This is a genomic window from uncultured Dokdonia sp., from assembly GCF_947496725.1.
In the GTDB taxonomy this organism is placed as follows: domain Bacteria; phylum Bacteroidota; class Bacteroidia; order Flavobacteriales; family Flavobacteriaceae; genus Dokdonia.
Genome location: NZ_CANMDS010000001.1, coordinates 1 through 115,343 on the forward strand (window position 1 = coordinate 1; position 115,343 = coordinate 115,343).

The 115,343-nt window shown below is 38.2% G+C and carries 102 protein-coding genes and 3 tRNA genes (1 of these 105 running past the window's edge); 58 read left to right on the forward strand and 47 right to left on the reverse strand.

What is annotated here, in order from left to right; all coding sequences use genetic code 11:
• The 8 genes from Q0948_RS00005 to Q0948_RS00040 all read right to left on the reverse strand — a co-directional run.
• Positions 1-3,563: choice-of-anchor L domain-containing protein (locus tag Q0948_RS00005; protein WP_298348771.1), on the reverse strand; the 3,563-nt coding region annotated here is incomplete at its 3' end.
• Positions 3,564-3,877: 314 nt separating this feature from the next.
• A tRNA-Arg gene (locus tag Q0948_RS00010) sits at positions 3,878-3,951 on the reverse strand.
• A 14-nt stretch (positions 3,952-3,965) separates the two neighbouring features.
• Positions 3,966-4,040, reverse strand: a tRNA-Pro gene (locus Q0948_RS00015).
• 72 nt (positions 4,041-4,112) lie between these two features.
• Positions 4,113-4,201, reverse strand: a tRNA-Ser gene (locus Q0948_RS00020).
• Positions 4,202-4,402: 201 nt separating this feature from the next.
• Positions 4,403-6,166 (reverse strand): T9SS type B sorting domain-containing protein, encoded by a 1,764-nt coding sequence (locus Q0948_RS00025; RefSeq protein WP_298348769.1) that lies wholly within the window; start codon positions 6,164-6,166, stop codon positions 4,403-4,405.
• Between the two features lie 111 nt (positions 6,167-6,277).
• Positions 6,278-8,968 carry a DNA gyrase/topoisomerase IV subunit A gene (locus Q0948_RS00030; protein WP_298348767.1) on the reverse strand — a complete coding sequence of 897 codons (2,691 nt, stop codon included), beginning with the start codon at positions 8,966-8,968 and terminating at the stop codon, positions 6,278-6,280.
• Between the two features lie 19 nt (positions 8,969-8,987).
• Positions 8,988-9,413 (reverse strand): hypothetical protein, encoded by a 426-nt coding sequence (locus Q0948_RS00035; protein WP_298348765.1) that lies wholly within the window; start codon positions 9,411-9,413, stop codon positions 8,988-8,990.
• 101 nt (positions 9,414-9,514) lie between these two features.
• A complete protein-coding gene (locus Q0948_RS00040; RefSeq protein ID WP_035336754.1) occupies positions 9,515-11,371 on the reverse strand; it encodes a DNA topoisomerase IV subunit B in 1,857 nt (618 codons plus the stop codon).
• 203 nt (positions 11,372-11,574) lie between these two features.
• On the opposite strand from Q0948_RS00040, the gene Q0948_RS00045 reads away from it, so the two are divergent.
• A complete protein-coding gene (locus tag Q0948_RS00045) occupies positions 11,575-12,336 on the forward strand; it encodes a hypothetical protein (protein ID WP_298348761.1) in 762 nt (253 codons plus the stop codon).
• On the opposite strand, the gene Q0948_RS00050 is transcribed toward Q0948_RS00045, so the two are convergent.
• The 13 genes from Q0948_RS00050 to Q0948_RS00110 form a co-directional block, all read right to left on the reverse strand.
• Positions 12,337-13,752: an AraC family transcriptional regulator gene (locus tag Q0948_RS00050; protein WP_298348759.1), complete on the reverse strand. Its 1,416-nt coding sequence runs from the start codon at positions 13,750-13,752 to the stop codon at positions 12,337-12,339.
• 303 nt (positions 13,753-14,055) lie between these two features.
• A complete protein-coding gene (locus tag Q0948_RS00055; protein WP_298348757.1) occupies positions 14,056-14,301 on the reverse strand; it encodes an acyl carrier protein in 246 nt (81 codons plus the stop codon).
• A gap of 53 nt (positions 14,302-14,354) precedes the next feature.
• Complete coding sequence (locus Q0948_RS00060; RefSeq protein ID WP_298348756.1) at positions 14,355-15,629, reverse strand: beta-ketoacyl synthase; 1,275 nt, start codon at positions 15,627-15,629, stop codon at positions 14,355-14,357.
• Positions 15,619-16,062: a hydroxymyristoyl-ACP dehydratase gene (locus tag Q0948_RS00065; protein ID WP_298348754.1), complete on the reverse strand. Its 444-nt coding sequence runs from the start codon at positions 16,060-16,062 to the stop codon at positions 15,619-15,621. The genes Q0948_RS00060 and Q0948_RS00065 overlap by 11 nt, the downstream gene beginning before the upstream one ends.
• Positions 16,062-16,853 carry an SDR family oxidoreductase gene (locus tag Q0948_RS00070; RefSeq protein WP_298348752.1) on the reverse strand — a complete coding sequence of 264 codons (792 nt, stop codon included), beginning with the start codon at positions 16,851-16,853 and terminating at the stop codon, positions 16,062-16,064. The genes Q0948_RS00065 and Q0948_RS00070 overlap by 1 nt, the downstream gene beginning before the upstream one ends.
• 6 nt (positions 16,854-16,859) lie before the next feature.
• Positions 16,860-17,912: a type III polyketide synthase gene (locus tag Q0948_RS00075; protein ID WP_298348750.1), complete on the reverse strand. Its 1,053-nt coding sequence runs from the start codon at positions 17,910-17,912 to the stop codon at positions 16,860-16,862.
• Positions 17,909-18,616 carry a methyltransferase domain-containing protein gene (locus Q0948_RS00080; RefSeq protein WP_298348748.1) on the reverse strand — a complete coding sequence of 236 codons (708 nt, stop codon included), beginning with the start codon at positions 18,614-18,616 and terminating at the stop codon, positions 17,909-17,911. The genes Q0948_RS00075 and Q0948_RS00080 overlap by 4 nt, the downstream gene beginning before the upstream one ends.
• Positions 18,616-19,734: an NAD(P)/FAD-dependent oxidoreductase gene (locus tag Q0948_RS00085; protein ID WP_298348746.1), complete on the reverse strand. Its 1,119-nt coding sequence runs from the start codon at positions 19,732-19,734 to the stop codon at positions 18,616-18,618. Before Q0948_RS00085 ends, Q0948_RS00080 begins: the two co-directional genes overlap by 1 nt.
• Before the next feature lie 85 nt (positions 19,735-19,819).
• A complete protein-coding gene (locus Q0948_RS00090; RefSeq protein ID WP_035324923.1) occupies positions 19,820-20,530 on the reverse strand; it encodes an OmpA family protein in 711 nt (236 codons plus the stop codon).
• Between the two features lie 26 nt (positions 20,531-20,556).
• The gene (locus tag Q0948_RS00095; RefSeq protein WP_298348743.1) at positions 20,557-21,042 is read right to left on the reverse strand and encodes a lipocalin family protein; all 486 of its coding nucleotides are present in this window, start codon (positions 21,040-21,042) and stop codon (positions 20,557-20,559) included.
• A gap of 76 nt (positions 21,043-21,118) precedes the next feature.
• Positions 21,119-21,280, reverse strand: coding sequence for a DUF1328 family protein (locus Q0948_RS00100; protein WP_021778916.1), 162 nt, complete (start codon positions 21,278-21,280; stop codon positions 21,119-21,121).
• Between the two features lie 212 nt (positions 21,281-21,492).
• On the reverse strand, positions 21,493-23,499 hold the full coding sequence (locus tag Q0948_RS00105) for a dehydrogenase E1 component subunit alpha/beta (RefSeq protein WP_298348740.1): 2,007 nt from the start codon (positions 23,497-23,499) through the stop codon (positions 21,493-21,495).
• Positions 23,500-23,684: 185 nt separating this feature from the next.
• The gene (locus Q0948_RS00110; protein WP_298348738.1) at positions 23,685-24,329 is read right to left on the reverse strand and encodes an SDR family oxidoreductase; all 645 of its coding nucleotides are present in this window, start codon (positions 24,327-24,329) and stop codon (positions 23,685-23,687) included.
• Between the two features lie 251 nt (positions 24,330-24,580).
• Here Q0948_RS00110 and Q0948_RS00115 point away from each other — a divergent pair, with 251 nt between their 5' ends.
• The 6 genes from Q0948_RS00115 (at position 24,581) to Q0948_RS00140 (ending at position 30,713) form a co-directional block, all read left to right on the forward strand.
• Positions 24,581-25,531 carry a 2-oxoglutarate and iron-dependent oxygenase domain-containing protein gene (locus Q0948_RS00115; protein ID WP_298348736.1) on the forward strand — a complete coding sequence of 317 codons (951 nt, stop codon included), beginning with the start codon at positions 24,581-24,583 and terminating at the stop codon, positions 25,529-25,531.
• A gap of 2 nt (positions 25,532-25,533) precedes the next feature.
• Positions 25,534-25,866: a translation initiation factor gene (locus Q0948_RS00120; RefSeq protein WP_035324927.1), complete on the forward strand. Its 333-nt coding sequence runs from the start codon at positions 25,534-25,536 to the stop codon at positions 25,864-25,866.
• A gap of 34 nt (positions 25,867-25,900) precedes the next feature.
• Complete coding sequence (locus Q0948_RS00125) at positions 25,901-26,830, forward strand: DUF1835 domain-containing protein (protein WP_298348732.1); 930 nt, start codon at positions 25,901-25,903, stop codon at positions 26,828-26,830.
• Between the two features lies 1 nt (position 26,831).
• Positions 26,832-27,707, forward strand: coding sequence for a nucleoside phosphorylase (locus Q0948_RS00130; RefSeq protein WP_298348808.1), 876 nt, complete (start codon positions 26,832-26,834; stop codon positions 27,705-27,707).
• 96 nt (positions 27,708-27,803) lie between these two features.
• Positions 27,804-29,858, forward strand: coding sequence for a polyphosphate kinase 1 (gene ppk1 / locus Q0948_RS00135; RefSeq protein WP_298348730.1), 2,055 nt, complete (start codon positions 27,804-27,806; stop codon positions 29,856-29,858).
• A gap of 3 nt (positions 29,859-29,861) precedes the next feature.
• Positions 29,862-30,713 carry a substrate-binding domain-containing protein gene (locus Q0948_RS00140; RefSeq protein ID WP_298348728.1) on the forward strand — a complete coding sequence of 284 codons (852 nt, stop codon included), beginning with the start codon at positions 29,862-29,864 and terminating at the stop codon, positions 30,711-30,713.
• 258 nt (positions 30,714-30,971) lie between these two features.
• Here the strand turns inward: Q0948_RS00140 and Q0948_RS00145 are convergent, their stop codons facing one another.
• The gene (locus tag Q0948_RS00145) at positions 30,972-31,637 is read right to left on the reverse strand and encodes a uracil-DNA glycosylase (RefSeq protein ID WP_298348726.1); all 666 of its coding nucleotides are present in this window, start codon (positions 31,635-31,637) and stop codon (positions 30,972-30,974) included.
• 118 nt (positions 31,638-31,755) lie between these two features.
• On the opposite strand from Q0948_RS00145, the gene Q0948_RS00150 reads away from it, so the two are divergent.
• From Q0948_RS00150 to Q0948_RS00160, 3 genes are all read left to right on the forward strand, one after another.
• Entirely contained in the window at positions 31,756-33,933 is a 2,178-nt protein-coding gene (locus tag Q0948_RS00150; protein WP_298348724.1) for a DNA mismatch repair protein MutS, read from the forward strand.
• Positions 33,934-33,948: 15 nt separating this feature from the next.
• Positions 33,949-34,359, forward strand: coding sequence for a thiol-disulfide oxidoreductase DCC family protein (locus Q0948_RS00155; RefSeq protein WP_298348722.1), 411 nt, complete (start codon positions 33,949-33,951; stop codon positions 34,357-34,359).
• Positions 34,360-34,573: 214 nt separating this feature from the next.
• The gene (locus tag Q0948_RS00160; protein ID WP_298348720.1) at positions 34,574-35,131 is read left to right on the forward strand and encodes a hypothetical protein; all 558 of its coding nucleotides are present in this window, start codon (positions 34,574-34,576) and stop codon (positions 35,129-35,131) included.
• Positions 35,132-35,230: 99 nt separating this feature from the next.
• On the opposite strand, the gene Q0948_RS00165 is transcribed toward Q0948_RS00160, so the two are convergent.
• From Q0948_RS00165 to hisS, 4 genes are all read right to left on the reverse strand, one after another.
• Positions 35,231-36,715, reverse strand: a complete 1,485-nt coding sequence (locus Q0948_RS00165; RefSeq protein ID WP_298348718.1) for a polysaccharide biosynthesis C-terminal domain-containing protein — start codon at positions 36,713-36,715, stop codon at positions 35,231-35,233.
• Between the two features lie 9 nt (positions 36,716-36,724).
• Positions 36,725-38,008 carry a glycosyl transferase family 1 gene (locus tag Q0948_RS00170; protein ID WP_298348716.1) on the reverse strand — a complete coding sequence of 428 codons (1,284 nt, stop codon included), beginning with the start codon at positions 38,006-38,008 and terminating at the stop codon, positions 36,725-36,727.
• Positions 38,008-40,434, reverse strand: a complete 2,427-nt coding sequence (locus tag Q0948_RS00175; RefSeq protein WP_298348714.1) for a YfhO family protein — start codon at positions 40,432-40,434, stop codon at positions 38,008-38,010. Before Q0948_RS00175 ends, Q0948_RS00170 begins: the two co-directional genes overlap by 1 nt.
• A 152-nt stretch (positions 40,435-40,586) precedes the next feature.
• Positions 40,587-41,969, reverse strand: coding sequence for a histidine--tRNA ligase (gene hisS / locus Q0948_RS00180; protein ID WP_298348712.1), 1,383 nt, complete (start codon positions 41,967-41,969; stop codon positions 40,587-40,589).
• Between the two features lie 291 nt (positions 41,970-42,260).
• Between hisS and Q0948_RS00185 the strand changes: the two genes are divergently transcribed.
• Together Q0948_RS00185 and Q0948_RS00190 are read left to right on the forward strand one after the other, a co-directional pair.
• Entirely contained in the window at positions 42,261-43,496 is a 1,236-nt protein-coding gene (locus Q0948_RS00185; protein WP_298348710.1) for an ABC transporter permease, read from the forward strand.
• Between the two features lie 85 nt (positions 43,497-43,581).
• Positions 43,582-45,015, forward strand: coding sequence for a sodium:solute symporter (locus Q0948_RS00190; RefSeq protein ID WP_298348707.1), 1,434 nt, complete (start codon positions 43,582-43,584; stop codon positions 45,013-45,015).
• Positions 45,016-45,060: 45 nt separating this feature from the next.
• Here Q0948_RS00190 and Q0948_RS00195 read toward each other — a convergent pair whose 3' ends face one another.
• The 3 genes from Q0948_RS00195 to Q0948_RS00205 all read right to left on the reverse strand — a co-directional run bounded on the left by Q0948_RS00195 (position 45,061) and on the right by Q0948_RS00205 (position 47,181).
• On the reverse strand, positions 45,061-45,444 hold the full coding sequence (locus tag Q0948_RS00195; protein ID WP_298348705.1) for a CoA-binding protein: 384 nt from the start codon (positions 45,442-45,444) through the stop codon (positions 45,061-45,063).
• Positions 45,445-45,840: 396 nt separating this feature from the next.
• Positions 45,841-46,458, reverse strand: a complete 618-nt coding sequence (locus Q0948_RS00200) for a trimeric intracellular cation channel family protein (RefSeq protein WP_298348702.1) — start codon at positions 46,456-46,458, stop codon at positions 45,841-45,843.
• Entirely contained in the window at positions 46,459-47,181 is a 723-nt protein-coding gene (locus Q0948_RS00205) for an RDD family protein (RefSeq protein WP_298348701.1), read from the reverse strand.
• Between the two features lie 35 nt (positions 47,182-47,216).
• On the opposite strand from Q0948_RS00205, the gene Q0948_RS00210 reads away from it, so the two are divergent.
• From Q0948_RS00210 to purB, 7 genes are all read left to right on the forward strand, one after another.
• Positions 47,217-48,197, forward strand: a complete 981-nt coding sequence (locus tag Q0948_RS00210) for a stage II sporulation protein M (RefSeq protein ID WP_298348699.1) — start codon at positions 47,217-47,219, stop codon at positions 48,195-48,197.
• 14 nt (positions 48,198-48,211) lie between these two features.
• Complete coding sequence (locus Q0948_RS00215; protein WP_298348698.1) at positions 48,212-49,153, forward strand: glycerophosphoryl diester phosphodiesterase membrane domain-containing protein; 942 nt, start codon at positions 48,212-48,214, stop codon at positions 49,151-49,153.
• Positions 49,146-49,952: a DUF4129 domain-containing protein gene (locus Q0948_RS00220; protein ID WP_298348696.1), complete on the forward strand. Its 807-nt coding sequence runs from the start codon at positions 49,146-49,148 to the stop codon at positions 49,950-49,952. The genes Q0948_RS00215 and Q0948_RS00220 overlap by 8 nt, the downstream gene beginning before the upstream one ends.
• Positions 49,949-51,166: a DUF4350 domain-containing protein gene (locus Q0948_RS00225; protein WP_298348694.1), complete on the forward strand. Its 1,218-nt coding sequence runs from the start codon at positions 49,949-49,951 to the stop codon at positions 51,164-51,166. Before Q0948_RS00220 ends, Q0948_RS00225 begins: the two co-directional genes overlap by 4 nt.
• A gap of 77 nt (positions 51,167-51,243) precedes the next feature.
• On the forward strand, positions 51,244-52,212 hold the full coding sequence (locus tag Q0948_RS00230) for a MoxR family ATPase (protein ID WP_035328658.1): 969 nt from the start codon (positions 51,244-51,246) through the stop codon (positions 52,210-52,212).
• A gap of 2 nt (positions 52,213-52,214) precedes the next feature.
• Positions 52,215-53,555 carry a DUF58 domain-containing protein gene (locus Q0948_RS00235; RefSeq protein ID WP_298348692.1) on the forward strand — a complete coding sequence of 447 codons (1,341 nt, stop codon included), beginning with the start codon at positions 52,215-52,217 and terminating at the stop codon, positions 53,553-53,555.
• 77 nt (positions 53,556-53,632) lie between these two features.
• Positions 53,633-54,976: an adenylosuccinate lyase gene (purB, locus tag Q0948_RS00240; RefSeq protein WP_298348690.1), complete on the forward strand. Its 1,344-nt coding sequence runs from the start codon at positions 53,633-53,635 to the stop codon at positions 54,974-54,976.
• Positions 54,977-55,058: 82 nt separating this feature from the next.
• Here purB and Q0948_RS00245 read toward each other — a convergent pair whose 3' ends face one another.
• The 4 genes from Q0948_RS00245 to Q0948_RS00260 form a co-directional block, all read right to left on the reverse strand.
• Positions 55,059-56,708, reverse strand: coding sequence for a hypothetical protein (locus Q0948_RS00245; protein WP_298348688.1), 1,650 nt, complete (start codon positions 56,706-56,708; stop codon positions 55,059-55,061).
• Positions 56,709-56,862: 154 nt separating this feature from the next.
• Positions 56,863-58,209 (reverse strand): gluconate:H+ symporter, encoded by a 1,347-nt coding sequence (locus Q0948_RS00250; RefSeq protein ID WP_298348686.1) that lies wholly within the window; start codon positions 58,207-58,209, stop codon positions 56,863-56,865.
• 3 nt (positions 58,210-58,212) lie between these two features.
• The gene (locus tag Q0948_RS00255; RefSeq protein WP_298348684.1) at positions 58,213-58,713 is read right to left on the reverse strand and encodes a gluconokinase; all 501 of its coding nucleotides are present in this window, start codon (positions 58,711-58,713) and stop codon (positions 58,213-58,215) included.
• Positions 58,713-59,615 (reverse strand): DUF72 domain-containing protein, encoded by a 903-nt coding sequence (locus Q0948_RS00260; RefSeq protein ID WP_298348682.1) that lies wholly within the window; start codon positions 59,613-59,615, stop codon positions 58,713-58,715. The genes Q0948_RS00255 and Q0948_RS00260 overlap by 1 nt, the downstream gene beginning before the upstream one ends.
• 176 nt (positions 59,616-59,791) lie before the next feature.
• Here Q0948_RS00260 and Q0948_RS00265 point away from each other — a divergent pair, with 176 nt between their 5' ends.
• Entirely contained in the window at positions 59,792-60,547 is a 756-nt protein-coding gene (locus Q0948_RS00265; RefSeq protein ID WP_298348680.1) for an outer membrane lipoprotein-sorting protein, read from the forward strand.
• Positions 60,548-60,632: 85 nt separating this feature from the next.
• Positions 60,633-63,719: a hypothetical protein gene (locus Q0948_RS00270; RefSeq protein ID WP_298348678.1), complete on the forward strand. Its 3,087-nt coding sequence runs from the start codon at positions 60,633-60,635 to the stop codon at positions 63,717-63,719.
• Positions 63,720-63,800: 81 nt separating this feature from the next.
• Here the strand turns inward: Q0948_RS00270 and Q0948_RS00275 are convergent, their stop codons facing one another.
• Positions 63,801-65,156 (reverse strand): NAD-dependent succinate-semialdehyde dehydrogenase, encoded by a 1,356-nt coding sequence (locus tag Q0948_RS00275; RefSeq protein ID WP_298348676.1) that lies wholly within the window; start codon positions 65,154-65,156, stop codon positions 63,801-63,803.
• A 162-nt stretch (positions 65,157-65,318) separates the two neighbouring features.
• On the opposite strand from Q0948_RS00275, the gene Q0948_RS00280 reads away from it, so the two are divergent.
• The 3 genes from Q0948_RS00280 to Q0948_RS00290 are packed head-to-tail and all read left to right on the forward strand — an operon-like array spanning position 65,319 to position 67,016.
• Positions 65,319-66,221 (forward strand): mechanosensitive ion channel family protein, encoded by a 903-nt coding sequence (locus Q0948_RS00280; RefSeq protein ID WP_298348674.1) that lies wholly within the window; start codon positions 65,319-65,321, stop codon positions 66,219-66,221.
• A gap of 16 nt (positions 66,222-66,237) precedes the next feature.
• Positions 66,238-66,543 carry a ribosome-associated translation inhibitor RaiA gene (gene raiA, locus Q0948_RS00285; protein WP_298348672.1) on the forward strand — a complete coding sequence of 102 codons (306 nt, stop codon included), beginning with the start codon at positions 66,238-66,240 and terminating at the stop codon, positions 66,541-66,543.
• 11 nt (positions 66,544-66,554) lie between these two features.
• The gene (locus tag Q0948_RS00290; RefSeq protein WP_298348670.1) at positions 66,555-67,016 is read left to right on the forward strand and encodes a hypothetical protein; all 462 of its coding nucleotides are present in this window, start codon (positions 66,555-66,557) and stop codon (positions 67,014-67,016) included.
• A gap of 73 nt (positions 67,017-67,089) precedes the next feature.
• On the opposite strand, the gene Q0948_RS00295 is transcribed toward Q0948_RS00290, so the two are convergent.
• Complete coding sequence (locus Q0948_RS00295) at positions 67,090-67,686, reverse strand: nitroreductase family protein (RefSeq protein WP_298348667.1); 597 nt, start codon at positions 67,684-67,686, stop codon at positions 67,090-67,092.
• 272 nt (positions 67,687-67,958) lie between these two features.
• On the opposite strand from Q0948_RS00295, the gene Q0948_RS00300 reads away from it, so the two are divergent.
• The 3 genes from Q0948_RS00300 to Q0948_RS00310 all read left to right on the forward strand — a co-directional run bounded on the left by Q0948_RS00300 (position 67,959) and on the right by Q0948_RS00310 (position 69,977).
• Positions 67,959-69,251, forward strand: coding sequence for an OmpA family protein (locus Q0948_RS00300; protein ID WP_298348665.1), 1,293 nt, complete (start codon positions 67,959-67,961; stop codon positions 69,249-69,251).
• A gap of 145 nt (positions 69,252-69,396) precedes the next feature.
• Entirely contained in the window at positions 69,397-69,819 is a 423-nt protein-coding gene (locus Q0948_RS00305) for a glyoxalase (RefSeq protein ID WP_298348663.1), read from the forward strand.
• The gene (locus Q0948_RS00310) at positions 69,819-69,977 is read left to right on the forward strand and encodes an adenylosuccinate synthetase (RefSeq protein WP_298348661.1); all 159 of its coding nucleotides are present in this window, start codon (positions 69,819-69,821) and stop codon (positions 69,975-69,977) included. Before Q0948_RS00305 ends, Q0948_RS00310 begins: the two co-directional genes overlap by 1 nt.
• 1 nt (position 69,978) lies before the next feature.
• Here the strand turns inward: Q0948_RS00310 and Q0948_RS00315 are convergent, their stop codons facing one another.
• The 3 genes from Q0948_RS00315 to Q0948_RS00325 form a co-directional block, all read right to left on the reverse strand.
• Complete coding sequence (locus Q0948_RS00315; protein ID WP_298348659.1) at positions 69,979-70,662, reverse strand: DUF2461 domain-containing protein; 684 nt, start codon at positions 70,660-70,662, stop codon at positions 69,979-69,981.
• A gap of 96 nt (positions 70,663-70,758) precedes the next feature.
• A complete protein-coding gene (locus tag Q0948_RS00320; RefSeq protein ID WP_298348657.1) occupies positions 70,759-71,307 on the reverse strand; it encodes a type 1 glutamine amidotransferase domain-containing protein in 549 nt (182 codons plus the stop codon).
• Positions 71,308-71,448: 141 nt separating this feature from the next.
• Positions 71,449-72,228, reverse strand: a complete 780-nt coding sequence (locus Q0948_RS00325; protein ID WP_298348655.1) for a tRNA pseudouridine(38-40) synthase TruA — start codon at positions 72,226-72,228, stop codon at positions 71,449-71,451.
• A gap of 89 nt (positions 72,229-72,317) precedes the next feature.
• Here Q0948_RS00325 and Q0948_RS00330 point away from each other — a divergent pair, with 89 nt between their 5' ends.
• The 4 genes from Q0948_RS00330 (at position 72,318) to Q0948_RS00345 (ending at position 75,846) form a co-directional block, all read left to right on the forward strand.
• Entirely contained in the window at positions 72,318-72,752 is a 435-nt protein-coding gene (locus Q0948_RS00330; protein ID WP_298348653.1) for a hypothetical protein, read from the forward strand.
• A gap of 83 nt (positions 72,753-72,835) precedes the next feature.
• Positions 72,836-73,639 carry a DUF1853 family protein gene (locus tag Q0948_RS00335; RefSeq protein ID WP_298348651.1) on the forward strand — a complete coding sequence of 268 codons (804 nt, stop codon included), beginning with the start codon at positions 72,836-72,838 and terminating at the stop codon, positions 73,637-73,639.
• 60 nt (positions 73,640-73,699) lie between these two features.
• Positions 73,700-74,494 carry a LytTR family DNA-binding domain-containing protein gene (locus Q0948_RS00340; RefSeq protein ID WP_298348649.1) on the forward strand — a complete coding sequence of 265 codons (795 nt, stop codon included), beginning with the start codon at positions 73,700-73,702 and terminating at the stop codon, positions 74,492-74,494.
• Between the two features lie 101 nt (positions 74,495-74,595).
• Entirely contained in the window at positions 74,596-75,846 is a 1,251-nt protein-coding gene (locus Q0948_RS00345; RefSeq protein WP_298348647.1) for a S41 family peptidase, read from the forward strand.
• A gap of 92 nt (positions 75,847-75,938) precedes the next feature.
• Here the strand turns inward: Q0948_RS00345 and Q0948_RS00350 are convergent, their stop codons facing one another.
• Genes Q0948_RS00350 through hisF form a run of 3 tightly spaced genes read right to left on the reverse strand, consistent with a single transcriptional unit; the run spans position 75,939 to position 78,246 of the window.
• Positions 75,939-76,814, reverse strand: a complete 876-nt coding sequence (locus tag Q0948_RS00350; protein ID WP_298348645.1) for a hypothetical protein — start codon at positions 76,812-76,814, stop codon at positions 75,939-75,941.
• A 54-nt stretch (positions 76,815-76,868) separates the two neighbouring features.
• On the reverse strand, positions 76,869-77,468 hold the full coding sequence (hisIE, locus tag Q0948_RS00355; protein WP_298348643.1) for a bifunctional phosphoribosyl-AMP cyclohydrolase/phosphoribosyl-ATP diphosphatase HisIE: 600 nt from the start codon (positions 77,466-77,468) through the stop codon (positions 76,869-76,871).
• A gap of 22 nt (positions 77,469-77,490) precedes the next feature.
• Positions 77,491-78,246, reverse strand: a complete 756-nt coding sequence (hisF, locus tag Q0948_RS00360; protein WP_298348641.1) for an imidazole glycerol phosphate synthase subunit HisF — start codon at positions 78,244-78,246, stop codon at positions 77,491-77,493.
• 215 nt (positions 78,247-78,461) lie between these two features.
• Here hisF and Q0948_RS00365 point away from each other — a divergent pair, with 215 nt between their 5' ends.
• From Q0948_RS00365 to Q0948_RS00415, 11 genes are all read left to right on the forward strand, one after another.
• Positions 78,462-78,659, forward strand: a complete 198-nt coding sequence (locus Q0948_RS00365) for a hypothetical protein (protein ID WP_035336675.1) — start codon at positions 78,462-78,464, stop codon at positions 78,657-78,659.
• Between the two features lie 45 nt (positions 78,660-78,704).
• Positions 78,705-79,121 (forward strand): VOC family protein, encoded by a 417-nt coding sequence (locus Q0948_RS00370; RefSeq protein ID WP_035336674.1) that lies wholly within the window; start codon positions 78,705-78,707, stop codon positions 79,119-79,121.
• A gap of 3 nt (positions 79,122-79,124) precedes the next feature.
• Positions 79,125-80,162 (forward strand): AI-2E family transporter, encoded by a 1,038-nt coding sequence (locus Q0948_RS00375; protein ID WP_021778861.1) that lies wholly within the window; start codon positions 79,125-79,127, stop codon positions 80,160-80,162.
• A 104-nt stretch (positions 80,163-80,266) separates the two neighbouring features.
• Positions 80,267-81,010, forward strand: a complete 744-nt coding sequence (ppgK, locus tag Q0948_RS00380; RefSeq protein ID WP_035336672.1) for a polyphosphate--glucose phosphotransferase — start codon at positions 80,267-80,269, stop codon at positions 81,008-81,010.
• A gap of 112 nt (positions 81,011-81,122) precedes the next feature.
• The gene (locus tag Q0948_RS00385; protein ID WP_298348634.1) at positions 81,123-83,642 is read left to right on the forward strand and encodes a M14 family metallopeptidase; all 2,520 of its coding nucleotides are present in this window, start codon (positions 81,123-81,125) and stop codon (positions 83,640-83,642) included.
• 30 nt (positions 83,643-83,672) lie between these two features.
• A complete protein-coding gene (locus Q0948_RS00390) occupies positions 83,673-83,933 on the forward strand; it encodes a hypothetical protein (protein ID WP_298348632.1) in 261 nt (86 codons plus the stop codon).
• A gap of 240 nt (positions 83,934-84,173) precedes the next feature.
• On the forward strand, positions 84,174-85,382 hold the full coding sequence (locus tag Q0948_RS00395; protein WP_021778857.1) for an MFS transporter: 1,209 nt from the start codon (positions 84,174-84,176) through the stop codon (positions 85,380-85,382).
• A 34-nt stretch (positions 85,383-85,416) separates the two neighbouring features.
• Complete coding sequence (locus Q0948_RS00400; protein ID WP_298348630.1) at positions 85,417-86,172, forward strand: DJ-1/PfpI family protein; 756 nt, start codon at positions 85,417-85,419, stop codon at positions 86,170-86,172.
• 4 nt (positions 86,173-86,176) lie between these two features.
• On the forward strand, positions 86,177-86,809 hold the full coding sequence (locus Q0948_RS00405; RefSeq protein ID WP_298348628.1) for an HAD family hydrolase: 633 nt from the start codon (positions 86,177-86,179) through the stop codon (positions 86,807-86,809).
• Positions 86,810-86,816: 7 nt separating this feature from the next.
• Entirely contained in the window at positions 86,817-87,164 is a 348-nt protein-coding gene (gene arsC, locus Q0948_RS00410; RefSeq protein WP_298348625.1) for an arsenate reductase (glutaredoxin), read from the forward strand.
• A gap of 22 nt (positions 87,165-87,186) precedes the next feature.
• On the forward strand, positions 87,187-87,519 hold the full coding sequence (locus tag Q0948_RS00415; protein ID WP_021778853.1) for a hypothetical protein: 333 nt from the start codon (positions 87,187-87,189) through the stop codon (positions 87,517-87,519).
• Between the two features lie 150 nt (positions 87,520-87,669).
• Here Q0948_RS00415 and Q0948_RS00420 read toward each other — a convergent pair whose 3' ends face one another.
• Complete coding sequence (locus Q0948_RS00420; RefSeq protein WP_021778852.1) at positions 87,670-88,023, reverse strand: 4Fe-4S dicluster domain-containing protein; 354 nt, start codon at positions 88,021-88,023, stop codon at positions 87,670-87,672.
• 62 nt (positions 88,024-88,085) lie between these two features.
• Here Q0948_RS00420 and Q0948_RS00425 point away from each other — a divergent pair, with 62 nt between their 5' ends.
• The 9 genes from Q0948_RS00425 to Q0948_RS00465 all read left to right on the forward strand — a co-directional run bounded on the left by Q0948_RS00425 (position 88,086) and on the right by Q0948_RS00465 (position 96,595).
• A complete protein-coding gene (locus Q0948_RS00425) occupies positions 88,086-89,171 on the forward strand; it encodes an acyl-CoA reductase (protein WP_298348621.1) in 1,086 nt (361 codons plus the stop codon).
• A gap of 67 nt (positions 89,172-89,238) precedes the next feature.
• Complete coding sequence (gene serC / locus Q0948_RS00430) at positions 89,239-90,303, forward strand: 3-phosphoserine/phosphohydroxythreonine transaminase (protein ID WP_021778850.1); 1,065 nt, start codon at positions 89,239-89,241, stop codon at positions 90,301-90,303.
• A 30-nt stretch (positions 90,304-90,333) separates the two neighbouring features.
• Positions 90,334-91,284 carry a D-2-hydroxyacid dehydrogenase gene (locus Q0948_RS00435; protein ID WP_298348619.1) on the forward strand — a complete coding sequence of 317 codons (951 nt, stop codon included), beginning with the start codon at positions 90,334-90,336 and terminating at the stop codon, positions 91,282-91,284.
• A gap of 159 nt (positions 91,285-91,443) precedes the next feature.
• Positions 91,444-92,079, forward strand: a complete 636-nt coding sequence (locus Q0948_RS00440) for a DUF937 domain-containing protein (protein WP_298348617.1) — start codon at positions 91,444-91,446, stop codon at positions 92,077-92,079.
• Positions 92,080-92,281: 202 nt separating this feature from the next.
• Complete coding sequence (locus Q0948_RS00445) at positions 92,282-92,689, forward strand: DUF6146 family protein (RefSeq protein WP_298348615.1); 408 nt, start codon at positions 92,282-92,284, stop codon at positions 92,687-92,689.
• Positions 92,690-92,707: 18 nt separating this feature from the next.
• Positions 92,708-93,226: a DUF6787 family protein gene (locus Q0948_RS00450; protein ID WP_298348613.1), complete on the forward strand. Its 519-nt coding sequence runs from the start codon at positions 92,708-92,710 to the stop codon at positions 93,224-93,226.
• A 3-nt stretch (positions 93,227-93,229) separates the two neighbouring features.
• Positions 93,230-93,562, forward strand: coding sequence for a hypothetical protein (locus Q0948_RS00455; protein WP_298348611.1), 333 nt, complete (start codon positions 93,230-93,232; stop codon positions 93,560-93,562).
• Between the two features lie 38 nt (positions 93,563-93,600).
• Complete coding sequence (locus Q0948_RS00460) at positions 93,601-95,997, forward strand: TonB-dependent receptor (RefSeq protein WP_298348609.1); 2,397 nt, start codon at positions 93,601-93,603, stop codon at positions 95,995-95,997.
• A gap of 37 nt (positions 95,998-96,034) precedes the next feature.
• Positions 96,035-96,595 carry a type 1 periplasmic binding fold superfamily protein gene (locus tag Q0948_RS00465; protein WP_298348607.1) on the forward strand — a complete coding sequence of 187 codons (561 nt, stop codon included), beginning with the start codon at positions 96,035-96,037 and terminating at the stop codon, positions 96,593-96,595.
• Between the two features lie 78 nt (positions 96,596-96,673).
• Here Q0948_RS00465 and Q0948_RS00470 read toward each other — a convergent pair whose 3' ends face one another.
• Positions 96,674-98,224, reverse strand: a complete 1,551-nt coding sequence (locus tag Q0948_RS00470) for an NAD(P)H-hydrate dehydratase (protein ID WP_298348605.1) — start codon at positions 98,222-98,224, stop codon at positions 96,674-96,676.
• A 421-nt stretch (positions 98,225-98,645) separates the two neighbouring features.
• Between Q0948_RS00470 and thrA the strand changes: the two genes are divergently transcribed.
• Positions 98,646-101,081: a bifunctional aspartate kinase/homoserine dehydrogenase I gene (gene thrA / locus Q0948_RS00475; RefSeq protein WP_298348603.1), complete on the forward strand. Its 2,436-nt coding sequence runs from the start codon at positions 98,646-98,648 to the stop codon at positions 101,079-101,081.
• 7 nt (positions 101,082-101,088) lie between these two features.
• Positions 101,089-102,045 (forward strand): homoserine kinase, encoded by a 957-nt coding sequence (locus tag Q0948_RS00480; protein WP_298348601.1) that lies wholly within the window; start codon positions 101,089-101,091, stop codon positions 102,043-102,045.
• Positions 102,046-102,109: 64 nt separating this feature from the next.
• Here the strand turns inward: Q0948_RS00480 and Q0948_RS00485 are convergent, their stop codons facing one another.
• The 3 genes from Q0948_RS00485 to Q0948_RS00495 all read right to left on the reverse strand — a co-directional run bounded on the left by Q0948_RS00485 (position 102,110) and on the right by Q0948_RS00495 (position 107,527).
• Entirely contained in the window at positions 102,110-103,399 is a 1,290-nt protein-coding gene (locus Q0948_RS00485) for an amidohydrolase family protein (protein ID WP_298348599.1), read from the reverse strand.
• Position 103,400: 1 nt separating this feature from the next.
• Positions 103,401-106,361: an amidohydrolase family protein gene (locus tag Q0948_RS00490; protein ID WP_298348597.1), complete on the reverse strand. Its 2,961-nt coding sequence runs from the start codon at positions 106,359-106,361 to the stop codon at positions 103,401-103,403.
• 89 nt (positions 106,362-106,450) lie between these two features.
• Positions 106,451-107,527 carry a DUF3810 domain-containing protein gene (locus Q0948_RS00495; RefSeq protein ID WP_298348595.1) on the reverse strand — a complete coding sequence of 359 codons (1,077 nt, stop codon included), beginning with the start codon at positions 107,525-107,527 and terminating at the stop codon, positions 106,451-106,453.
• Between the two features lie 111 nt (positions 107,528-107,638).
• On the opposite strand from Q0948_RS00495, the gene Q0948_RS00500 reads away from it, so the two are divergent.
• Both Q0948_RS00500 and Q0948_RS00505 read left to right on the forward strand, forming a co-directional pair.
• Positions 107,639-109,240 carry an FMN-binding glutamate synthase family protein gene (locus tag Q0948_RS00500; RefSeq protein WP_298348593.1) on the forward strand — a complete coding sequence of 534 codons (1,602 nt, stop codon included), beginning with the start codon at positions 107,639-107,641 and terminating at the stop codon, positions 109,238-109,240.
• A 79-nt stretch (positions 109,241-109,319) separates the two neighbouring features.
• Positions 109,320-109,838 (forward strand): hypothetical protein, encoded by a 519-nt coding sequence (locus Q0948_RS00505; RefSeq protein ID WP_021778835.1) that lies wholly within the window; start codon positions 109,320-109,322, stop codon positions 109,836-109,838.
• Here the strand turns inward: Q0948_RS00505 and Q0948_RS00510 are convergent, their stop codons facing one another.
• Positions 109,839-111,935: a M1 family metallopeptidase gene (locus Q0948_RS00510; RefSeq protein WP_298348590.1), complete on the reverse strand. Its 2,097-nt coding sequence runs from the start codon at positions 111,933-111,935 to the stop codon at positions 109,839-109,841.
• Positions 111,936-112,017: 82 nt separating this feature from the next.
• On the opposite strand from Q0948_RS00510, the gene recG reads away from it, so the two are divergent.
• The 3 genes from recG to pheT all read left to right on the forward strand — a co-directional run.
• A complete protein-coding gene (recG, locus tag Q0948_RS00515) occupies positions 112,018-114,120 on the forward strand; it encodes an ATP-dependent DNA helicase RecG (protein WP_298348587.1) in 2,103 nt (700 codons plus the stop codon).
• 80 nt (positions 114,121-114,200) lie between these two features.
• The gene (locus Q0948_RS00520) at positions 114,201-114,791 is read left to right on the forward strand and encodes a DUF4377 domain-containing protein (protein ID WP_298348585.1); all 591 of its coding nucleotides are present in this window, start codon (positions 114,201-114,203) and stop codon (positions 114,789-114,791) included.
• 306 nt (positions 114,792-115,097) lie between these two features.
• Positions 115,098-115,343, forward strand: the beginning of a protein-coding gene (gene pheT, locus Q0948_RS00525) for a phenylalanine--tRNA ligase subunit beta (protein WP_298348582.1). The gene runs 2,181 nt beyond the window's last position; only the first 246 of its 2,427 coding nucleotides appear in the window; its start codon is at positions 115,098-115,100; its stop codon lies beyond the right edge, outside the window.

The following is a 115,343-nucleotide window of genomic DNA, read 5'->3' on the forward strand; positions in this document are numbered from 1 at the left end:
TCAAAGCTTGCAAACTCATCGATATCACTACCGCTTTCTATATCATCACAGAGCTCGTATTCGGCAGGTTGGATAGGGGTTGGTAATGGGTTTACAATAAGTTCTAAAGGAGCAATATTGCTACAGAAGGTCATTGTTGTGGTCATCTGTGCAGTGTCGGTTACTAGGGCATATACGGTAGCGGTATTGCTCGTATAAGCATTAGGGGTTGCAATGGTAGGAGTACCAGCTTCCGCGGAAGCGAGAGAAGAAAACCACTCCACCGTATGCGTTGTAGGGTCTAAGCCGCCTAGAATATTAGCTTCTTGCGTACTTAAATCAAATATTTGAAGCCCATCTGTATCATCATCACACAGTGCGTATGGAGTTGCATTTTGGTTAGGCATTGGGGTGTTGAGCACACGCAGGGTAAGCGGTGTGGTGCTATAGCAACCGGCATCGTTAAAGACACGGGCATACACAATTTGCTCAAAAGGCTCATTGTTGATATACATCATATTGTCAAGCTCCTGACCCACCGGTGCATTATCTGCATCTGCTTGTGTAAGATAGTAGGCTACAGTAAGGGTCGGGTCGCCAGCGGTGATTTCGGCGTCTCTAGAGGAAAGCACGAAGAAGTCAAAAACTCCGTCGTTATCGTCATCACACTCCTCATAATCTGCAGGGGTTACGGGTACTGGCACTGGGAAGCTGCGCACACTAAGGTTGACCGTTGCATAACAAGCTGTGGTATTATCGGTCACACGAGCCACTACAATCTGAGGATTGGTGGTCATTGTAAACATTGTTTTGTCTGGAATACTTGCATCACCAGCATCGGCCCCAGCCTGGTCTAGGTGGTAGGTGATGGTAAGGTTTGCATCAAATCCGCCCGTAATCTCTATGTCTTTTGAAGAGAGGTCTACTGTGGTAAGTCCATCTATCACACCATCATCATCACAAACTTGAAGCTCGGTAGGTGTGGTGAGTACAGGGTTTTGGTTTACGATGAGCTCAAAGTTCATTGCCAGGTTGACAAAATCAAACGTAGTACAGCCCGTAGTGGCATTCTCCAGACTGTAATAAATAGTCTGAGGGTTGCTGCTGTTTGAAAAAGCAGTAGGGTTAGCAATATCATTCATTGCCGTGTAATTCCCTACATTCTCATAATAAGTAACTAGAATATTAGAATCACCGCCAGTAATCTGAGCATCTTGCTCTGTAAGGTCAAATTGGGCTGCGTTTGCGATAGGTGAACATTCTTCAAGTGAAGAGATGTTGGGTAAAAAGGTGGGGTTAGCTTCCACATTGAGTAATACGTGTATCCCTAGACCACGACAGTCGTTTGCGGTATCGCCATCTACACGTACCCATATGCCTTGCTGTCCATTTGTATCTGTATAGGTGAGGTTATTTGTATAGGCATCAATAGTTGCCGTGATAGGATTGGTCTCTGTTTCTGCTTCTTGCTGGGTTTCGTAGTAGCTTACAGTGAGCATTTGCCCCGCAGGGAATAAAGCTAGCACTTGTGCTGTAGCATCAGAAAAATCAAATACTGACTGACCATCACTATCTGTATCACACTCAAAATATTCTAATTGAAAAGTATCAGGAATCTCTGAAGTATCTACTTCAAGATCGATTTGAGCCTGACGTGTACATCCATTTATAGTAGAAATAGTAACGCTTATGGATTCGTTGTTTGCGGTTTGATTTACATAAGACGTTGGGTCTATAATAGGAGATCCTCCTGAATCAAAATAAAGAAACGTTTCATTGTTAGCATCTGCACTTAATAAGGTTTGAGCTTCAGTTAAATTAATAAAAGCAAAACCGTCTTGATCTGTATCACACTGTGATAATAGTACAGGATTATTTAAAAGAACTGGAAGCTCTGCCACATCTAGCGTAATCTCTCTAATTGCAAAGCAATTTACATCTCCATTATTTTCAACACGGACCCATATCATATCATCTGCACTCGTGTAGGCAAGTGCTAGCGACATATCGTTGTTAGTAGCATCTATAGCACTGGAATGATAAGAAACACTAAATAAAGTAGGGTCTTGCGTGCCAAGAATAGAATTATTTAAAGACGAGAGATCGAAAACAGTTATCCCATTTGTATCACTACCATCAGATGCATCATCGCATACTGTAAACACACCTGGATCATTTGCTATAGTCTGACTATTTACGGAAATCATAAATGAACCAACTTCAAAACAATCTGGACTTAAATCTGTTTCGACACGGACCCATATTTCTTGAGAAGACATCGTATTTGAATAAGCATCAGGGTTCGGTATCTGATTAATATTCATTTCGGCGTCTGATGGGTTTTCATAAAAAGTAACACTAACAACCGAAGGATCTTGCGTATCTAAAATATCTGATGTCTGATCAGTTAAATCAAAAACTTCTACACCATCACCAGAAATATCATCGCACACTGTTAAATCCATAGGGTCGTTATACATAGGATTTGCAAACTCGATAGTAGCAGTGTCTTCTCCAAGACATCCTGTACCTGCATCCACAAGGACACGATAAGTAGCAGCAACAGTCACATCTATAGTAGGAGTTGTTACCGGTACTCCCATACCATCAAGCAAAGGAACAAATCCAGTCCCATTATCTACTTCCCAAGTATAGCTTATAGCCCCATCAAACGTAGCATCTAATGTTAAAGTTTCACCCTCACAAGCAGCGTTAAATTCTGATCCTATTCTATCACCACCAATATCAACTCCAAGATTGAAACTCCCCGCCTCTAGAAAAACAGCAATATCTCTTACGGAATCACTTTGATCTGCAACAACCAATTTTATGGTATAGGGATTACCCACAACTACCGTTCCCATAGCTGTAAGGGAAACTGTTTGCCCCTGGAAGTTTATAGCAGAATTTGCTTCTGGATTAAATGGAGCAAAATTATAGCGGTCAAAAAATTCCTCATTTACTGCTGCACAGTTACCAGGAACTTCTGGACGAATATTTGTAACCTCGATTGGAATATTAGTTCCGGGAAGAACTGCCAAATTTTGAACAACACCGGTAGTGAGATCAGTGAGGATAAAGGCGAATGCGTCAGAGAAGGTACATTCAAATCCTTGATTATATTCTTCTGAGGCCATTATAAAATTAAAATTTAACTCATCTACGAATGGAGTAAAATCAAATTGTATAAAACTAGCGTCATTAGTATTTGTTGCTGTTGTATTTGCCTCAAGGTCTGTGTCACCTCCCCAGCCCCCTCCACTGGGTATACCATCTACTTCTGGACCCGGAACATTATTTACATTACCAGAGACTAAGACTATACCCGCTTCATAGGGAAAATCTGCTCCATTAGATTCAAAAGAGCCTATACCATTTATACCTGCACCTTCGTCAATACCTGTAGATTTTGAAACATTACTTATTTCTGCACAATCACTAGAACTACCTATAAGGATATCTGTAATTAATGTCTCAACATCTGCAACCGTGGTGGCACTGCCATCTACCGTTATTGCTTGTGCATTAATATGTACTGTAAAGAATAAAAATAAGACGGATATAAGTACTAAAGATGATCTCATAATGGGTATGGATTAAAGGGAGATTTCTTACTATTTCGTTTGGTTTTAATTAAACTGAGTAAAACCTAGCGAAAGATATGAAAAAACGTACTCAAACACTGAGTACGAACGCTTTGTAATATAACAAGCTTGTTAACATTTGTCCTAAGATTTGTTATAACTTATTCATACCGCTTTATCAATATTTAATTTTTAACGAGACTGAAGGTTAATGTATAGTAGTAATGGATTATCATATAATTTGCAGAGCAGTAAAACTAATTATGATAAACAAAAAAACCACATCTATAATAGATGTGGTTTAATGAATGTTGTGAGCCCTGAAGGATTCGAACCTTCGACCGCCTCCTTAGAAGGGAGGTGCTCTATCCAGCTGAGCTAAGAGCCCTAATCAACAAAAAGTCGGGGTAGCAAGATTCGAACTTGCGACCTCCTCGTCCCAAACGAGGCGCGATAACCGGGCTACGCTATACCCCGAGACCTGCACTAAGTGCATAATCTCATACATCAAAAAAAATCTATAAAACATATAGATTTTTTTGACAATTGCGGAGAGACAGGGATTCGAACCCTGGGTAAGTGTTTCCACCTACGACGATTTAGCAAACCGCTCCTTTCGGCCACTCAGGCACCTCTCCTTTCACTAATAAATGAACTTGCTTGTTATAAGCGGATGCAAATGTACATCAAGAAATACAAGAAAACAAGAATAAAATGAGGATTAATTTATAAACTTTACCTTAAAAATTAATTTCTAATGGTAATGCTCTCAAAATCAATAATAAATTAATTTAACTGATGATAAAATAAATTTATTTTTTCGCGAAAGCGTACCTATTCTATTGTCGTCTTAATGCAAAATAGCCCGTAAAGATTACGTTAGACGCTGTATTTGCTTTATACCAAAACCCACTGTCTAGTAATTCTCTGCCTTGATATGTTCCATCCCAACCTGAACCATATGGCAAAATGGTCTTTAATCGCTTACCGTAACGGTCATAAATCTCTATACTAGTAACTGTCTCTCCATTTACCTCTACTCCCCTCACCTGCCAGGTGTCATTTATACCGTCACCATTAGGCGTGAAATATTTTGGGAAGCCTGGGTCAGGTTTTATAGTTCTACTATCTGAACCACAACCTATGCGGTCTCTTACGAATACTTGAATATCAAGCGGATTTATATTCTGTAAAAAGGAGCTAGATTGATAAGGTCCGTTTACACCCGTACTGGAGTATTCAAAATCTCCTTCTTCTTCTAACTCTACAATAACGGAAACAAAACTACCTTCATTATTTATAATCAAATTACTTATGACAGGAGATTGAGAAACCGTGACATTAAACAAATGTGTAGCAGTACAAGTCACAAATCCTGCTTCTATCATTGCCTCTTCATTAACCTCGAGTAGATACGTACCAGTCTCTGCTATAGCCACATTAGGGTTTGTAGATATGAGTTGCTGTTGCCCCTCTACTATTTTGTGCCAAGATATTGTATCATAACCTTCTGAATAACTCAATTCTAATGGAGTCTCTTCATCACAAATTTCATAACTATCTTCTAGTGTGATTACGGGGTTTAAATCTACCATCTCTCCAGTAATGCCATCTGTGTATGGACCGCAGCCTAGTGTTGTAGTAAAACTAGTTTGTGTACAGTTTTGAGCTTGTCCAGCAGCATTAAAGGGTGTTATGGTCACGTAGTACGTGACACCTTCTTCAAAGTCTATTACAGGAGTTGATGTTGCTTGACCTATATTAGTATTTGCAAGTACATCATCACCTCCTGGTGTTGATCCTATTTTTATCAAATACCCCTCAACATTATCTACAGGAAACCATTCAAGCAATGGCGTGAGTGCAACTTCTATCGCTCCATCCATAGGACTAAAAAGTTGTGTACACTCTGGCACTTCTGAGGCTACTACCTCTGTTGTAAAACTGGTTTCTGCACAGGTGGAATTCTGTCCATTTTCATTATAAGGTGTTACCGTTACATAATAGGTAGTGTCTGAATCAAAATTAAAAGCTGGAGTAAATGTGAGTATATTACCTACATCTTGAGCATTAATTACATCTACTCCTCCAGGCGATGTACCTATACTTATTAAATAACCTGTGGCACGTGAAGCATACGCCCACGATATACTTGTGTTTACCGGTACATCTATCGCTCCATTAGACGGAAAAGCAACTTCTGTACATTCGGGTGGGAGTATATTATCTTCTGTAGTAAAAAATTGAGAATCACAGCTTACAGTACTTCCACTTGGAAAGAACCCTCTTATGGTGATATAAATCAATGTGCTTTCTGGAAAACCCTGAGGAGCCGTAAACTGAGCGTTACTTCCCGTATTGAAATTATCAAGAATATCTATCCCCCCTGGTGTAGTGCCTAAATCTACAAAGTAGCTCACTGCTCCAGGTATACTTTCAAAAAATATAGTTTCGGTGATGGAAACATCTATTGCTCCCTGCACTGGTGATGTAAGTAATGCGCAGGGGTCGTAGGTGGTATACGCTTTCGCGAAAGCGGAATTAAAAACACACAACACTATAAAAATAGTTTTTAAGTTGATATGTTTTATTAACTCCATCATAATATCACCGCACCAAGTATGTCTAGCTTAGTAAATATACTGGAAACTAACATATTTACAATAACCATTAGACATATCTAATATATGTCTAATGGTTATTGTAAATGTGATTTAAAACAATGTGGTTTGCCCTTCGCCATCATCTACATCATCTGAAGGCTTTGAGTTATTGTCTTTGCCAGATGGTAGTTCTGTACTAGGGCTGTTTGAAACCTCTTGCTCGTCTACTACCTCTATTTGCTCCTTTTCTACTTCTTTTGGCACTTCATACGGCAGTGGTTCAATCCAGTCGAGACCTTTAAGTTTTTCGGTAAAGAACGTATTACCCATTGCCGAAATACCCTTTATAGCGATAAAGTCTTCCATAGAGACTGTTTCATTCTCACGCTGGTCTTTACCACGTTGCTTATAAAAAACCATCTCTGCAACAGGCCTCCAGTCTGTAGATACAAGCTCTAGCTGGCTATTACTGTGGTCTGATATAAAGGTTTCTTCCTTATCTGGACTATCTATTAAAAAGCGCTTACCGTAGTAACGTTCCTTTTCCCCGTCCCAATAAATGGCTGTAATAGGCTTTTTAGGCTCCCACTTTTCAAGAACAATCATATCATCATCAAAGTGATGTGTTACCTCAGGTATAATAGTACGTACATTACCGTGCTGGTTAATGATAAGTAATCTATCATCTGGTCTAAATTCTCCCAGAAGATCACCACGCTCATCAAGATTAAGTCTTTGCACAGTCTCGTCAAACCATATTTTACGAGGCTTAAGGGTAGAAAGGCCTTTCTCTTTGAGCTCTACAGATTTTACAGCATTTTTTGAAACGATGTTACCCTTAGACGATCTGCCTTTTATAAGCACATCTGCAAAGTCTATCTCTAGCCTAAGTTTTTTAACTGATGCTACAGCTCGTAAATAGACCGTCACAAGTTCTGCCTCTCCGTTAGGGTTTGCGCTAAAATAGAGTACTTGAGCTCCCTTTTTATCACCAGCAAGCTGGTAATCATTATTACGTGTGACAGAGGTAACATTAAAACGTTTAACATATGTAGGTAATCCACTACCTGCTCTATAAATCATATTATAGGTAGTGCGCTTATCTTTTTTCTTAAATATAGCAACGTGTATGATGTCTTTACCTATAAAGGTTTTAGACTCCACCTTAACCACCATCATAGATCCAGACTTTGTAAATACAATAATATCATCTATGTCTGAACAATCTGTAACATACTCGTCCCTTTTAAGAGAGGTACCCACAAAGCCCTCTGCTCTGTTTACATAAAGTTTTGTATTTCTTAAGACAACCTTAGCTGCTTGAATATCGTCAAAAACACGGATCTCAGTTTTACGTTCTTTTCCTTTTCCGTAATCTTTTTTGAGACGCGTAAAGTAGTCTATCGCATACTGTGTGAGATTATCTAGATGATACTTTACTTGGGCTATTTGATCCTCAAGAGCATCTATCTTCTGCTGTGCTTTATCTATATCAAACTTAGAAATACGTTTAATACGTATCTCGGTAAGACGTGTGATATCCTCTACAGTCACAGCGCGCTTTAAGTGACCTATGTGAGGTTTTAAACCTTCATCTATAGCTTTAATTACGCCATCCCAAGTCTCTTGTTCTTCAATATCACGATAAATTCTATTCTCAATAAAAATACGTTCTAGTGAAGCATAATGCCATTGGTTTTCAAATTCTCCAAGCTGGATTTCCAACTCAGACTTAAGAAGTGCTTTTGTACGATCCGTAGATCTGCGTAACATTTCTGACACTCCCACAAAAAGTGGCTTGTTATCTTCAATAACACAACCTAGTGGTGATATAGATGTCTCACAATTTGTAAATGCATACAATGCATCTATGGTTTTATCTGGAGAAATACCACTAGGCAAGTGCACAAGAATCTCAACATTTGCAGAGGTATTATCTTCTATCTTTTTTATCTTGATTTTACCCTTATCATTTGCTTTAAGAATAGAATCTATGAGCGATGTAGTAGTCTGTCCAAAAGGCAGCTCAGTAATTACTAGCGTGTTTTTATCCTGCTGGCTCATACGAGCACGACAGCGTATTTTCCCGCCTCTTAAACCATCTTTATAATCTGTAAAATCTGCAATACCAGCGGTAGGAAAATCTGGATAAATGGTAAATCGTTTTCCTTTAAGGTGTTTTATAGAAGCATCAATAAGTTCTATAAAGTTGTGAGGCATTACCTTAGTACTTAAGCCTACGGCAATTCCCTCTGCACCTTGAGCGAGTAATAAAGGAAACATTACCGGTAAGTTTATAGGCTCTTTTTTACGACCATCATAAGAGGCCTGCCAGTCTGTAATCTTTGGGTTATAAACAACGTCTAGTGCAAATTTTGAGAGGCGTGCCTCGATATATCTAGATGCCGCCGCGCGGTCTCCGGTTAAAATATTACCCCAGTTACCCTGTGTATCAATAAGTAAGTCTTTCTGACCTATTTGCACCATTGCATCACCTATACTCGCATCACCGTGAGGGTGATATTGCATTGTGTGCCCTACTACATTTGCTACTTTATTATAACGGCCATCATCTAGCTCCTTAAGTGCGTGCATAATACGTCGCTGCACAGGCTTAAAGCCATCCTCTATTGCAGGTACAGCACGCTCAAGTATTACATAAGATGCATAGTCTAAAAACCAATCTTCAAACATTCCAGAGACACGAGTAATCGTCTCCCCACTTCCTTCTCCAGTTTGAGATGGAAGCATATCTGAGTTTAATTCTTCGTCTTGGTTATGGTCGTTTATTTCTTCGCTCATTAATTGGTTGTAATAACACTTACTTTTCTAATAGTTCCACCGTCTCTTGCTGCGGCGTTACAAATACATTTATAAATCTACTATCGCCGTAGGTTTGAACTCGCACTTCACTTTGAAGTTCATTTTCTTTAAAACTCGCAATAAAATTATAATTCATAGTGTCTGAGGTTGAACCTTTGACATTTTTAAGTTTTAATGCTTTTAAAGTACCCGCCTCTTTCTTAATTGAGTTGAAATAGGTAACTCCTTCCTCACTCTTCAAATATTCCTTTAAATCACTAGACACAGAAAATTTTCTGAAATCAATTGCTTCATCACTCATTACAGCTTTAGCAAAACGTTTTGCCTCCCCTGTGTTAATCTTCATCACCGTATTTATCACTGCAGAGGCACATCCCATTAATAAAATACTTAGGGTTGCAATAATTGTAAATCTTTTAATCATCTTCACTTATTTTAAGGTTCTTACTATAACTATAGACGCTTAAAAACTTATAATGGTTGCCTCAATCTTTTTTTTTACGCTTTCGCGAAAGCGTTATTCTTTTACTCCTCTACTACTCTATCTAGTTCTACCTTTAGATTCTCAATAATGAACTTCTGTCTATCTGGGGTGTTTTTACCCATATAGAAAGAGAGAAGATCTTCTATCATAAGTGCTTTGTCAAGCATTACTGGTGCTAGCCTAATATCTTCTCCTATAAAAAACTGAAACTCATCTGGCGATATCTCACCAAGTCCCTTAAATCGTGTAATCTCTGGCTTTGCGCCTAGCTTTGCCATCGCATCTGCCTTTTCTTGATCACTGTAGCAGTATATCGTTTCTTTCTTATTACGTACTCTAAAAAGTGGCGTCTCTAGTATATACAGATGTCCTTCTTTAATTACTTCAGGAAAAAACTGAAGAAAAAATGTAATTAGTAACAGGCGTATGTGCATACCATCTACATCGGCATCGGTAGCGATTACAATGTTGTTGTAGCGCAAATCTTCAATAGACTCTTCTATATTGAGTGCCGCTTGTAATAGGTTAAACTCTTCGTTTTCGTAAACAATCTTTTTAGAAAGACCGTAGCTGTTAAGAGGCTTCCCCTTAAGACTAAAAACCGCTTGTGTGTTTACATCTCTTGACTTTGTTATAGATCCAGATGCAGAGTCTCCCTCTGTGATAAACAGTGTAGTCTCTAGGTTTCGGGCTTTCTTACTATCTGTAAGGTGTATACGGCAATCTCTTAATTTCTTGTTGTGTAAACTCGCTTTTTTTGCTCTCTCCTTTGCAAGTTTTCTTATACCAGAGAGGTCTTTACGCTCGCGCTCTGCTTGCAAAATCTTGCGTTGCAAAGCATCTGCCACTGGAGGATTTTTGTGTAAGAAGTTATCAAGGGCGGTTTTTAAGAAATCATTTATGTAGGTTCTTACTGTAGGTAGATCTCCTCCCATATCTGTAGAACCTAGTTTGGTCTTTGTCTGCGACTCAAAAACAGGCTCCATCACCTTGATGCTTATAGCGGAAACAATGGACTTTCTAATATCTGAAGCTTCATAGTTTTTACCATAGAACTCTCGTATCGTACGCACGATACTCTCTCTAAATGCCGCTTGGTGTGTACCTCCTTGAGTGGTATGCTGCCCGTTTACAAAAGAGTGATACTCTTCTGAGTACTGCGTTTTACTGTGTGTGATAGCAACCTCAATATCTTCACCTTTAAGATGGATAATATCATAAAGTCTATCCCCCTCTGCTATAGACTCAGATAGTAAATCTTTTAATCCATTTTCAGAAAAGAACTTCTCACCATTAAAAACAATGGTAAGACCCGGATTAAGGTATACATAGTTCTTTATAAGGCGCTCCACATACTCAGAACGAAACTTAAAGTTCTTAAATATCTCACTATCTGGCACAAACGAAACCTTGGTCCCGCGCCTACGTGAAGTCTCATCTAGCAAGTCTTGATTTGTAAGCTCTCCACGCTCAAACTCTGCACTTGCAGACTTACCATCTCGGGTAGACTCTACTCTAAAATAATTTGAAAGTGCATTTACCGCCTTTGTACCTACACCGTTAAGTCCTACAGATTTCTTAAATGCACGCGAGTCATACTTACCACCCGTGTTCATTTTTGAAACCACATCAACCACTTTTCCTAGCGGAATCCCACGGCCGTAATCGCGTACGATTACTTTTTCGCCCTGTATAGAAATCTCAATGGTCTTACCCGCACCCATTACAAATTCATCTATACAGTTATCAAGCACCTCTTTTACAAGGATATAGATACCGTCATCTGCACTTGAGCCGTCGCCTAGTTTACCTATATACATCCCGGGACGCATACGGATATGCTCCTTCCAGTCGAGGGAGCGTATATTATCTTCGTTGTATTGTGTTTCTTGAGCCATAAAATGTCGTGGAGTCGCTAATATAAGGACTTGCGATGGGTTAAGTAAGCACAAAAAAAAGAAGTAATTAACAATTTTAAAATCTCTTTGTTGATTGCTATATTTTTTACGCTTTCGCGAAAAATCACACCCTTATCATCACAATAATTTACACTTATAAATGTGTGCTATATTGTATATTGTGGGTTTAAATATCACAATTTATGGCTGTATTAAAAGGTTTACAAGGAAGACTCGTACTTATTGCTATCGCTGGTGGCATCGCAGTATTATTATTTTTTTTATTTAGGACCAACACAGCTTCTACACCAGAAGTAATGACTGGAAATACATTATTACAAAAAATAATGAGCTCCAGTGGCGGAAAGGAAAATTACGAGAGTATAAAATCACTCTCTTTTGAGAAAGCATTCAAACTTTATGATAAAGATAGTACTACCGAAATAAATCGTCTCGAAAAACATACCTATGATTTTACAAATGGAGCGATGAGATCCATCACCTGGAAAGATAGCCTACACACCTATAAACTCATACAAAAGGATACTGCTATACTACAGTTTAAAGATGGAATACGTGATACATCTATAAGTAAAACTGCTCTACAAAACAAACTATACGCCGCGACTTTTGTGCTAGGCCTCCCTTACACGCTTGACACAGGTAGCTCGGTAAAAACATACTTAGGTATTACAGATTTTCAAGGTACACCAGCACACGAGCTTAAAGTGACTTTTCAAGATGGCACAGACACTTGGTATCTTTATTATGATGAGTCTACATTAGACTGGCTGGGGTACTGGGTACAAACTTCAGATCATTATAGCCTAGTTATTAATGAGGAAATGATTAACGAAAAAGGGTTTACGCTTTCGCGAAAGCGTAAAAGCTACCGCACAGACGCACAAAAAAATCGACTCTACTTGAGAGCCGATTATGAATATTCCAACTATTTAATACAATGATCAACTCACACTTTCTAGTTTTAAAAACTGTGTAGGTGTAAGGTCACAAAACCTTTTAAAAGACTTATTAAAAGTCACTTTATTATTATAACCCACCTCGTAGGCAATATCTATGATATTGAGGTTTTCTGGGTTGTTTTTTAATCGCTCCATTGCTTCTTCTACTCGATACTTATTAATAAGCTCAAAAAAGTTAAGCCCAAAGTGTTCGTTTATAACCTGGGATGCGTTGTGACGGGTAGTTCCTAAACGCTCTGCTACATACTCCAGTTTAAGAGTACTTTCTCTGTACAGTTTATCTTCTTCTAGTAACTTGACAAGTTGTTCTTTAAGCTCTGTAGAGAAGCTTTGAGTAAGACCAGAGTTTTGATATTTGGTAGCTGCCTTTTTGACTTTTTTGACACTACCTATGAGTGCTAGTGGATTTGAGTACGCGACATAACCTACATATAACACAAGACTTGTCATTGCCAAGAGCTGAATATGCAATAGGCTACTACCAAAACTATATTGCACTATAATAAAAGCATACAGTGCATAAAATACAGCATAGACGCTATGCACGATAACTATATTACGACGTAATCTCAATTGCTTAAGATCTGTTGATTTTTCCTTTTTACTATCTAAATATAATTTGATAGTAAAGAAACCATAAACTACTAGTGATGTAAATTTCAGTATGGTTGCTGGTACTAGATATGGTAATGTAGAGTAAGACCCTTCCCCTAGCATAATTTCTAATTTACCCTCTGCAGACATTGCAAAGACAGGGATGAGTAATATTAAAAATATAACCGTAGGGATTAAATGGAGAGCATCTTTCTTTTTAAACTCATAATTTTTGGTAATTCGCTTAAAATAAAAATAAAGTACAGGACCATATAAAAATGAAAACGGTGCAGACATAGATAATGTGTGCGGCTCGTAATACACATAGTTTGATAAATAAAGCGCTACGTGTATTAAGAAAAATGAGTGCATAAATACAAAAAGGCTTATGAGCCCATTTGCAATCTTATCTTGTTTCTTTCTAGCATTTAATATAAGTGCTATAAATATGCCTATTAAACCTACATATAGATAAAAGAAAGTACCCATATTAAATTTAACTAGGTATTTATCCTTTAGAGCAATAAAACCTTCATTGCGCTTTAAACTCTCATAAGAACTATTTTCTAAGATTGAAAAATCACCAGTTTCAAGTATGTAGGCATCTAGTGCTGCTACGGCTTTATCTGTATCACCTTTTTTGGTAAATGCAATAGCCTGTCGTTCTAAAGCACTGGCTGCGTCTATATAAAGACCTTCTTGAGTTTGTAGTATAGGATTTTCACCTGGATCTAATGTAGGATTTGAAAAAGCGACTAGCGGGATGCTAAGTAAAACAAGCAATGCAATGAGTGATGATTTCATAAGTGTTCGTTTGGTTGATGTCTGTAAGGTACAAAAACATCGTATAAACCATTGATTATAAGTACACGCCGATAAAAGTTTACTTATACACTAAAATTACAAATTATATTAATCATAAACCCTGATAAATATAAAATGCTGTAAATCAATATTTTAAAAAGTAAGTTTTTATCGGTTAGTATAAAAAATAGAGTAAATATACTTCGGAATAAAAATGCGTAATTTTTAACAAAGAAATGTACTACAAATAAAAAAGCCCCCTATCGGGAGCTTTTTTTATAACTTATTTTACTTCAAAAAGTCTTATAAAACCTTTGCTTCTATAATTTCTATAGCAGATTTTACAGTTTCCATCTTTTCTATCTCATCATCCTCTATGGTAATGTCAAAATGATCTTCTACATCTAAAACGATGTCTACCAGATTTGCAGAATTTATATTAAGCTCTTGAGTGAGATGACTGGTAGGTTTAATGTCATCTACAGAGACATCTTCTGGAAGATAGATTTTAATAATGTTTTTTAACTCGTCGTAATGCTTTGTGTTCATATCTTTAAATGTGTGATGAGATTTTTACTCATCAGGTTACTATCATATTTATATTAGGCTGTAAGTTTTTTAAATATCATACAGCAATTTACATCTCCAAAGCCAAAACTAGCCTTGGCCGCTATACAAATTGTTTTATTTACGGTATGACTAGGCACACAGCTATCATCTATTATACCCTTTATATCTGGGTGTAAATTACCCGTATTTATATTGCCAAAGACCTTATTATTCTTGAGTTCTAATATGGTTGCCACAGTCTCAATGCTACCAGCGGCAGCAAGGCAATGACCAGTCATACTCTTGAGAGAATTTATATAAGGAAAATCTTTACCTCTTAACTCTAACGCTTCACTCCAATTTTTTATCTCTGTAGGGCACATTCCTGTAGATGTAAGGTGACCATTTATGGTATCTATATCTTGACTATCTATATGACTATTTCTTACAGCAGTACGTATACAGTGCTGCACAGCTTCACTGTTAGGTGCTGTCATTGTGCCTCCCATACGCTGTCCGCCACTATTTACGGCTCCTCCTAATACTTCTGCATAAATGCGAGCTCCCCGTGACAGTGCACTATCTAAAGATTCTAGCACAAGTGCTCCTGCCCCACTGCCCGGTACAAAACCATTTGCATCTTCTTGCATAGGCCTACTTCCAGCCGTAGGGTTCTCATTATATTTTTTAGTAAGTACACGCATAGCATCAAAACCACCCCATATGTAAGGACCACTGTCGTTACAGCTCCCTACTAGCATACGTACCGCATCACCATTGCGCACGCGTTCATATCCCATTAAGACACTCTCAAGACCTGTAGTACAGGCACTACTATTTGTTGTAACTTGATTCCCACAACCTATGTAACCACCTAAGTAGGCACTTATCCCGCTTGCCATTGTTTGGATTACTGTAGTGCTTCCTAAGCGACGCACTTTACCCTCATCAGTTTGGTAAATAGCGCTTCTAAATTTTTCTGCACCCAGAAGCGAAACGCCAAAAATTATCCCACTATCATAGTCTACGGCATCCTTATCCATAATATTGAGACCAGCATCTTTCCAAGCGTCTACACCTGCTATCATACCATACTCAATACCTGAACTTTGTAAATCACGTAACTGCAAGGGAGTAAAGTATTTTTTTAAAAGCTCAGGAGTAACATCAGGCTGTCCCGCAATCTGACAGCCAAAATTCAAATCTGCTAGCTGTTGATGAAAAGTAACACCACTTTTACCCGAAAATATAGCATCAGAGAATTGTGCTAACCCTATTCCGTTAGGAGCACAAACACCCATACCTGTAATCACTACTCTATTCTTCATCTTTTGTACTAAAAATTCCTGCTAGCTCACCTTGAGCGCAAATATCACCTCCTTCATTATATAACTTTACGGTACACTTTAATTTATTAAACCTAAAATACTTTTGTACAGCTTTTACTACAACTCGTTCTCCTGGTAATACAGGTTTTAAAAACTCCGTTTGTGCATTTGTGAAAGCTACTTGTAATTGAGATAGGTCCTTATCTTGCATTTTATAAATACCTAAGCTTACAAGACCTATTTGTGCCATACACTCTGTAAGGATAACTCCAGGAGTAACAGGTAAATCTTTAAAATGGCCTTTGTAAAAAAAAGCCTCAGGTTTAAAGGTATAACTACCGTGTATCTCCTCTTTTGTCACCATATCTATAGTATCTACAAATATAAAGGGCTCGCCATATGGTAGTGCTGCAATGATTTCTTCTCCGCTCATTATCTTATGTGTTCACCACCATCTACTGGTATTGTTATACCGTTAATCCACGAGGCTTCGTCTCTTGTTAAAAGATACACTGCATTTGCCACATCATTAGGAAGTGTAAGTCGTTGGTATGGATTTCTCTTAACCGCCATTTCTTTCATCTTATCACTACCCGGTATGAGGCGTAAGCTTTCGGTATCTGTAATGCCGGCTTGTATGCAGTTAGACGTTATGCCCAGCGGTGCAAACTCAAGGGCAATTCCGCGAGAGATACTCTCTAGGGCAGCTTTTGCCGCCGCAACTGCTGCATATTGTGGCCACGCACGACTACTACCCTCACTCGTAAACGCAATGGCTCTTGCAGATGGGGTAAATAATTCTGCTTTCGCGAAAGCGGAAACCCAATCATAATAACTCACTGCCATTGCATCCAGCGTGCCCTTGAAATCTTCATTAGAAAGTGTATTCCCGCCTTCTGCATCATACAACGGTTTTAGATTACCGCGCGCAATACTATGTAAGATTAATTTAATGACACCTTTACCAAGTTTTGCTAAAATATCATCTACAGTCTCTTGCCTTTTCTTAGGGTTAAGTGCATCTGTGTTATAAGATATAATCTCACAGCCAGAGACCTCCATCTCCCGCACAGCATCTTCAAAAGCTGCGACAACGCTACGTCTTGACCTGTGTATGATAATAATATTCATACCCTCGTGGGCAAGCTTCTTTGCTGTGGCAAGGCCTAATCCAGCACTTCCACCCAGTATAACAGCATATTTATTTTTATAGCTTTGACTCATCTCTTATTACCATTTTAAAAGTACGCGTTGTGCCGAAAAACCTGGACCAAAACTCAACATTATCCCTAGATCCCCCGGAGCACACTGTCGGTCTAGAAAACGTTCTAAAACATACAAAACAGTGGCGCTACTCATATTACCATACAACTTTAGAACCTCTTTTGTATCATCTATATTTTTACCTAGTTTACCAAAAAGGTCTTCTACCGTCTCGACAATTTTACGGCCTCCTGGATGAAATATAAGGTGGTTTACATCTTCTATACTAAATCCATTTTGTGCAAGAAACGGATGTATAATATCTGGAAACTTATCTGCTATTTGTTGTGGTACTTGCTGGTCTAGTATCATTTGTAAACCTGTATTTACCAGCTTAAAACCCATCATCTCTTGTGCATTGTAAAAGTGATACATTGCGGTATCTACTATCTCTGGTCCCTTATCTTCTTCTCTACTCGATAATAAAACACAGGCAGCTCCATCACCAAAAATTGCCGCACTCACCACATTTACCATAGAGTAATCATCGTGCTGAAAGGTAGCCGTAGGACTCTCTATAGCAATCACCGCCGCTCTCTTGCCAGGATTTGCCTTAAGAAACTCATTTGCATAAACGGTACCACTTACACCAGCTGCACATCCCATCTCTGTTACTGGAAGGCGTACAATGTCTTGTCTTAAATTTAAAGCATTTATTAAATAGGCATCTAGTGACGGTATCATAATACCTGTACAGCTCACTGTTATTATAAAATCTAGCGATTGCCCTTCCCACGCAGCTTTATCAAGTGCTTTTGAGAGCACTTGCTCTCCTAGTTTTACAACCTCTCTCGTGTAGATATCGTTTTTTTCTTGAAAACTAGTAGCAGTAAATACCTCCTCTGGTGCCATAATACTGTAGCGCTTATCTACAGCGGCATTGCCAAAAATCTTTTTTACCTTCCTCTTAAAGCGATCTTCTTGCCCGTCTAACCATATGTCTAAAAAAGGTAAGATTTCCTCTGTGGTGCGAGAGTATTGTGGCAACTGCTTTGCTACCGTTGTGATTTTTACGCTCATATTGTTTTTATAACCCACAAGTATCTAAATGCCCATTTCCAATTTATGGAATAACTATCTAGTGCGAGTTGTTTTGAATAGGTTTCTAATTCTTCTTTTTTAAAGGCTCTAGCTATACTCACCTTACCATCATACTTAGCAATCTTACTTTTCATAAATATACCGCTAAAAAGCTGAAACAAACGATATGCAATCTTACTGCGCTGCAAATCATTTATAATCACTCCTGTACTTGCAAGCTGCACAAAGGTTTTAATAAAGGTAAAGATTTGCTGGTCTGTAAAGTGGTGCATTGTCAAGGTGCATAATATAATATCGCACCCTGCTGTAGCAGCGTCTAGCGTAAGTATATTTTGAGTACTAAACGCGAGATGTGAGATACCTTCTGACTTCTTTATTGCTCTGGCAATGCTCTTCTCATTTATATCAAGCCCTATAAAATCTATCTTATAATCTAGGTTTTCAAAATGTCTTGCAATCTGTCTTAAAACCTCTCCATCTCCACAACCTACATCTATCACTCTCCAATGTTTTTTATCGGGTTGTGAGGTAATCATATCCTGAAGGGCATTGATTGTTATCTTGTTACCGCCTAAGTATTTGTTTACCACAGCTAGATCTTTGAGAGCGAGACGTAGGTCTGCTTCTGGCAACTCTGGGTCATCCATTAATTCTGGAGCAGTACTACGTTTATCAATATTCATTACAAAAGGTTTTTGCCGTGAGTAGATGTTATAATCTTAGTGAGTAATCTAGGTGATTGCTGTAAAACTCTCACACCTACTTTAGTGATAGTATCGCTTTGCAAGCCTCGCTGTATGATAGCACCGTTGCGCATTCTGGTTGTAAATGCAGCCTTCCACTGCTTGGTATAATTTTGCTCTAGAAGCATTCTGCTTTTTGGATATGACAGATACTCTAATAAACACTCACTAGCAATCTTAGCACTATGTATCGCCATCGCCATACCATTACCACATAACGGGTGTATAAGACCTGCACTATCACCTATCATAAGTATGTGATTCTCCACAGTCTGCTTGTTTTGAAAGGATATCTGACTTATGGTGAGTGGTTTATTAAACAAGGGTTTCGCTTTCGCGAAAAATGACTTCAGCTCTTTATTCTTTTCTAATACTTCAACTCGATAGGTATCTAAATCTTTATATTTTTTAAATGATGCAACATCTGCCAGATAACAAACATTTACAGCATCTGTCTCTACTTTAGATAGACCACAATACCCGCCTTTAAAGTTATGCAAGGCAACTTCATCTTCTGGAAAATCTGCTTGATAATGTGCCTTCACACCGAGCCAAGGAGAACGGGTGGAAATAAATTTTCGCGAAAGCGTAATATCTAGCGTACTTCGCTTTCCGTAGGCCCCTATTACGTGTGGTGTTCTATAACTTTTACCAGCTATGGCAACTTCAAAAATATGATCATCATACGTTATGTCTAATACGCTTGCTCTCTCAACGGTGACGCCATTTTCAATAAGCTTATTGTACATCATATAATCTAGTTCATACCTACTTATACCAAAACCTCCTAGTGGTAAATCTACGCGAAGAACCTTACCGCTTAAACCTGAGAAAGAAAATTTTGTAATCTCCTTTGCTCCGTGAGCGATGGGATCTATACCTAAACGTTTGAGATATGGCAATACCTCATTTGAGACATACTCACCACAGACCTTATGTTTTGGGTACTCATTTTTTTCTATAAGAAGAATGCTATGAGCAGATTGGGATAAATGGAGAGCTGCGGTTAGTCCCGCAAGGCCACCTCCTACAATAATGATGTCATAATCTTGTCTCACATTGTGAAGTTACAAACCACGAGACAATAAAAAATCCTTAAAACTAAAGTTTTAAGGATTTTATGAATTCTGTTGAGGCTGGTTCTTAATTACCTCCGTTCGCTTGATTTATTGCATCTTCTTTCATTTGCTCATTAGGCACTATGGCAAGTTGCACTCTTCTATTTTGAGCTCTCCCCTCTGCTGTATCATTACTAGCCGCTGGTTGCGCCTCTCCATACCATACGGTTGTAAAACGCCCTGCAGAGAGCCCTGTACCTATCATATAATTTGTGACTGCATTTGCTCTGTTTTGAGATAAGGTGAGGTTGCTTGCATCAGATCCTACACTATCTGTATGACCAGCTACAATAACATTAGTCTGATTGTACTCTTTCATAATATTAGAAAGCTTGTTGAGCATAGTCTGGCTATTTGCGTTAATGTTATACTTGGCTGTATCAAAATACACACCAGAGTTCTCATCAAATGTTACGACTATACCATCATCTACACGCTCTACACTTGCACCTGGTATTTCTTGCTCTATCTGTTGTGCCTGCTTATCCATTTTATTTCCTATGAGAACACCGGCACCGCCGCCTACTACACCACCTATAACTGCACCTAGCTCACCATTACCACCTTTACCGGCATTGTTACCTATAATGGCTCCAAGTATGGCTCCTCCAGTAGCACCTATTACGGCACCTTTTTGTTTATTATTTGCATTTTTTGTCGCTTCACAGCTAGTAAAACCTGTAAGCATTGCAGCACCAAGGGCTACTACCGTTATATTTCTTAATATATTTTTCATTTTTATGATTTTTTGATGTGTAATAATTACTCTGCGTTTTTAGTAAAATTCATTGTGATTTTAAAAGGAGATCCTTCTACATTAACAGTTTGCGTCATTTGCAACTGATTATCAGACAGGTAAGAAAGCGATATTCTAAAACCAGTATTAGTCTCAGATTTCATTTTTGAATCTGTAGGCTTTAGTAAGATGTCATAATTCATCTCATCACCTTCGTTATTAGGTATAGACCATACAAAGTATCTTGTTTCGGTATCGCAGCTTGCGCCCGAAAGTTCATAGTTTCCAAAATTATTATTAGGTATAAATCTCCAAGTACTACCTTCCATACACTCCTCAGAAGCATCGTTCAAAAGGTTTATATTATAAGTGCCTGCACGGTCATAACTCACATCGTTAAGTGTCCAGGTTCCTTTAAGTGTTTTTTTTGATTCTTTAATAACAGATGTGGAACCACAACTTGTAATCACAGCTAGTACTACAACTAGCATTGACATTTTTAAATATTTCATAATAGTTAGGTTTTTAATGAAAAATGGCAATCTCTCACTAATGGAAAGATTGCCAAATATGGTTTATAGCCAAGTCTTATCTCTTAAATAAACGACTTACTAATGATAGTACAAATAATACAATGAAGATAAAGAATAAGATCTTTGCAATACTCTCAGCTCCAGAGGCTATACCACCAAATCCAAAGATTGCAGCGATAATTGCGATAATAATAAATATGATTGTGTAACGTAACATAATGTGATTGTTTTATTGATTAGTATGGTGTAAAAGTATCGCCATTTGTTGCGTTTTTTTTAGACTTTAGCAGCCTTTAACGGCTAAATGTTAATCGATAGCCAAGATTCCCCCTTTTAACTCATTTTTACTTAAAACATTAACATTTTCAACCCCATAAAAAAGGGCTTCATATATGAAGCCCTTTTTAAATAATAATCTAGTGTAAATTCTTAATAGTCTATGAGCTCTTGAAGCTCACTTTCTAGACGCTCTAAAGGTAAGTATTGCTGCTCTAGATTTGCATCAAAAGGAATAGGAGTATCTAAGCTTGTCACACGTTTTACCGGTGCGTCTAGCTTCTCAAAACAAGATTCCATTATAAGGGCCGAAATATCTGACATAATAGACCCAAAGCCAGAATCTTCTGTAAGTAATAATGCCTTTCCCGTTTTACAAACAGATGCGATGATGCTCTCCTTATCTAGTGGTTGTAGTGTTCTCAAGTCTATAAGATCTACAGATAGCTCTGTCCTTTTATTTAATAAGTCAAGCGCCCAGTGTACCCCTGCTCCGTAGGTGACGATGGTAAGTTGTGACCCTTCTCGTACTAGTGCAGCCTTACCTAACGGGATTGTGTAATAATCTGTAGGCACTTCTTGTCTTATACTTCTGTATAGCTTTTTATGCTCAAAGAACAGCACGGGATTTGGATCTTCTATAGCCGTTGCAAGTAATCCCTTTGCATCTGCCGGAAAAGCAGGAAAAACCACCTTAAGACCTGGTGTATGTGTAAACCAGGCTTCATTAGTTTGAGAGTGAAAAGGTCCAGCAGCCACGCCTGCACCACAAGGCATACGTACCACCACATCTGCCGGTTGTGACCATCTGTAATGTGACTTAGCCAGGTAGTTTACAATAGGATTAAAACCCGAGGTTGCAAAATCAGAAAACTGCATTTCCATCATTGCTTTTTTTCCATTTATAGCAAGACCCATTGCTGTCTCAACAATGGCGCTCTCACAAATAGGTGTATTGCGCACACGTTCTTTACCAAACTGCGCTACAAAGCCTTCGGTTATTTTAAAAACACCACCATACTCTGCCACATCTTGCCCCATTATCACAAGGTCATCATACTTCTCCATAGACTGACGCAAGCCTTGAGAGATAGCATCTATTAGTCTTAGCTCTTCTGTAGTGTTACTGGGTACGCTTTCGCGAAAGCGGAAAGGTGCATACACATCTTCCATCTCTGTGTTGAGATCTGGAGTGATTTGCTCCTCTTGATACGACTTTTCTAGGTGTTCATTTATTTCATTCTTAATCTCAACGGCATAGCGTTCTTTTACCGTAGCCGAAAGTATACCTTCTTGCTCCAGATAGGCCTCATAATTACTAAGCGGATCCTTCTTTGCCCACATATCCATAAGCTCCTGAGGTACGTATTTTGTACCACTAGCTTCCTCGTGACCGCGCATTCTAAAGGTTTTAAACTCTATAAGTACTGGTCGCGGGTTATTACGTATATCCTCTGTTATTTTTGAGATTTGTGTGTAGACTTCAAGTATGTTATTACCATCTATAATGTGTGACTCCATCCCGTAGCCCTGCGCTCTGTGAGCAAGATGCTCACAATTATACTGCTCGCTAGTAGGTGTTGAGAGTCCGTAGCCGTTATTCTCTATGCAAAAAAGTACTGGCAGCTGCCATACAGACGCTACATTGAGCGCCTCGTGAAAATCTCCTTCACTCGTACCACCTTCTCCTGTAAAAACGGCCGTTACGGCTTTTTCTTCTCTTAATTTATGAGCAAGAGCAATCCCATCTGCCACACCAAGTTGTGGACCCAGATGTGATATCATTCCCACAATATTGTATTCTTGAGTACCAAAATGAAAACTACGATCTCTTCCTTTTGTAAAACCACTCATTTTACCCTGCCATTGTGTAAACAATCTATACAACGGTATCTCTCTCGTGGTAAACACGCCTAGATTACGGTGCATAGGCAAGATATACTCTTCATCGCGCATTGCAGATGTAACTCCTACAGAAATGGCTTCTTGACCTATACCAGAAAACCATTTTGAGATTTTTCCTTGTCTAAGCAAGATGAGCATTTTCTCCTCAATCATACGAGGTTTGAGCATCGCTCTGTACAATTGCAAGAGTACTTTCTCATCAAGAGTACCTCGATTATAATTAAATGAGAGTGTGGTTTTTGTATGCGTAGCCATTAGGTTGTGTTTGATATAACCAAATGTAATCATTATTGCCTAACGATTACCTGCAGTAAAATCTTGATGTTATATACTGACTAATAAGCACCTCTATTCAAAAAAAAAAGCTAGTAACTCATATGTAATACATACGAGTTACTAGCTTCTCATAAAATCTGTAAATAGCTTTTAAAAAGCAGTGATTATGCCTCCTCTACTGCTACTTTATTTAAGGCGTCTGCTATGAGCGTATCTCCTTTTATAATTTCAAAAGTTTCTCTATTTGCTACATCATCATTAAGAGAGCGTACCAGCGTTTGAGCTACATCATTACGACTTATCTCTCCGTGCTTTCCTAGCTTTTCTTGTAGCTCAATTTTATTTGTGAGCTCATCATTTGTTAAGCTTCCTGGGCGCACTATTGCATAGTTAAGACCGCTTTCTTTAAGGTACACATCTGCATTATGTTTTGCTTTTAAGTAATCCTGCAAGTCTTCTGCCTCTTCTGGATTATCTGCTCCCATAGAGCTTAGCATTACAAATTTCTTGATGTTATTTTGTTTTGAAGCATCAATCATCTTCTTTGCTCCTTCTTGGTCTACAGCAACTACTTTTTTACCACCAGATCCGGCTGCAAAAAGTACTTTATCATAAGGCTGGTTAAATACTCGAGTTACATCTTCTTCAAGATCTCCCATTACGGTTGCTATACCCTTAGATGCAAAGAAAGATTTTTGCTCCTCCTTACGCACCATTGCTATAGGTGTGAAGTATTGTGATTCATTTAAAAGGTTTACTATTTTTTTTCCTGTGGTACCGTGGGCACCTGCTACTAATATCTTTTCCATAACCTCAAGATAGAAAGATACTGGCGGCAAACCATAGATTACTAATCGGTTTAACTTCGATTTAGTATGAAAGTATCATTTTGAGAATCAATTACTAATGAAATTAACATAAAGTAATTGTTAATGTGTTGCAATACGCTTTCGCGAAAGCGTACAAAAAGTTACTAACAATTTGAGGCTCCAAAATGTGAAAAACGCTGTTAAGCCCCTAAAAATGCTTACCTTCGTCACACAACAGTAAAGATTACAAGATGAATAATATACCAAGTGTAAACCTTGCAGATTTTTTGAGCGATGATCCTGCAACTAAGGATAAGTTTGTTCAAGAAATAGGTAAGGCATATGAAGAAATAGGATTTGTATCCCTTAAGAACCATTTTCTAGATGATGAGCTTGTAGATGATTTATATAAGAATGTAAAGGACTTTTTTGCACTTCCAGAGGCTACAAAAAAGAAGTATGAAATAGAAGGTGGCGGTGGCCAGCGTGGTTATATTTCTTTTGGCAAAGAACACGCAAAAGGAAAGAAAGAAGGTGACTTAAAGGAGTTTTGGCATTTTGGACAAGAGGCAGATGAAGATGCAAATCTTATCGAGGAGTATCCAGAAAATGTGATTGTAAACGAGGTTCCAGCGTTTAATGAAAAAGGTATGGAAGCATACCGTATGCTAGAAAAAACAGGAATCTATGTATTACGTGCACTAGCACTTTATGTAGGTCTTGATGAGTTTTATTTTGACCACTGGGCAAGAAACGGAAACAGCATCTTAAGACCTATACACTACCCTCCTATTACCGAAGAGCCTAAAGGTGCCGTACGTGCAGGTGCTCACGGTGATATAAACCTCATAACTTTACTTATGGGAGCCTCTGCCGGAGGATTACAAGTACTACGTAAAGATGGCGAGTGGATAGATGCTATACCTAATGAAGATGAGCTTGTAATAAATGTAGGTGATATGCTAGAGCGTCATACTAATAATAAATTGCGTTCTACTATACACCGTGTGGTAAACCCTCCAAAAGAGCAATGGGGAACGGCTCGCTACAGTATTCCTTTCTTTATGCACCCTAGATCAGATATGAAACTTAACTGTCTTGACGAGTGTGTAGATGAAAACCACCCAAAGGCTTTTGAAGATATTACAGCGGGTGACTTTTTACACCAGCGTCTTGTAGAAATAGGGTTGATTAAAGAATAAGTATGGACTTAAGTGATCAATTAAAGAATCTTTTTCCGGATCACACTCCGGAAAAAGATGCTACAGAAAATCTTGACATAGAAGATACACTCTGGATACAAGATGATCCTCTCATTTGTAAATACGAGAAACGTAAAGGAAAACCTATCACGATTATAGAGGGGTATACCGGCGCTACTTCAGACTTTAAAATTCTTGCAAAAGAGATTAAAGTTTTACTAGGTGTAGGTGGTAGTTTTAAAAATGAAAGTATCATTATACAAGGTGATTATAGAGATCGCATTATGTCTTTTTTAAAAGATAAAGGTTTTAAAACTAAACGTGTAGGCGGATAAACGTATCTTAACCCCAAGTAAATACACCATCCCTATGTCACAACTCTTACACGTTACAAACGGCGATAGCCTTAATGATAGATTACTTGCAATGCAAGTAAAAGGAGATTATGCGGTATGGCGAGAGATGCTGTGTGAAGGTAAGACAGTGGCAAACCTAGCCAGTGAAGAGTTTAGAGCGGCACGTATATCTTTTTTTAAATCAAATTACCCGGAGCACGCTGGATCTTATGATGATAAATTTGGGAGTCAGCTAGCTATTATTGCAGACGCCCATTTATATGAAGAAGTCGTCTTATGGTTTGAATATGATCTCTTTTGTCACATTAATATGCTTGCCTGTATAAGTTTTTTACGTGCTATAAATTACAAGGGTATTGTCTCACTTGTGTGTAGCGGTCGTGTAACTGGCGAAAAAGAGCTTAAAGGCCTCTCGCAACTATCTGACCAGCAACTACTGGCTCATTATAAAGACAAGACTACGCTTACAAACCACGATATCTTTCTTGCAGATGATTTATGGAGGCTATATTGTGGCAATGACCACTTAAAGCTTAAGCCACAGCGTGCAAAAGATACTAGCTTCACCTATTTATCTAACTGTATAAGTGCACACAAAGAGCGATTTCCGCACGTGCAGAGTGGACTTAACACACTGGAAACAAATATGCTTAGACTCATACGCAAGTATGAAATTAAATCAGAAAAACAACTATGTGGTTATATGCTCAATTACCAAGGTTACTATGGGTATGGAGATATACAACTATTTAAAATGATTGAAAGAATGCGACCTTTTTTTACAATCCAGAATGATGTACTTATACTCACAGAAGAGTCTAGTAGCATTCTAGACACCGGTAAAAATGTATTTCAAAAAATCGCTTATTCTTGCAACCTAGGTGGTGTGTCAAAGTATGATTACACCTATGATGAAAATAACCACCAGCTTACAAAATTATAATATGGCCATAGCCTCTTCAGAACTTATACTTAACCCAGACGGGAGTATCTATCATCTTAATATTAAACCGCAAGATATTGCTACAACAATTATCACCGTAGGTGATCCAGATCGTGTAGATACGGTTACAAAATACTTTGATAGTGTACGATTTACAACACAAAAACGTGAGTTTAAAACAAGCACAGGAACTTATAAAGGAAAAGAGATTACCGTCATATCAACTGGTATAGGTACAGATAATATTGACATTGTCCTTAATGAACTAGATGCGCTTGTAAATATAGATCTAGAGACTAGAGCTGTAAAAGATACGCACACAACACTTGATATTATACGCATTGGGACCAGTGGGGCTATACAAAAAGACATCCCTGTAGACTCATTTTTAATAAGTCGTTACGCAATGGGACTTGATGCGCTGTTACATTTTTACGATAGTAAGCACATACAGCACTTTGAGGTACAAGAAGCGTTTATAAAACATATGGACTGGGCTCAAGAAAAGAGTGCTCCTTACATAGTGTCTTGTGATGAAACGCTAGCCTCAAAATTTAATGAGCCAGATTTTCACCAAGGTTTTACTGCTACAAACATAGGTTTTTATGCGCCTCAAGGTAGAATGCTTAGACTTAAAACGAGCGACGTTGAGATGAATGATAAATTGGGTTCTTTTAGCTTTCGCGAAAGCGGACTCAACCTGCGTGTCACAAATCTAGAAATGGAAACTTCTGGCATCTATGGCCTTGCAAAATTATTAGGGCATAGAGCAATTTCTTTAAACTGTATCCTCGCAAATAGAGTAAACAAAACCTTTAGCACAACACCTACAGAGCAAACAGAAAAACTTATACAAGAAGTTTTAGAAAGGCTTTAAAACTCATAAAACAAAGAGGTAATGGTTCCGTTTATCATTTAACAGATAATTAAAACTGTAGGGAGTACGCTTTTGTACATTTGAGAAAAACTCCCTATGATTAAACTAGACGAGACTAATTTTAAGCATCGCGATATAAACTGGCTAGCTTTTAATGAGCGCGTATTACAAGAGGCAGAAGATGTAGAAAATAATCCGCTTTATGAGCGTATAAAGTTTCTTGCCATATACTCTACAAATCTTGATGAGTTTTTTCGTGTGCGCGTGTCACAGCTGCGTCAACTTAAAAGAGTTAAGAAGAAGATACGTAAAGAACTCTCACTAAGGCCTAATAAGATTGTTAAGGAGATAAAGAAAACTGTACATACTCAGCAGGAGCGTTTTGGCAAGGTCTTTAGACTACATATTATACCAGAGCTTAAGGCAAATGGTATACATCTTCTTACCTCCAAATTATATACAGAAAAGCACGATGCTATTATTGATGCTTACTATGAAGAAAAATTAAAACCTCTTCTAGAAGTAACTGTAGTAAATGTAAAACAAGGTGATATCTTCTTGCAGGATCAAGCGCTATATTTTTATGTGCTATTTAAGGATACTCAAAAGGTAGGATTTGTAAATATTCCTTCAGATAAAATAAATCGTTTTCTAGAGCTATATGAAGAAAATGGAGCACATTATCTCACGTTTATAGATGATATCATTCATCATAAAATGCAAGATATTTTTCCTGCCGAAACTATTAGAGGAATTTACGAGGTAAAAATATCAAGAGATGCAGAGTTATATCTGGATGATGAGGTAGATGGTATACTCGCAGAGCGTATTTATGAATCTTTAAAACGAAGACACCAAGGACAACCTACGCGGCTACTCTATGACGCGTCTATGGACAAGGAAGATGCAAAACGCTTAAGAAAATTACTCAATGTGGGTAAGGTAGATATGATGCCAGGAGGTCGTTATCATAACTTTAATGATTTTTTTAGTTTTCCCGATCCTACAGATAACCCAAAACTGCATTATCAAGAACAACCCTCCATACCACACAGCACACTAGCCCATACAGACGATTATTTTACAGCATTAAAAGAGCGCGATCATCTGGTGCATTTTCCTTTTATGTCTTTTAACTATGTTGAGCGCTTTATAGAACAAGCCTCTGTAGACCCCACAGTTACCGAAATTAAAATATCCCTTTACCGTGTTGCAGATGAGTCACCACTTACCTCTGCCCTACTTAAAGCTTTAGATAACGGTAAGAAGGTATTTATTTTTATAGAAGCCAAAGCACGCTTTGACGAAGAGAACAATATAAAATGGGGAAGAAAATTTGAAGAAAAAGGTGCTGTAGTTATTTACAGTTACCCAAGAATAAAAGTACATTCTAAAATTTTACTCGTTAAGCGTAAAGAAGAAGGTAAAAATAGAAGATACGTCTACATAGGCACTGGTAACTTTAATGCAAAAACCTCAAAAGTATATGCAGATCACGGCTTCTTCTCTGCAAATAAGAAGTTAAGTAAAGAACTCGATAGGGTATTTAAAGTATTACAGGGAGACCTCATTGTACCGCGCAACAAACACTTACTAGTAAGTCCGTTTACCACGCGTCGCACTTTTGAAAAACTTATATATGATGAGATAGAATATGCTCAAGCAGGACAAAAGGCAGAAATTAAAATAAAAATTAACAGCCTCGAGGATAAAGAAATGATTCAGTTGCTGTATAAAGCTAGTCAGGCAGGAGTAAAAATACGTATGCTGGTACGAGGTTTTAGCTCTCTTGTACCTGGTATAAAAGGGCTTAGTGACAATATCTATATGACTTCTATACTAGATAGATACTTAGAGCACGGTCGCATCTATTATTTTTATCACGGTGGTGAAGAGCAAGTGTATATGGGAAGTGCAGACCTTATGACGCGTAACTTAGATAGACGTATAGAAGTACTTGTACCTATCACACAGCCTGACTGTAAAAAGGAATTACTAGATATATTAACCCTACAACTTGAAGATACGGTTAAAGCCCGCATACAAGATGCTGTGGCTTCAAATACATATGTGAGACAGCAGGATGAAAATAAAACGGCTATTAGGTCACAATATGCTATTTTTGACTACTTAAAGAATAAGCATACCTAATATATGATTAAAATACGCATAGGCGGAGTACCAGAACACTTTAACCTCCCTTGGCATCTTGCTATAGAGGATGGAATGTTTGCTCATCACGGCATAGATCTAGAGTGGATAATGTTTCCAGAAGGAACTGGAGCAATGAATAAGGCACTGCGCAACAAAGAGATTGATCTTGCTGTTATCCTCACGGGAGGAATAATAAAAGACATAGCAAATGGCAATCCTTCAAAAATATTGCAGGTCTACGTATCATCTCCTTTACAATGGGGAGTACACGTAGGTGCAAAAAGTGAATTTACATCTATAGAAGAACTTGAGAACGCGACCTGTGCCATAAGCCGTTATGGGTCTGGCTCTCACGTTATGGCACACGTACAAGCAGAACAGCGCGGCTGGGATACTAGTGCTCTTAAGTTTAATGTGATTAACACCTTAGACGGGGCTATAGAAGCACTCACTGAAGGTACTGCAGACTATTTTATGTGGGAACATTTTACCACAAAACCCATTGTAGATAATGGAGTCTTTAGACGTCTAGGTGACTTTCCTACACCTTGGAGTTGTTTTGTAATTGCAGGTAGAGAGTCGTTTATAGAGGAACATAAGGCATCAATAGAGATTGTGCTAGATGTAATTAATACCGTTACAGCAGATTTTAAGAAAATACCATCTATAGACCGTACCCTAGCAAATAGATACGAGCAACAACTAGAAGACATACAGCAATGGCTTTCTATGACCACTTGGTCTCAAAAACAGATTACAGACGAAGAATTAACACGTGTGCAGTCAAAAATATTTGATTTAAAAATGATTGATAATCAGATAGATATAAATAAATTTAAGATTAATTTATAATTTTTTTGATTTTATACGCAACCATTCCTATTTCTATGCATCTATAGCACAACAACCAACCTTCAATACCCTAGATGACGACGTTTTTTATTGTTATAGGAATTCTAGTCGCTGTAAATTTTTTACTGCTACAGTTTTCTTGCAACAAAGGGTCAGAAGTAGAAACCGAGGAAGAAGAGTAAGCTAATTATATATTAAGTTAAGAACGGCGCTGAAAGCTAATTCAAATTTTCGGCGTCGTTTTTTTTATGTCCTGTTTTACCAGTTTATTGGTGCTTCTCCTTTACTCAATAAAATCTCATTTACCTTACTAAAATGCTTGTTACCAAACCAGTACCCACGGTTTGCGCTTAGTGGTGATGGATGCCCAGAGAGTAGGATAAAATGTTTTGACGCATCTATCTTTCTACCTTTCTTTTTGGCAAATCCTCCCCAGAGTAAGAAAATGATGTTTTCACGCTTTCGCGAAAGCGTATCTATCACCACATCTGTAAACTGCTCCCAGCCTTGCTTTTGATGAGATCCTGCCTCGCCTGCTCTTACTGTAAGCGTTGCATTGAGAAGTAACACTCCTTGTGCTGCCCATCTATCTAGATTGCCAGATACTGGTGTAGGTAGTCCCATATCTGTCTCTAGCTCCTTAAAGATATTTTTAAGTGATGGAGGATGAGCTACGCCATCTTGCACAGAAAAGCAAAGTCCGTTAGCCTGTCCAGCACCGTGGTAAGGATCTTGACCTATAATCACGACTTTTACCTTATCAAAAGGGCAATGATCAAAGGCATAAAAAATCTCCCCAGCCGGCGGATAGCAAGTGTGTGTAGCATACTCCTCCTTTACAAATGTGGTAAGCGATTTAAAATAAGGCTTCTCAAATTGGGTAGTGAGTTCTTGCTTCCAGCTGTCTTCTATATTTACGTGCATAATCCGTATTTTTGTATAAGAGTTTGTCATTGCTATTAGACAACTCAAAGCTAGAGAAAAAAGAAATAATTACAGAGCCGTTGTGGTTCTATTACGCTTTCGCGAAAGCGAGATCCCTATGATAAAAATCAATAAAAAGACACTTCAAGACTTAGAATTTGATATTGTTTGTGAGCAGGTTTCTGAGCGTTGTACGACAGAAAAAGGTAAAGCAAAAGCGCTCACCATAGAGCCCTACCCTACACCTAAGCAAGCGCTTTTTGGCCTTCATCAGACTAATGAGTATCTGTCTTCTAGAACGGCAGATAGTGCAATACCTAATCACGGCTTTGATAGTCTTGACCACGAGTTAAAATACCTAGCCATAGAAGATAGTACCCTTGAGAAAGGGAGTTTTAAAAAACTATCTAGCATCTCTGAGACGGTAAATATTCACCTCAAGTTTTTTAAAAAGTTTGAAGAACTCTACCCTACGCTTTATAATACTGTAAGGGAAACGGAGTATACCACAGGGATTATAGACGCTGTCACAAGAATAATAGATAAGTATGGTGAGGTGCGCGATGATGCAACACCTACCCTAGGCACCTTACGCCGAGCGATTAACCAAACTAAAGGTCGTATAAACTCAAGCTTCTCTAGCGCATTAGGGCAGTATGCTGGTTATGGCTATCTAGATGACATACGCGAGACAATAGTAGATAATGTGCGTGTACTTGCTGTAACTGCGATGCATAGACGTAAGGTAAAAGGTTCTATTATGGGTAGCTCAAAGACGGGGAGCATCACTTATATACAACCAGAAGCGACGCTACAGGCGCAGCGCGAACTCAACAATCTTATTTTTGAGGAAGATGAGGAGGTAAAACGTATTCTTAAAGAACTTACTAATGCGATGCGTCCTTTCATCCCGCTATTTGAGGAGTATCAAGAGCTACTGAGCGACATAGATGTAATAGCCGCAAAAATGAAGTATGCCGAAAAGCTTAATGGCCTACTTCCTAAAATTACTACAGATAGGGAACTTACCATAAAAGATGCCTATCACCCACTACTTCTTCTTAATAACAATGCAAAAAATGAGAAGACGTATCCGCAAGATATACACCTAGATCAAGGGAGTCGCATTATTGTGATTTCTGGACCTAATGCCGGCGGTAAGAGTATCACTTTAAAAACCGTAGGGCTGCTGCAAGTAATGCTACAAAGTGGTATGCTTATACCGGTACACGAGTATTCTAGAATGTGCCTGTTTAATAAGATTCTTACAGATATAGGTGATAACCAGAGTATAGAAAATCACTTAAGTACCTACAGCTACCGCCTTAAGAATATGAACTACTTCCTTAAGAAGTGTGATAAAAACACGCTTATTCTTATAGATGAGTTTGGTACAGGGTCAGATCCTGAGCTGGGTGGTGCGCTGGCAGAGACGTTTCTTGAGGTTTTTCACGAGCGTGAGGCCTTTGGTATTATCACGACGCACTATGCAAATCTCAAGATGATGGCAAACGAGACGCCAGAGATTGTAAATGCAAATATGCTCTTTGACGCACGTACACTAGAGCCACTTTTTAAGCTACATATGGGAGAAGCGGGAAGCTCCTTTACCTTTGAGGTAGCACAAAAAAATGGCATCCCCTACTCGCTTATAAACCGTTCTAAGAAAAAGGTAGAGCGTGGCAAAATACGTTTTGACAAGAGTATCGCAAACCTACAAAAGGAGCGCAGTAAACTCTCAAAAACTACTAGTTCGCTTAAAGCGAAAGAACAACAAGCCGCAAAAGAAAAAGCCCAACTCGCCGAAATAAACGAGAAGGTACAAAGCAAGCTAGAGGCTTATCAAGAACTGTATGACAGCAACCAGCGCTTGATTTACTTAGGTACAAAGCTAGATGGCATAAGCAAGAAATTCTATCACGATAAGAAAAAACGCGAACTCGTAGCTGAGTTTATGAAAATCGTACAGATAGAAAATAGTAAGCGTAAAAAACAAAGTGCAAAGCAAGCCAAAGCAGAAAAAGCCAAAGCAATCGCCACAAAAAAAGAAGCCGAAAAGCACGTAAAAGTAATACGTGAGAAAAAGAAAGAGGCTAAGAAAACAGCACCTGAGGTTGTAAAACCAAAGGTGATTTTAAGAGAAGGAGATCGCGTGCGTATGTTTGACGGTAAGGCTGTGGGAGTGATAGATAGTATAGAAAAAGGCAAAGCCACCGTAGATTACGGGATGTTTACCACAAACGTCTCCCTAGAACAACTAGAGCTCGTACAACGCAAAAAGAAGAATGCTAAGTAATAGCGTATCATTAGTATGACTAAAAAAATCATCCTTTTTGACGGAGTTTGCAACTTGTGCAATGGTGCCATCACCTTTATCATACAGCGTGATAAGAAGGATATATTTAGATATGCGCCTTTGCAAAGCGAGATAGGTAAAGAACTTGCTGCAAAACATCATATAGACCTTGATAAGGTAGACTCTATCATTTTAGTGACTGAAGATAAAGCCTATTCAAAATCTACGGCGGCGCTTCGCATTGCAAAGCAACTCTCTGCGGGCTGGCCTTTGCTTGCTGTGTTTTTAATTCTTCCGAGATTCTTGCGTGATGCGGTATATGACTTTATTGCCCGTAATCGCTATAAATGGTTTGGCAAAAAAGAAGCCTGTATGATTCCTACTCCAGAACTTAAGAGTAAGTTTCTGGACACTACACCTATGTAGAAAAAATCATTATTAAAAAGTAAGCGTTATTTATATCATTAAATAGCGCTTTTTTAATTTCTAAGACTCATATCGAGTACATTTTCGCGAAAGCGTTAACACCTATAAACACTGTACGTAACAAGGTTTTTCTATTTATGGCACGCTGATTGCAAACTAACTAGCAAGCGTACACCGAAAGACGGTAACGTATCAACCCTAATACTTTTATATTATGAAAAAGCTATTAATCGCAGTATTGTTTCTAGGAGGAATGACTGCACAAGCAAACACAGTGACAGATCTCGATCACACTACAGAAAGAGGGCCACGTTACAATGTACCACAGTCTATCACATTTACTGAGAGAGGTATCACCTTTGAGGTATATACAAATGGACAGTTTGATTTTACACAACGTGGTAATAGATATCAAACTCGCACAGAAGGTCGCAGAGGTTTCAATCAAGGTACTCCAGGACACGCCTACGGTGTAACATATCCTTATAGAAATAACACTTTTGTTAAATATAACCGTCAAGGTGAAATTTATAAAGTAGGTCGCAATCTCATAGATTACAACCGCCGTGGTAAAGTAAGACAGATAGGTTCTGTTGCCTTGAGATATACAAATGGTCGTCTAGATCGTGTAGGAGATATGAAGGTGATTTATAATAGAAGAGGTCGTATTGTTGATCTTGTAGATTATAACTACCGCACACAAAGGGCACAGCGTGCAAACGGTAGAAATATAAAGATTAAGAAGAATAAAAATATACGTGTACGAGGATAAATGTTAATCCTCATATACTAACGATAACTTTGGTTGGTTTGTTAAAGCCTCGATTTACAATTGTAAATCGGGGTTTTTCTATGTTATTAAGCAATGTTTTTATCTTTTAAACAAAGTACCAAGCACGCTATCGATCGCGTTATTAATATCTAAAGAAAGTTTAAGCTTATAAGAAAGTATGAGGTATATACTTCCCAACATAGTGCCTTTTACAACAATTGCCACTAGCGGATTAAAAGAAAAATCCCAAAAGTAAAACCCACAAAACAAGGTAGCAATCACTCCAAAGGTTAATAGCGACTTTTTAGAAAATGGTTGCATTTTAAATTTGGCTTGTACCACAAGTAATTTGGCAAGCGAGTAGCCTACCGTTGCGATAAGCGTTGCCACTCCAGCACCATTTATCCCCAGTGTGGGAATCAACACCATATTTAAAATTACTGCTACAATTACCGCCACAACTCCTATTACCAGTACAATGCGATAATAATCACTATTAAATACAATAGCATTATTTATACCCAGACAGTTATCTAAAAGTTTTGAAGCACTTATACAAAGCACTACATAAAGTGCCGTCGCATAGGCTGGACCTACAATGAGATAAAGGCTTTTAATGTTGCAGCATATCAGTAAAAATAACAAGCCAGAAATTACTAATAAACTCAGGCTACTTTTCTTATAAAGTATGCGCATTTCCTCCCACTGTTTATTATTGAGCATACCTGCCACCATCGGGTATGTAATCTGGTGCATTGCCCTCGCAGGCACACCTATCACCGTTGCGATGTAGATAGCAACTGCATAGTAAGCTACATTTTCTATCGCCACATATTTACCTATCATAAACTTGTCTATATCGATAAGCAAAGTTGCCACAGAACCCGCGATTATGATAAGCGTTGAGTACTTTATAATAGCGGTGCGCTGTCTATCAAGTTTTGAGGGATTACGCTTTCGCGAAAGCGTAAAAACAGGCTTTCGTTGTCCAAAGGCATAGAGTAGCATCACAATCATTCTCACTACATAAATGGCAACCGTAAGCACTAAAAAAGTATCCACATTTATGATAGAAAAAGCCAGTAACACAAGAAGTAAGGTCACGCCCAAACGATGAAAAACCTCCTTTAAAAAATTACCGAACGTACTTTTGAGCTGCACTTTAGACCAAGAGAAAAATATCTCAAAATAAGCCGACGACAAGGCGATAATGAAGATATACCACACGTAGCCAGAAACAATCTCATTTTTTGACGAAAGGAAATCTGCAATTTGCTGATGTAAGAAATACGTGATTGCAGTAATGGGAATAATTAAAAATAGTGGTAAAACCAGCATCCAACTTAAAAACCGATCTTGATCTTCTCCGTCAAAAGATGAGTAAAACTTGACTATCGTATTTTGAACCCCAAAGGCTAGAAAAGGCACTAAAATAAAAGCCGTAGACAGAATAAAGCTTACCAAGCCATAATACGTATCGCTCATAAAGTTTACGTACAAAAACAGTGTGTTTACGGCACCTAAACCAAAACCTAAGTAGGTTGTGATAAGATTCTGAAAAGATTGTTTTAATACGATTCCCACAGTTTTCTTTTATAGTTGCGCTATTAAATTACTCAGTTGTGCTGTGAGCTCTCTCCTATGATATTTGGCTACTTCGGTTGTATTACTTTCATACTTGTAGTCACCTGTAAATAACGCTTCAATCACTGATTTCAAGTTTTTCTCTTGACTGTAATCTACAAAACTACCTGTTGCTGTTTTTTCAATAATAGCTCCGATGTCTGCACCCTTAGGACCTATAGCGACTATAGGTCGCTGTGCGCTTAGGTATTCAAAGATTTTTCCAGCTATGATGCCTTTTGTCTTTTCGGCGTTAATTTCTATGAGGAGCAAGGCATTTGCTTGTTCTTGTAATCGCTGTGCTTCTTGGTGGCTTACATAACCTACAAGGTTCAATTGTGACTCTAGACCGGCTGCCGTTATTGCGTCAATGATTTCTTGACTTACTTTCCCTACAAGCTGTATTTCTAGCGCTTTAGAAAAGGCTGGTAACTCATCACATAATGCTCTCAACACCTTCCACAACAACTGCGGATTGCGGTCTGAGAGTAAAGAACCTATGTGAGATAATACAAACCGCTCTGTAGGTTGATGCGGAGTGATTACTCTATCGTCAAACCCATTTGTGATAACGGTAATAGGTCTTTTGGTAATTGCTTGAAATTCTCTTTTTGTTCCTGGGCTGGTTACAATTATATGATCTGCAGTGGTGAGAACTTGTTTTTCTAACTGCTTGTGGCGCGCTTTTGTTTTGGCGGTCATTAGGAGTTTATCGTGATACCCAATAGTCGTCCACGGATCTCTAAAATCGGCTAACCAATTAAGGTTGGGTTTCCAGTTTTTGAGTTGGTTGCCTATGAGATGTAAGCTGTGCGGTGGTCCTGTAGTGATGATTTTTTCAATATCGTTTTCTTCGACGTACTTTTTCAAGTACTCCACAGAAGGTGCTACCCACCCTACTCTTGCGTCTGGCACAAAGAAGTTTCCACGTACGTAGAGCATCGCTTTTTGTAACAAGCTCTGCTTTCCTTCATTTGGTAAAATGCCCGATGAGATGGTTTTAGTTTGCTTTCGCGAAAGCGTACTCGCCAACCCATACGGCTCTTTAATAGGTTGTTTAATCACAGTCACCTTACTTGAAACCTCAGCAACCAAAGAATCATCTACGATAGGATAACTAGGATTTTCTGGAACGTAAACAATAGGTTCTATGCTAAATTCTGGTAGGTACTTTGTAAACTTGAGCCATCGTTGCACACCGGGACCACCAGCGGGTGGCCAATAATATGCGATGATGAGTACCTTGTTATTCATTAAGCCTGTGTTTCTGAATCACGGTTTTTTACCGTGTAGAATATCCCTCCCGCAACTAGTAAGAAAAGTAATAAACTACTGCCTAGCATAATCATCCCTCCGGTTTTTACCACTTGTGGCTCAAAAGTCATCACCACTTCGTGAGCGCCTGCAGGTACTTTAATACCTCTCAAGGCATAGTTTACTGGTAAAATGGTAGTTTCTACACCATCTACAGTGGCAATCCATCCATTTTTATAATAGTTCTCTGCAAAAACCATAAAGCCATCGCTTCCATTTTCTACTTGGTACACGAGTTTGTTAGGCTGTACCTCTTTAGTTTCTACCACAGCCGTGGTATCACGTTGCGGCTGGAAGTTTCCTAGTTCCTCACGATATTCTTCACGGATGAGTACTGTGTTTTTTGTGTCTACTTTTGTGAGACCATCAAACTCTGCATTATAATCTGGTACGTACTGTATCTCATTTACAAACCACGCTGGACCGTTTGCTTCTGGGTTTTTGCTTATCCCCATACCCTGCTCACTATCTTGAAGGATGTATTTTACATTGTACATATTAAGCACCTCAGCATTACCCTGAGCAATCTGCTGATTGTATAAATCATCAATCGTACGCGGTTGTACAGCAGAATAACCGTTAAGCGAATTGAAATAGTACGAAGTATGGCTATTATTAAATCCTCGAGCCAGATCAATCACGCGGAAATAGCTATCATCCTTAAGCATCTCCTCATCTGCTGGAGTAATCTGGAAGTTTTGATCATATTGTCGCTGGGTGATGAAGTTTTCTTCATTTACAGAACGTCTATCTACCCCTACAAGGTCAAAAACTATGAGCGCACCAATGGTGATTATTGCAATGTTTTCTGAAATCTTTTTCTTGAGCGTTAACCACAGAGCGGTTCCTATAAAAAGCACAAATAGTAAAGACCTCAACACATCACTTTTTAATACAGCGAGGCGATCTTCTTTTATGGCATTTAATATTTCTGGTTGCTCGATGGCCATCTGTCCTTCGGCGGCAGAGCGTAGGTTAAATAAGCTTCCGCTAAAAAGGTAGAGTATCACAAAAAGACCTGCTAGCGAACCTATAGCGATGAGTAATTTCTTTTGCTTTTCGGCTTGATCAACTCGGTCGTTTAAAAATCTGTGTAAACCTACCATTGCAGCGATAGGTAACAGTAACTCTAAAATCACCTGTATACTCGTAACCGCCCTAAACTTATTGTATAACGGAATGTAGTCAATAAAGAAACGTGTAATTCCTTCTACGTTCTTTCCCCAACTTAATACGAGTGACACAATCATACCTGCTAGTAACCACCAGCGCAATCTTCCATTTACTAGAAACAGTCCTAATATTGCAAGTGCAAAAACAGTTATTCCAAGGTATGGAGGAGCTTCTACAAACGGTTGTTCTCCCCAGTACAATCTTGTTCCTTGCGCGTAATAGCTTACTTCATTAGGAGGCACTCCTAACTCGCTTAACTTTTTCGCGAAAGCGGAATCACGACCCAAATCGGCAGCGGTACCGGTTCCCATAAAATCTGATGCAATGAGATTGAGGGATTCTAGCTTTCCATAACTCCACTGCGTTATGTAATCAAAGCCAAGACCGTCTTCTACGGCGTCTTTGGCTAGGTCATCTTTTAATAATTGCTCGCCACGTATACTTGTCTCTGCATACTCTGCAGTAGCAAGTAAGGTGGTTGCGTTTGTAGCGAGACCTAATAGTACGGCAATTACTAATATTCCCGAAGCTTTAAAGAAATGTGGAAGTTGTTTTTTCTTGATAGCATCTATGAGGTATGCAATCCCTAAAATCACACAAAGCAACCCTAGATAATAGGTCATCTGGTAGTGATTTGCTTGTATTTCTAGCCCCATTGCAACGGCAGTGAGTAAAAATCCCCAGAGATATCGTTTCTGATACGTAAGTATAATACCCGCAAGTACGAGCGGAAAATAACCTATGGCGTGCACCTTTGAGTTATGCCCTACGCCTATAATGATAATGAGATACGTAGACAGGCCAAAAGCTAGCGCACCAACTACGGCAAGCTTCCAAGGGACGCGCATCACGAGCATTAATGCATAAAAAGAAATAAAATATAGAAAAAGATAATCTGCTGGGCGTGGTAAAAAGCGAATCACACGATCCAGCTTATCCATCATATCATACTCAAACCTCGCTCCCATCTGGTAGGTAGGCATCCCTCCAAAGGCACTATTAGTCCAGTAGGTCTCCTCACCCGTTTCTGCTCTAAAGTCACGATGTTGCTTTGCCATCCCTTCATAGAGCTTGATATCATTTTGATAAATGCGCTTTCCAGATAACACCGGATTGAAGTAAACCAGCGCCACGACTATAAAGCCAAGTACAACTAGAATATGCGGAAGGAGTTTTTTAAAATCGATGTTCATAGGTGTTATGTCAATAGTCGTTAGTCACCGAGCTTCCCGTTCTTGAAGGATGGCTCTGTTTTAAATTCTCAACGAGCTTTCCCCGTCCCTGAAGGGTGGCTCGGTTTATTCATTATATTTTTTCTCCCTTTAGGGCTGGAGAAAATAAAAATTTATTTCAAAGCTGCTACTAGTTCATCTATGCTTACAGTCTCTTGTGAGCCTTCTGCCATATTTTTGAGCGTATATTGTTTTGCTTCCATCTCTTCTTTTCCAGCTAGTACTAAATAAGGAATATTGCGACGGTTTGCATAGGTCATTTGCTTTTTCATTTGCTTATTGCTCGTCACGGCATCTGGATATAACTCGGCTGAGATTCCGGATTGGCGTAGCTTGCTTATCGCTTGCATTGCATAACTTGCTTCTTGATCTCCAAAGTTTACAAAAAACACTTTAACGCCTTCTGTCGCCTCTTCTGGAAATAAGCCTAACTCTTCTATCACAAGGTAAATACGATCTAGACCAAAAGAGATCCCTACACCACTCATATCTTTAAGTCCAAAAATACCTGTAAGATCTGCATAGCGACCACCGCCACCTATGCTTCCCATCTGTACACCTTCTGGAGCGCTTACTTCAAAAATAGCTCCCGTGTAATAGTTGAGTCCGCGGGCTAGGGTTACGTCTAGTTGTAGTGTTGCGGTTTGTAAACCTAAGTTTTCTATAGCATCATTGATAAAAAGCAGTTCGTTAATTCCTTCCATTCCTGTCTCAGAATCTGCAAGTAGAGTTTTAAGCGTCCCTAGCTGATCACCAAACGTTCCAGATAATGTAAACAACGGTGCTACCTTATCTATCGCCTCTTGAGTAATGCCTTTGGCAAGCATTTCTTTAGTCACGCCCTCTTCTCCTATTTTATCAAGCTTATCTAGCGCTACGGTAAAATCTATGAGTTTATCACTCGCGCCTATCACCTCTGCAATACCAGAAAGTACCTTGCGGTTGTTCATTTTGATAATCACTCCTTCTAGCTTTAATGCGCTAAAAACAGCATCATATAACTGTACAAACTCTACTTCTTGCCATAGAGAATCACTTCCTACCACATCTGCATCACACTGATAAAACTCGCGAAAACGTCCTTTCTGTGGGCGGTCTGCTCTCCATACGGGTTGCATCTGGAAACGCTTAAATGGGAATACAATATCATTCTGATGTTGTACTACGTATCTCGCAAAAGGTACCGTAAGATCGTAACGAAGTGCTTTCTCTGAGATTTGTGGTGTGAGTGCTGTTGAGTCCGCTTTCGCGAAAGCGTCATCCTTCACCTTGCGTAAATAGTCACCACTATTAAGAATTTTAAATATCAAGCGATCACCTTCTTCTCCGTATTTACCCATCAAGGTGCTGCTGTTTTCAAAACTAGGCGTCTCGATAGGCTGAAAACCAAAACGCTGAAACTGCGTGCGTATGGTGTTCATAATATAGCTGCGCTTTGCAACTTCTTCTGGTGAAAAATCTCTGGTTCCTTTAGGTATTGAAGGTTTTGTACTCATATGTTACAGTCGTATTCTTTAAGGTACTTCCTATCAAAATAATTAAAAGGAAAGACTACCTGTGTTCTTTTTATACTTTCGCGAAAGCGTATATCTCTTTTTCACAATGTGATTTACCACAAAATTTGCGGTTGTGGCATATTTAAAATGCACTCGCAAATATCTTAAAAATTGAAGCCACGAGAGAATTATTTGAAAAGTTTGGTAACTTTTTGACGAGTTAATAGTCTTATCGTACATTGTGTACAGAGACAATCGTGTTTCTGAAATGCTTAATTCATACTTGAACCTATGTTTTCACTATTTCGCGAGAATTTAAGAATCGCCTTTGACAGTATTAAAAGTCAGCTGTTGCGTACTATTTTAACAGTATTTATCATTGCCATAGGTATCACGGCTCTGGTAGGGATTTTAAGTCTTGTAAAGGCGCTTGAGAATACGATAAGCTCAGACTTTGCAAGTATGGGAAGTAACACCTTTAATGTGCAACGTTATGAGTTTACCTCACGTCGCTCTAATGAAAAACAGGTTATTAACCCCGTTATAGGTTATCGTCAGGTAAAGGAATTTACAGAACAATACAATTACCCTACCGCCCGTACTGCTATCTCTTTTCAAGGAACACGAAGTGCAGAAGTGAAGTATGAAAATGAAAAGACAGATCCAGAAGCAAGCGTAGTAGGTGTAAATGAAAACTTCTTAAACAACTCCGGCCTCAAGCTAGAAAAGGGAAGAAACTTCACCTCTTTTGATATAAATAATAACACACGAGTTTGTGTATTAGGAAGTGACTTTTATAAAAATATATTTAAGGATGATAACCCTATAGGGAAAACCATAAGTATACGTGGTACCAAGTTTAACGTAATAGGCATTCTTGAAGAAAAGGGTGCCACCTTTGGCAACAATCAAGACTTGCGAGTTCTCATACCGATACAAGTAGCGAGAACGATGTTTACCCAACCTAACATAAACTACAACGTGAGTGTAATGGTAGAAGACGCAGAACTTCTAGACAGCGCCGAAGAACAAGCGATACTCACCTTTAGGAACATACGTGGGCTTACGCCTGTAGAAGAAAATAACTTTGGTATAGGACGCAGTGACGACCTTATTAATCAAATAGCCGAAATAACGGGTGTGCTTAATGTGGCCGCCTGGGTAATAAGTATCATTACGATTTTTGGATCTTGCATCGCACTTATGAATATAATGCTTGTCTCTGTAACAGAGCGTACACGAGAGATAGGCGTACGTAAGGCGCTAGGAGCAAAAAAATCTACCATTGCAGCACAATTCTTATACGAGGCAATCATCGTGGGGCAACTAGGAGGTCTTACAGGGATTGTACTAGGTATAAGTATAGGTGCACTTATAGCCTCTATTGCAGACTTTGTATTTACCACTCCTTGGGGAGCAATTATTGCAGCAACTATAATCACATTTGCAATTGCAATATTATCTGGTTTATTTCCAGCTATAAAAGCGGCAAAGCTTGACCCTGTAGAGTCTTTACGTTACGAGTAAGAGAAGCACTGTATAGAGAAATCTTAACTGCACAATCTGCAATCATTTATCAAAAGAGTATATTCGTATTCTTAATATAATTGATATGCAGCCCTTACATATATTACTTCTTATTGCTGGTTACTTTGGTGTGCTTATGCTCATAAGCTACTTAACAAGCAAGGGAGATTCTAACACAGATTTTTTTAAAGCAGGCAAGCAATCTCCTTGGTATCTTGTTGCTTTTGGGATGATAGGAGCTTCACTATCTGGAGTTACCTTTATATCTGTCCCTGGATGGATTGAGGCATCAAGCTTTAGCTATTTTCAAGTCGTCCTTGGTTATACTGTGGGTTATGCGGTAATAGGTCTCGTACTGCTCCCACTCTACTATAAATTGAACCTTACTTCAATCTACACCTATCTTGAAGGGAGATTTGGTACCTATTCTTATAAGACTGGAGCATCTTTCTTTTTACTAAGCAGAATTATAGGTGCGAGTTTTAGATTATACCTTGTTGCAAACGTATTACAGCTACTCGTTTTTGATGAGATGGGTGTACCATTTTTTGTAACAGTAACCCTTACCATCATACTTATCTGGCTCTATACCTTTAAAGCTGGTATAAAAACCATTGTATGGACAGATACCTTACAGACACTCTTTATGCTCATCGCGGTGGGTGTGGCTATCTACTTTGTGAGTGACGAGATGGGTCTCAATGCAGGAGCGGCTTTAGATCTCATTTCTAATAGCGATATGAGTCAGATTTTCTTTTTTGACGACTGGAAAAGCGGTGACTTCTTTGTAAAGCAATTTTTATCTGGAGCCTTTATATCTATTGTGATGACTGGGCTAGATCAAGATATGATGCAAAAAAACCTTACTTGTCGTAATCTAGGTGATGCCCAAAAAAATATGTTTTGGTTTACCATCGTGCTTACCATTGTAAATCTTGTATTCTTAGCACTGGGATTATTACTCACTGTATATGCATCACAAAACGGTATAGACGCACACAAAGATGAACTCTTCCCTACCATTGCTGTAAATAGCGGCTTAGGTATTGGGCTGGCTATTGTTTTCTTACTGGGACTAATCGCAGCAGCATACTCAAGTGCAGATAGCGCCCTTACATCACTTACCACTTCTTTTAGTATAGACATACTAGACATCGAAAAAAAATATGATGCCGTAAAGCAAGTAGCAGTGCGCAAACGCATCCACATTGTAATGTCGCTTGTACTCATTGCCGTTATCATCATATTTAAATACGTAATTGCAGATGCTACAGTAATCGCAAAACTATTTACGTTTGCTGGCTATACTTATGGACCTCTCTTAGGCCTTTATGCATATGGACTCTTTACAAAGTGGAATGTAAAAGACAAGTTTGTCCCAGTAGTTGCCATTGCATCGCCTATTCTTGCATACATCATAAGTACGCTTTCGGCAGGAGTGGGATTTGAGTTCGGGTTCTTTATATTAATCTTAAACGGTGCGTTGACCTTTTTAGGATTATTATTTATAAAAAAGTAGTTTATTACGCTTTCGCGAAAGCGTACTTATAAAATCTAGAAAATTTTAATACTGATCTGTCCCCAGTAAAACAAGTGTACACGCAACATCAACTTCGATATTGTGCGCTTGTAACTTTTTATAAAGAACAGGATTTTCTGTTCCTGGGTTAAAGATGACACGCTTAGGAGCCAGGTTAATTATGAAATCATAATAAGCCTCTTGCCGCTGCGGATTAAGATATAATGTGATGGTATCTAAATCTTCTTTAAGCTCATCTACGGTCTCGATGGCTTGATCAAAAGTGATGATTTCTATATCACCTACCTTTCCTCCTCTTAATCCAACGGCAATCACGGGATGATTTTGTGCATTAAGACGTATGATTGCTCTATGTGAATATCGCTGAGGTTTTAAGGATGCCCCGATAACCATTGTGGTTTTTAACATAACGTAAAGTTAAAAAATTATTACGGTGTAACAGACCGCTATTTTAAACGTCTCTATAATAAGTTAACTTACTTGTTAGGTACGTTTTTAATTCGTTTTGATGGTTAGTGTTAATTTTAAACGTTACCTGACAAAAAATCCCGAGATATCGAGTCTCGGGATTTTGTTATTTACGACCTAATCTACTGATACTACGGTTAAATAATTGTTAATTGCCCTAATCAAATGAAACATTGAGCACCTTTTTACGTCTTATAAGTAAGTAATAGTCTCAACTGAATACTCAAATCAGGATTTTAAATTATTTGAATTAGCCTTTATAATATTTTAAACCTATTTTCTAAAGAGTCTATTAGGTTTCTTAAGGTCTCTGCTCACGCAGGGACCTTTTGTTTTTTAAGAATAATCTTTTCTATACACACTAGGCAAACTCCACTCCTTTACTACTGCCAGCGTTCTAACTAAAATAATAATACATCCTGCAACGAGCATTGCTATAGATTGTGGAAGTCCAGCCGTAGTAGATGCTAGATATACACTCCCACCTAATATACATACTGTGGCATATATCTCTTTATGAAATATTATAGGGATCTCATTGCATAGTATATCTCTAAGCACACCTCCAAAACACGCCGAGATTGTACCAAGCACCACACAAACTACAGGGTGTAAACCTGCTGCAGTAGCAATCTGAACTCCAGCAATGGTATACAAGGCAATACCTATAGTGTCAAACAAGAAGAGAGATCTCCTCACGTATTTTAAATAGCTTCTAAAAATAATTGCCACTAGTGTTGCTCCAAAAATCACGTAAACAAAGGTCATATTAAGCATCCAGCTTACGGGTGTCTTCCCTATGAGTATATCTCGAAGTGTACCACCACCTACTGAGGTAACCAATGCGATGATTAATATCCCAAAGACGTCAAGCTTTTTACGCATAGCGGTAAGTGCTCCAGATATGGCAAACGAGACCGTACCTAGTATGTCTATAATTGTGGTAATCTCCATTTACTGCTGTGTGTAATAATTATAGTCTGCAAGCACGCGCTCTACAAAAGCTACATTAGTCTCTTCTGGAGTGACATCCATTTTTTCTTTAAGTCTATCTGCTAGTTTTATAATCACGTTGTGATTTCCATTACGCTTAGCATCTTTAAAGAGCGTTTTAATAAGTTGTACATCCTTATCGTTAAAAACGGTAACCTGAGGATAAGTAGGCATATAGTTTTCTGGTATGTCTACAATAAGACTGTCTGATAGACGTGCTCGCTTTTTTTCTGTAATGACTGTTGTACCTGCTGCCATATCACCTAGTCTTTGCCCTTTCTCACTCATAAGGATACTTACTACAGCAATCCCTCCAGAAGAGCCAGCTATATCTATAATACGCATAAGCCATCTTACAAAGTAACTCCCAAAACCTGGTTTTGAGCCATCTAGTTTTACCACTCTTATTTTCATAACAGCCTTACCCGGTGTTTTACCATCCCAGAAGGTCTCAAAAAGTATGTAGTATAAGAATATAGGCAACCCTAATACAAGGTAGTATGCCCAGATATCACCCATTGCTTGAGAGTCTAACCCAAACTGCGCTATGATAAAAATGGAAACAACCCAGTAAGCAATAATTATAAGCAAATCGACAATGTATGCTAGTATACGATCTCCTATGCTTGCAACATTCTGATAAATGCTCACATTTTGAGCGGTTTCTATTTGAAAGTTATCCATATATTCTTTTTCTTTACCTGTATAATTAAGTGTATATGCGTGAAGCTGCTTTTGTTAAGCAAAATAAGGATAAATGGTTAACATTTGAAAGTGTTCTGGTAAACAAAGACCAGATTCACCCAGATGAGCTATCTAGCCTGTATATGGAAGTTACAGACCACTTAAGTTATGCACAAACGTTTTACCCTCATAGTAAGACCTTAGAGTATCTCAATCACCTTGCTTCACAATCACACCAGATTATTTATAAAACAAAGCGCGAGTCTAGTAAGCGCTTCATCACCTTCTTTACAGAAGAGTTTCCGCTTGTAATGTATCAATACCAGCGACAGCTACTCATTGCGTTTTTAGTCTTTCTATTATTTAGCATTATAGGTGCTTATAGCGCTGCCAGTGATGGTGCCTTTGTAAGAAGTATTATGGGTGATGGCTATGTAAATATGACCTTAGATAATATAGAAAAAGGCGACCCTATGGGCGTTTATAAGAAGCAGGGAGAAATAAATATGTTTTTAGGTATTACCATAAACAATATCAAGGTAGCGCTATTTGCTTTTATCTATGGAATATTCTTTACGGTAGGTTCACTGTATATAATAATGCGCAATGCCGTAATGTTAGGTAGTTTTCAGTACTTCTTTTTTGAGCAAGGTGTAGGCTGGGAGTCTGTTCGTACTATATGGATTCACGGTACTATTGAAATTTCTGTTATTATAATTGCGGGATGTGCAGGTATGGTACTAGGTAACTCTATCCTCTTTCCTAAAACCTATACACGCCTAGAATCTTTTAAGAGAGGAATGAAAAACGGACTTAAGATTGTAGTGAGCACCATACCACTGTTTGTTATTGCAGGTTTTCTAGAAGGGTTTGTAACGCGACACACAGAGATGCCAGACTGGCTAGCAATTACGATTATAAGTTGCTCACTTGCCTTAATCATATTCTATTACGTCTATTACCCTATAAAAAAACATAAAGAAGAGAAAGCTCGTCTAGCTGCGCTTCCCACATGATAAAAATTATAAGAATGAGTATAAAAAAATACGTTGAGTTTAGAAAAAAACGTGAACTAGGTGATGTTATAAGTGACACATTTAAGTTCTTAAGGACTAATGCAAAACCCCTTTTTAAAGTACTTGTACGCACTTGTATTATTCCGTTTATTCTACTCATCGTAGCAATAGGTTTTTATACAAACGAGTCTTCTGGGGCAAACTTGATAGCAGCACTAAGTACTGAGAGTGATATAATAGGTTTTGTTCTAGCCGGTTGTGGTCTTGCTATTGCTGGTATTATCTACAACTCTATGTTATATGGCAGTACTTCTGAATATATAAAAGCATATGTTGCAAGTGGTGAGGCACCTGAGACAGATGCTATCGTAGAGACTATAAAAAAGAAAACCGGAAACTTTCTTGCTCTAGGTTTTGTAAACCTCATTATCGTACTTGGAGTTGCACTTATTCCTGCAGGTATTGGAGGATTTTTAATCGCCTCTGGATCTAATGCAATGGGCGTTATCTTATTATTACTTTTGTTTTTCCCACTGTTATATATTTATACAAAGCTTATGGTTATTTTTCCTGCAATGGTAAATAAAGAGCTTACCGTTGTGGCCTCATTAAAAGAAAGCTGGAGACTTGTAAAAGATGAGTGGTGGATGACATTTATCACCGTTATTATAATGGCATTTTTAATAGGTATTATAGGTTTTGTCTTTCAGATACCTGTATTAATTTATACCATTATCAAAACATTTGCGGCTGTAGATGCTGGATCTATGAGTGACCCCGCTGCTTTATATGACACCGTCTCTATAACCCTACAAACCCTTGCATCTGCTATGAATTATATATTATACGTAATCCTTGCTATTGCTATAAACCTGATTTACTTTAACCTTAATGAGCGCAAAGACCAGTCTGGAAGCTTAGATCAAATAGACAGTATAGGTCGCACTAATGCATAGACAGCTCTTTCTTATTACCTTTTTCTTTATTTCGCTTTGCGCGGAAGCAACCGTCGTACAACAAAATGAAGATGAGACAACCGCCGAAGAAATAGCTATAGAAGAAATAAATAGACCAGAGCAAGTTTATAATGACCCTAGAGGCGTCATAATCTATGATGAAGAAAAAGTTACATCCTTTACCATAGATGAAGCTACACTAAGGGACTATCAAAACGACGATGAGTTTAATTACAAAGAAGCCATTCCAGAAGATACCTGGTGGACTCGCTTTAAACAAAAACTCAATGATATTTATAGCAGCTTTATAAGATGGCTCACTGGTGGTGATGAAGCATCTGGAGTATGGAGGTTTGTGGTAGAGATACTTCCCTACTTACTTATGGCAGGGTTTCTAGCATTATTTGTCTATATATTTATGAAGATAGATAGTGGTTCTCTATTAATGGAAAATGTAAAAGCTCCCGAAGCCTTAATCTCAGATGATGAAGAACTCATACAGCGCCAAGACCTAAATGAGCTTATAGACGAAGCCATAAAAGATGGTAATTACAGACTCGCCGTACGATTTTATTACTTATTTATCCTTCAGCAATTGAGTACAAAAGACCTTATAGACTGGCAAGTTCAAAAGACTAACCACGACTATATCTTTGAGATTCAAAACACGCAGCTTCAGGGTGATTTTAGAAAAGTCACAGATATTTACGATTATATCTGGTACGGTAATTTTGAGGTAGATAAGACCGCTTTCGCGAAAGCGGAAACCCATTTTAAATCTATAAAAAATCAGATATGAGTAATAAATATAAGGTCTTAGCCGGTGTGCTGCTCCTTGCTCTTGCTCTGGTGATTTATATGGAGTCTGGGGAGAAAGATGAAGTAAACTGGTTTCAGAGTTATTCTAAAACAGACAAAATACCTTACGGTACGTATGTACTGCACGACCTGCTCTCAAACAGTCGTACCCAAGATAATTTTAAGGAGGTGAGACAACCACCTTATGAGTTTCTTGATGATAGTACGACGGTCTCTGGTACCTATTTATTTATAAATCAATACATACTCTTTGACGAAGCCGAGTCAAAAAAACTACTCTCGTGGGTAAGTAAAGGTAACACGCTATTTATAGGCTCAAGAGGTATAGGCGAGACTATACTAGATACACTTAATTTAAGCACAGATTTATTTTATGATCTGGATAATCTACAACGTAAGCCTCTTGTAAACTTAGTTAATCCTGCACTACATCGCAAGCGCCCATTTTACCTAGATAGAGAAACTACAGCAGGTTACTTTGACCAAGTAGATACACTCGCTACAGTAGCCTTAGGAGAGTTTAGCCTTATGGTAGATAAAGACACGCTGCATATGGAGGAGCCTCGAGTAAATTTTGTCAAGCAGTCCTTTGGCGATGGTGAGATTCTCATACACTTAATGCCAGAAGTATTTACAAATTACTTTGTTTTAAAAGAAAACAATTATAAATACACTCAGAATGTACTTTCATACATAGATCAAGAGAAAGATCTTTTATGGGATAATCACCATAAAAATGGTAAGACCGTTTACTCTAGTCCGTTGTATATTTTCTTAAGAAATAGATATTTAAAATGGGCATACTACATCCTACTTATCGGTACGGTGCTCTGGGTAATCTTTGAAGGAAGACGCAAGCAACGTGCAATACCTATTGTAAAACCATTACCTAACCAGACGCTTACTTTTACAAAAACTATTGCTGGTATGTACTTTGATAAAAAAGACCATAAGAGCATAGCCCTTCATCAAATTAATCACTTTCTAGAATTTGCACGAAGCGCCTATAATCTAGATACCAATTTTATAAACGATGAGTTTATAAAAAAACTGGCTCTGAAGAGTGATAATACTCTTGAAGAAACGAGATTACTCATTAATTACATAGTATCCTTACGCTCTAGACAAGCACTTACTCAAGAGGAACTTTTAGAACTCAACAAACGCATTGAAGCATTTAAAAAACAAAACTAATGGACGATATCACACCACAAGATTCTGAGCACACTACAGATGGACTTCCACAAGAAAACGTACCACAAGATGAAGGTATGGCTTTTGAGAATCGTATACCGCTAGAAGAATTACGCACTGCTGTAGAGGCAATACGAGCAGAGCTAGGTAAAATTATTATAGGTCAGCACGAGTTTATAGAGCTTCTTATTGTGGCATTGCTTAGTGATGGTCACGTGCTCATAGAAGGTGTTCCTGGTATTGCAAAAACGGTAACAGCAAAGCTATTTGCCAGAACACTTGATACCGCCTTTGGCCGTATACAATTTACACCAGATCTTATGCCTAGTGATGTACTAGGTACCTCTATACTTAATATGAAAACTAGTGAGTTTGAGTTTAAGCAAGGGCCTATATTTTCAAATATTGTACTTATAGATGAGATTAACCGTGCTCCTGCAAAAACGCAAGCAGCCCTCTTTGAGGTGATGGAAGAGCGCCAGGTTACTATAGATGGTACAAAGTATAAGATGGACCCACCATTTATGGTACTAGCAACACAAAACCCTGTTGAGCAAGAAGGGACGTATGCGCTTCCAGAAGCACAACTAGATCGTTTCTTATTTAAAATAAAAGTAGACTACCCTACCCTTGAGCAAGAGGTTGCCATCTTACAGAGTCATCACGACCGTAAGGGAGGTGCACCACAAGCTGCTATTGCATCTGTACTTGATCCTGCAAAACTTGCAGCCTTTAGAAAACAAGCACAAGAGGTGATCATAGAAGAGAAGATTCTTAACTATGTGGCAGAGATTGTTGTAAAATCACGTACACATCCTCATTTATACTTAGGTGGTTCTCCTAGAGCATCACTAGCTATTATGAATGCGTCAAAAGCATTTGCTGCAATCGCTGGACGAGACTTTGTTATTCCAGAAGATGTAAAACGTGCTGTAGTACCAGTAATGAGACACCGTCTTATTATGGCTCCTGAGCGTGAGATGGAGGGAATGACTACAGAGCAAGTGATAGATATGATTGTACAATCTGTTGAAATACCTCGATAGTATTGGCCATTATTAGATTCATAAAGGGATTATTTTTACACCAGCGCTTATTTTATGGGCTGGCAGTACTAGCTTTGCTATACCTTCTCTCCTACTGGTTTAACGGCCTTTTTGGAATTACAAACATTTTATTATTGGTGTTTTTGCTTGTGGTATTTATAGATACCCTAGTCCTCTTTCGCGGAAGCGGAAAAATTAAAGCAACACGTGCGCTTCCAGAAAAGTTTTCTAATAGTGACGTTAATGAACTTAAGGTCACACTAGAAAATAAATATCCATTTTCCGTATCTCTTGATATTATAGATGAGATCCCAGTGCAGTTTCAAAAGCGAGACTTTAGTAAGCATATTAAGATACCAGCCAGGGAGTCTAGTTCATTTAGCTATACATTACGACCTACAGAGCGTGGAGAGTACGTTTTTGGACATCTTAATTTATACGCTAGCACAAAACTAAAATTAGTAAGAAGACGTTACCGTTTCGAGAAAGACCAGATGGTAAAAGTATATCCCTCTTTTATCCAGATGAAGAAATATGCCTTTCTCGCACTAGACAATAGACTCACCTTACACGGTATGAAAAAAATACGCCGTATAGGTCACACTATGGAGTTTGAGCAGATTAAAGATTACGTACCTGGTGATGACGCTCGTACTATAAACTGGAAGGCAACTGCAAAAAGAGGTAGCCTTATGGTCAATCAGTTTCAAGATGAAAAGTCACAACCCGTTTATGCATTAATAGACGCCAGCCGGGTGATGAAAATGCCTTTTAAAGGACTTACGCTACTAGATTATGCCATAAACAGTACGCTTGCGTTTTCTAACATTGCGCTTAAAAAGAAGGACAAGGTAGGTATGCTCACCTTTGCCGAAGAGGTGAAAAATCACCTCCCTGCTAGTAGCAAGAAAACCCATCTACAAACCATACTAGAGGTGCTTTATAATATAAACACTAAGTTTTTAGATAGTGACTATGGTGGTTTATACAATCAAGTAAAACGTAAGATCACACAGCGTAGTTTATTATTACTGTACACTAATTTTGAACATATTACTGCGCTAGAGCGACAGTTACCTTATTTAAAAGCGCTTTCGCGAAAGCATATTCTCGTCGTTATTTTCTTTCAGAATACAGAGTTAGATCAACTTATTACAAAACCCGCAACCTCCTTACCTGATGTCTATCATAAGACCATTGCTCAAAAAGCAGATTATGATAAAAAAGTAATGGTAGCACGACTAGAACAATATGGAATACAAACTATATTAACAAAACCAGATGATCTCACCGTAAATACGATTAATAAATATCTAGAGATTAAAGCACGAGGTATATTATAATACTGTGATTTATCTCTCATAATTCGTTCAGACAAAGTCTAATTTTTATATTTGTCCCTTAACTAAACCCACAACAAATGTCGTTGTCACCACTTCAAGCCATCTCACCTATAGATGGTAGATATGCTTCAAAAACTGAAGCCTTAGTTCCCTTCTTTTCTGAAGCTGCTTTAATAAAATATAGAGTAAAAGTAGAGATAGAGTATTTTATAGCTCTTTGTGAGTTACCACTACCGCAACTTACCGGTGTAAATAAAAACATCTTTACAGACTTACGTGATATCTACCAGAACTTTACAATAGAAGATGCGCAAGCTATAAAGGATATAGAGAAGATAACAAACCACGATGTAAAAGCGGTTGAGTACTTTATAAAAGAAAAATTTGACGCTCTTGAGCTGTCAGAGTTTAAAGAGTTTATACACTTTGGACTTACTTCTCAAGATATAAACAACACTGCAATTCCTTTATCACTTAAGGATGCGATGAACCAATCTTACATCCCACAACTACTGGAAGTTGTAGATCATTTACGCCAGCTAGTAGATGAGTGGGAGAATGTACCACTACTGGCGCGCACGCACGGGCAACCAGCGTCTCCTACTCGCTTAGGGAAAGAAATACAAGTCTTTGTAGTACGTATAGAAGAGCAACTTAACTTACTTAATGATATCCCGAGTGCAGCAAAATTTGGTGGAGCTACAGGTAACTTTAATGCACACAAAGTAGCATACCCACATATAGACTGGAAAGCTTTTGGACAATCTTTTGTGCACGATACACTTAAGATGCAACACTCATTCCCTACTACTCAAATTGAGCACTACGACCATATGGCGGCACTCTTTGATGGTTTAAAGCGTATTAACACCATTCTAATAGACCTTGACCGTGACTTCTGGACATATGTCTCTATGGATTACTTCAAGCAAAAAATTAAAGCCGGTGAGGTAGGATCTAGTGCAATGCCACACAAAGTAAACCCTATTGATTTTGAAAACAGTGAGGGTAACTTAGGCATTGCAAATGCAATCTTTGAACACCTTTCGGCAAAGTTACCTATCTCTAGATTACAACGTGATCTTACTGATAGTACGGTTTTACGTAATATAGGTGTACCATTAGGACACACGCTTATAGGTTTACAGTCTACGGTAAAAGGTTTAAATAAGCTCCTTATAAACGAAGCAAAAATCGCTGCAGATCTTGAAAACAACTGGGCAGTTGTTGCAGAGGCAATACAGACCATTTTAAGACGTGAGGGCTACCCTAATCCTTATGAGGCGCTTAAAGAACTTACACGTGTAAACAGTAAGATTACACAACAGTCTATGGCAGAGTTTGTAGATACCCTTGATGTAAGTTTAGATATCAAGAATGAGCTTAAAGCTATTACACCTCAAAATTATACAGGTATATAGTTTAAGAACGCTTTCGCGAAAGCGTGACATATATTAAAAAAAAGGCTAGGTTTATCCCTAGCCTTTTGTTTTTAATTTATAATCACTTTATTATTTGATTCTTTTTAAAAGATCTAGGCTTTTTTAATTTTAGCCTTTGAGTAATTTCTTCATTCTCTTGGCTAATATCTATTGTCCATAAATCATTGTTGTTATTTACAAATATTTCTCCCTGACTATTATTTGTAATCGTATTATTGTTTAGCGTCATTTGACTTGTGTAAACGCCGTAACTGCCACCAATTATTATTTTATCTCTTCCAGCTAGCTTATTATTTATAAAACTCCAACTTCCATTTCCATAAGCATTTACTGTAGTCTCTAAACGTTCGTCAAAAGTGCAGTTTTGGATAGTAATAGTATTATTATCTAATCTAGTTACCTTGCTACTTGCTGTAAGAGCATTACCTATTGGTTTTATAGAAGGATTAGAATCATCTATAATAAAAGAACAATTATCATAAGCAATGTTATTCTTTATATTACCTAATGTTTTCAAATAAGAGTTATTGATTGATTTAATTTTATTTGTTTCTAAATCGTAAGGCAATAAAAATCTACAATTCCTAAAACTTCCATCTACTGAATTAATTAGATTTTTAACAGATAACGTACTATTAGTTACAGAGAACCGAATAGATCTCACTAAAAAATTTGATGAAACCAAACTATCAACCGTAAGCGAACTATATAATGGATTGCCATTATCACTTTCTGTGTAATCTAAAGTTTGAATAATACTGTTCTTAATAGTCACGTGCCGTTCTCTTCCCTTAATCGCAGACATAGACCTAACGGGCTCTATTTGGATATACCGTAAATCTAACTCTTTCATTGTTATACTAGGGCTAAAACAACTGATCTCTAAGTCTCCTCTCTGTCCATAATTAATAGCTCCTTTTATGGAGCCGTTAAAATTTCGTTCTGTAATATTCTGAATTATAACATCATTTACTAAGACATTTGATGATGAGAAATTAATACCTGCGCCTATTTTGTCTATAATTTCTAAGTCTCTCAAAATTATTGCATTAATTTTACTTGACACATTTTTACTAGCCGCCCAAGACCATCCGTGTGCCTGCTCCCAAGTGTATAATGTAGCAGGACTTTTAGTCAGTGATCTACCATTTTTGTCGATAGAAAAGTTTGATAATTCTATTTCATTAATATTATTGGAATTATTTAAGTAGTGATAAAATATCTTAGTATATCTACCTAGACGTTGCGTTTTACCATCTATTTCTCTAAAAATGGTTTTATTCTTACCAGCACCTACTAGTCTAAAGCTCTGGTTATTTTTATTCATATTAATTCGTAGAGAAGTATTTCCAGTGATGCTATTACGATCACCTATTAGATAAATTCCTCCATCTACATATAGAGTTTTATCGAGGTTAATAGCCGCATCTATAGCCTTTTGTAGATACTTAATATTATCTGTACCATAACTGCCTAAAACATTTACCACATCTTTGGACGCCTTATCCGCAATTTTAACCTTATTATTATCAATTACCGAAATTATCGTACTGACTAAATGTTCCGCATTTTTTCCTGCAAATGCGATACTTACAGATTTACCTATATCTAAATTTGTAAAACTTGCTGTAGGTGAAGATAAGATATCACCTTTTAAAGAAAAATCTGAAAGTTGTAACGCATCCCCTTTGGCTCCGTAATTTTTAGCCATTATGTACGACTGTGATTTGTCATCATTACCAATTACTGAAATTGGCCTATTATTCCCGACTTTATTCACGTCAACACTCAGTAATTGCGTGTTTCCACAAGAATTAAAAATTAAACAAAACAAAATTATTATCATTCTAATCATAAGTAAGGTATTATACTATAAACCAAAGCACTGTAGACACCACAAGCCCAACTATAGCAATAAGTGAGGTCATTACCGTCCACGACTTAAAGGTTTCTTTTTCTGTAAGGCCAAGGTACTGTTTTACAAGCCAGAAGCCGCTATCATTTACGTGAGAAAAGATACTCGCACCAGAAGCTATGGCTATTACAAGCACAGCTAGTTGTGGTGCACTAGTCTCAGAGAGACCTAACAGTGGCGCGGTTATACCGGCAGCGGTAATCATTGCAACGGTGGCACTCCCTTGTAAAACACGGACAATAGCTGCGACTATAAACCCAAAAATTACAGGAGGAAAGATATCACTGCTCAAACTTTCTGCTATCATTTTACCGGCTCCAGTATCTATTAATATCTGTTTAAAAGCACCGCCGGCACCCGTAAGTAATATAATAACTCCTGCTGGGTACAGTGATTTTGTAGATATATCTAATAATTCACTTTTAGAAAATCCTTTCTTTATTCCTAAAAAGTACCAAGCAACTAGATTTGCAATAATAAGCGCAACAAATGGGTGTCCCAGAAGATCTGCCCCATATATAAGCCAAGCTGGTAACTCCCCTTCTGCAAATAACGGACTATTAAGTACCGTGTTACATACTATTAAAAATATAGGGATTGCTATGATGAGTAATATGGTTCCAGCACTAGGAGCGTTATCTGGGACTTTCATCTCAGAAACCATATCTTCTGGTGTCTCGATATGCATTCTTTTTGATAAATACTTTGCAAGCATAGGCCCAGCAATTATAGCAGAAGGTATACCGGCTATAAAACCAAAAATAATTACATAACCTAAATCTGCCTCTAAAATTTCGGCGACGGCTATGGGGCCAGGCGTAGGTGGTATAAATGTATGTGTGATGGCAAGTCCTGCAAGTAAGGGTATAGCATACAACAGTAATGACTTCCCTGTTTTCTTTTGTAATGCATAGATGATGGGGATAAGTATAATAAATGCCACATCAAAAAACACAGGTATCGCCACAAAGAAACCTGTAAGCATTACTGCCCAAGGAGATTTTTCTACTCCAAACTTATTCAACAAAGATGCTGCGAGCCTTTGAGCACCACCAGAACGTTCTAGTATGGACCCAAATAAAGCCCCTAGACCTACCACAGTGGCAACAAAACCAAGGGTTCCGCCCATTCCATTCTTTACAGAATCTAGTATAGACGATGGTTGCATTCCAGCAATAACTCCTACGGCAATACAAGTGATAAGCAATGCAAGGAAGGCTTGCATTTTTAATTTTAAAATAAGAAATAGTAATATTGAGATGCCTATTATAACAGCAAAGAGTAGTTGGTAATCCATAAATTATGCTTCTATTTCTTTTAAAATGTCTGTAAGTATTTGATCTGTACTTTGGGCAACAGATACTTTTACGCCGTATGACGGAACTTCAAGTGTGTCATATTGTGATTGTAATAATGAGGGATTAAAAAAGTGATTTTGCCTTGATGCAAGTCGCTTACTTATAGTCTCAAAACTCGCATCAAGATAGACAAAGTTTTGCTTTGCTTTCGCGAAAGCGTTATCACTATACAACCGCTCCCTATACACCTCCTTGAGAGCAGAGCACGCTAGAACTGCACCTTCTGCCTGTGACCAAGTATTTATTTTAATTGCTAGCACATCCAGCCACGGCCACCTATCACTATCTTGTAAAGGTTTTCCAGAAGCCATTTTATCAATATTTGCTTGTGGGTGAAAATCGTCGGCATCATAAAATGGTAGGTCTAGAGTCGCCGCAAGCTTTTTACCAATGGTGGTTTTACCACACCCAGAAACGCCCATAACTATATATACTACACTCATTAAAAAAGGGTATTTGTCGTACTACTTGCACTTTGTGGTACGCGTAGATTAATCCCTAATGCAGGGTTGAGTCGCTCTATAAAATAGGCAGATAGTAAGGTGGACTCTTGCTCGATGTTTTGATGTATAAAAAAATGAATTTTACGTAAGCCAAGACTCACCCAGTACGTAAGCCGCTCTACCCAGGCATCTAGTCGTGCATAATCACTAGGATGGTTTGCCCCTACATAACGTATAAAGGCTTCTCCATTTGTTAATCTCATATGCATAATATCACGCCTTCCAGCAGTGTCTACCAGAACATTTGCCATATTATGCTCTTCTAGAAGGGAATATAATCGCTCTGCAGTATCTGGGTTATTAAACCAGTCTGTATGCCTAAACTCTAACGCGATGGGAAGCGCTTCTGGCCAGTGGTTTACAAAATTATCTACACGGTCAAAATCTTTGGGTTGAAAGTTATTGTGCATCTGTAAGAACACGGTACCTAGCTTTTCTTTGAGCATCGCCACGTGATCTACATACTCTGGGATAAAATCTTGAGCATCTATAAGTCTTTTACGGTGACTTATCATATTTGTGATTTTCGGGAAGAATTTAAATCCCTCTGGCGCTTTATTATACCACTTTTCAAATTGCTCTTTTGGGAACAGCCTGTAAAATGTAGCGTTGAGCTCTATACTATTAAACTGCTTTGCATAATACGAAAGTTCGTCTTTAGTTCCTCTGGGGTAAAAACCTTTGAGCTCTGCTTTATTCCATTTTGCACAACCTACATAGACTTCTAGATTTTTGTTTTGCGCTTTCGCGAAAGCGTCCTCAATCACACCTCTAGTTGCAGGGTGATCTGGAGGTAAGGTGAAATCAATTAACTCTGGTTGCTCTACTGCGCCAAATTTCATACTCTTAAATCTTTATAATATGTTCTTCACAATGATTAAAAATTTATCATATCTAAAGAACTACGGGTTTAAAGATAACGTAAGTACACAAAAGATGATATTTTATTAAATAACTTGTAACATTATCCCGTCTTAATAGTCTTATGTGCAAACAAGAATCATTAACACAACATCATATGAAAACTATCAAATTATTACTAGTTGCCGTAATTGTAAGCTTCACAACAATGGCACAGGCACAAACAGCCGAAGAAATCATTGCAAACTATTTTGAAAACACAGGCGGGATGGATGCCTGGAATTCTCTGGAAGCTCTAAAATTTGAAGGAGCGATAAAAGTTCAAGGTATGGAATTACCGATGACTATGATACAAACTAAAGCTGGAAAGCAGTTATCTGTTGCAGAGTTTCAAGGTATGAAGTTTTACCAAGGCGTTTTTGATGGAGAAACAATGTGGGGTACAAACCAGATGACAATGGCTGCTGAAAAGAGTGATGCGGAGACTACTGCAAATGCAAAGCTAGAGATGAATGACTTTGGTGATCCATTTTTAAACTATGCAGATAAAGGGTATACTGTAGAACTTTTAGGTAACGAGACTATTGAAGGGACAGAAACTTATAAAATAAAACTTACAAAAGAACCTACAATGGTAGATGGTGCAGAAGTACCTACCGTAGCATACTATTATTTTGATATGGACAACTTTGTACCTATTGTAATAGAACAAGATCTAGTTTCTGGTCCTGGTAAAGGAATGACAGGACAGACTAAGTTAAGTGACTATCAAGAAGCTGGCGGAATATATTTTCCTTTCTCTATTGTAGCTGGTGCAAAAGGGCAACCTGGTGGACAAGAGATTGTAATTAAATCTGTTGAAATTAATCCCGAAGTATCTGATGAGATGTTTGCTTTTCCAGAAGGAAAATAAAAAACACATATAACATAATCCCCAAGACTACTTGGGGATTTTTTTAGCGCATATTTTAAGAAAATATCAATCCAAACCAACCCATATGAAAACTAAACACATCCTCCTAGGTCTATGTATTGCTGCACTAAGCATACCTACCCAGGCACAAGAAATTGCCCTCAAGGGTAAAGAACTCTTTGGCGACATTACCGCTAGACAGATAGGACCCGCGCTTATGTCTGGTCGTATTATAGATATGGAAGTTCACCCTACTAATGCTCAAATAATATACACCGGTACCGCAGGTGGTGGTGTATGGAAATCTCAAGATGGAGGTGCTAGCTACGCTCCTATTTTTGATGATCAAATACAATCTATAGGTCAAGTGGCTATAGACCCTACAGATCCAGATCAAACGGTATGGGTAGGTACAGGAGAAATATGGACTCGTAACTCAGTCTCTGTAGGAGATGGATTATACCGTACAAAAGATGGGGGTAGCAACTGGCAAAAAATACCAGGTTTTGATAACAGTGAGCGCATCTCTGGCATTGAGATAGATCCTAATGATGGAAATACAGTGTATGTAGGTGTAATGGGTGCTTTATGGAGCGATAGTGATGATCGTGGTGTTTACAAAACAACAGATGGCGGTAAGACTTGGGAAAAAGTTCTTTACATAAATAATACTACAGGTGTTGCAGATCTTATTATGGATCCTAGCAACTCAAACATACTCTATGCATCTATGTGGGAGTTTAGACGTACGGCTTGGGATTTTAACTCTGGCGGTGTTAACTCTGGCCTGCATAAATCTACAGATGGAGGTAAGACCTGGAAAAAAATACACAATGGTTTTCCAGAAGGTAAATTGGGACGCATAGGCGTTGCTGTATCACCTAGTGAGCCTAGCATTGTTTATGCTGTAATCGAGTCAGAACAAGAAAAAGATAAAGGATTATACAGATCTGAAGATGGCGGAGCAAACTGGAAACGTACTAATGGAGACTTCTCACTTACTGTGCGCCCGTTTTACTTTTCAAGAATAGTAGTAGATCCAAAAAATCCTGATGTAGTAGTAAAAGGTGGTCTTAGTGGTTCAATATCTCGTGATGGTGGTAATACCTTTAAACCTCTGGGCAATATGCACTCAGACATACACGATATTGTTTTTGACATAAACAATTCTGATATGATGCACGTGGGTACAGATGGTGGCGTATATCGCTCTTGGAATGGTGGTACAACAATGGAAATAGTATCTAACCTTCCTTTATCTCAATTTTATCACATCTCTGTAGATAATGCAGAGCCTTATAATATTTACGGTGGTTTACAAGACAATGGTTCTTGGTACGGTCCATCTTCTTCTCCAGGTGGGATTGAAGCTAGAGACTGGACACGTGTAGGCGTAGGTGATGGTTTTAGAGTACTACCCCACCCTACCAAGGACATCTTATATTCTGAGATGCAAGGTGCAGATAATGTGTGGCGTTATGATATGAAGCGTAACTACACAAAAAATGTAAAACCACTACCAGCAAAGGGAAGCGCAGATCTACGCTTTAACTGGAACCCTCCTATGGCAACAAGTACACACCAGCCAGATCGCTTTTATATGGGGAGCCAGTTCTTGCACGTGAGTGAAGATATGGGTGACACCTGGAAGGTAATCTCTCCAGATCTTACCACAAACGACCCAAAGAAACAAGAAAAAAACTCTGGCGGACTCTCTGCAGATAACTCGGGAGCAGAAACACACACCACGATATTTACCATTGCAGAATCACCTATAAATGAAAAAGTTATATGGGTAGGTACAGATGATGGTAATGTGCAAATAACACGCGACGGTGGTGCAAACTGGACTAATGTAGTTGCAAATGTACCAGGCCTACCGGCAAATACTTGGGTATACCACATAGAAGCTTCTGTACACGGTGCCGGAAGTGCATATGCAGTTTTTGAAGGACACGCAAGAGGTGATATGAAACCTTATGTGTATAAAACCACAGATTATGGTAAAAGCTGGAAAAGTATCACAACAGATGATATTACAATGTTTGCCCGCAACATTCAAGAAGATTATGAAAATGAAAATTTACTCTTTTTGGGAGCAGAAAACGGTCTATATATTACTGTAGATGGAGGTCTTAATTGGTCAAAATTTACAAATAACTTTCCAGCAACCGCTGTTCACTTTCTTGATTTACAAAAACAGACTAATGACCTTGTTGCTGGTACTCACGGGCGTGGTGTTATTATCATAGATGATATAAGTATCTTAAGAGATATAAAGCCAGAAATACTAGACAAGAATGTACACTTTTTTGATACTAAGCCAGGTACAATGGTAGAAGAAGGCGGTTTTGGCGGCGGAAGCACAGAACTAGAGTTTGTAGGCCCTAACCCTGGAAATGCTCTCAAAATCAAATACTATCTAAAGAAGAGACACACCTTTGGTAAAATGACGCTTGCCATACAAGATATGGAGGGCAATGAGATAACAACGCTTGCGCCAGGTAAATCAAAAGGAATAAACATTGTCTCTTGGAACTATGCAAGCAAGTCACCTAAGCTTGCCGCGGCAAAGACATTTGCCTTTGGAGGGTTTACTCCAGTAAGAGTACAAGCAGGAATGTATAAAGCGGTCCTTAAAAAAGGTAAGGACACGTATGAAACAACCTTTGAAGTAAAGAATGACCCAAAATCATTTATTACAGCACCAGAAAGAAAGGAGCAATATAAAACTTCAAAACAACTTTTTGATATTCAAGAAGACCTAGCCTATATGGTGTATCAAACTAACTTGATGGTAAACAGTGCTCAAGATGCCATAGAGGCAAATGCAAAAGCAACAAAGGTTGCACAACCACTCATAGATGATCTCAATGAGCTTAAAAACACACTCGTAGTTACAACGGGTGATAACTACGTAGGTACTGCCCCACCACAACTTAGAGAAAAGCTAAGCACACTGTACAGTGATGTTGCTTCAAACTATGAGGCACCTAGTGCTGCTCAAAAGGAGAATATAAACTTACTACTAGAACGATTTAATACTGCAAAAGCAGACTTTGAAAAGATTAAATCAAAACGCCTAGTGAAGTTTGAAAAATACTTAGAAAAGCAAGAAATGAAGCCTATTACCTTTGATACTAAAGAAGTCTTTTTGGATAGCAAAGAGTAAACAATAATCACTCTTAAAAAATCCCGATGTGCAACTGCATATCGGGATTTTTTATTTTTACGCTTTCGCGAAAGCGGATACCTATTTTATATAAACCGTTTTTTTATTTACAAACTCTTGTATACCATCTAGCGATAGCTCCCTACCATAACCTGAAATCTTAGTCCCACCAAAAGGTAAGTTAGGATTACTCTTAACCATATCATTTACAAATACAGCACCATCGTCAAAAAGTGGTATAAGCTTCTCTATGCGCGCCTTATCTTGAGTAAAAATTGAGACTCCTAACCCAAAATCTGACTGGTTTACAAGAACTACAGCTTCCTGATCATTTGTAAAGCGCGTCACTCCTATCACAGGCCCAAAGGTTTCTTCTTTAAAAATACTCATCTCTGGCGTTACTCCGATAACAATCGTAGGCTCAAAATATGCTTTCTGTCTATGACCTCCTACGAGCACTTTGGCACCAGCATCTACCGTAGCTTTGAGTTGCTCTTCAAGTTCTATAGCGAGGTCTTCACGTGCCATTACTCCTATGTAGGTATCTTTATCAAGAGGGTTACCAGACTTTAGTTGTGTTACCGCTTTCGCGAAAGCGTCCATAAATTTATCATATACCTTATCGTGTAGCAAGAGTCTTTTACCAGCAATACAGCTCTGCCCCGTGTTTTGAAAACGTGCCTGAACACAAGTGGTCACTGTTTGCTCAAAATCACAATCATCAAAAACCACTAAGGCATTACTGCCTCCTAACTCAAGTACAGATTTCTTAATCTCACTAGCTGCTGTACTAGCCACGGCAGCACCAGCCGGTTTACTCCCCGTAAGAGTGATTGCCTTTATACGAGCATCACGCACAATATTTTCTATACGGTCACTACCCACGGGCATATTTTGAAAAACACCTTTAGGTAAACCTGCTCGCTCAAAAACTCTCTGGATATTCTGGGCGCTTTGCATCACATTACTTGCGTGCTTAAGTACTCCTATATTACCCGCCATAAGCGCAGGCGCTATGAATCTAAAAACCTGCCAGAAAGGATAGTTCCAAGGCATTACGGCTAGCACAACTCCTATAGGCTCATAACGTACATAACTTTTTGTAGCGTCTGTTTCTATTGTTTTTGGTGCGAGGTGATCTGGAGCATTATCTGCATAGTATCTACATACCCAAGCACATTTTTCAACCTCGGCGATGGCTTGAGATATAGGCTTACCCATCTCAAGCGTCATTGTTTTTGCATACTCCTCCTTATTTTTCTCTAGCTCTAGTGCGACATTATGTAAATTTTCTGCTCGTTCTGTAAAGCTTGTGGTACGCCATTGTAAAAAAGTCTCTTGCGCAAGTGAAAGTGTATCTTCTATCTCATTTAGATTAAAAGCCTTAATTGTTGCAACTTCTTCGTTATTATATGGGTTTGTTGAGGTAATATTCATAGCCTATTTTTTTATAAAGTTACATAGCCCATAAGGGTTGAGCATTATGGTTAAGAGCATTTTAACGGTAAGTAGGTAAAAGGTCTTAACAAAATGTGAATTGGTTTTGTTTTAAGAAAGTTTGCAAAGCTGAGACGTAATTTTAGAAAACCATCTAAATTTATGAATATAACCCAACAAACTGAAACCACTACGATACCTGAAGCATTTAAAAATGCAGCAGATAATTTTATAGAGCAGTTACCGCAAATTACAACAGGAATCCTCATAATAGTTATAGGAGTTCTTATAGCGGGCTGGATAGGTCGTTTTGCAAGAAAGAGAATTTCTGAAAGAACCGATGACCCTTTAATGAGCAAATTTTTGGGCACCGCTATTAAGTATCTTGTAATAGTAATTACTATAATGCTGGCCTTGAGAGCAGCCGGACTAGGTGGTGTAGCAACTGGAATACTTACTGCTGCTGGTGCAAGTGCTGTAGTACTAGGGTTTGCATTTAAGGATATAGGAGAAAACTTTATTGCAGGTATCATACTTGCTTTTAATAGGCCCTTTGATGTAGATGATACGGTAATGGTTGGGTCTAACATTGGAAAAGTAAAGACGCTTGATTTAAGGTATACAAAGCTCAAAACTTTTGACGGTAAAGATGTTTATATCCCAAACAGTGATGTACTCACAGAGCCCGTAACAAATTATACAGAAGATGGTTTTTACAGATGGGATTTTGTAATAGGTATCGCTTATGAAGATAATATAGAAGGTGCAAAGGAAACGGTACTAAGGGCTCTTGAAGATGAGCCAAATGTAATAAATGATGATGTACACGAAAATTTTGTCATAGAAGACGAGCTAGCTACCAGCACTGTAAACTTAAAAGTTTTCTTTTGGGTAGATACTAAGGACTTTAGAAAACAAGCTATGATTACAAAGGGTAATGTGGTACGCAAAGTAAAAGAAGCATTAGAAGATAATGGGTATTATATGCCTGCAGATATACAAGAAATTAAGCTATATGGTGGAGTAAAAGAATTTCCACTTAGCTTTAATAAGAATACTAATTAAATTAAAACAGATAACTATGGAAATAATATTTGAATATCACGACGTAACTGCAAGTGCAGAGTTAGAAGCTTTCGCGAAAGCGCAATTAGAAAAACTTGCAGATAAATATCAATTTATACACAGAGCAGATGTATTTTTTAAACTAGAAAATACGTCAAGTGATGAGACAGGAAAAATCTCTGGTGTGCGCATAAGTATGCCTGGCCCAAGATTATTTGCCGAACATAGCTCTGACGACTTTTACCCTTCTTTAAAACAAGCTATTAAAGAAGTAGAAGTACAGTTGAGAAAAAAGAAAGAAAAAATGCAAGAACATCATTAAAAATCAAAAGTATGCCAACCGATATGACACTAGCAATAGATAATAACGAGCTCATTGTGATTTACTCACAAGAGTCAAGTATAGGAAAACAAGTAATAGGCTATGCAAAAAGCAGCGAAGCTAAAGTAAATCTGATTAACATATCAGAAGCTGGACTTACAGGCACGCAGTGGAGTGAGGTGGCAGATATGCTTGGAGCAAGTATAGACGAACTTATATCAAAAAATCATCCAGATGTAGATAATTTTGCAAAAGATGCTACTTTAAGTGATGATGATTGGATTCACTTTATACAGAATAATAGTAACGCTATACAGAAGCCTATACTTATAAAAGGTACTAAGGCTATCCAGATAGAAACCCCTTCTGAAGCATTGCGATTTATAGGGGTAGATTCGGCTGGGTTAGAAAAGCACCCTGTAGGTGATGAGCCAGAAATAACATCTAATACTGATGATGAACAACAAGTATAAAATGTAAATTTCATCTCATAAAAAAAGGAGCCACTTTAATAAAGTGGCTCCTTTTTGTTACAATAGCTTAAAACTATTTCTCAAAAAGTTCCCCATTAAAATCTCCATTAAAAGTAAAAGAATGTTGAGATTTTCTTGATCTTAATTTTGTCTCTTCTTTTTGAAGGTCATCAGATAGTTTATCTAAGTCACCTCCATAATAACCTATAGCCGTTGCTGTAGCAATATGATAATTATCTGGCAAAGAAAACTCTTGCATTGCTTTCTTATAATTTACTCCTGCCATCTGGTGCAGAGCTATGCCTAATTGCTGTGCTTGAAGCGAGACATTACCCATAAATAATCCCAAGTCGTGTAAGGCGTGAAAATTATCTTTACCATCTGGAGTAGTCTTTTTATAACCTCCTAATATAATAGCTTGTGCATTACTTGCCCACGACTGGTTAAACTCATCAAGACAAGAAAATATACGGTCATAAGCGTCTGTCCCTTTAACACCCCATATGATAACCCAGGGCTGGTGATTATTAGAACTTGGTGCCCACCTTCCCGCTTCAAATAGTACTCTTAGCTGTTCTTCAGAAATGGCTTCTGTTCCAAAAACTCTTGGACTCCATCTATTCTCTATAAGTGGATTAATCATATACTCTGTTGTAGTTTCCTTTTTCATATTCTTTTTTTATAAAAGTATTTTTATAGCACTAAATGGAGCGGTTTATTAATAATAATTAACGCGTGTTCCCTCGGTATTTTAACTATTCTTTATAATATGTGAAATTATGTGTCATATTTGTAAATACTAGTACAAATTTATGACGGTATTTTAGCCAATTATCTACGTGTTAAGAATATGGTAAATCTGAGTTAATAAATGCGAATAACCTTGTTTAAGCAGTTTTTAAGATTAATTTTGCGGCTGAATTTGAACTAACAATAACATTTATGAAAAAGATTACACTTGCTATAATCGCATTAGTAGGAATGCAATTAGCAACAAATGCACAAGAAAGTACTGAGACTATGTCTACTGACTTTAACAAGTGGTCTGTAGAACTTACAGGAGGGGTTAACAAGCCAGTACGTCCATTTTCTGGATCGTACTCAAACACTCCATCACTTTATACCGTAACAGGTGGCGCACGCTATATGTTTAACGAGAAAGTAGGTCTTAAAGGAGGTATTGCTTACAATAGTTTTGAAAATAACGACAATGCGAGTGAATTTAACACTGCACTTTACAACTTCTCTTTAGAAGGAGTAATTAACGCTGGTAACATTCTTGGTTTTAGAGAGTGGACTAACACTTTTAACGTACTTGTGCACGGTGGTATGGGATATTCTGCATTAACTACAGATGCTCCTGCTGTTGAGAGAGATTTTGGAGAGGCAGATCAGATGCTTAGCTTTATGGTGGGTGTAACTCCACAAGTAAGAATATCTAATAGAATTTCTTTAGTAGCAGATCTTACTGCAGTAGGTAATGTACGCCAGGATTTAACTTTTGATGGACGCCAAGCTGGTGGAACAAGAGGTTTTGATGGTTTTTATGTAAACGCAACAGCAGGTATAAACATATACTTAGGAAAAGCTGAGAAGCACGCAGACTGGTACTCAAGTAAAAACGTTGCTGAGGAGCAAATCGCAGACTTACAGAACCGTCTAGCTAAAGTGGAGACTGATCTTATAGATACAGATCAAGATGGTGTTGCAGATTACTTAGATCGTGAGCCTAACACAATTTCTGGTGTAGCAGTAAATACTAAAGGTGTTGCAGTAGATAAAAACAAAAACGGAGTGCCAGACGAATTAGAGTCTACACTAGATAATCGTTATGCTAAGAAGGGTGATATCCCTACTTCTACTCCAGCTATCGCTTCAGGAGATGACGTAATCAAAAAATTAATCGAAGATGGATACGTAAACGTATACTTCCAGTTTAATAGCACTAAGCCTGAAACTTACAGCCTTGAGTCTATCAACTACCTTATTAAGTATATGACTGAGAACTCTGGTGCATCTGCTCAACTAGTAGGCTATGCAGATGAGATTGGAAACCCATCTACTAATCAACGTCTTTCTGAGAGAAGAGCTCAAAAAGTAAAAGACATTATGGTAGCAGCAGGAATCTCTGCTAGCCGTCTTACAGCTACTGGAAACGGTGAAGATGCTTCTGTAGATAAAAACTCTGCTCCTGCTCGTCAGTTAGTAAGAAGAGTAACTTTTAAACTTAACTAATCAATTATAGATTACTTTAAGTGTTAATTGCAAAGCCTCCGATTTTTTCGGGGGCTTTGCTCGTTAATAAGGTGTTGAGAAGTATTAGGTACGCTTTCGCGAAAGCGCAAAACGTTTACCTAACTTTAAAGAAAACACAGGAGTTATGAATGATAGACCTAATGATATTAAGAGAATACGTCCAGAAATTCCAAAAGCACGTATTAACGATCAAATGAGTGATGAGGAGCGATTTCAAAACACAACACTAAGACCCGTTGTAAAACTGCAAAACCCTCTTCTTATTGAGATGTTTAGAAACTATATCACAAAAAGAAAAAATGTGTTCTACAACCTATCTCTCGAAAAACGTCTTACTTATATCGAAAACGCAGTTAATAAGGATATGAAATTCCGTAACAGCCTTAAGGGAATGATAATAGGCCAGTTTACTGTAGAGGAGTATCTCATCTATATACAAAACTCATCTGCTCTTAATAAAAGAATGGCAAATCTCTTAAGAGAACGCCTCATAAGCCAAGTGCAACTCTTTGATAACCCAAATGAAGTACTTATTAAAGCTAGTTAATGCAAATACCTACAGACATACCAAAACCGCAAAATAATAGCCCTATAGACCCCTCATCACCTCTAGAGCTCATTATCTTTATTGTGTTACCCATACTACTTATTGTAGTGTACTTTGTAAACAGAAAACGTGTGAGGGATAAAAGGAAAAAGAAGTAATTTATAATATGGACTCGCCATTGAGATCTGTTGTGAGCACGTCACTCATATAATCAAAGTATGGTCGTAATAGTTTATAATGAGATACAACCGTCTCACTAAAATCACTTTGCATTACTTCCCTATCTGTATACTCCCTGCGCACCACAAAGCTTTTGAGTTTTATAAGGTCAATGTTTGGATCATTCTTATCAAAATCTCGTGGGGCAGTTTTTACAGCATTTGTGGTTTCAAATCCATTAGGAAACGCTTTCGCGAAAGCGGAATCATTAAGTATATCCCTTATCTCACTAGCATCAAGATGAAATTCTGTGCGTATGCGCTTTAAATCTGCAGTTTCTGGATTAAAGAAACCACCGGCTATAACAGATTTGTCTCCCGGTTCAATACGAAGATAATAACCGCCACGCCTGTGCGCTCCTGCCCTACTAAAACTTGCAGACCTATGCACATTATAAGGCGTCTTGTCCTTACTAAATCGTATATCACGATTGATACGAAAGATTTTGAGTTTCTCTATTTCATCGGTTTCATTAAGTCCCGCTTTAATAGTAGCATAGAGGTCTTTCAAAACCTTCTCACTATCTTGATATCTAGATTTGTGGTCTGCCATCCACTCACGTGTATTATTCTTTTTAAGATCTTTAAGAAATGCGAGGGAAGCCCTAGGTACAGCTGTAATCATATAATGTCTTTAGGTTGTCTAAGTTACTTATATAAATAAAAATAGCCACCACAAAATGTGGTGGCTATTTCAATCATCAATCAAATCAAACTTGAATTACGCGTGTTGTAATTCGTGCTTTCCTTCATTTACTTCTTCAATGAGCTTAGCATTAAAAGCTTCTAGATCTCCAGGGTTACGACTTGTTACGAGCGCCTCATCTACTACTACTTCTTTATCTACCCATAATGCTCCCGCATTTTTAAGGTCGGTCTTAATACTGTTAAACGATGTCATTGTTCTCCCATTTACTACATCTGCCTCGATGAGTAATTGCGGTGCGTGGCATATTGCTGCTACTGGTTTGCTTTGCTTAAAAAAGTCTCTAATAAATATAAGCGCGTCATCATTACGTCTTAATTTATCTGGGTTAATAACTCCTCCAGGTAGCATTAGTGCATTATAATCTTTTGCACTTACGTTATCTACTGTGTCTGTTACATCATACTCACCAGACCAGTTACCGTCTGCCCATCCTTTTATTGTTCCTGTTTTTTCACTTATTATATCTACGGTGAAGCCTTCATTTTTCATCGCCTCAAGTGGTGATTTTAATTCACTCTCTTCAAATCCGTCTGTTGCTAATATTGCTACTCTCTTTGTCATAATCTTTCTTCTTTTTAGTTAAACAATTAATTATGAAACAAAGATACTGGGAGGCTCTTACCCTCGCCGTTAAAGAGATGATAAGATAAACTGGCTCAGGGTTAAACCTTTATTAAATGACTCGTAAAGCTGTTAAGAATGTTAAATCTGGACGTCCTGCAACAATAAACCGCTCGCCTGTGCAATGCGTGTGAGCTTAATATCATTACTAGCATCTAGTGTCTTTTTAAAAAACTCAAGATCAATATTGCCTTGTCCTAGATCAAAAAGAGCACCCATCATAAGACGTATCTGGTGGCGTTTAAAACCTTTACCGCTTACGCGAAAAGCATAACTCTCCTCCGGAAAGAAGCTAGCGGTATACAGATCATTAATCTCAATTGTAGATGATAGGACGTGACCAATAGTTTTAGTCTGAGGATTAGGCTTATAAGCATACGATCTAAAATCGTGCTCACCCTCAAAAAGACTTGCAGCCTCTTTCATAAGTTCTAGATCGAGCTCACCCGCTATATTAATCATATAAGGTGCGGCAAATGGATGATTCTTTTCTCCATAAGAAAAGAGATACACATATTCCTTTGCGATGGGAGCATCCATCACATTAAATTTTTTATCTACCTGAGTAATTTCAAGACAGCGTATGTCTTGCGGTAAGTTATCATTAAGTAACGTAAGAAAACCTTCTTCTGGTAGTGGGCTATCATTTAAAAACAACTCAACATAAGCCACATTTGCAGAGACCTTTGCATCTGTTCTGCCAGAAGCTAATAGTTTAAAATTTTTGCGATCTAGCACATAGGCAAAGGTACGCTCCATCATACGCTCTACAGTGAGAACATCTGGCTGCTTCTGCCAGCCGTGGTATCTAAAACCTAAGTATTGAATCTTTAAAAGATAGTAGTATCGCTTATCAAACATCTTTCAAAAATAGTTGCCTCATTTTAATTTTAGATTGATAATTAAAAAATAATTGTAAATTAAAACTCAAATAACTTAAACCAATTATTATGACGACTACACAAAAACCTTCTACACTTTTCTGGATTATTGGTATTGTGCTCCTCCTCTGGAATTTAATGGGTGCTAGTGCCTTTATAGTAGACAACTTCTTTACAGATATGATTGCAAGCGCTTATAATGAAGAGCAAATGGCTGCTATAAACGCAACGCCATTATGGTCTAAGATACTATATGGTATCTCAACCTTAGGTGGTCTCCTTGCTGCCATATTGTTACTAGCTAGAAAAATAGGTGCTGTGCGCGTTTATGCAATATCACTTATTGCAATTATTATACATACGGTATATAATATAGGTTTTGCAAATGCGATGGAACTCTTTGGTGTGGGAGCTGGCCTTATATTCCCTCTTATTATAATACTCCTCGCTATTTTTGAATACTGGTGGAGTAAATATTGTGCGTCAAAAGGATGGCTCAACTAAGTAAAAAAATGTAACGTTCAAAAGGCTACTTTATATACAGAGTAGCTTTTTTTATGTAGCATTACAATGACTACTTTTAGACTATGAAACAAATTGAAGGTTTTCTCAATACACCACCACTATGGACGGGCACGCAATTCTCCCTTACTCAATTTGAAATACCACCTATAGACCTATCGACATTCATTGCTACTACTATACCACCTCATTTAAGATTAGGCCACCAGGTAGAATATATCTTCAAACAACTACTAGATCATTCTGAAAGATATACCGTGCTGGCTCACAACATCCAGATTAAAAGAAAAAAAATAACACTAGGTGAACTTGATTTTGTGGTAGAAGACCGCTTTCGCGAAAGCGTAAAAATACACATTGAGCTTACCTATAAATTCTACATTATAGACACTGCAGTTACTAGCCCCATACACCAACTTATGGGACCCAACCGAAAAGATCACTTCTACCTAAAAATGCAAAAAACAAGAGATAGGCAACTACCTCTTGCCTACTCTGCAGAAGGACTTGAGGCACTACAGTCTATAAATGTTAACCCACAACAACTAGAACAACGCACACTTTTTATGGGTCAACTTTTTACGCCATTTAATAAAAACGTAATACTCCCAGAGGAAATAGATCCTCGCGCCATAATAGGTTACTGGATACAACTAGATAGCTTTTGCACCGCACGCTTTCTAGATTATAGATACTATATAACGACCAAGCCAGAATGGTTGCACAAGCCACATACTGAAGTAAACTGGCTCAATCACAAAGAGGCACTAGTTATTATAAAAGAAAAACATACACTCAAGAGAGCACCGCTTGTATGGATACAAAAAGATGACTCCACAGTTGATAAAGCCTTTGTAGTATGGTGGTAAAATTTACAGGACACTTGACTGGTAATGATGTACTTCATAAATTGAAGCAAAATTAAAGTCTTGCAAAAATATCCATTTGACCAAAAATTTAGTAGCTATCTATTTACTGCACTAGGGCTGGCTATTTGGGTATTTGCATTTCTCTTTCTCACAGAACCGCTTGATGTAAATCAATTTAAAACAAGCGAAAAACTCATTTATCTCCCGCTATATGGTATGCTTGCCGCGATATGTTATCTAGGTATTTATCCTATGCAAAAGCGTCTCTACAGGCATAAAAATAAACAATGGACACTATTAAGCGAGCTGCTGTTTTTCTCAATGTTTATAACGATTACATTTATCGTGATGCGGTGCTTTTACCTATATGTTGTGGTTTTTAATGAGCCTAACCCATACTCTCTAGGCTATTACTTTACCTCAATATTTTTACCAGCCGTACTAGTCATATTTCCTATAGTAGCTATCGCTAGATATGCCTTAGGTAAGTATGCAAGTAAGAAGGTAGAAAATTCTAAACTTTTTATATCTGGTGATGGTAATTATGAGGGTATAAGACTTCTAGAGTCTGATTTGATCTTACTAGAAGCATCAGATAATTATGTGGAAGTCCATTATCAAAGCCAAGGTGTTTTAAAAAAACAACTGGTACGTGCTAGGTTATCACGACTAGAAAAAGAACATACGCAACTACTACGCACACATAGATCATATCTCATAAACAGAGCCCACTTCACCTCTCTAAAAACACAAAATAACAAGCTAGGAGTTATACTTACACACGATATTTTTGTTCCAGTTTCAAAAACCTATATCTCACAGGTAAAAGAGGCGTTTAGTTTCGCCACAAACTAAGGGTATTTCGCCCCAAGACCTATTATATAAAGAGATTTAAACATATTCAAGTTTAGATTTGTTGCATCAAATAATTGTTCAACTTCTTTAAATAATGCGTTATGAAAATCTCAATTTCCTACTTTCTTTTATTATTCTTTGTCTTTTTTGCTTTCGCGAAAGCGCAATCACAACAAACCTGTAATTGTAAAGATGAGCTTGTTTTTATAGATTCTCACATTACAGAAATGACTTCTTTTAAAAAGCAAATGAAAGGAGACCTCAAAGAAGCCTATGAGCAAACTTTAAACGAATTAAGTAAAGAACTAACAACGAGTATGCCTATTGCAGAGTGCTATAGAACTCTTAATATATTACTCTCTCAAGTAAAGGATAAACACGCACATATCAAACATATAAAACCGAGTATACTTGCTAGCACCTTACTAACAGATAAAGATATAAACCAATACCGTAAGAGTAAATCGTTTGCAAATCATCCTAAGTATGATGAATCGCTCACTTCTCTTGAAAAGGAGCTTAAAAAAGTACCGTACAGAAGTGTAGAAGGCGTTTACCAGAAGGAAGGTGTATTTACCATAGGTGTTGTAAAGAATGGAAACCTTTATAGCGGTGTGGTACTCGCCTCACAATCGCCTTTATGGATACCTGGTCAAATTGCTTACACAATTATTCCCATTGGAGAGGTTATGTATGATGTTATGACTAGTGATATACCGGGAGGAACACTGAGATTTATAAGGGCTTTATACTTACACAATGGTACACTATGGCATCTCAAAAAAGAAAATACAAGTCCATATGCGGCGGTGAGCAAAGAAAGCGGAAATTGGTATTTTAAACAAATCTCACCTAATACACAGTACCTATATATGGGCTCGTTTTCTAATAGTGAAGAAAATGTAGCAGCTTTTACTTCATTTTACAACTCACATAAATCAAAAATTACGGCTCAAAACATAATTATAGATTTACGCAACAATGGAGGTGGTAACTCAAAATATTCTGATCCATTTTATAAAATACTTAAAAAGAGTAAAGCAAATGTCTATGTCATTACCAACTTCTGGTCTGCCAGTAATAGCGAGCAATTTACCCTCAAATTAAAGAGTTTAAAAAACACAACTCACTTAGGTATGCGCACCTATGGTGCGATAGCTTATGGATCTAATTATGGTAAGCTCTTAGAAAGCCCCTCTGGTCTATTTGCCATTTACCCCACAGATATGAACTTTCATAAATATATAGATTATGAATATGTAGGGATACAACCAGACATTGTACTAGATTATAATGAAGATTGGATTAAGCAAACGCTAGATTATATTAAAAAACAAGATGCTGAATATTGAGAAAATCCTTTTTAAAGAACACACATTCTAATCCAAAAAAAAGCATCAATAATAATTGATGCTTTTTTTTCAAGATTAAACTATATAGAATCTTAGAGGGCTTTCTTATCTACAAGATAGCCAGCGATTTCCTTATATAATTTTGATTTATTTTCTTCTTTGAGCCACGTATGTTTTATTCTACCTAGTTTCCACTTATATCTATGTACTCTTAGCTCTGTAAAACCAAGCTCTGCTGTTGCTACTCTCCCGCCCTTATTATTATAGAAGAAAACAATAGGATCTCCTGTTTTACCTGGTTTTTGACCTGGTTGAGAAGTGAGTGCTTGTTTAAAACGAGTGATCATTTTACCTATAACAACATCACCTTGTTTAATATCATATGTATCTAATATATAGTTGTTATTAGAAATCATATTAATATATGGTATAGTCTCTCTAGAGCTATTTTTAAAAACTAGATATGGCTTAGCGGTCATATCTCTTTCTTCTATAAAATCAAGATCGTTCATTTCCTCAAGTTCTTGATTATACATCGCTGTAATCTCAAGAGGAATTTCTGGTACAGTTTCATAATAAGATTGTGCAGCTTGTTTATTAAGAGAGCCATCTTTATTGAGAATTCCTTTTTCTATAAAATAAGGAACGACTTTCTTTCTAGTCTGAGAGTATTCATTCTTTATATCTAGACCAGCAACTATGTTAAGCGATGGTATAGTAACTTCATTATAAGCATAAACTTCTTCCTCTCCCTCTATTGGTGAGTGCAAGGTTTCATACTTATAGATGACTAGAGGGTTTCCATCTACATCAGAGTAAGTAAAAAGTTTATTTTTTAAAGAATCCTTTGTTTTGACAATAGTTCCTACAAGAACTTTATCAATGTAGACATCATCTTTTTTTACTTTAACTTTTTGAGCTGTTAGTAATACTGGAAATAATACAAAAGCTAGAATGATTTTTTTCATTTAAATGATTTAGGTTTTAAGCCCTAAATGTAATAAATTACTTACAATCTATGCTTATTTATGTCGAGCAATAAGTGTTTTTTCTATATCACGCAGGTGAAACCCTTTTGCCTGTAATAAAACCATATAGTGAAACAATAAATCTGCGCTTTCATTAAGGAATAGATGATCGTTATCATCTTTTGCTTCAATAACCACCTCTACAGCCTCTTCTCCTACTTTTTGAGCTACTTTATTAATCCCACTTCTAAAGAGTGACGCAACATAAGAGTCTGCAGTATCTTTAGTATTCCAGCGATCTTCTATTATTTCTTCTAGATGTGATAAAAAGCCAAAGTTTGTTTTGTTACTATTACCCCAGCAGGTATCTGTCCCTTTATGACAAGTAGGCCCTTGAGGAGTCACTTGTACTAGCAAAGTATCATTATCACAATCTACCTCAATAGTTTCTAAATGTAAATAGTTTTTTGTCTCTTCTCCCTTAGTCCATAGTCTACCTTTAGAACGGCTAAAGAAAGTTACCTTTTTTGAAGCAAGTGTTTTCTCATAGGCTTCAAGATTCATAAAGCCTAGCATTAAAACATTTTTGGTTCTTATGTCTTGTATTATTGCTGGAACAAGACCATTCTCATACTTATCAAAATCTATTCTCATTACTTGTAATATCTAGTAAAAGTTATAATCTCATCGCAATACCTTGCGTGGTTAACTCTTGTTTTAAATCTGTTATTTCTATTTCCTTAAAGTGAAAAACACTTGCTGCAAGAGCTGCATCTGCCTTACCCTCTGTAAAAGCATCTGCAAAGTGTTGCATATTTCCAGCTCCACCACTTGCAATTATTGGGATATTTAGACTTTCAGAAAGTCTAGCTAGTGCCTCGTTTGCAAAACCATCTTTTGTACCATCATTGTCCATAGAAGTAAAAAGGATCTCACCAGCACCTCGCTCTTCTACTTCTTTTGCCCAGTCAAAGAGATTATGCTCTGTAGGTACTTTACCTCCCACTAAATGTACAATCCACTCTCCTTCTATATACTTTGCATCTATAGCGACAACAATACATTGTGAGCCAAATTTTGCTACAAGCTCATTTATGAGTTCTGGTCTTTTTACAGCACTAGAGTTTATAGAAACTTTATCTGCACCATTTTGTAATAAGATATCTACATCTTCTACAGAAGATATTCCTCCGCCTACTGTAAATGGTATGTTTACCTGTGAAGCAACTCTTAATACTAGATCTGCAAGGGTCTTACGACGTTCTTCTGTTGCAGATATATCTAAAAAAACTAGCTCATCTGCTCCTGTATTAGAGTATAGCTTTGCTAGCTCCACTGGATCTCCAGCATCACGCAAGTTTACAAAGTTAGTTCCTTTTACGGTTCTACCATTTTTAATATCGAGACAAGGGATAATTCTTTTTGTAATCACGTGGCGCGTATAAAAGATTAGTTTTAAGGATGCAAATTTATACAAAAGTGCCGCTACTACCCCACAAAATGAAAACTGCTTTTCTTAAAGACTGCCAAAATATAACTCACATTCATAAACTCCTATTAAAACTGTGGTAATGTGCTGTTAAGTAGCAAAGCTTCACTCCGCCAATCAATTACTTTTATATTCCAAATAATAAAAACAATTAAGTTATGATTAAGATTATAGGAGTAATAGCGCTTGTTGCAGGAGCTATAATGCTAGTGCTCGGAGTTATGGGGATCTTTGGAAGTTTAAGTACTGGTATGAGTCCGTGGGCATTTACAATACTTGGTGTAATATTTTTCTTTGCGGGCATCTCATTGCTTAAACATAGAAAAGATACAGATGCAATTGCATCTGATAAATAAATAACCTAAAAAAATGGTGTAAATTAGTACTTCAAAACATCAATTATGACAGTACGACCATTTCATCTTGCTATTCCCGTAGATGACGTTGAGAAAGCAAGAGTTTTTTATAGAGATATTTTAAATCTACCTGAAGGCCGCAGCAGCGACCACTGGGTAGATTTTAACTTTTTTGGACACCAGCTAGTGATTCATTACAAGGAAAAATCTACTGTAGATGAAGTGCATAATGAAGTAGATGGTAAAGCGGTCCCTGTCCCTCACTTTGGAGTTGTACTCGCTTGGGAAGATTTTGAAGCATTTGCCGAAAAAATAGCACCACACGTAGATTTTGTAATAGAACCTTATGTACGCTTTAAAGGTCTAACTGGAGAGCAAACTACAATGTTCTTTTATGACCCTTGTGGTAACGCGCTTGAGTTTAAAGCCTTTAGAAACGACTCTCAAATATTTGCCAAATAATATATGCAAACACTCAAACCTAACCTTTTACGACAATTCTTTATCATCTTTTTAATCATTCTATTTGGGTGGTTAATATTTAAGGAGATGGCAACCTATCTATCAGGTATACTAGGTGCGATTACACTCTTTGTTTTACTACGTAAATGGCAAGAATATCTGGTAAAAAAAAGAAAATGGAACTCTAGCGTTTCCGCTTGCGTTCTTATGGCAGGGTCATTTCTTGTAATACTAGTACCTATTGCTGGACTTGTATTAATGCTCACCTCAAAAATTAGTAAAGCGGTAGAAAATAGTGGCAAAGTCATAAACATTGTAAAAACAGAAATGGCAGATATAGAGTCTCGCTTTGGTCTCGATATCGCAAGCTCCATAGACACCAGTTCTGTAACAGACTGGATAAGTAGTAACCTTCAAGGGCTAGCCGGTGGGACCTTTAATGTATTTATCGCCATAGGTCTTATGTATTTTATGCTGTACTATATGCTTACTAATAGAAGGACTTTTAGAGAGTCTATGCTCGAGTATATACCCCTAAGTGAGAAAAACTTAAAACTCATAGGTAAAGATAGCCAGGAGCTTGTAAAGTCAAATGCCATAGGTATACCACTAGTAGCATTACTACAGGGACTTGTGGCACTTATAGGCTTTTTAATACTTGGCGTAGAAGATCCCTTTTTCTGGTTTGCAATTGTCACCGTTGGCTCTATGATACCATTTGTAGGTACCGCCTTAGGTATCGTACCAGTGTGCATCATTCTATACGCTGCTGGTGACATCTGGCAAGCCATCGTGATGATTATCTATGGTACGGTCGTAGTGGGCTCTACAGATAATCTTTTTAGACTTGTGATTCAAAAGCGACTGGCAGACGTTCACCCACTTATTACCATTATAGGGGTTATTGTAGGGGTACCTTTATTTGGATTTATAGGTCTCATTTTTGGACCTATTGTAGTGAGTATTTTTCTACTTATTGTAAAAATTTACAAACAAGAATATGGTAAAGAAAAACCTTCAGAACAAGAAGAGGTACTCTAAGTATCTGATTCTATAAGGTTACGCTTTCGCGAAAGCGGACTCACCCACCCTACTTCTATATTATTCAAAAATTCCTATCTTTCGCCACACAAAAACCATCATAGATGAAGATATTAGGTATCGACATAGGCGGAACGGGAATAAAAGGTGTCCCTGTAGATCTGGAAACAGAAGAGTACATAGGTGAACGTTTTAGAATAGAAACCCCGCGCCCTGCAAAACCTAAGGCTGTAGCAGATTGTGTACAGCAACTCGTAGATCACTTTAACTGGACAGGACCTATAGGAATAGGCTTTCCTACCGTTATCGTAGATGGTAAAGCTATGGCATATGGTAATATGCACAAGAGCTGGATGGGTGTACAGATAGATGAACTTTTTTCTAAAAAAACTGGTTTACCTTGCTCTGTTATAAACGATGCAGATGCCGCAAGCCTCGCCGAAGTTAGATACGGAGCCGGAAAAGATTTAAAAGGTCTGGTTGCTGTGATTACAGTAGGCACAGGTATAGGCTCTGGACTTTGCTATAACGGTAAACTCATCCCAAATTTTGAATTTGGTCGTATTCCATATAAGAAAAAGCCTATTGAAAAGTATGCCGCAAACTCTGTAAGAAAGGAAGAAAAACTCACTTTTAAAGAGTGGGCAGAGCGCTTTAATTTCTTTCTTAAAAATGTAGAGTTAATATGTACACCTAACCATTACATAATAGGTGGTGGTATAAGTAAACATATGGCAGAATTTGAAAGATATCTTACCACAGATATTCCTATTGTTGCGGCAAAAACTAAGAATCACGCTGGCATTATAGGAGCTGCTTGCGGCTATCTAGATAAACTAGAACGCTAGTCTTGTGTTCATACCCAATACAACTCCATATTTTAGTTAACAATTGTTACGTGCAGGCGTTACTTCTTTTGCTTATTTTTAGAGTCTAACAACTTAAAAAATAGCTTATAGAATGCGCTTATTACTCGTACTTACTACCCTAGTATTAAGTAGCATATCTACACTCGCACAAAGCGGAAAGGTAGATATGGATTACTATTTACCTACAGATGTCACTTACAATCCAAATATCCCTACACCAGAAAGTGTTTTAGGCTACACACCTGGAGAGTGGCACGTAAGTCACGACAAGTTATCAGAATATATGCGCACGCTTGCAGCAGCAAGTGATCGTATGACTATAGAAAGTCGAGGGACTACCTTTGAGGGAAGGCCTATTTTATTACTAACGGTCACCTCACCTAGTAATCACTCCAATATTGAAAACATACGTAAAGAACACGTAAAACTGGTAGAAGATGGCAGTGCTAGCTTGAGCACAAGCAGTATGCCTATTGTAGTATACCAAGGGATGTCTATACACGGTAATGAACCTTCTGGCGCAAATGCAGGACTCATAGCTGCATACTATCTCGCTGCCGCTCAAGGACCTAAAATAGATGCACTACTAGATAATACCATTATACTTTTTGACCCATCATTTAATCCAGATGGTTTACAGCGTTTTGCTTACTGGGCAAATACAAATAAGAGTATAAACGTAAATGCAGACCCTCAAGACCGCGAGTATGACGAGGTCTGGCCAGGTGGTCGTACTAACCACTACTGGTTTGATATGAATAGAGACTGGCTTCCAGTACAACTACCAGAGTCAAGAGCGCGTATTAAGACATTTCATAACTGGTATCCTAACATTCTTACAGACCATCACGAGATGGGATCTAACAGTAGCTTTTTCTTTCAGCCAGGTATACAATCTCGTACACACCCACTCACACCTGCGCTTAACCAAGAACTCACAAAGCAAATAGGAAACTACCACGCGGCAGCACTAGATAAAATAGGTAGCTTTTACTATACAGAAGAGAGTTTTGATGATTTTTACTACGGTAAAGGATCTACCTTTCCAGACATTAATGGTGGTATAGGTATTCTCTTTGAGCAAGGAAGTAGCCGTGGCCACGCTCAAGAAACAGAAAACGGTTTACTTGAGTTTCCGTTTACGATACGCAACCAGTTTACAGCTATATTATCTACCCTTGAGGCTGCACAAGGTATGCGCAAGCAATTACTAGACTATCAACGTGACTTTTTTAAGAACGCTCGAGGCGAAAAAGGAAGTGGCGCATATGCCTTTGGTAGTGAGAAAGATGCAGGTAGCGCATATCACCTAGCAGAGGTGCTTAAAAGACATCAAATAAAAGTACACGAGGTAGCACAAGACTTCTCGCAAGATGGAGCAAACTTTAAAAAAGGAATGAGCTACATCGTCCCAAAAAACCAAAGACAGAGCCGCCTCATCAAAGCGATGTTTGAAAAGCGTACTACCTTTCAAGATAGTTTGTTTTATGATATAAGTGCTTGGTCTTTTCCACTCTCTTTTGGTGTAGATTTTACAGAAAATGCATCTTTAAGCAAAGCTGGCAACGAGATACAAGATTTAAAAAGAAAACCTACCCCAGCTGTAGGTACTAGTACCTATGCATACCTTATGGAGTGGCACGATTACTACACCCCTAAGGCGCTCAACACCATACTTAATAAAGGCATAAGAGCAAAGGTGGGTATGCAAAAATTTAGCGTAGAAGGTATCTCTTATGACTATGGTACCATTATGATACCTGTGCAAAATCAATCGCTTAATAAGCAAGAACTAGCGAGTTTTATAAACGAAGTGGTACAAGATGCAAACGTAACCATCAAGGCAGTAAGTACTGGCCTCACAGAAGGTATAGATCTTGGTAGTAACCAGTTTAGAGCATTAGAGCCTGCTCGCGTGGCAATGATAGTAGGTGAAGGTATCAACCCGTATGATGCGGGAGAGATGTGGCACCTATTTGACACACGTTACAATATGCGTATCACAAAAATTGATACTAAAGATTTAGGTCGCGCAGACTTGTCTAGATATACAGATATTATATTACCTAATTTATGGGGTAATGCCATAAATAAAGGCAACACAGATAAGATAAAACAATGGGTGCGATCTGGTGGAACTCTTATAGGTTATAAAAACGTAGCAAACTGGTTTGAAAGAAATAAGATGCTAGACATAGATTTTGTAAAAACTAAAAACCCTGCAAAAAACGTGAGCTTTGAGCAACGTAGAGATTTTACAGGAGCACAAGTAATAGGAGGTGCAATTTTTGAAGCAAAGCAAGATCGCTCACACCCTATTAACTTTGGATATACGGGTGATAAAGTATCTCTTTTTAGAAACACTACGCTATTTATAAAAGCAGACTCTACAAGCTACAAGAACCCTATACAGTATACTAAGTCACCGCTACAAGCTGGTTACATCTCTAAGATTAATCTTAAGGCTATCCCAGAGACAAGACCTTTTGTACATCAGAGTGCGGGTCGTGGTGAGGTTATCTTATTTACAGATAACACAAACTTTAGAGCGTTCTGGTATGGAACTAACAAACTGCTTATGAACGCTATCTTCTTCGGGAGCGAGATGTAATATTTATTTAAAAAAACTCAATTTCAGATAATGAAAATAGATTATTCAACAAAAACCACGGCACAACTGCTCTCTAACTTAAATATGATTAAGGTGCTCATTGTTGCTCTACTCATCATCTTATCATTTCTTATAGGTATATCTATTTATGGTATGCTCACAAAGGACGATAATGCCACATTTATAGCAACCCTAGCGGTAGGCTTATGCTGTTCGGCAACATTACCTATGCAGTTTATGTCTAAAAAAGCAATCAAGGCAGAATTAATAAAGAGAGAAGAGACATTATAAATAGAAACGTATTACGCTTTCGCGAAAGCGTACTCAACTCAATTATTTTTATAACTTTACACCACATTATGAATGTAGTCACAACATATAAACTTACCTCGTGCACACTGCTGCGCCAGACTTGATATGTTGTCACTATATGATTATAAGAAGTAACGATATTAAAGAGTCCGGCCACCACGCTGGACTCTTTATATTTATGGGCAAGCGTAGGTCTTAACAAGCTAACCAACCAACTGTATGAAAACACTACTGCGCAATTACCTTAAAACCTTTGATGGCCTATCAAGAGAGATCTGGTGGCTGTCACTCATCACGCTCATTAATAGATCTGGGGCGATGGTTATCCCGTTCTTGTCTATTTACCTCAATAAGAGTTTACACTTTAGCTTACAAGACGTCGCCTGGATAATGACTTCGTACGGTCTAGGTTCTTTTGCTGGTGCTTGGATAGGCGGTAAACTAAGTGATGTAATAGGGTATTATAAAGTCATCTTATTAAGCCTGTTACTCACTGGTATTAACTTTTTATGGGTAATGCACGTAGAGAGTTTCTGGATGATGTGTATTTCATTTTTTGTTCTTATTGCAGTGGCAGATATGGGACGCCCTGCTTTTTTTGTAGCACTAAGCGCCTACTCAAAACCAGAAAATAAAACGCGGTCATTAACACTCATTAGGCTCGCAATTAATCTAGGGTTTTCTGTGGGACCAGCTATAGGTGGTTTTCTTATAGCACTCGCTGGCTATAAGACATTGTTTTATGTAGACGGCATCACCTGCTTGCTTGCGGGTGTACTTATGATGCAAGTACTCAACCCTAAAAAGACTAAAGAGTTAGATAAAGAAGTAGTTGTTCAGAATCCTGTAAAACCTCTTAAGGATACGCCTTATGTATTATTCTTAATAGCACTTGCGCTTTTTGGGATCATATTTGTACAATATTTTTCTACTGTACCGCTTTATTACAAGGATGCCTATAAACTTGATGAAGACGCCATAGGTCTCATACTAGCGCTTAATGGCGCACTCATTGTTGTGTTTGAAATGCCACTCATAGCCTGGATGGAAAAAAAAGAACTTACTAATGTGCAAAGCACCATTGTAGGTTTGCTTATGACGGGCGCAAGTTTTCTATTACTGCTGTGGGAGACTTGGGTAGGTGTTGTTGTGATAGGTATGGTAATCGCAACCTTTGGAGAGATGATTTCCTTCCCTTTTAGCAACAAATTTGCGTTAGACAGATCTAAGCTAGGGAGACAAGGAGCATATATGGGTGTTTACAGTATGTCATTTTCTGTAGCTCATATTTTTGGTCACAACAGCGGGATGCAAATTACTGCATATTATGGCTTTCAGACCACTTGGATATTTTTAATAGGGCTCACACTTATTGCCTGGCTCCTACTCTACATTGTAAAGAGAATGCTTGCCAAAGAAACCCTATGAGAACTCGTATCTTTATCATTATAAAGAGAACCTAATGAAATACTATATACTACTACTTACAACGCTTATATTAATAGGTTGCAATACAGAACCTAAAACTATAGAACAGCCCGCTGTTACTAATGAGGTTGATAACGCTTTCGCGAAAGCAAAACCAGTACTAGACTCAACGCGTTACAACGTAGCCTTCTTAATTATGGATGGCACTTTTAACACAGAGCTTACGGCACCTTTTGACATTTTTCAGCATACTATTTATCGAGAGAATATAAAAGCGATGAATGTTTTTACAGTAGCAAATACCCTACAACCCGTGCGTACCTTTGAGGGGATATATCTCCTACCAGACTTTGACTATACAAGCGAAGACCTACCTAAAATAGATATACTAGTTGTACCAAGTGCAGAGCATCACCTAGATACAGATCTGGAGGATGAAGCGCTCATTAACTTTGTAAAAAAAGTAGATAAAGAAGCTATGTATGTAACCTCACATTGCGATGGTGCTTTTGTACTAGCAAAGGCAGGTTTACTAGACAACAGTGTCTCAACAACCTTCCCGAGTGACATCGATAAGATGCGTGAGACGTTTCCTAATCTTGATATTAGAAAAGATGTATTATTTGTGCACGATGGGAAGTATATCACCTCTGCTGGAGGTGCTAAAAGTTTTGAAGCCGCTCTCTATCTCACCGAACTTCTTTACGGCGCAGAAATTGCAAGATCACTAGCTGGAGGATTAGTGATAGACTGGAAACTAGATGATGTACCGCACCTCATAACAAAGTAATAATATGGAAAATTCAAAAATCACTACCGTCATATTTGACTTAGGAGGCGTTCTCATAGACTGGAGCCCCGAGTATGTATATCTCAAAGAATTTAGAGGCGATCGAGAGAAAATGGACTGGTTTTTAGAACACGTTTGTGCTTGGGACTGGAATGTAAATCAAGATGCAGGCTATCCATTAGAAAAAGCAACCCAAGAGCGCATAGCGATGTTTCCAGAATATGAAGAGCTCATAAAAATGTATTACGGTCGCTGGGAGGAGATGCTCGGTTTTACACACCTAGACACGCTCAAAATATTAAAAGAACTAGTAGATAATCCGGACTATAGAGTGCTAGCATTAACAAACTGGAGCGGAGAAACCTTTCCTGTTGCGCTAGAAAAGTTTCCTTGGCTGCAGTGGTTTGAAGGAATTCTAGTCTCTGGTGATGAAGGTACACGCAAACCTTTTAAAGAAATTTATGACCTTATGCTAGACAGGTATAATATTAATCCTGCAGAGGCTGTTTTTATAGATGACAGTCTTAACAATGTTGAGGGCTGTAAACGCTCTGGCATAGCCGGAATTCATTTTAAAAATGCAAAAACACTAGCTGTACAACTTAGAACACAAGGTGTACACGTAACTTTACAATAATTATATAATGATTAAAATATATCACAATCCTCGTTGTACAAAAAGTAGACAAGGTCTTGCTGTCGTAGAGGCATCTGGAAAAGAATTTGAAGTAATCAAGTATCTTGATACTTCTCTTAGTACAGAGGAACTTAATGAGATTATAAACATACTTGATATTGAACCCATAGAGCTTGTTAGAAAAAATGAAGCCATCTGGAAAAGTGATTATAAAGGAAAAGACCTCACAGATGCTCAAATAGTGGCTGCGATGAGTAAAAATCCAAAATTAATTGAGCGTCCCATTGTAATTCTCGATAAAAATGGCGTTATTGGTAGACCAACAGAGTTAATTAATGAACTCTTAGAGAAATAAATAACTACAATTTTAAGACATTATGAAATCAATAGTCACTCTAGCCATCGTTGCTTTTCTTGGTATGACAACCGTACAAGCACAAAAAGTTGCAAATGCGCCAGTACAAAAAGAACAAGTAAGCCAGATTGATATGCTTGCTCAAAAATTAAACCTTACAGCAGAGCAAAAGGCAAATGTTGCAAAGACTCTTACAGGTTTTAAAGCTACAGAAGATAGACTTAAAGCTAGTAATATGAATGCGACAGACAAGCAAGCAGCACTAGACAAAGTGGCAAGTCGTAAAAACGGAAACTTAAAGACATACCTCACAGATGAGCAGTATGCTATGTATGTGAAGCTTACACAACTTTAAGAATAAAACAACATAATTTAAAAGACCAAACTTAATTCAGTTTGGTCTTTTTTTATGTAATAATTCTAATACGTAGCATATCAAGATAATCTACCTAACAAAAAAAGCCACTCGTACGAGTGGCTTTTTTATTATAAGTATCATAATACTCTATGCATCTTTATGCATAAAGGCTTGCTTTGCAAGTAAAACTTCATCTGTCTCTACGTGATCATCATCAGGTACACAGCAATCTACTGGACATACGGCAGCACACTGTGGCTCTTCGTGAAAACCTTTACACTCAGTACACTTATCTGGTATGATATAGTAAATCTCATCGCTCACTGGCTCTTGCGCCTCGTTTGCATCTACTTCCTTACCGTTAGGTAGTACTACATTTCCTTCCAGATCTGTACCATCTGCATAGCGCCAGTCATCTGCTCCTTCATATATTGCCGTATTAGGACATTCTGGCTCGCAGGCACCGCAGTTTATACATTCGTCTGTTATGATAATTGCCATAGGTTTCTTTTTGGGTAACTTTGCACAAAAATAATGCCTAGCCATCGATTTGCCAAAACACTATGACGCTTCAACAAAGAATTAACGCTTTTAGTAAACTCGGGACTTTCTTGAGTCAGTTTTCACGCACTAATATTGCTCAAAAAGAGGGAGTTGCACACAATGACCTATTTTTTGACGGAATGAAACATCAGTTTAAACTCGCGCGAGAAAACAATGGGTGGTTTACGCAAGAAAATATTCTTTTTGCACTTGAGGGATGGGCAGCACTCCTTACCGAAGAAAAACTTAGCGAGTGGATGAGCGGTTATAATGACGCTTTCGCGAAAGCGCAATCCCAAAAAACCTTTGCTATCATTATGGCAGGTAATATACCGCTAGTAGGTTTTCACGACTTTTTATGTGTACTTATTGCAGGTCAAAAAGTTGCAATAAAACAATCTTCAAACGATAAGCACCTACTACCCTACCTAGCCAAATATCTGGAATATGTAGCACCAGACTTTAAAGGTCGTATCTCATTTACAGAAGAAAAACTACCTGCACACGATGCTGTGATTGCTACGGGAAGTGATAATACGGCAAGATATTTTGAATATTACTTTGGTAAGAAGCCTAACATTATAAGAAAAAACAGAAACTCTGTGGCCATACTTACGGGTGATGAGAGTGAAGAGCAACTTAAAGCGCTAGGTGAAGATATATTTAGATACTACGGTCTAGGCTGTCGCAATGTTTCTAAATTACTGGTGCCAGAAGGGTATAACTTTGATGCATTTTTTAAAGCTATCTACTCGTGGAGCGATGTAATGAATGACGCAAAGTATGCAAACAACTATGACTATAATAAGGCAGTATACCTTATGAGTCTTTTTGACCTACTAGAAAATGGGTTTTTAATGCTTAAGGAAGATGAAAGTTACGGCTCTCCTATTGCAACGTTATTTTATGAAAAATATGAGTCAAAAGAATCTCTTGATTTAAAACTTTCTCAAGATGCAGATAAAATACAGTGCATTGTAGGTGATGATAAAAATCTACAAGGTTTTACATCACTTATACCATTTGGAAAGACTCAAAAACCGAATCTTCAAGATTATGCTGATGGAGTTGATACTATTGCATTTTTAGTATCGATTTTGCCATAATTTTATCATTTTATCTATAATATTCTATGTGGTTTTGAGCATCTTTGCATTTCAAAATTAGCATAAAATGAAGAAGCACAACTTTAGCGCAGGACCTTGTATTTTACCTCAAGATGTTTTTAAAGAAGCATCACAAGCCATATTAGATTTTAACGATTCTGGTTTATCCATACTGGAGATTTCTCACAGAAGTAAAGACTTTGTAGATGTAATGGATGAGGCTAGGCAACTGGCTTTAGAGCTACTAGGCCTAGAAGGTAAAGGGTATAAAGCCCTCTTCCTACAAGGAGGTGCAAGTACACAATTCTTAATGACTGCATATAACTTATTGCAATCTAAGGCTGGTTATATAAATACCGGTACTTGGAGTGATAAAGCAATAAAGGAAGCTAAGCTTTTTGGGGAGATTGTAGAGGTTGCATCTAGTAAAGAAGCAAACTTTAATTACATACCTAAAGGATACTCAATTCCAGAAGGACTAGATTATTTACACCTTACAAGTAACAATACCATCTTCGGAACACAGATAAAGGATTTTCCTGAAGTAGACTGTCCTCTTATATGTGATATGAGTAGTGACATCTTCTCTAGAGAGATAGATTTTGGACAATTTGATCTTATCTACGCAGGTGCTCAAAAAAATATGGGACCAGCAGGAACAACACTTGTTGTTATACGGGAGGATATCTTAGGTAAAGTGACACGTCAAATACCTTCTATGCTCAATTATGAAACGCATATAAGCAAAGGAAGTATGTTTAACACACCTGCAGTCTATGCAGTATATGTCTCTATGCTTACAATGAGATGGCTTAAAAACCTAGGAGGTGTAAAAGCTATTGAGGAGATTAATGATCGCAAAGCAACCTTACTCTATAGTGAGATTGAGCTTAACCCATTATTTAAAGGATTTGCTGCCAAAGAAGATAGATCTACAATGAATGCTACTTTCTCACTAACAGATGGAGATCTTAAAGATGCCTTTGATACAATGTGGAAAGAAGCCGGTATAAACGGTCTTAATGGACACAGAAGTGTAGGAGGCTACAGAGCATCTATGTATAACGCACTCTCTATGGATAGCGTAGGTGTCCTAGTAGACGTGATGAGCGAGCTAGAAAGAAAAGCATAATTAAAAAAAACGCATACAACACTATATACTATGAAAGTATTAGCAAACGACGGAATATCACAAACAGGAGTTGACGCGCTTACCGCAGGAGGCTTTGAAGTAATTACTACAAACGTAGCTCAAGATCAACTTGAGAACTACATTAACACAAATGAAATAGATGTTATACTTGTGCGTAGTGCAACCACAGTGCGTAAAGAGTTAATAGACGCTTGCCCATCTATAAAAGTTATAGGCCGTGGTGGTGTAGGTATGGATAACATTGATGTACAATATGCACGTGATAAAGGACTTCACGTGATCAATACACCAGCAGCATCTTCGGCATCTGTTGCAGAGCTTGTTTTTGCTCACCTTTACAATGGTGTACGTTTTCTGTTTGACTCAAACCGAAATATGCCTCTAGATGGTGATACAAAATTTAAAGGTTTAAAGAAAGCTTACGCGAAAGGAACCGAACTTCGTGGTAAAACTCTTGGTGTTATCGGTTTTGGACGTATAGGTCAAGAGACTGCAAAAATTGCATTAGGTGTAGGGATGAAAGTAATCTTTCACGATCCATTTACAGAAGAGGCTACTGTTGAAGTTCCATTCTTTGATGGACAGTCAGTTTCATTTACAATAAAATCTTCTTCAAAGGAAGAGGTATTAAAATCTGCAGATTTTGTGACTCTTCACGTTCCTGCACAAAAAGACTATGTAATAGGTAAGCCAGAGTTTGAGCTTATGAAAGATGGCGCAGCAATTGTAAATGCTGCTCGTGGTGGAGTTATTGATGAAGTAGCTCTTATCGCAGCTTTAGACAGTGGTAAATTATCATTTGCAGGTTTAGACGTTTTTGAGAATGAACCTACTCCAGCGGTACAAGTACTTATGAATCCTAAAGTAAGCCTTACACCACACATAGGTGCGGCAACTGGTGGAGCTCAAGATCGCATAGGTACAGAGCTAGCAGACCAGATTATGAGTATTTTAAAATAATGCAGCGAGATCAAACATTTGATTTCTAACTTAACATTATTTGCCTTTTATCGATAATATTAATCAAAACACCCTCTTGGGTGTTTTTTTTATACTTGTTTGTAAAACCAGTTATATTAATTCGTAAATTGAAATCTCATAATTAAAACTAAAAATAATATGTCAGGATTACTAGATCTACTTAATGGACCAATAGGAAAAACACTTATACAAGGAGCTAGCGCAAAAGCTGGACAATCTGAAGGAGATACTGCAAACGTATTAAGTATGGCTTTGCCAGTACTTATGGGTGCAATGAAAAAAAATGTACAAACTCCAGAAGGTGCTGCTGGATTAATGGGAGCTTTAAGTGGAAAACATAGTGGTGGTATTCTTGACCAACTAGGAGACCTTATGGGTAATGGAGGACCTAGTGATGACGTATTACAAGATGGTGCAGGTATTCTAGGTCACCTACTAGGTGGTAACCAGCCACAAGTAGAAAACGCATTAAGTAGCAAAACAGGTGTGGATGCTGGATCTATCGCACAAATACTTAAAGTTGCTGCCCCAGTACTTATGGGTGTGTTAGGAAAACAAACACAGCAAAATAACGTAAGCGATGGTAGTGGTATGAATGCACTTCTAGGAAGTATGCTAGGAGGACAACCAAAAGAAAACCAAAGCCTTATAACAACACTACTAGACTCAGATGGAGATGGAAGCATCCTTGATGATGTAGCTGGTATGGTATTAGGAAGCAGTAAAGGAAAAGGTGGTATAGGTGGATTACTGGGTGGTCTTTTTGGAAAATAAGACACAAACTACTTTTCAATATATTACAAAGGGTACCACACGGTACCCTTTTTTTAGTTACCTCATTGTAAAGGCCCTTTTACTCAATGGTACTTTAAGACTGTGCAATCTATGAGTAGTTTTATGGTGTACAATTAGTCAAGGCGTTAAGAACTTACTAATTACAACATAGATTATATGTAAAACCATTAACTTTAATATTATGAAAAATCTTTTCTACACTTTATTACTCGCCGGAATTATAATAGGTTGTGCTAGCACGACAAAAACACAAGACATTACAAATAGCTCAGAAGCTATGTCTGACACCGTGCGCATCGCAAACGACAGTCTTGAATACGAAATTATAATCATAGAACCAGGCTTTAATCAATGGCTAGTTACACAACCACAAAGAGGTTATTATGAACAGTTCTGGCTAGAGAACAGAAACATATTTTATGTCACAGAGTATAACAACCGTGTGATAAACACCATCCAGTATGACCCAAATCTTTACTTACAACAAATAGACTACCAGCGTGGAGTAGATTATGGATATGAAGTAAACTATCTTTTATATAACTGGTTTGAATATTTTCAACAACGTAACAATCAGAAACTGCGATAATCGTATTTTTGCAGCGCTATGGAAAAATTCAAATCGCGCTGGGAAATCACAAAAGACTGGCAATTTATTCACGTTATACTGGGATTAATTGCCACTTTCATTTCGGCATTTTTGCTTGCAAAGGCTATTATTTCAAAATTTATAGAAGCAACTTCTACTACGTATCTAGTACTTCTTGTACTAGGAACACTTCTTCTCTCCTATCTCATCATTAAAATCACCCTGTGGTTATTTGCAAAATTATATGATAGATGGGGAGTAACATATCGCTGGGAACTTATTGCAATATTTCTTGCTTTTGCCGTAACTGGCTCAACAGCAGGCAGGTTATCAAATCCGTTAATGGATTTGATAGGCTTAGGAAGAGATGTCACAAGCGGCTGGATCTATTGGCCTGTTAGAATCTTGTTAATTTTTCCTATTTATCAAGTGCTTTTAGTGATATTTGGTTGGTTATTTGGTCAGTATACATTCTTTAAGGCATTTGCTACAAAGATGGTTTCGAGAATGGGATTAGGCTTTATATTCTCAAAGTAGATTTTGAAAGAACATAAATTACATACTTTTTATCGCGCAGCTGCATTACTTGTAATGTTTGCATTTATGCTGCCTGCGATTGTTTCTTTCATTCATAGTACAGAAAATCACACTCATTACGACACCTGTTCCTTTGGTAATAAAACTCACGTACACGAGAAGAGCCTTGATTGTGATCTAGGCGATCTTCATATTGTTAAAGTAGGAGTTTACGCTTTCGCGAAAGCGTATAAAACAATCACATTACCCAACTTAAAGGAAGTAGATGTTTTACCTAAAACATTTTACAAAAACATTGTCCTAAGTTCCTCAGACCGTGGACCACCGTTTTGTTAAGCATTGAATAACATTCAATAATTCGCAAAACAAATTTTATGAAATTTTATTTATGGCTTAGCATTGCCTTGCTGAGCATTACGGCTACAGCACAAGAGTGCTCGTACACTTTATCTGGATACATTATAGATTTACACGATAATGAAGTGCTTCAAGAAGCAACCATTATTATAGTAGGTTCTGAGCGATCTGTGACAACAGATGCTCAAGGAAAATATGTGATTACAGATCTTTGTGAGGACCAGTATACACTACAGGTATCTCATCCTGCGTGTGAGACACAGCTTGTAAAAGTAACTGTAAGCGGTAATACAACTCGTACTATTAATATGGAGCATCACCTAGAGTCTCTAGGCGATGTAGAGGTTGTTGCACACGCTCATAAAAGTAAAAGCCGTACAGCAACAGAAAGTGTGGTAGACCACAACCTCTTAGAAAATAACAGCGCAGCATCACTAGGTGATGCGCTTAAAAACCTAAGTGGTGTTACCTCATTAAACACGGGTAACTCTGTTGTAAAGCCTGTGATACAGGGACTACACTCTAGTAGAGTAGTACTTATTACAGAAGGTACGAGATTACAAGATCAAGAATGGGGTGTAGAACACGCACCTAATATAGATGTAAATGCGGCTGGTGAAGTCACAGTTATTAAAGGAGCAGCAGGATTGCAATATGGTGGTGATGCTATAGGAGGCACCATTATCATAGAGCCAGAGCGGGTACCTGTAAAGGATACCCTTTTTGGAAGAACAATTATAACCGGAGCGACCAATGGTCGTGGAGGTTCTCTGACTACTTCTTTAATAAAATCATATAATAACGGCTGGTATGGAGGCATAAATGGAACTTTAAAACGCTTTGGGGATTTTGAAGCGCCAGATTATGTACTAAGTAACACAGCTCTGTATGAGAGAGACCTTTCTGTACGTATAGGAGTTAATAAATATCGTTACGGTGTAGAGGCTAGCTACTCGATTTTTGACAAAGAATCTGGTATTTTACGCTCATCGCACGTAGGTAATGCTGCAGACCTCTCGGTTGCTATAAACAGCCAAGAGCCCTTTGTAGTGGAGCCATTTACGTATGATATTAATGCCCCTAGACAGGAAGTAAAACATCAGATTGCAAAACTAAAGTCATTTTATCGCTTTGATAACTTTGGGAAGTTAAGTGCTCAGGTAGATTACCAGCGCAATAACAGACTAGAGTTTGACATACGTCGCGATAGCGATGACTTAAGACCATCTATTGATCTACAACTTGAAACTATAGGAGGAAAAATAGATTTTGACTACACGGCAGATAATACCATTACCGCAAAGGTGGGTATTTCTGGAAGGTACCAAGATCACTTTCCCGACCCCGTTACCGGAGTGAGGAGACTAATACCAGATTACCAAGGTTATGATTTTGGTATTTATGCGTTAGGTTCTAAAGACTTTGGAAAGTGGACTATAGAGGCAGGTGCAAGATATGATTACAACCGCATCAATGCAGAGAAGTTTTACATCACTAGCCTTTGGGAAGCCAGGGAATATGATGTAAACTTTGCTCAATTTGTAGTTGAAGAATTTGAAAATCAAATATTTGTAAAACCAGAATTTGAGTATCACAATTTTTCGGCTACTGCAGGAGCCTCTTATGAGGTAAATGATGCGACTACGGTTTCCTTAAACTATGCAATGGCATCACGCTCGCCTAATGTATCAGAATTATTTTCTGATGGATTACACCAGAGTGCTGCCCGTCTAGAGCTAGGTGACCTAAGTTTTAATCAAGAAGTCGCAAATAAAATTTCATTAAATTTTACAAGATCTACAGACACTTGGAGTTTTACTATTGCTCCGTTTGCAAACTTTATAAAGGATTTTATCCTTATAGAGCCTACAGGCGTACAGCAAACCTTAAGAGGTAGTTTTCCTGTATGGGAGTATAGACAGACACAAGCTAGACTGTTAGGTTTTGACATAGATAACAACGTTCAAGTAACAGATCGTTTTGAATTTTCTAACCAGTTTTCACTGGTAAAAGGAAAGGATGTAACCTTTGACAGAGCTTTAATTAATGTGCCTTCGGCAAGTACGCGTAACAGTGTTACGTATACAATGCCGTCTGTAAATAACTTGAAGCTGTCACTTGAGAGTAACTATGTATTTCGTCAAAATGAGTTTCCAGACACAAACTTTGACGTTTTTCTACCTGAGACTAACACAACAGAGTTAGTAGATATAAGCACACCTCCCGATGCGTATCATCTTCTCAACTTTAGAAGCTCTATTGATTTTGCAATAAATGATAAGAGCAATCTTAACGTAGGTCTTATGGTAAACAATCTATTTGACACCTCTTACAGGGAGTACTTAAATCGCCAGCGCTATTTTGCAGACGATCTAGGTAGAAATGTTTTATTACAACTTAAAATTAATTATTAAAATCACGCTTTCGCGAAAGCGTAATAACACACAAACAATGAAAAACTTTAGAAATTACACACTTATCGCCCTTACTGCCATTAGCCTTGCAGCTTGTTCTAGTGATGATGATGGAGATATTCCAGAAATAATCAATGAAGAAGAGGTAATAACAACCTTAAATCTTACACTACAGTCTGGCGCAGAAACGATTGTTCTTACATCACAAGATCTTGATGGAGATGGTCCTAACGCACCTACAATTACAGTCTCTGGCAACTTAGATGTAAGCACTGTTTATAACGGTACTGTAGAGTTTCTTAACGAAACAGAAAGCCCAGCAGAAGATATTACCGAAGAGGTAGAAGAAGAGGCAGATGAGCACCAAGTATTTTATACTCCAAGTGCAGGAGTAGATGCAGCGATTGCATACGGTAACTTTGATAGTGATAATAACCCACTTGGTACTGTGGTAACACTTACTACCGGAGCAACTGCTGGTACAGGTACACTTACAGTTACCCTACGTCACGAGCCTACTAAGCCTAACGATGGAACGTTAAGTGATGCTGGTGGAGAAACAGATATTCAAGTTACTTTTCCTGTTACTGTTGAGTAATGTAAAGTAAGTATACTTTTAATAATAAAAGGGATAGCGCTAGTGCGCTATCCCTTTTATTATTTTATGATGTATGTCCTACTGTTGTGGTGGTGCCTGTGCTCCTTCTTGTTCTGGTTTTTCAAAAAGACTCATTACTGCTCTTCCTAAAAACTCTGTCACATCACCTGCTATCAGACCTTCTATTCCATATTGATTTACAGCAACATCTGCTGCTAGACCGTGAAAGTATACTCCCATCATCGCTGCCTCCATAGGGTGGTATCCTTGTGCTAGATGCCCTGTAATAACTCCTGTAAGCACATCTCCTGTTCCTGCTGTAGATAGACCTGGATTACCTGTAGTGTTAATATAAAGCTGCATATCATACACTGTGATCGTATGTGCTCCTTTAATAACTATGATAACATTGTGATTTTTTGCAAACTTTGCTGTTTTCTCTAGCTTATCAAAATCATCATCCCACTTCCCTACTAGTCTTTCTAACTCTCCTGGATGAGGTGTAAAAATTGATAATGGTGGTACCTGCTTCATAAGTGCAGGTCGTTTTGCTATTATATTTATAGCATCTGCATCAATAACTAAGGGTGCTTTTTGTGATTTTAAGAACGACTCCATTGCAGCAACAGTTTTCTCATCTGTTCCCATACCTGGGCCTATAGCAATAGCATTTGCCTCTGTCTGAAAATCTATTTCTTCAAAAACTTTTCCATTAAAATTATCTGTCTCTACCATTACTTCTGGAAGTGCAGTTTGTAATATAGGCACTCCTATTTGTGGTATATAAGCCGTTACAAGGCCACTTCCCGCTCTTAACGCTGCCTTACTGGCAAGCTGTACTGCCCCCATTTTACCAAAACTTCCACCTATAATTAAACTATGCCCAAACATTCCTTTATGAGTATACTGCGAGCGACCTTTATACATTTGCTGTATTTCAGGTTTACTTATAAGCTTCACATCTGTAGGTGTGGTTGCTAGATACTCTGGGTCTAGACCTATATCAATAGTATCCCACATATTTATATACTTCCCTGTTTCTGGTAAAAAGAAAGCAAGCTTAGGAGACATAAAACTTAGTACAAAGGTAGAGTGCACAACAATATCATCCTTATCGAGACCTCTATCTCCATACATACCAGATGGTATATCTATAGATAAGGTATAGGCTTTAGACTCATTAATTTTTACAAAGAGTGCTTTTACCCAATCTTCTGGACATCTATTGAGTCCTATTCCAAAAATTCCATCTACCACAATATCTTGCGGACTTATCTCTGGGAAGTTTTCTACTCCCTTAATAATTTCTGGCCATTTTTTTACCTCATTTTTAAGAGCCTCATATGCCTTTAAAAAATCTGTAGATCGTTTATCACTACAATCTACTATGTACGTATCTACGTTATAGCCATTTTTAAGTAGCAACCTTGCTATAACTAAGGCATCTCCTCCATTATTACCTATACCACAAAAGACTTTTATAGGTACTGGTTGTCCTTGCAATCGTTTATGCATCCACTCATATACGTAACCGCCTGCACGTTCCATTAGGTTATAAGAAGGAATTCCCTCCTTCTCTATCGTTGCCTTATCTGCTTCATATATTTGCTTAGGACTAAAAATCTTCATAAGTATAGGTGTTAGTGAGTTTCTTTACTCACAATCATTAATATTAACAAGTCTATTATTGAAACAATGACAAGATGCTTAATCTATCACTAAATAGTTGTAAAAATCCTTTAGAAATTATCACATCTATAATAAAGTAGAGATAGCTTATGGTTATTTATGATATCCGTAAAACTAATATCGCATCATTGCTCGTTTAGGTAAAAGTAATACATTTACTTCATCACAAACAAGATGAACGAAGCACAAAACATAGCTACTTTTTACACTACCATTATTACTAATGGTACTATTACCCCTATGGGGTATTAATCTATATATCGTTTATCATATATTCCAGTTTCTTGGAATACTCTTCACACACACAATTTAATAGTAATCATCACTCTTTAGCCTTATAAGGAGGACAAAGCATTTACATATGCGTGTATTAAAATTTGGAGGCACTTCTGTAGGAAGTGTAGAAAACATAGAAAAAACAATTGCCATCGTGGCAAACCAGGCAGCTACAAGTCCTGTTGCTGTAGTGGTATCTGCCCTAGGTGGTGTTACAGACTTGCTACTTAAAGCCGGAGCACTAGCAGCGAGAAAAGAAGAGAGCTATAAAGATATTTTTAAAGAAATCTCTCAAAAGCATTTGTCATTTACTGAGATGCTTACTGGTGGTAACCAAGAGGCTCTCAAAGCGATTACTTTACAAATGTCACACCTAGAGGACTTACTTAAAGGTATCTATCTCATAAATGAACTCTCTCCAAAAACCTTAGATAAACTAGCCGCTTATGGCGAACTTACAAGTAGCTACATCATAGCCGCTGCGTTTGAGCATAAAAGTATAGAGGCAAATCTCAAAGATAGCAGAGAGCTTATTATAACAGATGCAAACCACACAAAGGCGAGTGTGCTTTATGAGGTTACAAACCAAAACATCACTACTCATTTTGCAGAAAAGAAAGCACAAATCACTGTTCTAGGCGGATTTATCGCACGTACAGAGGCAGGTGACACAAGCACACTAGGTCGTGGAGGATCAGACTTTACTGCAGCAATTATAGCAGCAGCCCTAGATGTAGAGCAACTAGAAATCTGGACAGATGTAAGCGGTATGTTTTCGGCAAATCCAAAGCTGGTAAAACAGGCAAAACCCATACAAGAAATCTCGTACCACGAGGCTATGGAGTTATCACATTTTGGGGCAAAAGTACTCTACCCTCCTACTATTGTACCCGTATTGAGTAAAAACATACCTATCTATATTAAAAATACAATGGCTCCAGAAGAGCCCGGTACACGTATAGGTAATCAAGACATCGCACACCACAACCCGATTAAAGGAATATCACACATAAGTGATGTAGCTTTATTAACTCTTGAGGGAGCAGGTATGGTAGGAATATCTGGTATCTCAAAACGTCTGTTTGAGGTACTATCGCAACAGCAAGTTAATATCATACTCATCACTCAAGCTTCTAGTGAGCACAGTATCTGTATAGGTGTGATGGAGGCAGATGCCTTACGTGCAAAAACAGCGATAGAAACAGAGTTTGCTTACGAACTATCTTTGCATAAAATTGACCCGGTAATTGTTGAGACGTCTCTAGCAATTATCGCGCTTGTGGGTGAATCTATGAAAAGTCATCAAGGCATCTCAGGAAAAATGTTTTCTACCCTAGGTAGAAACAACGTAAACATACGCGCCATTGCACAAGGAGCAAGTGAGAAAAACATCTCTGCCGTAATTGCCGAGAAAGATGTAAAAAAAGCCTTAAACAGTTTGCACGAAGTGTTTTTTGAAGGTAACCGTAAGCAAATAAACCTATTTATAACGGGTGTAGGTAACGTAGGTGCAAAGCTTCTTGAGCAAATTAACAATCAAAAGCAATACCTTAAAGAGCACCTCAACCTCAACATAAGAGTGCTAGGACTTTCTAACAGTCGCAAGATGCTCGTATCGCAAGATCCTATAGATCTCAATAACTGGGAAGCACAACTAGATGGAGGAGAAAAAGCAGATATTTTACACTTTCGCGAAAGCGTAATAAACCTCAACCAGCGCAACTCAGTTTTTGTAGACATCACCGCAAATGAACCTGTGGCAATGGCATATGAGGAATACTTAAGAAATAGCATTGCCGTGGTTGCTTGTAACAAAATAGCCGCCGCAGGTAAGCAAGAGTATTATGCAAATCTCAAAAGACTTAGCCGCAAGTACAACGCTCCATTTAAGTTTGAGACTAATGTGGGCGCAGGACTGCCTATAATAGACACCTTACAAAACCTTATTGCCTCTGGTGATAGAATTACTAAGGTGCAGGCTGTACTCTCGGGAAGCTTAAACTTTGTTTTTAACAACTTTAAAAGTGGTGGTAGCTTTTATGATGTGGTACAACAAGCCAAAGAAGAAGGTTATACAGAGCCAGACCCACGTATAGATTTAAGCGGTGTAGATGTAGCACGTAAAATTCTTATACTAGCTAGAGAAAGCGGTCTTGAGCTAGAGCTAGAAGATATTGTAAACGCACCTTTTTTAACCAAAAACAATCTCGAAAGCACAGACGTTCCTCACTTCTTTGAAACACTTAAAGAAGATGCAGCACACTTTGAAAAACTAGTTGCCGATGCTACAGCAGCAGGCAAACGCCTTAAGTATGTAGCCCAGCTAGATAATGGTAAAGCAAGTGTAGGCTTACAGTCTGTAGGTCCAGACAGTCCATTTTACAACCTCGAGGGGTCAGATAATATTGTACTTTTTTACACAGCACGTTATCCAGAGCAACCGCTTATTGTAAAAGGTGCAGGTGCAGGAGGAGATGTTACTGCCAGCGGACTCTTCAGCGATATCATAAGACTTAGATAATTTTAATATGTCTCAACAAACACATAAAGAAAGCTCTAAAACTCGTGATGAGGTACGCATTTTTTGCCCCGCAACTGTTGCAAACGTAAACTGCGGTTTTGATTCGCTAGGTTTTGCCCTTGAGGGCATAGGTGATGAGATGGTGTTTAAAAAAACTATCAGTAAGGGCGTTACTATCACAAAAATTACGGGTGATGATTTACCTATGGAGGCGCATAATAATGTAGCCGGCGTGGCAGGTAATGCAATGCTAGAAGCCATACAAGCAGATTTTGGCGTAGCTATAGAAATTCATAAAAAAATACGATGTGGTTCTGGTATAGGCAGCAGCAGTGCAAGCGCGGCTGGTGCTGTTTACGGCATTAATCAATTACTTGATGAGCCATTATCTAATCTTGAACTCACTCGCTATGCAATGAAGGGTGAAGCACTTGCAAGTGGTAATGAACACGCAGATAATGTGGCTCCTTGTATTTATGGAGGTACAACGCTGGTTACCGGCTACTCTCCTCTTAAAATTATAGCGCTCCCACCTATGGAAACGGTATACGTAGGTATACTACACCCGCATATAACTATAAAAACCAAAGAAGCAAGGGAGATTTTACCCAAAACGGTACCTCTTACAGATGCCATTAAGCAATCGCAACATCTAGCCGGTTTTGTCGCTTCACTATATGAATGGGATAAAGAACTTTTTACAGAGAGTATACAAGATGTGCTTGTAGAGCCCCACCGCAAGCAATTGATTCCGCATTTTGATGAGATACGCACTATTTCTAAAGAGAACCAATGCATTGCCTTTGGCATATCTGGTAGTGGGCCTAGTATGTTTTGTCTCGCTTTCGCGAAAGCGCATATAGACTCATATCTAGCTAAGAGTGTAGCCTTGTATCAAGAAAACAGTCTCCAAGTAGACAGCTACTCCAGCCGAATTTCTGGCACGGGTTGCCATATCATATAATACAATAAAAAATGCCGAGCAATTGCCCGGCATTTTTCTTTGGTTGGATTGTGAAGGTAATTAATTATTCATTCTGACCATACTTCTCTGCATATCGCTTTGCAAGCTTAGTCTGGTGTGATTCTAAACTAATATCACGACCTTGTATAAAGGCTCTAGATAGATTGTTACCTCTCATATCTAACGCATTGCCATCACTTATAAAAAGTGTCGCATCTTTACCAGGCGCTAGCGTACCAGTTGTAGAAGCTATCCCCATAATCTTAGCAGGATTTAAAGTTATCATTTTAAGCGCGTCTTCATCGCTTAACCCAAATTGTGTTACTTGACCTGCATAAAATGGCAGGTTACGCACTTGCCAGTACTCTGCATCATAGCCTAAGGCTACAGTGACACCTGCATCTGTAAGTAACTTTGGTAATTTATAAGGTAGGTCATAATCGTGATCTTCCATAGATGGTAGTCCTTGTACACGTTGTAGTATCACAGGTATGTTTGCCTTAGCTAGTTCTTCTGCTACTTTATAAGATTGATATCCTCCTACAAGCACTACATTAGTAAGTTGCATCTCTTTGGCAAATGCTATCACATCAAGAATTTGCTTTTGGTCATTTGCACTTATATATACTTTTTGAGTACCGTTAAAGACATTCTTCATCGCATCAAAAGGTAAGTTTTTAGTTCCCTTAGCTTTACTGTAAGCTCTTGAGTTGTTAAAAAACACTTTAATCTTATTTATATCCTCTTTATACGACTTGTTAGGCTTATAACCAGGCTCCTCACCTAGCCACCATCTACCGCGACGCATTGTACGAGGCCAGTCCATAAAGATACCTTCATCTGTTTTATAAGCTGCATCTTCCCAGTTCCAAGCATCTAGCTGCACTACAGAAGAGGCTCCAGAGATGGTTCCTCCTACAGGTCTAATTTGTGCCATAAGCACTCCGTTAGGACGCATAGACTCTACAACCTTAGACTCTGCATTATAAGCAATGATACCACGTACGTGTGGGATCATCTCTCCTATCTCATCATCATCATTAGATTGTCTTACTGCGCCTACCTCTACAAGGCCTAGCGTTGTATTTGTTGCTATAAAACCTGGGTATACGTGTTTACCTGTGGCATTTATCACTGTTCCCTTTGTGGCGCTACCACCACTTTGAATTGTAGATATTTTACCATTTTCAAAAACGATAGTGGCATTATCTATTACGGTCCCATCACCTACGTGCGCTGTAGCTCCCGTTATTGTATAAGCAGTTGCTTGAGCTGGTGCAGGTGTTTGTTGTGCATTTGTTGTTGCTCCTAAAAGGAAAACAACGGCTACTAGTAATTGTTGTAGTGTTTTCATCTTAGTAAATTGTTTGTTCTGTATCACAATGCATACGTTGTTTTTCTTTCTTTCTTGCCGGTTGTGTTTTTAAGCCTTTGTTCTTTTCTGCAAGCATCATTGCAGTAAGTTGTGCTTTTTCTTTTTGTACCGTTGCGCGTAGTTCCTTATCCTTTTCTATATCAAAGAATACTTTTCCTTCTATTATAGTTTTCTCTGCTCTAGCTTTTATACTAAGTGGGTGATCTGACCATATAACGACATCTCCATCCTTACCAGGTTTAAGACTTCCTGCACGATCATCCATATGTAAAAGCTTTGCTGGATTTAATGTGACCATTTTCCAAGCGTCCTCTTCTTCAATACCTCCGTACTTATAGATTTTTGCAGCTTCTTGATTAAGACGTCTCGACATCTCCCCATCATCTGAGTTAATAGCTACTGTAACTCCTGCTCTGTGCATAATAGCAGCATTATAAGGAATCGCATCGTTTACCTCATATTTATAAGCCCACCAGTCTGAGAAGGTAGATCCTCCTACGCCGTGTTCTGCCATTTTATCTGCAACCTTATAACCTTCTAGTATGTGTGTAAAGGTGTTTACATTAAAACCAAACTGCTCTGCCACCTTCATTGTCATATTGATCTCGCTCTGTACATATGAGTGACAAGAGATAAGACGCTCCATATTAAGAATGTCAACTATAGTTTCCATTTCCTCATCTACACGATACGGTTGTCCACTATTCTTCTTTGCCTCATATTCTTTACCTCTTGTAAAGTAGTCTACAAAAACCTGCTCTACTCCCATCCTTGTTTGAGGAAATCTTGAGTAGCTATTCCAGTTTGCTTGTTTTACGTTTTCACCTAAGGCAAACTTGATAAACTTCTTGTCCTTAATTACCATTTCATCTATAGGTGCTCCCCATTTAAGCTTCATCACTGCGCTCTGTCCACCTATTGGGTTTGCAGATCCGTGTAGTAACTGGATGGCCGTTACTCCACCAGCTAGGTTACGATAAATATCAGAATCATCTGGATTAACCACATCACTCATACGCACCTCTGCTGTAGAGTTATGACCAGACTCGTTTATTGCAAAAGCAGCAATATGCGAGTGCTCATCTATGATACCAGAAGTAACGTGCTTACCTGTACCATCTACTACCATCGCTCCTCGCGCTGATAGATTTTTTCCAACTGCACTTATTTTTCCATCTTTTATTAAGACATCTGCATTCTCAAGAATACCCTCTGTCTCATTTGTCCAGACTGTTGCGTTTGTAATTAAAATATCTTGTTGCTTAGGACGTGTCTCATAACCAAAAGCCATATTAGGATATGTAAGTGGCATAACATCTAGGGCTTTATCACCACCTTTTTTATCATCCTTAGCTTCACTTGCCTCTAAAGCTGTCTTTCTAGAGGTAAAGTTCTTTTCTGTTCCATCTGCAAGAATTGCTTTACCATTAAGACCATTTGCATCTGCTCTAGCAACGAGTCTTATAAACTTACCTTCGGCTTCTTTAAAAGTAACTGTAGCCCAGTCTTGTTTATAAGCAAACTCGCTCTTTACTTCTTCTCCTCCTTTTTTAAGAGTTCCTTTTGCCTTTTCGGTTGAGTTTTTTACTTCTAGATTATAAGTCGCACCGTTAAGGTTAATTGCATAGTTGCCATCTATGTTTACTGTAGTCATATCTTTAACTACATTTTTATTACCCTGAATCCAGTGCTCAAATAATTTTGTGTCTTTTTCAAACACCTCTCCAGAAGTAATCATAAAGTTTGCCCACGCTCCATTTTTAAGAACACCTATCTCACCGCTCTTACCTACCATTTGCGCTGGTATCGTAGTAAGTGCTTCTAGCGCACGCTCTTTAGAAAGACCATAGGTAATGGCCTTCATAAGGTGCTTTTTAAAATCCTTTGGTGATTTATGTTTAAATGTAGTTAGTGCAAATGTCACTCCAGCATCTTGTAATGCTTTAGGGTTTGTAGGCGCTTGGTTCCAGTGTTTCATATCAGACAGCGCTACATATTCGGCTGCATATGGATCTTCCATATCATAAGCGTCTGGAAATTTAAGTGGCAAGATCATTTTACGATTCATTGCTTGCACCTCACCTATACGCTTATACTCGTCTCCGCCTGCAACTATTACGTAGTCTATCCCAAATTGATCTCCTAGCTTATCTATACGTAAGTCGTCATAAAGCCCATCACCTTCAAAAAATTGCGGTAAGGTTTTATTTCGCGTAAGCGCTTCAAGAGACATATCTTTTGTATCTACATTTCCTTTCTCATACCAGTCTAGGTCGTGTTGTACTTGACGTAGTAAGGCTGTAGCTCCCATTTTTGAAGAAGGGTATGCTTGTCGAGAAGTAACGCTCTTGTCAAAAGAAAAATATTGAGCGAGACGCTCCTCCATCACTCGGTTTGCCGTATTACCATCATTGTTAAGAGCAATAAGTGCTCCCGTACCACGAGCGATACCATCGTGTTGTAAGGTTGCTACTACGCCAAAACCTGCGTTTATATATTCGGTAGCCTTCTTTTTATCATACTCAAAGTCGTCATAGCCATTTTGTTCTGAGAGAATATGATCGTTCCAGTATCCTCCTTCTCTTGAGTTATCATATTGAGAAGCACGACCAGAACCTCCAGCCCTCTTAGGCTTTGCAATACCAAAGTTTGTATAGATATCTACAAAAGATGGATAGATGTGCTTACCACCTAGATCAACCACAACAGCATTTGCCGGGTACTTAGATGACTTACCTACAGACACCACTCTACCATTTTGTACCACTAGGGTACCTTTCTTAATGGTTTCGCTTGGTGAACTGTGTATTGTGGCGTTTGTAAACACCGTGTAGTTTTCATTTTTGGACTTAACTCCAGCATTTGCCGGAAAGTAATCTTGCGCATACATTGTAAATGAGCAAGTTACCAGCCCTAAGACAAGTAGTTTTTTAAAGAACATATTTAGATTGTAAATTATTTAGTTCTTAAAGATAACTACCTTGTTAAGCAAGCGTTAAGGTTTAATAAATATTTAAGAGACTTTTAACATCAAAAAGTCTCTGGGAACTGCTTGTCATAGTTCACCAGTAATGCAACCATATAACTGTAACTTTCTAAACCACCCGGCTGGTTATTTGCCTTAAGGTAGTTACTATAAAAGAGATCAAATAAGGGCTCAAGCGGGTTATCCATCTCATCCCAAAAATCTCTAGACATTTGATATTGGGCAAGTATACCAGGATGTACCTTACTTTTTAATAAATCGCCTAGCTCTTTGTCTCGGCGGTACACATCATTTAAACAATACCTAAGTGCAAAAATACTTCCCGAGTATTGAAAATGTATGTCCTCATTATTAAGCGTAGCCATAACTGCCATAAAGTTTGCTTCATTTTCTTTTGCAAACCCTAGCTGGTGGGCTTGCTCGTGACAAGATATAACAGGCCACCTGTGAGCGGGTACCATCCCATTTATTTGCGCCTCATTTGTGATGGGGTTGAGATAACCACTATATCCCATTACAGATAATGGATATCGCAATAATGAGTTTTTTATACTTTTAGGAGGGTATTGCAAGGAAGGAAACTTCTGTTGTAAAGCTTCATAGCCGTTGAGGGTTTGATTAAATATTTCCGCTTTCGCGAAAGCGTAATCAACCACCGCACTATCATTTACGGCAAGTGTCGTGTGTAATCTATTGCTATTATTAAGAAGTTTTTCTGTAAGTGATACAAGCTCTTGTGTGGTATACTCATTATCTATTGACAAGGATTTGTGTAGTGGTAAGCGGTAATAATTCATCCCCCAAAGCAGGTGAAAAGCAAAATATACAATAGAAAGCATCGCAAGGGTACGTAGTAAGAACGACTTGATGGTCTTAAATCTATTTCTTACCAAGATTACAATCTCACGTACCGCAAGCACGATTAAAACCGCATACATAATATCTCCAAAGGAAAACGGTAACCACCCAAAAGCATATCTAAAACCTTTTGAAATCACAGGGTATATCCCATTACTGTACCACTGCTCTACAGCTTGTGGATATAAAGCTAGCAGTCGTACAACGAGCATTTGTACAAATAATAGTAATCCAATTATGAGCGTTATGCGATTCTTTTTCAAGCGATATGATTTAAATTACGACACAATTTACAATGTGTGTTTAACAAAGTTGACTTAAAAATTACAATTCAAATTGTTTCTAGTCGTATTTTAGTAAAAAAATTATAGTTAATGGATTCTATTTTATCGTTCTTAGGTGCTATTTCTTGGTGGATGTGGCTCATACTCGTTGTACTACTTGTAGCTATTTATGACACCTTTATACAGAAGAAGCATATCATTTTAAAAAACTTCCCTGTAGTAGGCCACTTTAGATATATGTTAGAAAGTATAGGTCCAGAGCTACGCCAGTATATTGTGGCAAATAATCGTGAGGAACTACCCTTTAACCGTATAGAACGCGGGTGGATTTATGCCTCCGCAAAAAATGAAAATAACTACGAAGGTTTCGGTACAGACCGTGATATTAACCAGTCTCATTACATTTTTATAAACAATGCGATGATGCCTTACAAGGTAGAAAAGGATCATCCCAATGCAAAAGATCCATACTTCCTAGCGTGTGCAAAAGTAATGGGCGCAGGAAGAAGAGCCCGTCCTTACAGACCTGGCTCTATTATAAATGTGAGTGCAATGAGTTTTGGTAGTCTTTCGGCAAAAGCTATAGAGTCTCTTAATCGAGGTTGTGCAAAGGCTTATGCATATCATAATACTGGTGAGGGTGGACTGTCGCCATATCACAAAAAAGGCGGTGATGTTGTCTTTCACTTTGGTACAGGCTATTTTGGAGTGAGAAGTGAAGAAGGTGGTTTCTCAATGCCTAAAATGAAGAAACTAGTTTCAGAAAATCCGCAGGTGCGTGCCATAGAGGTAAAACTCTCTCAAGGTGCAAAACCAGGAAAAGGAGGCGTTTTACCAGGATCTAAAATCACAAAAGAGATTGCAGAGATACGCGGGGTAAAACAAGGCGAAGACGTTTTATCACCTCCTAATCATAAAGCATTCTCAAACGTACCAGAACTAATAGATTTTGTAGAAGATATCGCTGCAGAGACTGGATTACCAGTAGGTATTAAAGCTGCAATAGGTAAACTAGATGCTTGGAGAGAGCTTGCTCAAATTATGGCAAGCACTGGCAAGGGACCAGACTTTATCACTGTAGACGGTGGTGAAGGTGGTACGGGAGCTGCACCACCTAGTTTTGCAGACCACGTGGCACTGCCTTGGGTATATGGTTTTTCTGATATTTATAAGATTTTTAAAGAATATAAACTCACAGATCGTGTCGTTTTTATAGGTTCTGGTAAGCTAGGCTTCCCAGCAAAGGCTGCAATGGCATTTGCTATGGGCGTAGATTGTATAAACGTAGCACGCGAGGCAATGCTTGCTGTGGGTTGTATACAAGCTAAGGTATGTCACAACAACACCTGTCCTACTGGCGTTGCTACACAAAACAAGTGGCTGCAGCGTGGTATTAACATAGAAGATAAAGCAGAGCGCACACACTACTACTTTAAAAACTTTAAAAAGGAATTACTAGAGATTACTCGTGCCTGTGGTTATGAGCACCCAGCCCAACTCACAATGGATGATGTAGATATCAACCTAGGTGATAAAAACTTAACACAAACCCTAGCAGATGTTTATGGTTACAATAAAGTAGCTGTTCCTTTTAAAAGTACAAAAGCACTTATGAAGTGTCCAGACCTAGGTGGAAACTACAATAAAAAAGAAGTAGCCAAAGAAATAGATATGGATGACGTGCGTTATTAACGTCTCTCTATAAATTGTACATACTAAAAATAGTATACCCTAGTTATAAAGATAACCAGCTTTAAACCCAATACAACCAATGACTCAAGACCTAACAAACCTTGCTTTTAACCTTCTTCCAGCCATAGTTGTAGCGCTACTAGCCTACTACTTCTTTAACCAGTTTACAAAAGAACAAGAAGGGCGTCGTCGTTTTTTATTACATAAGGACAATCAGGCAAACGCGCTACCACAAAAACTACAAGCCTACGAGCGTCTTACACTATTTTTAGAGCGTATCTCTCCTGGCAAACTAGTTACACGTGTAAAACCGTATAATGATGATCCTAACGATTATGAAGCCTTGTTATTACGCACGATTAATGAAGAGTTTGAGCATAACTTATCACAACAAATCTATGTTACTCAAGAATGTTGGAACGTGGTACGCACTTCAAAAAGTAGTACCGCTGCCATCATACGTAAAACCAATATGAGTAATAAAGTAGAAACAAGCGACCAACTGCGTGAGACCTTACTGCGCGACCTTATGGACAATGTATCACCTAGCGAGACAGCCCTACAATTTATAAAGCAAGAGGTACGTGAGATAATTTAATTATAGTACTTCTATTCGTTTGAGATAAGCTATTTCCTTTTCGGTAAGATAGCTGGCAAGCTCTTTTACAACAGCAAGATTTTTAGGGTTTTTAAGCTGCTCTTTGAGTAGTTTTCTTGCGCTTTCGCGAAAGCGCCATACGTGATGCACACTCGCCTCTACAAGTGATTGTAAGCTTTCCTTTTCAAAAGAGTCTAGCTGGCGCAGGTAGTTAAAGGCGTTTTGTCGCAACTGGTAAGCTTGTTCTGGTTGTGTGTAGCTTATGAGTTCTTGATATCGCCCAAAAGATTGTGACGGCTTATACTCTGGTGTTGCAAGTGATAGTGCAAGCCACAAGGTACGTAAGTTCCCGTCTTGAAACCCAAACTGCTCATCCATCATATCAAGCACCTTGCGTTGCGATGCAGGATCATTGCGCTGCTGGTGGTACACCCATAATTTAATCATTGCCTGCTCGCGGGTAACATAGCTATCATCTTTAAGCAACTTGTAAAAATCTGTAGCAAGTGATTGGGGTACATTTTCTAGCGATGTAGCTACAGCCTGACGTATAAAGACGTTATCAGAACTTATAGCTTGTTTAAACACAGGCAGTGTCGCGTTTATAGATTCTTGAGCCGCTTGGTATATCGCCTCTTGCCCTAGGTAGTCGTTACCAGAGGCTACAGCATCCATAAGTTGTGTAAACTTATTTGATAACGGAGCTTCTCTACCTGACTGTAATCTAAAGTACTGTTGCATAAATTTGCTCTTTTTAAGCGACTGTAAGGCATCTTCTGCTTGAAAAGCCGACTGGTATAGCCAGTTCTTCTTAAAGTCTGTGAGATCTACGGTAGCTAGCGCCTCAACCTCAATCATAAATTCTTCTGTAGTTACATTTTTATATGCATACTTTTTAAGATAATTCTGCACAGCGAGATCAAAGGTGTTTACCCCTACTCGCTCTCGTAATATGTGTATTGCCCAAGCACCTTTTTGATAGTAGGTAAGACTACTTCCTCCAGAAGCAACAAGCTTTTGCCCCTTGCCTTGATCGCTTAAAGCTCGTAACTGCTCTGCAGTTTCAAAGAGTTTAAAGTAAAAATAGTCCTCTCCAAAGATCTCTCGTTCGGCGAGAAGTGCATAGTAGGTAGCAAATCCCTCTTGTAGCCAGTGGTGCTCACTTTTAGTCTCTGTCACAAGATCTCCAAACCACTGGTGTGCAAGCTCGTGTGCATTTACATTTACATAATTACGATCTGTAAAGCCTATTGCATCTACCATAAAATCGTCAGAAAAGATGGTGCAACTCGCATTCTCCATACCTGCATACAAGAAGTCTTTTACAGGTACTTGCTTATACACCTTAAAAGGAAACGGCACGCCTACTTTACGTTCTAAAAAGTCAAAAACCTCCTTGGAGTATCTGTAAGTAGCTTCTACCTGCAAAGAGTCTTCTGGATAATAGTAATACTCTAAAGGTACACCAGACGAAGCCGTAGCTGTTTTTACATCATAATTTCCCACCACAAGCGCCACCAGATAGCTTGCTATAGGCTTTTCCATATCAAATTCTGAAATTAGCACGTTATAATCCTTTAATGTTTTTGCAGCTACGCCATTTGCAACAACTGTATGCCTATTGTGTCCCGTCACCTTAAGATCAAATATGATTTTATCATTCATATCATCTATACTAGGCAACCAGTGTGAGGTATACTTACCTTGACCTTGCGTCCAGAACTGCTCACTCCCGTTATTATTTACAAAATATGCGGCCTGTGTAGGCTGCACTGAGTAGTCAAAAGTGGCTTTATAGGTCACCCCAGCCTTAAACGTCCCATTAAAGACTATGGTGGTATCTGTTGCACTTATGGCAAATGTGGGTGTTTTATCTACGAGCTGCATCGCCTTTCCATCCATCACAACTTGATTTACGTCTTGTAATGCGGTAAAGGTTGTAGTAACTTTTCCTAAAACAGAATTTGTGTCAAAATCAAGCGATAAGGAAGCGGTAACTTGCTTAAAATCTATGGTTTTGGTTTGAGTAGATATTTCTTGGGTATACGCTTTCGCGAAAGCGGACAACGATATAATAGCGAGCAATAGGTATTTCATATACTCAAAATAACAACTTTTGAGCCAGTATCTTTTATACAGGCATTCGAAAATTTGAGTTAAAGGCTTATTTTTACTTTTAATGAATCCCACATTTTTACAAACTCCCATAGATTACCTTAAAGGCGTAGGTCCTAACAGAGCAGACTTATTGCGTTCTGAGCTGGGTATACACACCTTTCAGGACCTAATGCATCTTTTCCCGCACAGGTATATTGATAAAACGCGTTATTATAAAATAAGCGAGCTTGAGCGTAGCAATGCAGAGGTGCAGATTATAGGGAAGTTTACCAGTATGAAGATGATAGAGGGTAAAGGTCGCAGGCTTGTGGCAACCTTTAGAGATGATGGTGGGCAGATGGAGCTAGTATGGTTTAGAGGTCATAAATGGATCAAGGAGGGTATCAAGATGAATACGCCTTATGTAATTTTTGGAAAATGTAATTATTACAACGGTAAATTCTCGATGCCACATCCAGAGATGGAACTGCTTTCTGAGCACGAAAAAAGTATACGATCTGCAATGCAACCCGTGTACCCATCTACCGAAAAATTATCTAATCGTGGCATCACAAATAAGGTGGTAAATGGAGTGATGCAAACCCTCTTTATGGAGGCAAAAAATCACCTCTTTGAGAGCCTCTCAAAACCCCTTGTTACAGAGCTCAAATTAATGCCAAAAAGAGAGGCACTTTTAAACGTTCATTTTCCGCAATCTCAAGAGCATCTTGCACGTGCTCAATACCGATTAAAATTTGAAGAATTTTTTTATATCCAGCTACAACTTGCCTTTAAAAATGTAAACCATAAGACCAAAATAAAGGGGTACCCCTTTGAGAAAGTTGGTCCCATTTTTACAGAGTTTTATAATGACCATTTACCATTTGAGTTGACTGGTGCACAAAAACGTGTTCTTAAAGAAATACGTCACGACCTAGGTACAAATGCACAAATGAACAGGCTTTTACAGGGAGATGTGGGTTCTGGCAAGACCATAGTAGCGCTTATGTCAATGTTAATGGCACTTGACAACGGTTTTCAGGCTTGTTTAATGGCACCTACTGCCATCCTGGCAGTGCAACACTATCAAAGATTGTTAGAATTATGTAAAGAACTGAATACCAGTATTTCATTACTTCAAGGTTCAACCAAAGCTTCAGAACGTAAAATCATACACGAGCAACTAGAAAATGGTGAGCTAGACATCCTTATAGGTACACACGCTCTACTAGAAGACAAGGTAAAATTTAAGAATCTTGGGCTCGCAGTGATAGATGAGCAACACCGTTTTGGGGTAAAGCAACGCAGCAAGTTATGGCACAAAAATGAGTACCCACCACACGTACTTGTGATGACCGCCACCCCTATCCCCCGCACCCTGGCGATGACTGTTTATGGTGATCTAGATGTGAGTGTAATTGACGAGTTACCACCAGGCAGAAAAGCCATAAAAACGGTGCATAGATATGACGCAAATAGACTCAAAGTTTTTAAGTTTATTAGGGACGAAATTGCCCTAGGTAGACAAGTCTATATTGTGTACCCATTAATACAAGAATCTGAGGCGATGGATTACAAAGATTTGATGGATGGCTACGAGAGTATTTCTCGCGAATTTCCGATGCCAGAATATCAGATTTCTATCGTGCACGGAAAGATGAAACCAGACGATAAAGAGATTGAAATGAATCGCTTTATAAAAGGTGAAACTCAAATTATGGTCGCCACAACCGTAATAGAAGTTGGCGTAAATGTTCCTAACGCTTCTGTGATGATTATTGAGAGTGCAGAGCGTTTTGGGTTAAGCCAGTTACACCAGCTGCGTGGTCGTGTAGGTCGAGGTGCAGAGCAAAGCTATTGCATCCTTATGACCAGTCACAAACTCTCTAGCGATAGTAAAGTGCGCCTAGAGACAATGACACGCACTAATGATGGCTTTGAAATAGCAGAGGTAGATCTCAAGCTGCGAGGCCCAGGCGACATTACAGGAACCCAGCAAAGTGGCGCGCTCAACCTTAAAATAGCAGATATTATACGTGACAATGACATTCTAAAGGTAGCCAGAAGCTATGCTTGGCAACTGGTAAAAGACGATCCTAAGTTTGAGAAAGAAGAAAACCAGATCATACGCTTTATGTATGCCCAGATGATGAAGTTTAAAAATATCTGGAGTTATATCTCTTAATTGTCCAAACATAACAATCGCTTAACACACTGTAGCGCAACCTTATGCTCATCACTTCATCTTAATTAAAAGATATCCTTATGAACATTAGATTCACCCTTACGCTTTACACAATAATCGCAATATTACTGGTAAGCTGCTCTACAGATGACAGCGTTAACACAGAAGAAGACAATCGTATTTTTATAAATAACACTACACTAGAGTATAAACATTACAAAATTACCGCTACTGCTCTTGATAACGGACTCTTTAATCTAGTGCGTCCTGAAGATGAAGAAGACTTTTTTATACTTTACGGAGGCGTAAATGGCTTCATACCAGAATTAGGCACAAATTATACGATAGCTGTGGCAAAATATTCAGTTCCAAACCCGCCTGCAGATGCAGGTAGCACAGAGTATGACTTTTTAAGGATTATTGAGCAATCTGAAGGGTCTACAACAGAAACTTTTGACCTAAGATTGATTACTCAATACAGCGATGTACAAGATACTTTTATCACATCAGACAGCAGTAGTAATTATGCACTACTTAATGATATAGCTATAGATTGTAATACCGTATGCGAGCAGCTTGAACCTACACTAAATGAATTTGAAACCCTTTATGGTACCTTCTCAAGAAACAGCGATAATAGTTACAAGCTGCTAGACACTTATATACAGTAGCTTAGCCGTCACAGCACTCCAGGCATACTGTTTCTAGGCACACACCACTATATCACACCTCAAACTTTAATAAACACCTACCTCTTTTCCAGTCAAACGATTATCTTACAACTCAGTAACAACAACTTTAAAAAAGACGTGACAATCACTTTATTAAGTTAAGTACAAAATATGCGATTATAAGTAGTAAAATGGGGATATATACGCTTTCGCGAAAGCGTAAAAAACTACACAGATACTCTCTCTTCTCCTTTGCCTACTTGCTTACTTATCCTATATTTGCCTACTTCAAAAAGCTCCATTTTTATGAAAATTTCTTACAACTGGTTAAAGCAGTTTATTGATATAGATTGGGATGCCGAAAAAACTGGCGAACTCCTAACAGACCTAGGTCTAGAGATAGAAGGTATAGATACTTACCAAAGTGTAAAAGGCGGTCTAGAAGGGATTGTAATAGGTCACGTGCTCACCTGCGAGCAACACAGCAATGCAGACAAGCTTAAAGTAACTACGGTAGACATAGGTGCTGAGGCTCCTGTACAGATAGTGTGT

Bases quoted from the DNA above. Each gene is read 5' to 3' on its own strand.
- Q0948_RS00160 (WP_298348720.1), top strand. From the start codon at position 34,574: ATGAAAAAGCTATTAATCGCAGTATTGTTTCTAGGAGGAATGACTGCA.
- Q0948_RS00295 (WP_298348667.1), bottom strand. From the start codon at position 67,686: ATGAAAAAGGAAACTACAACAGAGTATATGATTAATCCACTTATAGAG.
- Q0948_RS00420 (WP_021778852.1), bottom strand. From the start codon at position 88,023: ATGGCAATTATCATAACAGACGAATGTATAAACTGCGGTGCCTGCGAG.
- Q0948_RS00175 (WP_298348714.1), bottom strand. From the start codon at position 40,434: ATGAACATCGATTTTAAAAAACTCCTTCCGCATATTCTAGTTGTACTT.
- Q0948_RS00450 (WP_298348613.1), top strand. From the start codon at position 92,708: ATGGAAAAATTCAAATCGCGCTGGGAAATCACAAAAGACTGGCAATTT.
- Q0948_RS00125 (WP_298348732.1), top strand. From the start codon at position 25,901: ATGTCACAACTCTTACACGTTACAAACGGCGATAGCCTTAATGATAGA.
- Q0948_RS00065 (WP_298348754.1), bottom strand. From the start codon at position 16,062: ATGAGCGGAGAAGAAATCATTGCAGCACTACCATATGGCGAGCCCTTT.
- Q0948_RS00110 (WP_298348738.1), bottom strand. From the start codon at position 24,329: ATGGAAAAGATATTAGTAGCAGGTGCCCACGGTACCACAGGAAAAAAA.
- Q0948_RS00395 (WP_021778857.1), top strand. From the start codon at position 84,174: ATGAAAACACTACTGCGCAATTACCTTAAAACCTTTGATGGCCTATCA.
- Q0948_RS00210 (WP_298348699.1), top strand. From the start codon at position 47,217: ATGCGTGAAGCTGCTTTTGTTAAGCAAAATAAGGATAAATGGTTAACA.
- Q0948_RS00145 (WP_298348726.1), bottom strand. From the start codon at position 31,637: ATGCACGTAAATATAGAAGACAGCTGGAAGCAAGAACTCACTACCCAA.
- Q0948_RS00275 (WP_298348676.1), bottom strand. From the start codon at position 65,156: ATGAATATTACCTCAACAAACCCATATAATAACGAAGAAGTTGCAACA.
- Q0948_RS00045 (WP_298348761.1), top strand. From the start codon at position 11,575: ATGGCTGTATTAAAAGGTTTACAAGGAAGACTCGTACTTATTGCTATC.
- arsC (WP_298348625.1), top strand. From the start codon at position 86,817: ATGATTAAAATATATCACAATCCTCGTTGTACAAAAAGTAGACAAGGT.
- purB (WP_298348690.1), top strand. From the start codon at position 53,633: ATGTCGTTGTCACCACTTCAAGCCATCTCACCTATAGATGGTAGATAT.
- Q0948_RS00220 (WP_298348696.1), top strand. From the start codon at position 49,146: ATGCATAGACAGCTCTTTCTTATTACCTTTTTCTTTATTTCGCTTTGC.
- hisIE (WP_298348643.1), bottom strand. From the start codon at position 77,468: ATGAGAATAGATTTTGATAAGTATGAGAATGGTCTTGTTCCAGCAATA.
- Q0948_RS00190 (WP_298348707.1), top strand. From the start codon at position 43,582: ATGCAGCCCTTACATATATTACTTCTTATTGCTGGTTACTTTGGTGTG.
- Q0948_RS00370 (WP_035336674.1), top strand. From the start codon at position 78,705: ATGACAGTACGACCATTTCATCTTGCTATTCCCGTAGATGACGTTGAG.
- Q0948_RS00105 (WP_298348740.1), bottom strand. From the start codon at position 23,499: ATGGCTACGCATACAAAAACCACACTCTCATTTAATTATAATCGAGGT.
- Q0948_RS00205 (WP_298348701.1), bottom strand. From the start codon at position 47,181: ATGGATAACTTTCAAATAGAAACCGCTCAAAATGTGAGCATTTATCAG.
- Q0948_RS00080 (WP_298348748.1), bottom strand. From the start codon at position 18,616: ATGAATATTGATAAACGTAGTACTGCTCCAGAATTAATGGATGACCCA.
- Q0948_RS00485 (WP_298348599.1), bottom strand. From the start codon at position 103,399: ATGAAAACACTACAACAATTACTAGTAGCCGTTGTTTTCCTTTTAGGA.
- ppk1 (WP_298348730.1), top strand. From the start codon at position 27,804: ATGATTAAACTAGACGAGACTAATTTTAAGCATCGCGATATAAACTGG.
- recG (WP_298348587.1), top strand. From the start codon at position 112,018: ATGAATCCCACATTTTTACAAACTCCCATAGATTACCTTAAAGGCGTA.
- Q0948_RS00070 (WP_298348752.1), bottom strand. From the start codon at position 16,853: ATGAGTCAAAGCTATAAAAATAAATATGCTGTTATACTGGGTGGAAGT.
- Q0948_RS00095 (WP_298348743.1), bottom strand. From the start codon at position 21,042: ATGAAATATTTAAAAATGTCAATGCTAGTTGTAGTACTAGCTGTGATT.
- Q0948_RS00290 (WP_298348670.1), top strand. From the start codon at position 66,555: ATGCCAACCGATATGACACTAGCAATAGATAATAACGAGCTCATTGTG.
- Q0948_RS00200 (WP_298348702.1), bottom strand. From the start codon at position 46,458: ATGGAGATTACCACAATTATAGACATACTAGGTACGGTCTCGTTTGCC.
- Q0948_RS00435 (WP_298348619.1), top strand. From the start codon at position 90,334: ATGAAAGTATTAGCAAACGACGGAATATCACAAACAGGAGTTGACGCG.
- Q0948_RS00030 (WP_298348767.1), bottom strand. From the start codon at position 8,968: ATGAGCGAAGAAATAAACGACCATAACCAAGACGAAGAATTAAACTCA.
- Q0948_RS00440 (WP_298348617.1), top strand. From the start codon at position 91,444: ATGTCAGGATTACTAGATCTACTTAATGGACCAATAGGAAAAACACTT.
- Q0948_RS00505 (WP_021778835.1), top strand. From the start codon at position 109,320: ATGACTCAAGACCTAACAAACCTTGCTTTTAACCTTCTTCCAGCCATA.
- Q0948_RS00150 (WP_298348724.1), top strand. From the start codon at position 31,756: ATGATAAAAATCAATAAAAAGACACTTCAAGACTTAGAATTTGATATT.
- Q0948_RS00250 (WP_298348686.1), bottom strand. From the start codon at position 58,209: ATGGATTACCAACTACTCTTTGCTGTTATAATAGGCATCTCAATATTA.
- serC (WP_021778850.1), top strand. From the start codon at position 89,239: ATGAAGAAGCACAACTTTAGCGCAGGACCTTGTATTTTACCTCAAGAT.
- Q0948_RS00265 (WP_298348680.1), top strand. From the start codon at position 59,792: ATGAAAACTATCAAATTATTACTAGTTGCCGTAATTGTAAGCTTCACA.
- Q0948_RS00225 (WP_298348694.1), top strand. From the start codon at position 49,949: ATGAGTAATAAATATAAGGTCTTAGCCGGTGTGCTGCTCCTTGCTCTT.
- Q0948_RS00345 (WP_298348647.1), top strand. From the start codon at position 74,596: ATGAAAATCTCAATTTCCTACTTTCTTTTATTATTCTTTGTCTTTTTT.
- hisS (WP_298348712.1), bottom strand. From the start codon at position 41,969: ATGAGTACAAAACCTTCAATACCTAAAGGAACCAGAGATTTTTCACCA.
- Q0948_RS00405 (WP_298348628.1), top strand. From the start codon at position 86,177: ATGGAAAATTCAAAAATCACTACCGTCATATTTGACTTAGGAGGCGTT.
- ppgK (WP_035336672.1), top strand. From the start codon at position 80,267: ATGAAGATATTAGGTATCGACATAGGCGGAACGGGAATAAAAGGTGTC.
- Q0948_RS00170 (WP_298348716.1), bottom strand. From the start codon at position 38,008: ATGAATAACAAGGTACTCATCATCGCATATTATTGGCCACCCGCTGGT.
- Q0948_RS00480 (WP_298348601.1), top strand. From the start codon at position 101,089: ATGTCTCAACAAACACATAAAGAAAGCTCTAAAACTCGTGATGAGGTA.
- Q0948_RS00445 (WP_298348615.1), top strand. From the start codon at position 92,282: ATGAAAAATCTTTTCTACACTTTATTACTCGCCGGAATTATAATAGGT.
- Q0948_RS00470 (WP_298348605.1), bottom strand. From the start codon at position 98,224: ATGAAGATTTTTAGTCCTAAGCAAATATATGAAGCAGATAAGGCAACG.
- Q0948_RS00520 (WP_298348585.1), top strand. From the start codon at position 114,201: ATGAACATTAGATTCACCCTTACGCTTTACACAATAATCGCAATATTA.
- Q0948_RS00055 (WP_298348757.1), bottom strand. From the start codon at position 14,301: ATGAACACAAAGCATTACGACGAGTTAAAAAACATTATTAAAATCTAT.
- Q0948_RS00390 (WP_298348632.1), top strand. From the start codon at position 83,673: ATGAAAATAGATTATTCAACAAAAACCACGGCACAACTGCTCTCTAAC.
- Q0948_RS00490 (WP_298348597.1), bottom strand. From the start codon at position 106,361: ATGTTCTTTAAAAAACTACTTGTCTTAGGGCTGGTAACTTGCTCATTT.
- Q0948_RS00300 (WP_298348665.1), top strand. From the start codon at position 67,959: ATGAAAAAGATTACACTTGCTATAATCGCATTAGTAGGAATGCAATTA.
- Q0948_RS00375 (WP_021778861.1), top strand. From the start codon at position 79,125: ATGCAAACACTCAAACCTAACCTTTTACGACAATTCTTTATCATCTTT.
- Q0948_RS00270 (WP_298348678.1), top strand. From the start codon at position 60,633: ATGAAAACTAAACACATCCTCCTAGGTCTATGTATTGCTGCACTAAGC.
- Q0948_RS00510 (WP_298348590.1), bottom strand. From the start codon at position 111,935: ATGAAATACCTATTGCTCGCTATTATATCGTTGTCCGCTTTCGCGAAA.
- Q0948_RS00305 (WP_298348663.1), top strand. From the start codon at position 69,397: ATGAATGATAGACCTAATGATATTAAGAGAATACGTCCAGAAATTCCA.
- Q0948_RS00075 (WP_298348750.1), bottom strand. From the start codon at position 17,912: ATGAGCGTAAAAATCACAACGGTAGCAAAGCAGTTGCCACAATACTCT.
- Q0948_RS00385 (WP_298348634.1), top strand. From the start codon at position 81,123: ATGCGCTTATTACTCGTACTTACTACCCTAGTATTAAGTAGCATATCT.
- thrA (WP_298348603.1), top strand. From the start codon at position 98,646: ATGCGTGTATTAAAATTTGGAGGCACTTCTGTAGGAAGTGTAGAAAAC.
- Q0948_RS00230 (WP_035328658.1), top strand. From the start codon at position 51,244: ATGGCTTTTGAGAATCGTATACCGCTAGAAGAATTACGCACTGCTGTA.
- Q0948_RS00350 (WP_298348645.1), bottom strand. From the start codon at position 76,814: ATGAAAAAAATCATTCTAGCTTTTGTATTATTTCCAGTATTACTAACA.
- Q0948_RS00465 (WP_298348607.1), top strand. From the start codon at position 96,035: ATGAAAAACTTTAGAAATTACACACTTATCGCCCTTACTGCCATTAGC.
- Q0948_RS00140 (WP_298348728.1), top strand. From the start codon at position 29,862: ATGATTAAAATACGCATAGGCGGAGTACCAGAACACTTTAACCTCCCT.
- Q0948_RS00090 (WP_035324923.1), bottom strand. From the start codon at position 20,530: ATGAAAAATATATTAAGAAATATAACGGTAGTAGCCCTTGGTGCTGCA.
- Q0948_RS00400 (WP_298348630.1), top strand. From the start codon at position 85,417: ATGAAATACTATATACTACTACTTACAACGCTTATATTAATAGGTTGC.
- Q0948_RS00130 (WP_298348808.1), top strand. From the start codon at position 26,832: ATGGCCATAGCCTCTTCAGAACTTATACTTAACCCAGACGGGAGTATC.
- Q0948_RS00310 (WP_298348661.1), top strand. From the start codon at position 69,819: ATGCAAATACCTACAGACATACCAAAACCGCAAAATAATAGCCCTATA.
- Q0948_RS00120 (WP_035324927.1), top strand. From the start codon at position 25,534: ATGGACTTAAGTGATCAATTAAAGAATCTTTTTCCGGATCACACTCCG.
- Q0948_RS00245 (WP_298348688.1), bottom strand. From the start codon at position 56,708: ATGGCTAAAAATTACGGAGCCAAAGGGGATGCGTTACAACTTTCAGAT.
- Q0948_RS00335 (WP_298348651.1), top strand. From the start codon at position 72,836: ATGAAACAAATTGAAGGTTTTCTCAATACACCACCACTATGGACGGGC.
- Q0948_RS00215 (WP_298348698.1), top strand. From the start codon at position 48,212: ATGAGTATAAAAAAATACGTTGAGTTTAGAAAAAAACGTGAACTAGGT.
- Q0948_RS00260 (WP_298348682.1), bottom strand. From the start codon at position 59,615: ATGAAATTTGGCGCAGTAGAGCAACCAGAGTTAATTGATTTCACCTTA.
- Q0948_RS00025 (WP_298348769.1), bottom strand. From the start codon at position 6,166: ATGATGGAGTTAATAAAACATATCAACTTAAAAACTATTTTTATAGTG.
- Q0948_RS00100 (WP_021778916.1), bottom strand. From the start codon at position 21,280: ATGTTACGTTACACAATCATATTTATTATTATCGCAATTATCGCTGCA.
- Q0948_RS00460 (WP_298348609.1), top strand. From the start codon at position 93,601: ATGAAATTTTATTTATGGCTTAGCATTGCCTTGCTGAGCATTACGGCT.
- Q0948_RS00040 (WP_035336754.1), bottom strand. From the start codon at position 11,371: ATGGCTCAAGAAACACAATACAACGAAGATAATATACGCTCCCTCGAC.
- Q0948_RS00280 (WP_298348674.1), top strand. From the start codon at position 65,319: ATGAATATAACCCAACAAACTGAAACCACTACGATACCTGAAGCATTT.
- Q0948_RS00185 (WP_298348710.1), top strand. From the start codon at position 42,261: ATGTTTTCACTATTTCGCGAGAATTTAAGAATCGCCTTTGACAGTATT.
- Q0948_RS00050 (WP_298348759.1), bottom strand. From the start codon at position 13,752: ATGAAATCATCACTCATTGCATTGCTTGTTTTACTTAGCATCCCGCTA.
- Q0948_RS00500 (WP_298348593.1), top strand. From the start codon at position 107,639: ATGGATTCTATTTTATCGTTCTTAGGTGCTATTTCTTGGTGGATGTGG.
- Q0948_RS00255 (WP_298348684.1), bottom strand. From the start codon at position 58,713: ATGAGTGTAGTATATATAGTTATGGGCGTTTCTGGGTGTGGTAAAACC.
- Q0948_RS00415 (WP_021778853.1), top strand. From the start codon at position 87,187: ATGAAATCAATAGTCACTCTAGCCATCGTTGCTTTTCTTGGTATGACA.
- Q0948_RS00035 (WP_298348765.1), bottom strand. From the start codon at position 9,413: ATGATTAAAAGATTTACAATTATTGCAACCCTAAGTATTTTATTAATG.
- Q0948_RS00365 (WP_035336675.1), top strand. From the start codon at position 78,462: ATGATTAAGATTATAGGAGTAATAGCGCTTGTTGCAGGAGCTATAATG.
- Q0948_RS00325 (WP_298348655.1), bottom strand. From the start codon at position 72,228: ATGTTTGATAAGCGATACTACTATCTTTTAAAGATTCAATACTTAGGT.
- raiA (WP_298348672.1), top strand. From the start codon at position 66,238: ATGGAAATAATATTTGAATATCACGACGTAACTGCAAGTGCAGAGTTA.
- Q0948_RS00155 (WP_298348722.1), top strand. From the start codon at position 33,949: ATGACTAAAAAAATCATCCTTTTTGACGGAGTTTGCAACTTGTGCAAT.
- Q0948_RS00330 (WP_298348653.1), top strand. From the start codon at position 72,318: ATGACGACTACACAAAAACCTTCTACACTTTTCTGGATTATTGGTATT.
- Q0948_RS00315 (WP_298348659.1), bottom strand. From the start codon at position 70,662: ATGATTACAGCTGTACCTAGGGCTTCCCTCGCATTTCTTAAAGATCTT.
- Q0948_RS00425 (WP_298348621.1), top strand. From the start codon at position 88,086: ATGACGCTTCAACAAAGAATTAACGCTTTTAGTAAACTCGGGACTTTC.
- Q0948_RS00320 (WP_298348657.1), bottom strand. From the start codon at position 71,307: ATGACAAAGAGAGTAGCAATATTAGCAACAGACGGATTTGAAGAGAGT.
- Q0948_RS00060 (WP_298348756.1), bottom strand. From the start codon at position 15,629: ATGAAGAATAGAGTAGTGATTACAGGTATGGGTGTTTGTGCTCCTAAC.
- Q0948_RS00115 (WP_298348736.1), top strand. From the start codon at position 24,581: ATGAATAATATACCAAGTGTAAACCTTGCAGATTTTTTGAGCGATGAT.
- Q0948_RS00195 (WP_298348705.1), bottom strand. From the start codon at position 45,444: ATGTTAAAAACCACAATGGTTATCGGGGCATCCTTAAAACCTCAGCGA.